Annotated in this window: 79 protein-coding genes (1 of these 79 running past the window's edge); 24 read left to right on the top strand and 55 right to left on the bottom strand. The window is 40.8% G+C overall.

Translation table 11 applies throughout. The annotated features are described in order from the left end of the window. The 5 genes from CLV99_RS13855 to CLV99_RS13875 all read right to left on the bottom strand — a co-directional run. Window positions 1-3,371 (bottom strand): DUF7507 domain-containing protein (locus tag CLV99_RS13855; RefSeq protein WP_162850111.1); only part of this gene is annotated, 3,371 nt, incomplete at its 3' end. A 732-nt stretch (window positions 3,372-4,103) separates the two neighbouring features. Further along, on the bottom strand, window positions 4,104-5,192 hold the full coding sequence (locus CLV99_RS13860) for a helix-turn-helix domain-containing protein (protein ID WP_133585120.1): 1,089 nt from the start codon (window positions 5,190-5,192) through the stop codon (window positions 4,104-4,106). Between the two features lie 2 nt (window positions 5,193-5,194). Next, entirely contained in the window at window positions 5,195-6,178 is a 984-nt protein-coding gene (locus tag CLV99_RS13865; protein WP_133585121.1) for a helix-turn-helix domain-containing protein, read from the bottom strand. Between the two features lie 353 nt (window positions 6,179-6,531). After that, window positions 6,532-8,283: a DUF4091 domain-containing protein gene (locus CLV99_RS13870; RefSeq protein WP_246032773.1), complete on the bottom strand. Its 1,752-nt coding sequence runs from the start codon at window positions 8,281-8,283 to the stop codon at window positions 6,532-6,534. Between the two features lie 19 nt (window positions 8,284-8,302). Further along, on the bottom strand, window positions 8,303-8,878 hold the full coding sequence (locus CLV99_RS13875; RefSeq protein WP_133585122.1) for a discoidin domain-containing protein: 576 nt from the start codon (window positions 8,876-8,878) through the stop codon (window positions 8,303-8,305). A gap of 168 nt (window positions 8,879-9,046) precedes the next feature. Here CLV99_RS13875 and CLV99_RS13880 point away from each other — a divergent pair, with 168 nt between their 5' ends. Then, the gene (locus CLV99_RS13880; RefSeq protein WP_133585123.1) at window positions 9,047-10,444 is read left to right on the top strand and encodes an aldehyde dehydrogenase family protein; all 1,398 of its coding nucleotides are present in this window, start codon (window positions 9,047-9,049) and stop codon (window positions 10,442-10,444) included. A 5-nt stretch (window positions 10,445-10,449) separates the two neighbouring features. On the opposite strand, the gene CLV99_RS13885 is transcribed toward CLV99_RS13880, so the two are convergent. Next, window positions 10,450-11,493 (bottom strand): acyltransferase family protein, encoded by a 1,044-nt coding sequence (locus tag CLV99_RS13885; protein ID WP_133585124.1) that lies wholly within the window; start codon window positions 11,491-11,493, stop codon window positions 10,450-10,452. Window positions 11,494-11,750: 257 nt separating this feature from the next. On the opposite strand from CLV99_RS13885, the gene CLV99_RS13890 reads away from it, so the two are divergent. From CLV99_RS13890 to CLV99_RS13900, 3 genes are all read left to right on the top strand, one after another. Beyond that, a complete protein-coding gene (locus CLV99_RS13890) occupies window positions 11,751-12,689 on the top strand; it encodes a cytochrome-c peroxidase (protein ID WP_133585125.1) in 939 nt (312 codons plus the stop codon). An 18-nt stretch (window positions 12,690-12,707) separates the two neighbouring features. Next, the gene (locus CLV99_RS13895) at window positions 12,708-13,928 is read left to right on the top strand and encodes a helix-turn-helix domain-containing protein (RefSeq protein ID WP_133585126.1); all 1,221 of its coding nucleotides are present in this window, start codon (window positions 12,708-12,710) and stop codon (window positions 13,926-13,928) included. A gap of 202 nt (window positions 13,929-14,130) precedes the next feature. Beyond that, complete coding sequence (locus CLV99_RS13900; protein WP_133585127.1) at window positions 14,131-14,970, top strand: aminotransferase class IV; 840 nt, start codon at window positions 14,131-14,133, stop codon at window positions 14,968-14,970. 64 nt (window positions 14,971-15,034) lie between these two features. On the opposite strand, the gene CLV99_RS13905 is transcribed toward CLV99_RS13900, so the two are convergent. The 4 genes from CLV99_RS13905 to CLV99_RS13920 all read right to left on the bottom strand — a co-directional run bounded on the left by CLV99_RS13905 (window position 15,035) and on the right by CLV99_RS13920 (window position 19,566). Then, window positions 15,035-15,625 carry an HmuY family protein gene (locus CLV99_RS13905; protein WP_133585128.1) on the bottom strand — a complete coding sequence of 197 codons (591 nt, stop codon included), beginning with the start codon at window positions 15,623-15,625 and terminating at the stop codon, window positions 15,035-15,037. 27 nt (window positions 15,626-15,652) lie between these two features. Continuing rightward, window positions 15,653-17,977: a TonB-dependent receptor gene (locus CLV99_RS13910; protein ID WP_133585129.1), complete on the bottom strand. Its 2,325-nt coding sequence runs from the start codon at window positions 17,975-17,977 to the stop codon at window positions 15,653-15,655. A gap of 37 nt (window positions 17,978-18,014) precedes the next feature. Further along, complete coding sequence (locus CLV99_RS13915) at window positions 18,015-19,085, bottom strand: PepSY-associated TM helix domain-containing protein (protein WP_133585130.1); 1,071 nt, start codon at window positions 19,083-19,085, stop codon at window positions 18,015-18,017. A gap of 166 nt (window positions 19,086-19,251) precedes the next feature. Further along, window positions 19,252-19,566 (bottom strand): rhodanese-like domain-containing protein, encoded by a 315-nt coding sequence (locus tag CLV99_RS13920; RefSeq protein ID WP_133585542.1) that lies wholly within the window; start codon window positions 19,564-19,566, stop codon window positions 19,252-19,254. Window positions 19,567-19,722: 156 nt separating this feature from the next. On the opposite strand from CLV99_RS13920, the gene CLV99_RS13925 reads away from it, so the two are divergent. The 3 genes from CLV99_RS13925 (at window position 19,723) to CLV99_RS13935 (ending at window position 23,263) form a co-directional block, all read left to right on the top strand. Continuing rightward, window positions 19,723-20,640, top strand: a complete 918-nt coding sequence (locus CLV99_RS13925; RefSeq protein WP_133585131.1) for a DMT family transporter — start codon at window positions 19,723-19,725, stop codon at window positions 20,638-20,640. Window positions 20,641-20,720: 80 nt separating this feature from the next. Beyond that, window positions 20,721-21,932 carry a porin gene (locus CLV99_RS13930; RefSeq protein WP_211348541.1) on the top strand — a complete coding sequence of 404 codons (1,212 nt, stop codon included), beginning with the start codon at window positions 20,721-20,723 and terminating at the stop codon, window positions 21,930-21,932. Window positions 21,933-22,000: 68 nt separating this feature from the next. Next, entirely contained in the window at window positions 22,001-23,263 is a 1,263-nt protein-coding gene (locus CLV99_RS13935) for a YaiO family outer membrane beta-barrel protein (protein ID WP_133585132.1), read from the top strand. Here the strand turns inward: CLV99_RS13935 and CLV99_RS13940 are convergent. Genes CLV99_RS13940 through CLV99_RS13955 form a run of 4 tightly spaced genes read right to left on the bottom strand, consistent with a single transcriptional unit; the run spans window position 23,260 to window position 32,038 of the window. Then, window positions 23,260-26,688 (bottom strand): sulfatase-like hydrolase/transferase, encoded by a 3,429-nt coding sequence (locus tag CLV99_RS13940; RefSeq protein WP_133585133.1) that lies wholly within the window; start codon window positions 26,686-26,688, stop codon window positions 23,260-23,262. The two genes, CLV99_RS13935 and CLV99_RS13940, sit on opposite strands and share 4 nt — an antisense overlap. Then, window positions 26,682-27,749 (bottom strand): HEAT repeat domain-containing protein, encoded by a 1,068-nt coding sequence (locus CLV99_RS13945; RefSeq protein WP_133585134.1) that lies wholly within the window; start codon window positions 27,747-27,749, stop codon window positions 26,682-26,684. The genes CLV99_RS13940 and CLV99_RS13945 overlap by 7 nt, the downstream gene beginning before the upstream one ends. 12 nt (window positions 27,750-27,761) lie before the next feature. Continuing rightward, a complete protein-coding gene (locus CLV99_RS13950) occupies window positions 27,762-28,124 on the bottom strand; it encodes a response regulator transcription factor (RefSeq protein WP_133585135.1) in 363 nt (120 codons plus the stop codon). A gap of 8 nt (window positions 28,125-28,132) precedes the next feature. Further along, entirely contained in the window at window positions 28,133-32,038 is a 3,906-nt protein-coding gene (locus tag CLV99_RS13955) for a response regulator (RefSeq protein WP_133585136.1), read from the bottom strand. Between the two features lie 256 nt (window positions 32,039-32,294). Here CLV99_RS13955 and CLV99_RS13960 point away from each other — a divergent pair, with 256 nt between their 5' ends. Continuing rightward, a complete protein-coding gene (locus tag CLV99_RS13960) occupies window positions 32,295-33,191 on the top strand; it encodes a S1 family peptidase (RefSeq protein ID WP_162850113.1) in 897 nt (298 codons plus the stop codon). 110 nt (window positions 33,192-33,301) lie between these two features. Next, window positions 33,302-35,113: an ABC transporter ATP-binding protein gene (locus CLV99_RS13965; RefSeq protein WP_211348543.1), complete on the top strand. Its 1,812-nt coding sequence runs from the start codon at window positions 33,302-33,304 to the stop codon at window positions 35,111-35,113. Between the two features lie 5 nt (window positions 35,114-35,118). Here the strand turns inward: CLV99_RS13965 and CLV99_RS13970 are convergent, their stop codons facing one another. The 20 genes from CLV99_RS13970 to CLV99_RS23240 all read right to left on the bottom strand — a co-directional run bounded on the left by CLV99_RS13970 (window position 35,119) and on the right by CLV99_RS23240 (window position 66,321). After that, entirely contained in the window at window positions 35,119-36,360 is a 1,242-nt protein-coding gene (locus tag CLV99_RS13970) for a hypothetical protein (protein ID WP_133585138.1), read from the bottom strand. Between the two features lie 69 nt (window positions 36,361-36,429). After that, entirely contained in the window at window positions 36,430-38,301 is a 1,872-nt protein-coding gene (locus CLV99_RS13975; RefSeq protein WP_133585139.1) for a sodium:solute symporter family protein, read from the bottom strand. Between the two features lie 75 nt (window positions 38,302-38,376). Continuing rightward, window positions 38,377-39,570 (bottom strand): glycoside hydrolase family 130 protein, encoded by a 1,194-nt coding sequence (locus tag CLV99_RS13980; protein ID WP_133585140.1) that lies wholly within the window; start codon window positions 39,568-39,570, stop codon window positions 38,377-38,379. 40 nt (window positions 39,571-39,610) lie between these two features. Then, window positions 39,611-41,329 carry an aryl-sulfate sulfotransferase gene (locus CLV99_RS13985; protein ID WP_246032774.1) on the bottom strand — a complete coding sequence of 573 codons (1,719 nt, stop codon included), beginning with the start codon at window positions 41,327-41,329 and terminating at the stop codon, window positions 39,611-39,613. A 189-nt stretch (window positions 41,330-41,518) separates the two neighbouring features. Continuing rightward, window positions 41,519-43,162 carry a RagB/SusD family nutrient uptake outer membrane protein gene (locus tag CLV99_RS13990; RefSeq protein ID WP_133585142.1) on the bottom strand — a complete coding sequence of 548 codons (1,644 nt, stop codon included), beginning with the start codon at window positions 43,160-43,162 and terminating at the stop codon, window positions 41,519-41,521. Window positions 43,163-43,211: 49 nt separating this feature from the next. Then, window positions 43,212-46,241 carry a SusC/RagA family TonB-linked outer membrane protein gene (locus tag CLV99_RS13995; protein WP_133585143.1) on the bottom strand — a complete coding sequence of 1,010 codons (3,030 nt, stop codon included), beginning with the start codon at window positions 46,239-46,241 and terminating at the stop codon, window positions 43,212-43,214. 364 nt (window positions 46,242-46,605) lie between these two features. Further along, entirely contained in the window at window positions 46,606-47,475 is an 870-nt protein-coding gene (locus CLV99_RS14000; protein WP_133585144.1) for an AraC family transcriptional regulator, read from the bottom strand. A 53-nt stretch (window positions 47,476-47,528) separates the two neighbouring features. Continuing rightward, a complete protein-coding gene (locus CLV99_RS14005) occupies window positions 47,529-48,653 on the bottom strand; it encodes a PepSY-associated TM helix domain-containing protein (RefSeq protein ID WP_133585145.1) in 1,125 nt (374 codons plus the stop codon). Window positions 48,654-48,658: 5 nt separating this feature from the next. Continuing rightward, a complete protein-coding gene (locus CLV99_RS14010; protein WP_133585146.1) occupies window positions 48,659-51,073 on the bottom strand; it encodes a TonB-dependent receptor in 2,415 nt (804 codons plus the stop codon). 130 nt (window positions 51,074-51,203) lie between these two features. Then, window positions 51,204-52,385 carry a DUF4374 domain-containing protein gene (locus CLV99_RS14015; RefSeq protein ID WP_133585147.1) on the bottom strand — a complete coding sequence of 394 codons (1,182 nt, stop codon included), beginning with the start codon at window positions 52,383-52,385 and terminating at the stop codon, window positions 51,204-51,206. Beyond that, window positions 52,385-53,029: a hypothetical protein gene (locus CLV99_RS14020; protein ID WP_133585148.1), complete on the bottom strand. Its 645-nt coding sequence runs from the start codon at window positions 53,027-53,029 to the stop codon at window positions 52,385-52,387. Before CLV99_RS14020 ends, CLV99_RS14015 begins: the two co-directional genes overlap by 1 nt. 79 nt (window positions 53,030-53,108) lie before the next feature. After that, window positions 53,109-53,642 (bottom strand): RNA polymerase sigma-70 factor, encoded by a 534-nt coding sequence (locus CLV99_RS14025; protein WP_133585149.1) that lies wholly within the window; start codon window positions 53,640-53,642, stop codon window positions 53,109-53,111. A gap of 74 nt (window positions 53,643-53,716) precedes the next feature. After that, a complete protein-coding gene (locus CLV99_RS14030; protein WP_133585150.1) occupies window positions 53,717-54,310 on the bottom strand; it encodes an RNA polymerase sigma factor in 594 nt (197 codons plus the stop codon). Window positions 54,311-54,532: 222 nt separating this feature from the next. Continuing rightward, window positions 54,533-55,555 (bottom strand): MBL fold metallo-hydrolase, encoded by a 1,023-nt coding sequence (locus CLV99_RS14035; RefSeq protein ID WP_133585151.1) that lies wholly within the window; start codon window positions 55,553-55,555, stop codon window positions 54,533-54,535. Window positions 55,556-55,565: 10 nt separating this feature from the next. Further along, window positions 55,566-57,182, bottom strand: a complete 1,617-nt coding sequence (locus CLV99_RS14040; RefSeq protein WP_133585152.1) for a DUF4998 domain-containing protein — start codon at window positions 57,180-57,182, stop codon at window positions 55,566-55,568. Window positions 57,183-57,210: 28 nt separating this feature from the next. Continuing rightward, window positions 57,211-58,554, bottom strand: a complete 1,344-nt coding sequence (locus CLV99_RS14045; protein ID WP_162850114.1) for a DUF5126 domain-containing protein — start codon at window positions 58,552-58,554, stop codon at window positions 57,211-57,213. A gap of 48 nt (window positions 58,555-58,602) precedes the next feature. After that, window positions 58,603-60,618: a RagB/SusD family nutrient uptake outer membrane protein gene (locus CLV99_RS14050; RefSeq protein ID WP_133585154.1), complete on the bottom strand. Its 2,016-nt coding sequence runs from the start codon at window positions 60,616-60,618 to the stop codon at window positions 58,603-58,605. A gap of 18 nt (window positions 60,619-60,636) precedes the next feature. Beyond that, complete coding sequence (locus CLV99_RS14055; protein WP_162850115.1) at window positions 60,637-64,164, bottom strand: SusC/RagA family TonB-linked outer membrane protein; 3,528 nt, start codon at window positions 64,162-64,164, stop codon at window positions 60,637-60,639. 244 nt (window positions 64,165-64,408) lie between these two features. Then, window positions 64,409-65,584, bottom strand: a complete 1,176-nt coding sequence (locus tag CLV99_RS14060) for a FecR family protein (protein ID WP_133585156.1) — start codon at window positions 65,582-65,584, stop codon at window positions 64,409-64,411. A 563-nt stretch (window positions 65,585-66,147) separates the two neighbouring features. After that, window positions 66,148-66,321: a hypothetical protein gene (locus tag CLV99_RS23240; RefSeq protein WP_211348545.1), complete on the bottom strand. Its 174-nt coding sequence runs from the start codon at window positions 66,319-66,321 to the stop codon at window positions 66,148-66,150. A gap of 194 nt (window positions 66,322-66,515) precedes the next feature. Between CLV99_RS23240 and CLV99_RS14065 the strand changes: the two genes are divergently transcribed. Both CLV99_RS14065 and CLV99_RS14070 read left to right on the top strand, forming a co-directional pair. Beyond that, window positions 66,516-67,001 carry a hypothetical protein gene (locus CLV99_RS14065; RefSeq protein ID WP_133585157.1) on the top strand — a complete coding sequence of 162 codons (486 nt, stop codon included), beginning with the start codon at window positions 66,516-66,518 and terminating at the stop codon, window positions 66,999-67,001. Window positions 67,002-67,058: 57 nt separating this feature from the next. Continuing rightward, a complete protein-coding gene (locus tag CLV99_RS14070; RefSeq protein WP_133585158.1) occupies window positions 67,059-67,541 on the top strand; it encodes a hypothetical protein in 483 nt (160 codons plus the stop codon). A gap of 243 nt (window positions 67,542-67,784) precedes the next feature. Here the strand turns inward: CLV99_RS14070 and CLV99_RS14075 are convergent, their stop codons facing one another. Next, window positions 67,785-69,044, bottom strand: coding sequence for a glycoside hydrolase family 88 protein (locus tag CLV99_RS14075; protein ID WP_211348547.1), 1,260 nt, complete (start codon window positions 69,042-69,044; stop codon window positions 67,785-67,787). A 23-nt stretch (window positions 69,045-69,067) separates the two neighbouring features. Continuing rightward, window positions 69,068-70,336, bottom strand: a complete 1,269-nt coding sequence (locus CLV99_RS14080) for a DUF2264 domain-containing protein (RefSeq protein WP_133585159.1) — start codon at window positions 70,334-70,336, stop codon at window positions 69,068-69,070. Between the two features lie 405 nt (window positions 70,337-70,741). Between CLV99_RS14080 and CLV99_RS14085 the strand changes: the two genes are divergently transcribed. Genes CLV99_RS14085 through CLV99_RS14095 form a run of 3 tightly spaced genes read left to right on the top strand, consistent with a single transcriptional unit; the run spans window position 70,742 to window position 71,993 of the window. Then, window positions 70,742-71,071, top strand: coding sequence for a DUF202 domain-containing protein (locus CLV99_RS14085; RefSeq protein ID WP_133585160.1), 330 nt, complete (start codon window positions 70,742-70,744; stop codon window positions 71,069-71,071). Beyond that, on the top strand, window positions 71,072-71,623 hold the full coding sequence (locus tag CLV99_RS14090; protein ID WP_133585161.1) for an RNA polymerase sigma factor: 552 nt from the start codon (window positions 71,072-71,074) through the stop codon (window positions 71,621-71,623). Then, a complete protein-coding gene (locus CLV99_RS14095) occupies window positions 71,604-71,993 on the top strand; it encodes a hypothetical protein (protein WP_133585162.1) in 390 nt (129 codons plus the stop codon). The genes CLV99_RS14090 and CLV99_RS14095 overlap by 20 nt, the downstream gene beginning before the upstream one ends. A 59-nt stretch (window positions 71,994-72,052) precedes the next feature. On the opposite strand, the gene CLV99_RS14100 is transcribed toward CLV99_RS14095, so the two are convergent. Then, on the bottom strand, window positions 72,053-72,763 hold the full coding sequence (locus CLV99_RS14100; protein WP_133585163.1) for a hypothetical protein: 711 nt from the start codon (window positions 72,761-72,763) through the stop codon (window positions 72,053-72,055). A gap of 359 nt (window positions 72,764-73,122) precedes the next feature. On the opposite strand from CLV99_RS14100, the gene CLV99_RS14105 reads away from it, so the two are divergent. The 8 genes from CLV99_RS14105 (at window position 73,123) to CLV99_RS14140 (ending at window position 85,235) form a co-directional block, all read left to right on the top strand. Continuing rightward, window positions 73,123-74,349, top strand: a complete 1,227-nt coding sequence (locus tag CLV99_RS14105) for a TlpA disulfide reductase family protein (RefSeq protein ID WP_133585164.1) — start codon at window positions 73,123-73,125, stop codon at window positions 74,347-74,349. A gap of 275 nt (window positions 74,350-74,624) precedes the next feature. Next, window positions 74,625-75,215, top strand: coding sequence for an RNA polymerase sigma factor (locus tag CLV99_RS14110; protein ID WP_133585165.1), 591 nt, complete (start codon window positions 74,625-74,627; stop codon window positions 75,213-75,215). Window positions 75,216-75,392: 177 nt separating this feature from the next. After that, window positions 75,393-76,499, top strand: coding sequence for a FecR family protein (locus tag CLV99_RS14115; RefSeq protein ID WP_133585166.1), 1,107 nt, complete (start codon window positions 75,393-75,395; stop codon window positions 76,497-76,499). Between the two features lie 263 nt (window positions 76,500-76,762). Then, the gene (locus CLV99_RS14120) at window positions 76,763-80,044 is read left to right on the top strand and encodes a SusC/RagA family TonB-linked outer membrane protein (RefSeq protein WP_133585167.1); all 3,282 of its coding nucleotides are present in this window, start codon (window positions 76,763-76,765) and stop codon (window positions 80,042-80,044) included. A gap of 28 nt (window positions 80,045-80,072) precedes the next feature. Further along, on the top strand, window positions 80,073-81,590 hold the full coding sequence (locus CLV99_RS14125; RefSeq protein WP_133585168.1) for a RagB/SusD family nutrient uptake outer membrane protein: 1,518 nt from the start codon (window positions 80,073-80,075) through the stop codon (window positions 81,588-81,590). A gap of 25 nt (window positions 81,591-81,615) precedes the next feature. Continuing rightward, the gene (locus tag CLV99_RS14130; RefSeq protein WP_133585169.1) at window positions 81,616-82,488 is read left to right on the top strand and encodes a PKD domain-containing protein; all 873 of its coding nucleotides are present in this window, start codon (window positions 81,616-81,618) and stop codon (window positions 82,486-82,488) included. A 46-nt stretch (window positions 82,489-82,534) separates the two neighbouring features. Next, entirely contained in the window at window positions 82,535-83,665 is a 1,131-nt protein-coding gene (locus tag CLV99_RS14135; protein WP_133585170.1) for an acyltransferase family protein, read from the top strand. 19 nt (window positions 83,666-83,684) lie between these two features. After that, on the top strand, window positions 83,685-85,235 hold the full coding sequence (locus CLV99_RS14140) for a DUF4832 domain-containing protein (RefSeq protein ID WP_133585171.1): 1,551 nt from the start codon (window positions 83,685-83,687) through the stop codon (window positions 85,233-85,235). Window positions 85,236-85,507: 272 nt separating this feature from the next. Here the strand turns inward: CLV99_RS14140 and CLV99_RS14145 are convergent, their stop codons facing one another. After that, window positions 85,508-86,590 carry a formylglycine-generating enzyme family protein gene (locus tag CLV99_RS14145; protein ID WP_133585172.1) on the bottom strand — a complete coding sequence of 361 codons (1,083 nt, stop codon included), beginning with the start codon at window positions 86,588-86,590 and terminating at the stop codon, window positions 85,508-85,510. 191 nt (window positions 86,591-86,781) lie between these two features. Here CLV99_RS14145 and CLV99_RS14150 point away from each other — a divergent pair, with 191 nt between their 5' ends. Then, window positions 86,782-88,194: an arylsulfatase gene (locus CLV99_RS14150; RefSeq protein WP_133585173.1), complete on the top strand. Its 1,413-nt coding sequence runs from the start codon at window positions 86,782-86,784 to the stop codon at window positions 88,192-88,194. Between the two features lie 85 nt (window positions 88,195-88,279). Here CLV99_RS14150 and CLV99_RS14155 read toward each other — a convergent pair whose 3' ends face one another. Continuing rightward, window positions 88,280-89,206, bottom strand: coding sequence for an EamA family transporter (locus CLV99_RS14155; protein WP_133585174.1), 927 nt, complete (start codon window positions 89,204-89,206; stop codon window positions 88,280-88,282). A gap of 150 nt (window positions 89,207-89,356) precedes the next feature. Between CLV99_RS14155 and CLV99_RS14160 the strand changes: the two genes are divergently transcribed. Next, on the top strand, window positions 89,357-89,818 hold the full coding sequence (locus CLV99_RS14160) for an Lrp/AsnC family transcriptional regulator (RefSeq protein WP_133585175.1): 462 nt from the start codon (window positions 89,357-89,359) through the stop codon (window positions 89,816-89,818). Window positions 89,819-89,906: 88 nt separating this feature from the next. Here CLV99_RS14160 and CLV99_RS14165 read toward each other — a convergent pair whose 3' ends face one another. The 16 genes from CLV99_RS14165 to CLV99_RS14240 all read right to left on the bottom strand — a co-directional run. Continuing rightward, complete coding sequence (locus tag CLV99_RS14165; RefSeq protein WP_133585176.1) at window positions 89,907-91,091, bottom strand: TlpA disulfide reductase family protein; 1,185 nt, start codon at window positions 91,089-91,091, stop codon at window positions 89,907-89,909. A 2-nt stretch (window positions 91,092-91,093) separates the two neighbouring features. Next, window positions 91,094-92,596 carry a PKD-like family lipoprotein gene (locus tag CLV99_RS14170; protein WP_133585177.1) on the bottom strand — a complete coding sequence of 501 codons (1,503 nt, stop codon included), beginning with the start codon at window positions 92,594-92,596 and terminating at the stop codon, window positions 91,094-91,096. An 8-nt stretch (window positions 92,597-92,604) separates the two neighbouring features. Continuing rightward, the gene (locus tag CLV99_RS14175; RefSeq protein WP_162850118.1) at window positions 92,605-93,408 is read right to left on the bottom strand and encodes a DUF4843 domain-containing protein; all 804 of its coding nucleotides are present in this window, start codon (window positions 93,406-93,408) and stop codon (window positions 92,605-92,607) included. A gap of 104 nt (window positions 93,409-93,512) precedes the next feature. Further along, entirely contained in the window at window positions 93,513-94,931 is a 1,419-nt protein-coding gene (locus CLV99_RS14180) for a RagB/SusD family nutrient uptake outer membrane protein (RefSeq protein WP_133585179.1), read from the bottom strand. A 15-nt stretch (window positions 94,932-94,946) separates the two neighbouring features. After that, on the bottom strand, window positions 94,947-98,339 hold the full coding sequence (locus tag CLV99_RS14185) for a SusC/RagA family TonB-linked outer membrane protein (RefSeq protein ID WP_162850120.1): 3,393 nt from the start codon (window positions 98,337-98,339) through the stop codon (window positions 94,947-94,949). A gap of 280 nt (window positions 98,340-98,619) precedes the next feature. Beyond that, window positions 98,620-99,804: a FecR family protein gene (locus tag CLV99_RS14190; protein ID WP_133585181.1), complete on the bottom strand. Its 1,185-nt coding sequence runs from the start codon at window positions 99,802-99,804 to the stop codon at window positions 98,620-98,622. A gap of 96 nt (window positions 99,805-99,900) precedes the next feature. Then, window positions 99,901-101,511, bottom strand: coding sequence for a Na+/H+ antiporter (locus CLV99_RS14195; RefSeq protein WP_133585182.1), 1,611 nt, complete (start codon window positions 101,509-101,511; stop codon window positions 99,901-99,903). 78 nt (window positions 101,512-101,589) lie between these two features. Beyond that, window positions 101,590-102,237, bottom strand: a complete 648-nt coding sequence (locus tag CLV99_RS14200; protein WP_133585183.1) for an RNA polymerase sigma factor — start codon at window positions 102,235-102,237, stop codon at window positions 101,590-101,592. Window positions 102,238-102,327: 90 nt separating this feature from the next. Next, window positions 102,328-103,473 (bottom strand): alpha-hydroxy acid oxidase, encoded by a 1,146-nt coding sequence (locus tag CLV99_RS14205; RefSeq protein WP_133585184.1) that lies wholly within the window; start codon window positions 103,471-103,473, stop codon window positions 102,328-102,330. 127 nt (window positions 103,474-103,600) lie between these two features. Beyond that, on the bottom strand, window positions 103,601-103,816 hold the full coding sequence (locus CLV99_RS14210) for a heavy-metal-associated domain-containing protein (RefSeq protein ID WP_133585185.1): 216 nt from the start codon (window positions 103,814-103,816) through the stop codon (window positions 103,601-103,603). 36 nt (window positions 103,817-103,852) lie between these two features. Beyond that, entirely contained in the window at window positions 103,853-106,072 is a 2,220-nt protein-coding gene (locus CLV99_RS14215) for a heavy metal translocating P-type ATPase (RefSeq protein ID WP_133585186.1), read from the bottom strand. Between the two features lie 82 nt (window positions 106,073-106,154). Continuing rightward, a complete protein-coding gene (locus CLV99_RS14220; protein WP_133585187.1) occupies window positions 106,155-109,502 on the bottom strand; it encodes a DEAD/DEAH box helicase in 3,348 nt (1,115 codons plus the stop codon). 133 nt (window positions 109,503-109,635) lie between these two features. Beyond that, window positions 109,636-111,726, bottom strand: a complete 2,091-nt coding sequence (locus CLV99_RS14225) for a S9 family peptidase (RefSeq protein WP_133585188.1) — start codon at window positions 111,724-111,726, stop codon at window positions 109,636-109,638. 3 nt (window positions 111,727-111,729) lie between these two features. Then, on the bottom strand, window positions 111,730-113,088 hold the full coding sequence (locus CLV99_RS14230) for a TlpA family protein disulfide reductase (protein ID WP_133585189.1): 1,359 nt from the start codon (window positions 113,086-113,088) through the stop codon (window positions 111,730-111,732). Window positions 113,089-113,120: 32 nt separating this feature from the next. Beyond that, window positions 113,121-114,764: a RagB/SusD family nutrient uptake outer membrane protein gene (locus CLV99_RS14235; RefSeq protein ID WP_162850122.1), complete on the bottom strand. Its 1,644-nt coding sequence runs from the start codon at window positions 114,762-114,764 to the stop codon at window positions 113,121-113,123. 18 nt (window positions 114,765-114,782) lie between these two features. Then, on the bottom strand, window positions 114,783-115,343 hold the 3' end of the coding sequence (locus CLV99_RS14240; protein WP_133585191.1) for a SusC/RagA family TonB-linked outer membrane protein. Its footprint extends 2,826 nt past the window's final position; 561 of the gene's 3,387 nt are visible here — the last part of the coding sequence; its start codon lies off the right edge, out of view — the gene reads right to left on this strand; it ends in the stop codon at window positions 114,783-114,785.

Here is a 115,343-nt window from a genome sequence, read left to right on the forward strand (position 1 = left end):
TCTGTCATAGGATCTGCTATCGTAACGCTGTTCAATGTCGTATTCCCTGTATTGCGTACCGTGAACGTGTACGTGATAACATCGTCCTTGTCAGCCTTGCCGTTCGTATTGTTGTCCGTAGTAATTACAGCAGTCTTAACAAACGATAAATCCGGTTGCTGATCAGCTCCGGGAACCACCGTAGGATCGCCAGGTGTCTTGCCCGGATCTGGTGTGCCTGGATTGTTCGGATCTTCAGGTGTAGATTCCACCGGAGGAACAGTTGTTGTACCGTCAGGGCCGTTACCGTTAACCGTAGCAACGTTCTCCACAGAACCGCGATCCACGTCTGTCTGAACAACCATATACGTAGCGCTGAACGTAGCCGTAGCACCGGGAGCTAAACTAGCAACAGAAGCTGGGCTAATAGTACTCAGGTTCGTAAGAGGATCGCTAACTGAAATATCTTTAAGTTCAACATTCCCTGTGTTCTTAACCGTAAAGGTGTATGTAATCACATCATTGGCATCCGCCTTACCCACTGTACCGTTGTCCGTAGTAAGCTTAGCGCCTTTAACTAAGGTGTATGATGGTACACCTAACTCTACCAATACTTCATCAGTATTATTGGTTTGATCAGGGTCATTTTCATTCGCTGCGACCGTTGCCGTATTATTATATGTACCCGCAGCGAGCACATCAGCTGTAATTGTCATTGTATACGATTCCCCGCTTGCTAACGAAGGAATTGTCCAATTAGGTGCACTCCAGCTCCCTTCACTCACCGTTACATTGGTCACAGTATACCCATTTGGCACAACATCCGTAACGGTGACGCCCGTGGCTCTGGAAGGCCCGTTATTAGTTACGGTTATCGTAAATGTAACTTCGTCTCCCACAACTGGTCGATTATTATCCACCACTTTCTCTATTGCCAGATCTGCTGCGGCGGGTGATGGTGTAACTACACCGGCTTCATCTTGATTATTATTCGTGTCATTATCGAATACATCACTTGCAATAGTCGCTACGTTTGTATAATTCCCTGATTGTTGTATTTCAGCTGCAATAGAAAGTGTTGCAGTATTGCTACCATTAGCTGACGAAAGGTTACCAATAGTCCAAATTCCAGTAGTAGAGTTATATGCCCCCGTTGACGGAGTGGCTGAAATAAACACGTATCCATTTGGTAATTGATCGGTAACCTTCACCCCTGTCGCATCTGAAGGACCATTATTTACCGCAGTGATTGTAAAAGTCACTGGAGTACCTACTTGCCATGGACCGGTTGACACTTCCTTGGTAACTGTCAAATCAGCCACTATTGAAAGCTGACCATTAAGCTTAATATTGTTAGTTTGCGTTAAATCCACTTGTGTCGGATCTCCAGCAGCGACCGTAGTATAATCCTGATTGATTCCATCTGCCTCAAAGAAAGGATCCGCAGGGGGTATATTTATATCTGGATTGGTAGCGTTGATATCTGTATAGTCATTGGGTCTAAGGATAGTAGCCCACGTATAAATCTTTCCATTATAGGTACCCAATGCGCTCACCGCCGAAGCTTTGACTGAAATCGTTGCTTGGCAACCCGAAGGCATGTCTACTATGGCTTCAAAAATTCCGTTAGCAAACGTAGGAGTCCCAACAAGCACGGCACATGCCGAGCTAAAAGCAATATCGGCCGGGTCTAGACTAATTGCTACACCCGAAGGGACATAAAAGCGAAATGTTGCCCCACGGGTAAGTGGTCCATTTAATGGATCTGTATTGGTTTTGACGGCACTTGGCCCATTATTACGGATCACACTTGTATATTGCCATTCGTCGCCTACCGAAACCGTAGTGGCAGGAAAATTATCCGCAACAATACTTTCAACTTCCAGGTCCGATTCATTTACTACAATATTCGTGTTTATGGTCTTGGCTTCTCCGCGAATAAATGTCCAAGTATCCAATGATCTATTATTACCAAAATTGCTAGAAAATTTATGACCGTTAGCACTACTTCGAATCCCTATGCTGTTCGTTGGTGAAAGATGACTATTATTCTTTGGATTAGACGCTCCGTTCGTTTCCGTAATTCCGGAGTCATCCCAATACACTGTATCAGAGACAACTAAGTTTAAATTGCTATTATTTAAACGTTCGATAATAACGCCATCCACATTATTCTCTACGTCAAAATAAGGAAAATGTACTTCCCCGCCCTGCAAACGTACGGTTATTGTTGCCGGTACATTTCCCTCAGGTAAGGCTATCCCATTTCCATCTTTACCATCCCAAAAAATCTCATTACTTCCGCTACCAGCGATTCCCCGTATTTCACGGGTCACAAAAGCTGCTGGAATGGCATCACTTTTAATATCAACAATGAATTGGCCCTGAGCGTCTGCTGTAAAACCAATATACCCCCCTTTATTACTGATTTGTCCCAGTGTACCATCCACACCTTTGATCTGCAAATCTTCCACTTCAGGGAGTATTGGTATATTTTTCAGCCAAGTGCTCCCATTTGGAACTGCTCCGGATGCTTCAGTTGGCATGTCCGAGGCAGGAGGAGCATAAAACATCTTATAAGTAATATCGGTCTCCGTATCGGCGAGATTTGGATTATGAATACTATATCCTAACACCTCAATACTGGTTGGAGTTGAAGCGTTCACACTTTTATAAATCGATTGCTTAGTATTTTTATCTGTAACCCCATTGTTATTTACAAAAAACGTATACAATTGTCCGTTCATTCCGTTCTGATCGGTTCGGTAGATATACCCATCCTTAGTCAGCACATAGACTTTGGCATAAACCCGATAACTGGTAGAGTTTGCCGTAAAATTAAAAACACTAGTCCATACTCGACCAGAGACAAATTTATCTTCGTCAGGTTTAAAAACAGACACGTCCCATGCAGACACATGTCCTGTTGAAGTCCCTGTTGTCCAATCGCCATTCGCCAATCCAGCTTGTGAACCGTCGCTATTCCCGCCACGAAAACTCACCTGATAAATTCCCGTTGTAGGAGCTGTATAATACAAGGGAACATATTGATTAGCAACAGCAGCTGTTGCTGGTTTTGCTGGCCCCGCTAATTCTGCAGCCCGGTTCGGAATGTTCCCGGCAGCACCTATAGCTGGCGTCACGTCCACTCCTGAAGGACTGTAAAGATAAATCCGTTTTGTACCGGAAGGATCTTGCGCATTGGATGCCAAAGTAATGATTTCTCCGGCTTGCACATAGACGTAATGTATCCCAAGATTTGGATACGGAAAGCTATTGCTCGGAGCAGCATTTGAGCTACTTAACATTGCTCTGTGCCCTTGAACACCATTAGGATACAGATCTTTCGACCCATCCGCAAATGCCCACGAAAAGGAAGATAAAAAAATCAAGATTAGGCAAACCATTTTTAGCCAGCCACACCTGATAAGGTTTGGTTTTTTAAATAAATCCATAACTACTATTTGGTAATATTGTATTTGATCAACAATCTGATTTGTTCCTACGGATAGCGATATTATTTTAAGAGAATAAAACACTATCCGAGGTAAAGGAAAACAAGTTTCTTAATACATCTGATATAGCCTTATCTATTATAACAAAAACTTGCTATGTGCACACCTCGTTTTACCACTTTAAAGCTAGTCTTTCATACCGCTCTTTAGTTAGGTGCTATTGACTATCCATACTTAAAACTACTCACACACATACTCCTACCCACGGGTAGTCAACTAAGGCGCAAAAGTAGACTAACTACAATATTTTTATGTCTCATTTCGAAATCTTGTTGTCCAATTAAAAAATGAGACACATTATAAATTCTGAAAATCAACAAATTACACGTTTAAGAACACAAAAAAAATGTAGACAAGAAACTACAACATAGACTCTCAATTTTTTTTGAGACACCTTAAAAAATAAGATTTTGAGTAGAAATATTGATCTCTGATACTATTGAAGATTTACTGGCTTAGGTAATGAAATTAAAACAGGAATCTAGGGAAGGTAGAGCAAAAGGAAATATTCTAGCAAATAAAACAGGTCGCACTTCCATTACTTTTAGGAAAGTTATATACCAAAGAGGGAATCATTAGGGGATGGGGATACCGTCCCAATTATTGGATTTATGACTTAACCAGATTCTGCTCCCGATAGATCATCGGAGAACATCCCTTCTCAAGGTTAAAATTGCGATAGAAGGAAGCTCGAGAATTAAATCCGCAAGCAAAGGCGAGTTCTTCCATGCTCATATCCAATTCTACGGACAGCAGCATATCACAGGCCTTCGCAATACGCCAAGCATTTATGGTCTTTACAAATCCTTCGGAATACACCTGTGTGAAATACTGGGAAATGAGACTTTTGGGAACATTCAAATCCTGCGCCATCTGCTCTAATTTAAAACTCGCATCAAAATATTTCTCCATAGCCAAATACTCTGCTATCTTACGCTGCTGCACAGCGGATATATCCGTTGACTGTCTCGATTCTACTTCCTGAGGTAATTGAGGAACGAGCTGCACCTCACCCTCCTGTTCGGATTCCCTATCTTCTTCCCATACTGGTGAAACACGGAGCCGACCAAGCATATACCAATAGATTAAAGACACGCCGGCCAACATCGCGCCAATAACGATAACACCGGTCATTAATGGCTCCTCCTTTACCCCTCCATTATAATTTTCCCACACAAAAGGCAACATAAATGAAGTTAATATCAAAAGCACAATCATCGTGTACTTAAAAACACCGAGGTTGATATTTTCAGGTCCCTTCTTAGCTGTAAATACAAATATAGGATACAATACCCAAGAGACACACATAGCACCATAAAGAACAGTGTAATAACCTATAGTGTAGGAACTTCGGAATAGCGGAGAGGATAAAAACACGACATAACCGAGGACACCTAAGAAAAAGGGCATAAAATGAAGCCATAGTTTTCCTCGTGACAGTACTTTCCCTTCTAATATTTTATAGATCCAGAATAGAAAAGGTCCAAAAGTCAATCCAAATGGTGCAGCGGTACTCACATACTCCATTCCCGGAAAAACTTCCGTAAACAAAAACATGAAGCTTACGTCAACAAGCATCTGTACCAAAAATACCGATAAAATTCGATCTATTGTGTTGCGATCCCGAATACCAAATGATAATAGAACACCTTGCAAGGCGACAACAAAAATGGTAGCATATAGAAAAACAACAAACATATCTAGATAAGTGAAGATTGTTCCCTATATGCAGAAGGCAAAACCCCTACCCGCTCCTTAAAATAGCGATTAAATGTAGTCTTAGATGAAAAACCTGATGAATGGGCAACTGCCTCAATTTTATACTCACTACCGAATTCCATTAGAATTGCTTTCGCATGGCGTATACGATAAGTAGCCAACCACTCATAATAAGTCAAATGCAGTTGATTGTTCAAATAATGAGAAATAACGCTTTTTGCGATTCCAACGTGATTGGACAATTTATCCAAGGATAATTTTGAATCTAAAAACAAACGATCCACTTCCATAGCGCGTACCAATTCGCCTCCACAATGTGCCAATATCCCTGTATCAGCAGGTAGCATAGAATCTTCTGCAACAGGTATTGTTACGTCATCTTGCTCCACAGCATGGAAGCGAGAGTACATGTAATTGACAAGCATAAATAGACTAAAGACCATCGCCACCGCTATAGCATGAATCGGATTGATTCCCATAAACACATCGACTTGTATGTAGTGTTTTAAAAACACAGACCCTACAAAGAGAAAAATCCCCATCCCCAAAGCCATCAGTTGCTTGAGCAAAACGAATCCCTCCGTTTTACTAGGAGTACCCTTCAAACGAAATAAAATCACCACAGGATAACCTATCTGCACTATAATCATAATCGGGAGGTACCATTTAAAATACGTCCAATCAAAAGTATCTCCCAATATGAAATACCAAGTCACAAAAAAAGCAAAAGGAATATTCCCCAACAGCAGATCTCGCTTTATTACCGACTCGCTCTTATTGGAAAGATACTGGTACATCGCCCAGAATAAAGGGCCATACAGCAAAGGCATTGGGAAACTATAGTTGGAAAACAGAATACAAAAATGGTATAACTGCAGTATAGTCAATACAGAAACAAGTAATTCAAAAAAAGTCAATTTCTTCAAAAAGGAAGACAATTTCATGTAGATTTTTCTCGTTAACAAAATTTAATATAGCACTCCTGCTCACACTTACCAAAAAGCATGAAATCAAAAATCAGTTTAGATTACAACTGCAATCCACACAAAAAAATGCCCAAAAATTTTCCCCAAACATCACAACCCCTGTCAGAACAGAAATACATTGATACTAGAAAAAATCTCTTAAGTTAAGTTCAAAAAATCGTCTACTTATGTAATGACGATGTACTTTAGATAATCCCCAAAGGTATTAAAGATAGATGCGTAAACATATATTGTTTAACAATACATGTTTACGCAAATATAGAACAAAAACATTTCTATAAAAAATAAATCTTTTTTACATTCAATAAGTTACAGAAATATAACACATTGGTCTAATTCAATAAACTTTTAGCATCATTCAGATCTTCGTTCCATGTAGCTGTTCGCGTGGGCTTATCCAATCTTTCAATTGCTTTATTCAGCCTGTTCATTTTTTCCTTCTCGTTGCTGCTCTCCCACTTTTTGCGCAACACCTGTACTTTTTCATAATCCTGTATCCCCTCCAACATCCGCTCAAAACGTATCGAGCTTCTATTTTGCGGATACACAATATAGGTATCCCCTGCTGGCCATGTCCGGAAACGCGAATCCTGTAATGGGGTCTCTACCCAAGAGTTATATGCCCAATGTAACACCCCATCAAAACCAGCAGCTAATGCGTACCAAGCTAGGTAAGTCGATTCTGCTGGATCAGAAAAAGTAAACTGATTCGGGAATGAATTGCCACAGTACACATAAAATGTACTATTTAATCCGCGAGCTCTTCTATTAATTAGATCCTCTTTGGAAAAAGGATGCCCTGAGGCCAGGCTAATATCTTCACTATCTGGAAACTTCTTATAGGTCTTCTGATTGTCTGCATAAGAAACTCCTAGCTCGGGCGCAATTTTCTTTACTAATGCAAAAGCAGCCTCCATCTGTGCGGGTTCGCGCTCGTCCATAGCGATATTGGTGATTTCAAGCCAACCTTTTGCTTTAAGATGAGCGACAAAACTAGTCAAAAATGGCGCCCAAATCTCCTCAAACACCGCAGTTCCCGGCTTAGCTTCTACATCAATGAATTTTCCTGAGACCTCATCCTTATAATGAATAATATTATTCCAAGGCACAATGGAGTAACAGTTAATCATTTTCTTTACACCAAGATCCATCATCAGTGTAACCCATCTATCGAATACGGTGTAGTCATATTGCCAAGAGCCGTCTTTTTTCTTTTTCCAGATAATCATATCTGCATATGGATCCAGCGTCTGAACGTTCCAAGGGTCTTTATTCAGCGTCGCCGTAATAACCTTCTGTCCAGCATCGGCCAACCGCTTCATCACCGGCTTCAACGCCGCAAAATGCGCTTCAGACCACATGGTTAATCCCTCGGTACGGGCCACAGCAGAAGGATGTTGCCATTGATCCAGATGGAATGTCCACTGACCGACTTCAGGCAACAGTTCATCAACTACTTCCAACTCCAAAACTAAATCTTCTATTTTCCGTTCACCGGATTTTACAGTCACCGCAGCTCGGTATATGCCACTTTCACTATCTCGCGGAATATCTACAGTAACCCATACAGGACGTACTTCTTTACCTCTAATATCATATGTATCTAGATCATCCAACATATCTGGGGACAAGGAAGAGGCAAAATCCTGAGGCTTACGGTAACCGCAACCGGGACCGAACTCATCCGTCATCACATAACGCACGAATCGGGCCTGAGCTGTATTAGCTTTAATCTCGGGAAGTTTTGCTGCCCGAAAGTCACCTATTTCTACAGAGACACTATTTATAGCCGAAGTCGACCATAACAACAATTGTGCGGAGACTCGCTCTCCCTTCCAACCTTTGACCAATGCTTTTTTTTGTGTAAGCACCTGAGGCGCAACAGATCGCGGGTAGCGCTTATCAATTGAGACAAATGAACTATTGAGGCCCCGTTTCACAACTGACCAATCGGACAAGGTATCTGCAGTTGGATCTGTCATCTCTATAAACGGGCGTCCTTTTGCTATTGTCTGGGCTTGTACGGCTTCACCTTGCGTCCATAGCACGAGACTTGCTATTCCAATTTTTACTAAAGTCTTCAAGATATTTATGTTTTGGTATCTAGTTATAAAAATCCAGTTCGGCTATACTTAGCGAATTGCCGCCGCCTGTAATTTCGGCTGATTCAATACGAATATAACGGGTATTCACCTTATTTTCAAATAGATGTTTTCTTTTTGAAGGATTATCGATTAGATTTCCAAATTCAAAGCTATCGATATCTCTCCAAGTACGTCCATCCGTACTTATTTTAAGCATCCCTTTGGCCATCATTCCCTCTCTATGCTTTCTCTGCGGAGTGTAGGCAAATACCGAAACGTCATAAGCTGCTCCCAAATCTATTTCGATAAATTGTACGGCACCTGTCGGCTGAGAATGCCAAAGGGAGTTTGGATTTCCATCTATAGCTTTAGCAGAAGACATTTTCTCCCGTTCACTACTACTAGCCAATATGTTCCACCCAATCTTCGGTATTGCCAGAGTCTCGTCAACAACTGCGCCTCGCTGCCCATCAGGGGCGATGGCAACAGCCTTAATAGATTTTGCACGGGGTTGAAACGCACCATTGTACACCAACGAATTCACAGTCGGCATAGCTCCATCTAGTGTATAATATATACGATACTCCGATTTCAAATTCTATAGAATATCTTCCCCAAAATTGTTTAAGCTATTGTATTTTGCTAAAATACAGCATCCCCCCCTTTCATATAGTACGCGATTTTACCTTATCATTTCATTTTATTATCATAAACTGGTAATTTACCATAAAGAAATGGTTACTTTTAAGAGAAACTACGTGATATGCAGCAACCACTAGAGACTATATTCCAAAATCAAAAAGCTAATTACAAAGCTGTGGGAGCACCATCTGCCGATATCCGTATACAGCAGTTGAAGCGACTCAAAGATTGTATTCAAAAGTATGAGCTTTTAATATTTCAGGCGTTGGCTGATGATCTTGGCAAGAGTAAATTTGAAGCTGCAGTCACAGAGGTTTATTTTATCTATTCAGAAATCGATTTCGCCATCAAGCATCTCCGACAATGGGTGCTCCCTAAGCGAGCAAAATCAACCCTTTCAAGCTTATTTGCAAAACACAGGATAACCTACCAACCTAAAGGGATCTGTCTCATTATAGCCCCTTGGAACTATCCATTTCAATTGACTATGGGGCCTTTAATATCGGCTCTATCTGCGGGTAATAGGGTGATGATCAAACCTTCTGAATACAGCATCCATACCTCCAATATTATTCTCAAGATCCTAACGACTGCATTCGATCCATCTTCAGTTTACTGTGCATTAGGAAACCAAGATATATCCACAGCCCTTCTTGAACTTCCTTTTGATCATATATTTTTTACAGGGAGTACCCAGGTAGGACAAATCGTCATGCGGGCGGCAGCAAAACATCTGAGCTCAGTCACGCTCGAACTTGGTGGCAAATCCCCCGTATTAATAGGCCAAGATACCGATTTACAAAAGGCAGCCGAAAAAATAGCATGGGGCAAGCTCCTTAATGCAGGGCAGACCTGCATTGCACCGGATTATATCTTGATCCAAAAGGATCAAGAAGCCCAATTTATCCATTATTTTCAAACTGCAGTAGCACATTTCATATACAGTCCATCTGGCGCTATGAATAGGGACAGTTATGCCAAGATCATCACTCCAAAACACCTTTCTCGCTTACATCAGCTCATAGACGATGCCTGTACACAGGGAGCACGTATCGCGTGGAAGGGGGCTGGAGATTCAGCAGACACCTTTGCCCCCACACTCCTACAAAATGTACCACCGGAAAGCCGAATCATGCAAGAGGAGATATTCGGCCCGATATTACCCATAATCACCTACGACACACTGGAAGAGGCAATAAAATTCATTCAAGATAGACCGAAACCATTGGCATTGTATCTATTTTCCAATAGTATAAAAATGACAGATCATGTCCTTAAAAACGTGAGTTCTGGAGGAGCCTGTGTCAATGATGTAATTCTCCATGTATCTAATCCACACCTCCCTTTTGGCGGAGTCAACCAAAGTGGCACAGGAAGTTCGCACGGTTATTTTGGCTTTAAAACATTCTCTCACGAGCGCGCTGTTATGTACCAATCGAATTTTGCGTTCTCCAAACTTATCTACCCTCCGTATAGTGACAAGAGTAGTTTATTAAAATGGTTAAAGCGCTTGATGTAATATCACTATTTCGGATCTTTCCGCATCCACCGAATCAACCTTGGTTCTATTTTGTAACTTATTAGATAGGCTAGTCCCACCATGCATAGCGTCACGATAGATACCAGTACATATTTATTCACATAGGGATAAAGCTTATTAAATGTAATAAATCCTATATGTTGATGCAACAGATACAATGGATAAGTCAACATTCCGAGTTTCACCCATCGCTGGCTATTGATAAAATGCATCTTTTTTAGAGCTACAAAGGTCATCAAGGCATAGAATCCAATGATTGCTCCTCCGATGACATAGGAAGAAAACTCCTCATGAAAAGTACGTTGCAGCCAGTTGATCCGGCCTATTGATGTATAGACAGATAAAAAAAGACAGTAGGCCAGTAAAATGAAGTAAGTAACTTTCGGGCCAACAGCATAAATTCGATAAAATAGTATTCCTGCAATAAAATAGGAGCTCCAATCTAAAATAAAAAAATGATGTAACGCGGTATAAATTGGTGTCCCCCCTATGATAAACCGTAAACTGGATAAGAGTAACCAAACAATGATCAAATAGTCGAGACTGATTTTTTTAATATAATTCACCATCAAAAAAATCGCGATCAAAAGGTAAAATTTCATTTCTACATACAACGACCAATAGGCACCGTCCACATGTCCCACATCGAATAATGTCTGTATCATTGTCATATTGACCAAAAATTTTTCTCCTGTAACCGAGTACCTAGGAGCTCCGAAATAATAGGTGATTACAGCCGTTGCACAGAGACACAACCAATACACCGGATAAAGACGTTCAAAACGAGATTGTAAAAACCGAGGTAAGGAAAGGTGTTTTATTGAAAAAGCAATCACAAATCCACTAATTATAAAGAACATATCTACCCCTAGGTATCCATATTTAAAATAGGAGCCGATCTCATCAAAACGCAAAAGCGACATATTGCCAGCTTTGAATCCCCGGTACAAAAAGTGATAACATAGAACTGCCATAGCGGCAATAAACCGGAAAAGATCAATCTGATAAACCCTTGTGGATGACATCATAGCGCGCAAAGGTAGTCAAACTTTGGAAACAAAATTTTATCTTAATCTGTCTCTAGAACAGATTATTGCCACAAACTCATTACAGACTATCTTTTCCTACTCTAAAATCAAACTTTGGCATGGTATTGGATTAGTACTTAGTATTCATAATTTAGGTTAATAATTGGTTAGTTAAAACGCCTGTGGCTCCCCGCCTCAGGCGTTTTTTAGTATTATTCTTTTAACTTTGCTTTTGTTAAAAAAAGCAAGGAATTTTAATGCGTAAATCAAATTCAGGCAAATTAGTTATTATCAGTGTATTCTCTGTCGCTACAGTTTTGATGGCATTCTACTATTTTTTAACAAGTAATGACTCGCAGATTAATATCCAAGCACCTGCACACTTCGGAGTTCCCGTAGACAAAGGTTCAGTTACCGTACAAGGTGCAAGCCTTGGCAGAATGCTCTTTAATGATCCTCTACTCTCAAAACACCAGAAAATATCCTGTGCTTCTTGTCATCAGCAAACTGCCTCATACGCCGATCAAGGCAAGAGGCTTAGTATTGGTGACAGAGGGCTACCTACCCATCGGAATGCTCCTGCACTAGTCAATATGATATGGAAAAACTATTTCTTTGCAGATGGACGTGCTAATCGGCTAGAAGAAACGATTCTCAATGCGATAAATGATACGTTAGAACTGAACAGTAATATAGATCTAATAGTCCAACGCGTAGCACAACATCCGATCTACAGTAAAAAAATCAAAGCGCTATTTCAGACTCAAGACATCAAAGGTGAACAGGTGATCGACGCACTAGCACAATACCTGCGCACATTAAACTCATCAGACAGCAAATATGACCGTATGCTTCTGGGCGAAGTTCTATTTACAGATATGGAAAAAAAAGGGCAGCTGATATTTGAAGGTCAGTGCGCTTCCTGCCACATCCCTCCGTTCTTTCATAGCAACGTACCAACATACGACGCACAACATAGAAAAATCCTTAGTCCGTCTTTACGTAATATTCATTATTCTGCACCTTATATGCACGATGGACGCTTTGACAATCTCGATAGCTTACTACGATATCACCCTCTTGAGTTTTCAAAAAACCCTGAGCAGAAAAATCTAAGTAAGATAGAAATAGAGTCTATCCATTCTTTCTTAAAAACACTTACGGACAAACAGTTTTTGAACCCAAACTCCTATTAGCATCAGTTTACCAACACCATGAAATTACCTTTAATAGCCATTTTATCATTTGCCCTATATGCGTGCACTTCACGACAGCCCTTAGACCCCGATCTGCTCCATCAAGAGATATCAGAGCTAAACGACAAAAACAGTTATGAAGCATCTCTAGTAAAGTTGGACAATATCATTCACGACGAAGAGTCCTCCGATTACGAAATATACAATGCGTACCTACAAAAGGCATTAACCTATAAAAGAGTATTCAATTACCCTGAAGTACTTGCCAACCTTGATCAGGCTTATCAATACGGTAAGAATACTAAACAACGTGCAGCAACAGAAATACGCGTACTCGTAGAGAAGGCACTTATTTTTTTTGATTCGCAGGACTATAACGCACTTGACACTTATCTCAACAAAATAAAAGGCAAAAACCTAGACTTATTAAACGCCGAAAGCCGTGCTTTTTATCTAAACATCCTTGCTGTATTGGAAATACGGGTCGGTAATTTTCAAGTTGCAGATTCAATCCTATCCGAAGGCATTCATATCCTAAGGAAACAGAGTCCTAAACACCTGCCACTTGTCTACTCTAAGCTAATAGGCTTAAGCGATCACCTGAAAGATAGACCAAAAGCCGAAGAAGCTTTTAAACAGGGAATGCATTATGCGGAGAAGTATAATATGAACCTCTACAAGATCAGCTTGCTCTATGCAATGAGCAACTTTTGCAGTGTCATTGAAGATTACAAAGCAGCATCTATGTATGAAAAACAGGGCATTGCCATATCCAGTCAATATAACGCGCCATTTGAAAATGGCAAATTGACTGTATTAGAAAAAGAGCTCCTTTCTACCCGAAAAAATCTCGAAATCCAGTACAATAATAAAACACGTATTATATTAATTTTACTGTCGATCATTTTTTTAGTGCTCATCGCGGTGCTATATAGACTGATCAAGGTCAGCAAACAACGGAATGTGCTGTTAGAAAATGAAAACCACATGATGCGCAAAGAGTTGGAAAAACTGACCAGTGAAACAAACGATAAAGGAGAGGCAAAACTAGAGTTGGAAAAATACAACCTGACGGTACGGCAAGAAGAAATTATAGCTTTACTAAAACAAGGAAAAACCAACAAGGAAATTGGAAATGAATTATTCATCTCTGAAAACACCGTAAAATACCATTTGAAGGCGATCTATAATATCCTCGACATCGGTAGCCGTACAGATTTACTCCATCATCAAGAATAAAACATAAAAACAAACAAGTTGATTATATTTTTTTGGCACGATATTAGTAACTACCTAAGTATTCATAATTTAGGTTAATAATTGGTTAGTTAAAAACGCCTGAAGCTCCCCGCTTCAGGCGTTTTTTTATTACCTAACTACACTATTGCTTTTCTATTCTTCATTGCCTAAGTTTGTTATAGTCCTACAAAACATAAAAGTGATGCAGATAACCTACGTAATATTAAATGGAGTACAGATTCCTGAACATGAAGCTCAATTGTCCATCAATGATCTCGCTATAGTCCGGGGTTACGGGATATTTGATTATTTCAAAACGGTCCAAGGCACGCCACTATTTTTAGAAGACAATTTAGATCGCTTTTACAACTCAGCCCGTCTCATGGACTTACCGGTTAATTATAGCCGTACTGAGATCAAAAGCATGATCGAGCAACTGATGCTAGCTAATAACATGCCCGATTCGGGCATCAAGATATTACTGACAGGAGGCTATAGCCCAGATGGATATAGTATCGCTGAGCCGAATTTGATTATTAGCCAGCATCCGATCACAAGAGATGATCTAGCCGAAAATAAGGGCATTAAATTGCTTCCTTTCGAGTATCACCGTCCTTTTAGTCAGGTCAAATCCATCGACTATGTCATGGGGATCCAAGCATTAAAAAAAGCAAAAGAGGCAGGTGCCAATGATGTCGTATACGTACAAAACGGTCTACTTTCAGAATGTCCTCGTGCCAACTTTTTCTTAGTAAGTGATGACGGTACCCTGCTCACGGCCGGAGATGACGTGTTACAAGGTATAACACGGATGAAGATTTTAGAAGTAGCGAAAGAACATTTTAAAATAGAGGTCCGCGATATCAGTCTCGAAGATCTAAAAAACGCCAGCGAAGCTTTTATCAGTTCAACCACCAAGAACATAACGCCAGTTACCGAAGTACTAGGCCATAAAGAATTTGGAGCTGGTGCCGGTACGGTAACCAAGCAGCTACAGGTTTTACTCAATCAGCTCATGTACGAGCTTGAAACCAGCGAATAAATAAAAAATCCGCAATATACCTCTCCAGAAGGAGAGGATATTACGGACAAACAAAAGAGAAATATTAGAACTTATTAGAGCCGTTGCCCTGCAACACATAATTGAATGTATAATGCTGTTTTGGCCATTTTTCACCTCGCGTGGGGATATCTGCAAAGTCAGCAATTGTCACACTAGGATTCCCTTTATAGTAACTGACCATTTCTAACTTTACATAATTTCCTTTACTTGTCCTGACCAGAATAAGCACACCAGGCTTCATCAATATGGCATGCTGAGGTGTATTATATAGCGTATTGACGTAGTAGGTATTATTGCCCGTAATCCCCGAAGTACTATACCCCTCAGTAGGTGCTGTGTGATAGGATGATAATAATCCCTCAACCAATTGACCAACGGCCCCATTGCCAAAACCTATCGTTGTACCCGTTATTTTAATATCCCAATCGGTAGCACTCTCTTCCGTTTCCTTGTTTCGCTCCAGACTGAAATACACACCACCTTTGTCCAATCCATTAAGATCCTTAACGGCAACTACTTCCTGCTTCTTTTCCTCTTCTTCAGGACCGGTATTATCCTTACTACAACTGCCAACCAGTAGCCCCAATGAAATCGCAAACAGACTGACCTGCTGCAAAAATCGATTTTTAACCATTTTTCTGTGTTTTTAAATATGAATGTATTAGTTAATTATACGATAAGATATACCTGCGAAGAGCAAGCGTCCGGGCATAGTCGCTATTCCTGTACGTTTGATATCGCTAAGATTTTCGGCCGAAAGCGTACATCTTAGAAGGTCTTTATACAGTGATTTGACAATAGAAGCATTCACTATCGAATAGCCAGACGCATATTCTTCATCTAGATTCAAGATACCATTGCCATCGATATCCCTTACACCAAAGCGGCTACGATAGGCCCATCGCAGGGTAAATACCAGCCCCGGCTTTGGGCAGCTATAAGTCAAACTCATATTGCTGCTGTACCGGGACCGGTTAAAGAGCCCACCGTATTCGTGAGGCTTGACCAATCGACTCGCCCCTGTCTCTACATCACGGGTGTAATATCCCTTTCCTGCAGCTATGGCATTCTGCACTGTGGTATTTGCCGTACGTAGATACTGTCCGCCGAGTTGGACTCGCAGGTCTCGCCATGTATAAGAGATGGTGGACTCTATGCCTTTGATAATAACATGATCCTGATTCGAATACGTATACACCGACTTACCGTTTTTTTGGGTGGCCAGAGCGAAAGTCTCGATCAGGTTGGAAACTTCATTGTAGAAAAAAGTACTTCCTATGCTCAGATTTGCTAAGGGCTTTACCTGCAAACTTCCTTGATAATTCCAGGATCGTTCTGCATCCAGCGCTTTGATATTCGACGGGTCAGACAGCACTTCGGCAATTTCACCTGCCTCTATAAGTTTACTCAACTTATAGGCTGCATCTTCCGCACCAAATACACTATACCCTTGCGTAGGGTTAGTCCAGTTGAGATACAGCTCTCTAAAATCAGGCGCCTTATACGCACTCCCTACGGAGCCGTTGATCGTCAACCATGACCACAACTTATATTTTCCGGCTACTTTGGGACTAAATTGTGAAGCGTAAACACTATGCGTATCGAAGCGCCCGCCCGCGATGACGCTAAATCGGTCAGAAAACTTAACATCCGCCTGTAGGTAAACAAATCCAGCTCTGAATTCCTTTTTATCGTCATAGCGATTTGCCTTTAGCCATTCATCCGTCCCCCCTGCTCCTCCTGTCAGATCAATCCTATCATTCACTTTAAAATCATGCTGCAGCTCTGCCCTGGAAAACTTCTGATCAAAAAAATCATGGTTATACAAACTTCCATCCTCCACGACATGAATACGGGTATCAGTTTTATAAAAAGATTGATTGCCCCTTAAAAAAGACTTATGTCGATCTGAAAAACGATATTCAACCCGAGGCGTAACAACCAAATCCCTTCTCAGAAATCTGGAAGAAACCATTTCCTGTGTTACTGCTGTATTTGTTTTATACTGATCCTCAGCGTGCTCATCATTATACTTTAGCCCGAGCTGGACATCCAGTTTAGGTGTAACCTGATGGTTCACTTTGATACTTCCCGTATAACCATAAAACGGAGCTACCGTCTTTCCCACCGCATCACCTGCATAACCATAACCACTATTACTGAATCTATTAAAAGCAGTATAGACACCGGTTTTGGGTCCAGCAACGCTACCTTCCAGACCAATATCAAGGGCATGATGTGTACCGTAACGTACCGATGCTCCCATCTGTTTGCCCAAAGACGGTTTTTTGGTTATAATATTTATAACTCCCGCCATTGCTTCAGAGCCGTACAACGAGGAGGATGGACCTTTCATGATTTCGATACGCTCTACATTGGTCATCGTGATACGCGAAAGCTCCAGTGTACCCGAGCTCCGTCCTATAACGGGTTCGCCATCGATCAATACCAACGTGTACTTGGCATCGAATCCCTGTAGTTGAACTCCCGTACCATGATTCTCAGCCAGCACCATGCCCGTCTGTTCAGCGAGAACCTCATTAAGCCGTACCATTCCCTTCTGTTTGATCTCTTCTTTACCAATCACCGTGATGGGAAGAGGAATATCTGCTATATTTTTTTCGGTACGTGTTGCCGTTACGACAACTTCATTCAGCGTTACCGCCTCACGGAATAATCTAAACACAGGACACTGCTTCTCTTCAAAGCTTGCCGAATATTGCTGCCTTACATAGCCGATCTTACTGACTTCCAGACTATGCTCTCCTGCCTCCGAATCAAAATAAAACTCGCCTTTATCATCGGTCTTTTCTGTCCGTTTCACATGAATCAAGTAAATTGTAGCACCGGATACCGGTTCCCCTCTCTCATCGATAATCTGCCCTTTCAATCTCCTGTCTAGCTGGGCGTAGCACGTTCTTCCTCCAAAAAAAAGAGCACAGTGCACCAACAAAATAGCTGCTATTTTGCAATTAATAAATTTCATCCTATATATTGTGCTTTAATTAAATACCTTGATAGTGCTATCTAAACTTACGTTGATACCAGATCAGCGCACCACTGATTACTAAAAAAACTGAAAATAAGGTAACGATGAAGGCTATAATTCGACCGAACATCCCCCAAATTTGCCCAGAATGAATATTATAGTTCATTCCTTTTATTTTGTCCCCAACGCTGCGCCGATCGGAATACACCCCTTCCAGCAATTTCCCATCGCTAGGATTAAAATAAAGAATCTCCCTACGCCCTAACTTATCTTCATATTTTGCGATAAACATGAACACCTTGCTCGACTTCCCAGGAAAGAAAATGTTGACTTCTCGGACATCCGGAAACTGTCCCATCGTATAGTGCAGTGATTTCTCGATAATCTCCTCCTCTTGTGCACTTGCAATAGCCTTTGGTAAATGACGGGTAGCCTGTTCGGATCCTGTAAGCCAGTACACCCCTTGTTCAAACCAGCTAAAAGACATCATCAGACCACTCAAGCAGATGAACAGCAGAAAAAAAGACGTATAAAAACCACCGTTCTTATGCCATTGAAAATTCAGCATTTTCCAATTCCCCCGATAGGACAGACGAAACACCCTCCGCCAAGTAGTACGGACAGAAGGCCACCATAACCAAAGTCCAGAAATAATCAAAGGAATGCAGGCCAAGGTAGCCCAACCTACAATCTGTCCACCGACCTTCCCTAGGCCCAATTGTGTATGTAGAGACCAGGCCATCAAAAAAGGATCTTTTTTTGTATCCGTCTTTCCAAGAACCTCTCCAGAGTAAGGATTAATATAAAGTAAATGCTGTCCGTACATATATACTTTGACCGAGCGATCGACTTGTTGATTGACCACAATCTCACGCACCTTAGTCTCCGAATGGTATTGTTCCGCAATCTGCGAAATACGATCTATTGACAACCTCGTAGCATAGGCAGGTACATTGACATACAATAGATCCGGGTATAAAGCAGCTCTAATCTCCCGTTGAAAAGTGTATACACAACCACTTATGGCCACAATAATGATGACAATACCGACCAATAATCCGATTATTCCGTGTATCTCCCGCCATATTTTCTTCTGTCTATTCATAATGACAGCAAAACTAATAATAATTATTAGAATAGACTAACATTAAAATAAAACAAACAAATAAAATAATTAGCCAACACTAATTATGAATCAAAAAAAAAACCGTTTGAACTATTCAAACGGCTGTATTACAGCTTTCATACTGTAATTAAATTATCTATCACTATTACTTTATTTCAGATTGGACTTTCTGCCAGGCACCTCCATTGACCACACCACTATATCCAGCTTTTTCCAATATCCCCTTAGCTTGTGCACTCCGCATTCCGCTTCGGCAGAATACTACTATTCGCTTCTTCGCATCAAACCTAGTAAGCTGATCTGTTATCAATCCCAAAGGAATATTGACCGCCCCAACTACAGTACCTGATGCAAACTCATCAGGACTACGTGCATCAACTAAAAAAACATCTCCTTTCAAAATTTCCTTTAGTGTTTCCTGTTCTCCCTTCCCTAATATCTTTTTTATAAAATCCATCATCTTTATATTACTAAAATTATATTTACTATATTCATCTGTGACACCATAAAGATATACAGTTAGCATATTGCCTCAAGTAACATTAGTTACAATTTGACGTAATGTTGCCCCTACTAACGTATATTTGCTTCAAATCTAAAACAGTCATCCATTTTTATGAAGAACACACAAAGAGCTTTTCTCCTCGGACTATTATCCGCATTATTTTTTGCCGTAACCTTCGTGGTCAATAGACTCATGTCTGTAGAAGGGGGCAGTTGGATATGGAGTGCCTCCTTACGTTTTTACTGGATGTTGCCTTTTTTTCTGATTATTGTCATACTCCGCAATAACCTAACGCCTCTCCTTAGCGCCATAAAACAGAAGCCCCTACCTTGGTTATTATGGAGTACAATTGGATTTGGGGTTTTCTATGCCCCTCTGACCTATGCCGCAGCATTCAGCCCATCCTGGCTCGTTGCCAGCACCTGGCAGATTACCATTATAGCAGGAATGATACTTGCTCCCTTTATCAACAAGAACCATCAATCTTCCAATTCAAAAAGTACCTATACTTTTTCCGCAATCATACTTCTGGGCATAGCGATCATGCAGATCCAAGCTCTCGGATCTGTAGATCTGTCCAATCTCCTATCTGGCTTTTTATGGGTACTCGTAGCCGCATTTGCGTATCCTTTGGGTAACCGAAAAATGATGCAGCTAACAGGTGGCACATTAGATGTCTATCAACGCATACTAGGCATGATCCTTTGTAGCATCCCCTTTTGGATTGGTTTAAATCTCTACAGTTACTCTTCAGGACATCCCTCACCTTCAGATAATCAACTCCTACAAACCTTAATTGTAGCCGTATTCTCGGGTGTTATTGCTACTGTTCTTTTCTTCACCGCTACCGATATGGTTCGCAAAGATGAAAAAGGATTGGCCAAAGTAGAGGCAACACAGTCGGCTGAAGTCGTATTTGCTGTAATCGGCGAAATTGTCATCTTACAAAGTCCCCTTCCTGACAGCTGTGCCCTGATAGGAATGCTACTGGTCATTATTGGTATGTCTTTACACAGTTTAAAAAAGTAAGTTTCTAAATACAATAACAATTTGGAGTTCAAACATAATCTTTCGAAATTCGTACCGGCTGGATTTACAGCCATTAAGCTATGAAAACGTATCCAACATTCCTGAAAACAGCATTTTCCAAAGCACTGATGGTTTCACTACTCTCATCGGCTACGATCTGTAGTTATGCGCAGCATGCAGCAGACTCCATCGAGATGAGAATCAGGCCCTATGCTGGACTACGAGGACATGCTGCCATATACGACGGTAAGATGGACATCCAGGAAAATGCCTCACGTATAGGCACCGAAGTAGCAATGAAAAAAGGAAAGCTTGGATTCGTCGCAGCAGCAGAACTCCAGGTCAATCTCTTACGTGGAGGATCTAGTTTTAATGCAGATGGTAGTTTATCTGGAGGTTTTCTAACCATACAGTCAGGACAGAATCAACAGGTTTTTGGCAATAGGCTCGGCTATTTAGGCGTAGAGTTTGAACGTCTTGGCCGACTTACTTTTGGTAAACAATGGAGCGTATACCGTGATGTCACAGCTTACACCGATCGTTTTAATGTTTTTGGTTCCAAAGGTTCAGCTACTTTTATAGGAGGTACAGATGGGGGATCCAATGGAACCGGCCGTGCCGATCAGTCTATTATCTATCGTAATCAGATCGGACGCTTCTATTTAGGTGGGCAGCTACAAGCCCGCGGTGCCAATAACCACCGCTTTGTTGATGGCTTTGGTGCCTCAGCTCAGATGCAGGTTATTCCAGAACTACGGATAGGAGCAGCATTCAACAAAGCTTTCCTCAGCGACAATCTAATCAATGACGGCAAAATACTAGGCCTTTCTGACCAACCTATCTATATTACTTTAGGAGCTGATTTTAAGGGCAAAAAAATAGATTTCAGTGCAGTAGCCATATTACAAAAAAATGGAGATTTCACACAAGGACGCTACACAGACCCCTTAGGACAAGATATCACTCCTACCGTAGTATTCGATGCCAAAGGCCTTGAACTATTCACTAAATACAAACTGGACAAACTATCCTTACTGGCCGGTTATAACTTATACCTCCCATCTTTTCAACCCGGAAAAAACAGCAATATTCCTACTCCTATTGATAAGAGGTTCCAAAGAAACGACCTGATCCTGGGTATATCCTATCAACCGATACGGTTTGTACAGTTCTATAGCGAACAACGAATTTCTAATGGTAGAACTGTACTTGGAGCAAAAGAAAGCACCGTCTTCACCATGGGTATGAAAATAGATTTATCGGGTAGTTTCTCGAAGATCATGGCCTTGTAAATCCCTAATTAGCTGTCTATATTTTTATTATCTTTATGTTACATTTTACAAGGAACTAACATCACCCTATGTCAACACGCTTTTCTAACCAGAAAACATGGAGCTTTTTCCTGTTTCTTCTATTCATTCTCCCTTTTAACATTCAGGGGCAGGAGCATAATCTTAGTTCAGATGAACTCTTTCTCCGCGCCCGTCATGAAGCTTTTGAACAGAAAGACTACCCTCGAGCGATCATGCTCAGCAATCAAGCTTTAGAAAAATCTCCAGGCTACACAGAAATCCATATATTCTTAGGCCGATTATATACCTGGTCGGATAAAATTGACTCTGCACGCTTAGTCTTCGAAAAGTTGGATCAAGAAAAAGTCGAAGACGAAGACTTTTTTGTTGCGTATGCCTCTCTAGAATATTGGAATGACAACTCAACAAAAGCCAATTCATTATTAGATAGAGGATTAAACTATCATCCCGAATCTGAAAATTTACTTTTATTAAAAAGTAAAGTCAACTACAGTGATAATAATTACACTCTAGCCGAGCAGACCATAAATCGATTGTTAGAGCTCAATCCCAAACACACTGAAGCCCGGGTATTGTCCAAGAATATACAGGAATACTCGGCTAAAAATGCGATCGGTTTAACATACAACTTTGCCCATTTTGACAAACAATTTGACGACAACTGGCACATTATCGGATTGAGCTACAAACGGGTAACTCCTATTGGCTCTATGATTTTCCGAACCAACTATGCCAACAAATTTGCAGACAATGGAGTACAATTTGAATTAGAAGCCTATCCAAGACTATCCAAAATGTTTTACCTCTACGTAGGAGCCGGCTATTCAGACAATGTGGGCATTTTCCCTAAATACAGGACAGGAGTATCGCTATACGCCAATCTACCACACAGTTTTGAAGGAGAAATAGGATATCGGCAACTTTATTTCAGCGACAATATATGGATGTATACCGCTTCTGTAGGTAAATATTATCAGAATTTTTGGTTCAATCTAAAAACTTATCTCACTCCCAACAACAAAAACATTTCACAGTCTTACGCTGGCACAATACGCTATTATACCAAAGGAGCTAATGATTATCTAGGTTTTATTGTGGGTACCGGTCTAAGTCCCGAAGAGAACCGTAGTAATCTCCTAGACAATAATATTTACAAATTAAAGACCTTTAAGGTGGGTGCTGAATATAACTTTTCCATCAACCGAACAAACTTATTCTCTGTATCCTCCACATATTATAACCAAGAGTTCAGAGCAAAAGAAAAAGGCAACCAATATGACTTTACAGTAGGCTATATCAAAACATTTTAATGTTTTGATATAGCCTTTTCAAAATATCCAGCGTAAACACTATCAGGAATAACTTCCTTTCGCGTATAAAAGATCCTATTAGCACGCTTGAATGCGTCGAACCGATGTGTTACCACCTCTTGTATTGCAGCATCAGACAAAGGTTCTTCTCCAAGTTTAGCATCAAGTTTATACAAATGTCCATCTGAAAGATGATAATTACCATAAACAAAATCAATCAACTGATTTTTACTCTGCATCATCGCCATCCCTACACTACGATTAGACGGCCCTTCGGATAATCCCCTTCCAATCCAGGTGACCTGCTCAGGCGTGTGCAATTGATAATTATTCCTATAGTAAGCCAACAGCGAGGGAGTCACATCAAAATGGCTCACTGTATTTTTAAATGTATGTGCAGATTTCAATAAAGGAGAATAAATCAACAACGGCACGTGATAACGATCTATTTTACTTTGTAAAGGGACTTCGGGCATAGCATGATCCCCTGTAATTAAGAATAATGTATTTTTAAAATCAGGACGCTTTTTATATGCTTCAAAAAATGCTCGAAGTGCATCATCTAAATTCAAGACCGATACTAATTGCTTCTTATTCTCCCTCGCCCATTTCTTATTATCCAAAGAAAGATCAGCTTGAACTACTCTTCGATCAAACATCAGTTCATAATGTGCTGCATTATTAATCATAAAGGGATTATGGGTAGAAAGTGTTAATAATACATTCAAATAAGGTTGAGATGTCACCTTTTGTGTCTCCAAATTCTTCGTAAATACAGCTTGATCCTCATACCCCCAACTTTCTCCTCCATTACCAGGTAGTTTTCTATATGGTGATGCAAAAGCCCATTGGTCTACCAAGGTATCCACCTGGCTATAGGCCATGAACTTTTTCATAAAATCAAAATCTGAGTTACCTCCGTAATAAAATCCTGTATGAAAGCCATTTTTCTTTAAGACATTAAACAAGTTAAAATGATTAGGTAATACCTCTTGCTCCAAGAAGCCATGGATAGCAAAAGGTAGAGACCCCATCAGACTAGGCAATACAGAAAAAGTCCTCCCCGAAGTACTTAGATTATTAGGCCAATATAAAGATTGCTGCGATAGCGAATCAATGAAAGGCGTAAAGCAACCAATGTAACCCGAGGGTGAGCTATAAGCATGCCCCAATCCCTCCACTATAATTATAACCAAGTTGGGAGCAGTGGGAGCTTGGTTAAAATAAGGACCTAATATATCCTTCGTATCCTCTCCCCTCAAAAAAGGAAGATCCCCATCCCTTCCTACTAAATCTGTAGATTCCTGCCCTAGAACAGAAGCTATTTCAGGATGCCCCTCTAGGTAATTTGACACATTTGAATACAAAAAATAACGCAACTTGCTTCTCTCCGCATTCTCAACGAATTCCTCTGAGGAAGGTGATTTCCCTAACAAAAGTTTTAAGGGCACAAAACATGTTACCACACCCAATATCAACAATATTAATCCGACATACAGGTTCTTAGTCCGCCATTTACTGGAACCCCACAATGGTATAGCGATCAACAGAATCAAGGAAATCAATAAGCCAATATTTGTCCAACTTAACATACCACTGGCATCTAAAATCTGCTTCATCTCAATTGCACTGTAATAGTACATGTCGGCCCCCAATAAATTACGAGATTCTGAAAAGTACAGAAACAGCACAAATTGCATTAATACAATAAAAGAGAAGTATACTATCGCAAAACCTCGGGCAAAAGAACGACTGAGAAAACTCAAAAGCAGATAAATCAGCCCCCCTCCTGCTACAAATTGAAATCCCAAATACAAATTGTCTATAAAAAGATTCCATCCAATTGGAAAACTAGCCAATTGCACAAAATTGTAACCGTACCACCAGCGTTCTACACCAACAGCTAACACATAAAAAAGCAGGAAAACCATTGCCATAGGCACATAATTCCTTAATGCATCGTGTAATTGAAGTCGGACCTGTTGCCCCCAAGATTTCCCTTCCATTCCTTGTTGAAACCCCTGACGGGTCATCTCCCCCCAACCATGTTTATTCCGGAAATAATCCACAGCACCTCGAACACCTGCCTTAACAACAATCGGATGAAAATAGAAAGGCTCCAGTATAGCAGTAGCGATAAGTTTAGACAAGTCCTTACTTTTAGTATAAACCTGATGTCCGACTAAATCAATCAGCACGGCATAGATAGAGTACAAAATCCCGGAAGACACAACCAAAGCAAACAGCGCAAAGAAAAATGGCCAGTTAACAATACCCAGTATCAAAAAAACCAAAAAGATAAAATAACCTGTAAATTCTACTAAAGGGCCCAGAAACTCAAAGAGAAACCAATAGGGCATACTCACCATCCCCAAACGTCCATATCGTGGATTGAATAGTAACTTGCGATGCTTCCACAGTGTCTCCATTGTGCCGCGCATCCAGCGGTTACGTTGTTTTCTCAAAACTTCTTTGGTCTCTGGCACCTCTGTCCAACATAATGGGTCAGGAATATTCACAACCTCATAAAGCAACCTATGCTCCTCCATATAGCGACGCATACGAACGACCAATTCCATATCTTCACCAACAGTCTTGCTATCATAGCCACCACAGGCCAACACAATCTCTTTGTCAAAAGCACCAAATGCTCCCGAAATCAAGATTAATCCTGAGGCTCTTGACCAAGCCATCCGCCCCAAAACGAAGGCCCGAATATACTCTAATGCCTGCGTACGTCCCAACCAAGACTTGGGCAGATTAACCTGAACTACTTTCCCATTTTCAATCTGACAATTGTTTGCTAGCCGGATCACGCCACCACATGCTATTACACGCTTGTTGGTTTGCTCCAAAAATGGCTTAGCTAGTTTTAAAACAGCATCTTGTTCCAAAACACAGTCTACATCAATGCAAACAATATACTCTCCAGAAGAAATATTAACACCAACATTTAATGCATCTGCCTTTCCTCCATTCACCTTATCTACCACGAGCAATTTTTTAAATGCTGGATTTTTACTTCTGTAGATTCCGCGCACTTCTTTCGTAGGTATCATCCCTTGAATAAAAAATGACACCCGCTCTAAATCATAAGCTACAATCAGTTGATCGATCGAGTCATCCCGACTTCCATCGTTAACGATGATTATTTCTAGATTGTGATAGTAAATAGACAAGAGGGAACGTACATTCTCTACAATCGTTTTTCCCTCATTAAATGCAGGCGCAATTATACTAAAACGTGGCGCATTCGGGTTCGTTGCGATTAGGTTATAATCTGTAAATGTATTTTCGTGCTTATATCTTAAAACAGCTCCATAGGCATACAATCCTATCCAACCATATATCAAAAAAACAGCTATAGAATATAAAATGAATAACCATATTATAATCTGATAAAGGATATGTGCAAATTCTAACATTTCTTTTCTTGAAGAGCGTGGTTAACAATTTGTGTAAGCTGAGAAGAAGTCTCCGGGGAGGATACAATCCCTTGCAAGTAGGATTGCCCTCCTAGGGCCATGAGCACTTCAGCTGCACTGATTTTGATTCCAATATCCGGATGCCTCCATAATTGTTCTTGAAGAAACAATTCTGTCTGTTTGCTCTTTGAAGCCTTTAATGCCTTCAATATTTCCAACTGCACCTGATTACATTGATTAGCAAAACCTGCAAGCAACTGATTGATGGTATCTTTATTTTCGAGATTTTGAAGGGTGCGGACAGCATGCTTGCGCACCATAACCACATCATGATCCAATAGTGTTAACACCTCTGGATAATAACTTAATAGTTGGAATTGCCCAATGAGTCGCAACGTAAATACCACAACAGATTCATTATCGCTACCTAACCATACATTAATACGCTCAAAATGCGTATCAGGCACTTCTTCAATAGACCTCAACAAACGCAACTGTTGCCAATCCGATAGCGGATGCTGCAATTCATCTAAGAAAAAAAGGCCTTCAAATCCCTTAAATCTTACAATAGCATACTGTGCCTCTTGATAGACTTGCCTCTGAGGATGTTTCAAAAAATCAGATATCTGCGGCAATGCCCGCTCGACTCTCATTGCCGTCAATTCTTGAATTCCTCCAGCAATTAGATAATCACGCTTAGAACGCATCTTTTCCCATGCCTCTTCTTCCAGATTAAAAACTTTAAAAAGTCGTCCCACCTCTTCTCGGGCCTTCCCAGTAAACTTGCGCTCTGCAGACACCAACGTAGACAAGAAATACCTTCGAAACGAGGGTATTTTAAGATAAAGAGAAAAAGAAGTATCCTGTGGTAGCGGCTCAGTTCCCTCTACAATCGCATCTGTTATAATTTGTCGAATTATCGTTGCCCAAGACTGTCTATGTTGAAGAGATCTGTATCTAAAGAAACTAAAAATCAACACAGAAATAATCAATATCAATACAAAAATCAACACAACTATAATTCCCAAGACCAGTTCATGAAGAGTAACTAAATTCAACATAACTTTTGTTTTTTAAGATAACGAATTTGTCAACCGTTTAATCCTCAACATCAATTCATTTGGACTAAATGGCTTCACCATAAAGTCCGCAGCTCCTAGATCGAAAGCATCTACAACCACTTCCTCTTGTCCCATACTAGATAGCACAATAACAGGCACTTTTTTTCCAAATGCGCGCATCGCCGACAAAATTTCGATTCCCGATGCAAATGGCATCATTATATCTGTTATTACTAAGTCAACATTTTTTTCCTTTATAGTATCAATCGCTTCTTTACCATTACGTGTCAACAAAACTTCATGCCCTTCTTTAAGTAACTTATGTTCGACAGTACGTAATATCAACTCATCATCTTCTGCTATTAAAATCAACATATTATCTTTTATTTAAGCGTGTTTATCAGATATATTCCTACTTCAATTTCCTTTTTGATTTCTGCTATAACCGGACTCCAGTCTATCGTGGCAGATAGATTCCTTTCTGCCGTTGACGCAATCGTATCTAGCTTGAATAATCCGGCAGTAGCGGCTGTCCCCCTAAGCTTATGTAACAGCCCACCTATAACTTGTACGTCACCTTCACGACACGCATCTTCTAAATTTATTCTAGCTTGTCCTATTTCTTTGACAACTAAATCCAGAAAAAAGTTCATGAATTCTTCATCCTCACCAACTTGTTCTCTCAGTACGCGTACATCCAGGTGTTCTATCAAAACGACTGGATCCTCAACGTTTTCTTTCTCCACTTTTATCACTCTATTCAAGGCCAACAGGAGATCCTTTTGTCGTATCGGTTTAGCCACAAAATCTGTCATTCCCGCTTCTAAACACTTTTCTTTTTCCCCCATTACACTCCCAGCGGTCACACCAATAATAGGCACATCAGCATATCCCGGCAATTGTCGAATCTGCTTAGTAGCCTCTATGCCATCCACTTCAGGCATCTGTACATCCATCAATATCAAGTCAAACTGTTGTGTCAACGATGCAGACACGGCCTCTTTACCATTAGCCACTTCTACTAAAGAGGCATTAGGCATCAAAGAAGCCATTATCCTTAAATTCAACGCCATATTTACAGGGTTATCATCCGCCAACAACACATGCACCGATTCCTCATAAGTAGCTCCGGAGGTATTAGATGTCGCCCTCAAAGTCTGTACACTATCCACTTTATTCTGTCGCATAGCACGTCGCAACATATCATAAAGCTCATTGGATTTGATTGGTTTCAATAGACAAAATGAACGGTCTTCCTGTCGGAAAGAAGAGATTACCTCATGCTCTTCCGACGATGTATGTAAAACTACTAACGGCACTGTCTCTCCTCGCTTAAGAAACAATTCCTTGATCTTATCGATGGTTTCTACCCCGGATAGAATAGGCATATGATAATCCATGAGAATAATATCAAAACGTTCGCCTCGCATTAGCAACTGTAACGCTTCCATTCCATTTTCGGCTGTCTCTGAGTCGATTTTTTTATACGCGAGCATATGTTGCAGGATATTTCGATTGTTCGCATTATCATCTACGATAAGTATCCGATCAATGGGCAGGTTTTCCTCTTCATCATCACCTGCATATTCATAACGGACGTCGATATCAAAATAGAAAATAGACCCTTTACCGAGCTCACTATCTAGACAGAGCTTACTGCCCATATACTTTAACAAATTGTTTGAAATCGTAAGACCAAGTCCTGTACCTCCATATCTTTTGCTCACAGAGCTATCTTCCTGTGTAAAAGCGTCAAAAATTCGTTGTTGCTTTTCTATAGGAATTCCGATTCCTGTATCACGGACAGAAAACCGCAATGTGAGATTACATTCATCAAGTGCTAATTTTTCAATTTTAAGTTCGATTTCTCCATGGTCAGTAAATTTAACCGCATTTCCCAATAAATTAATCATCACCTGTTTAATACGCGCTTCATCCACCCAAATATAATCTGGTAATCCTTGCTCAATATTTAAGAGCAGCTCTATATCTTTACGTTGGGCTTGATAAAGCACTACGTTGATCACCTGACTTGTGAGTTCGTAAACATTGAATCGGTCAATAAAAAGTTCTAACTTACCAGACTCAATTTTAGAAAAATCGAGAATATCATTTATAATATTTAACAAGCTATTTCCTGATTCATTAATATAGTTGAGGTATTGTTGCTGAATCTCATTTAATGGGGTCTTTAGTAAAAGATCTGAAAACCCAATTACTCCATTCAGTGGTGTTCGTATTTCATGGCTCATATTCGCTAAAAATTCGGACTTGGCCTTACTGGCTAAATCAGCCAATTCTTTTGCTTTTACCAACTCTTCATTCACTTTGACAGATTCACTTATATTTTGAATGAAAACAGTAATGCCTCCAATGGTGCCGTCCGCCAGATACCAGGGGCGGACCTCCCAGTTATAATGCAGCGGTTCAGCTATACCTATAGCTTCAATTATTTCATTCGCATTCTTATAAGCTTTTCCCTGTAAAGCATCCTCGTAAATTCTTCGTCGCTTTTCGGGGATATCGGAGAATAAATCAAATAAATTCTCTTGCAGAGGATTATTACTTCTACGATGAAAATCTTCTAACCAACGGTTACTCACAGAGACATAGTTAAGGTCCCGATCAAACATCGCAACAGAGGCAGGAACATAATTTACAAAAGTCTGTAACATTGCCTCTTTTCTTTCCAGCTCCAAATAAAGGGTCTTACTATGGTCGATATCCTGAATTATACCAAATATCCGTTTACAGATATTATCTTCATATTCAGGTATACCTTTGACCCTTACCCAGATCAACTCCCCATTATTCTTCCGCAACCTGAGTTCCATATCATAAGGCTTACCTTCACCTGTTGCGTCCTCAAAGGCCCTCTTCAACAAATCACGGCTCTCCTCTTCATAAAAATCAAGAGTACTATTGAGATCTGGCACAAAGCTCTTTTCCACCCCATGTATCAACTTGGTAGAATCTGACCAGTAGACTTTCTTTTCTTCAAAGTCCACTTCCCACCCCCCCACCTGCGCTACCATATTCGTTTGTTCCAAGATTTGCTTTGTACGCAGTAGGTCCCGTTCGAGCTGTATACGTTCGTTCATATTCAACGCCGTACTCATGACATAATGTTGCCCCTCACTATCTATCTCCACGACATTATGATACAACCAATAAATCTTCTCACCAAGCTTGGTTTCCAGCACCATCATCCCCGAATCTTCCTTATTCGCATTGATGCGCGACAAATACTCTTCTAATCGGCCTACTAAATTCACAGGCACCAACTGTCTAAGATTCAGTCCTCGCACCTCATCCTCTTTATACTTCAACACAGCCCGTCCCTTCTCATTCACAGCGAGGATATTCCCTTGCATATCGTGCATACTCACCAATCCGATAGCATTTTCGAAGAAATTACGAAAACGACGCTCTGAACTTTCCAGTTTAACCTTTTCCTCAATCTCTCTAGTTACATTTCGGCCGAATGCCAAGACCCCTCCATTGACATCATCAGATTTAAAATACCATTCTATGACAATCTCGCTGTCACCCGCTATTCGCGTCTTTGTCGTTAACCGTTGTCCGTCTTCAGCCTCCATCGTGCGCATCACTTCGGAATAAAGCAACTCTTTGTCGTTACGCAACACCTTATAGAAAGGTTGCCCTATACACTCATCGATAGAAACCTCCAAGGCCTGCATAAATGTCGGGTTGACCTCTTTGATACGATAATCATCATCCAGCACACATATTATATTATTGGTCACCTGAAATATTTCTTCAAAATAACCAGCCTGTACTTTTCGCTTTTTACTTAAAAGAATCTTGGATACCGCTTGCCCCAATTGCTCTAAAGACGATATTTGCTTTTCAGACAGTGTTTTTGGAATGAAATCTATCACACATATTGTCCCTAGTGCATAGCCTTCATCGTCCAATAAAGGTACTCCGGCATAAAAGCGTATATTTCCCTCCTTGATCAAGGGCTTATGAGAAGTTCGTGGATCTTCAAAAGTATCTTCTATAACTAATGGTTCCCGACTCATAATCGTATATTGGCAGACTGTATTACGACGTTCTACAGTGTCAAGTTCCAAACCTACACAACTTTGAATAAGCTGGGTATCTTCTTCCATCATAGCAATAAGGGCAGAAGGACAATCTGAAATATGACATGCTGCCTGTGCAAACACATCAAGTTCAGGTTCCTTACCGAGTCCTAAAAGCCCATACGACTGTAATCGATGGATACGTTCCAATTCTTCCAGAGGAACGGGGTTGTTTTTCATACAAAAAATAATTAGTGTAGATGTAGTTTATTTACACAGTGAAGTTAATAAAAACAATCAAAAATAACTTTACAGATTTTCAAAAATCGGTTGATATTTATCTACACATTTCTGCCACATCTAAGTTTTTTCAGAACATTTAGCTCCTCCTTTCTAAAATTGTTGTTACGCGATACGCTGATAATTCCAAAGCACTAACTTTGTCCATGTGATATAACCAAAATGTAAATCACACGAATTATTTTAAATGAGTATCATGAAAAAAACAAAGTTAGCATTAAGCCTTCTTGCAGTAGGGTTGTTATTGGGCACGGTAGAAGTCAATGCGCAGACGTCCAAGAAATGGGAAGGTTTCAGTGACCAACAAGAAATCACGAACAATTTTGAGTTAAAAACAGAAGAATTACTCAAAAGCAGTAAATATATCACCACCGAACAAGCGGCAAAAGAGCTATTAGCAGTAGAAGGCAAAAAAGTTAAAATGCCATTGGTTCAGCCACGTAAAAAAGTATTAGATGCGGCAGAAATCGCAGCTTTAATCCAACCTTCTTTCGTTTCTTTCGCTAGTGCGTACGATTGTGGTAATTGCCATCGTACGCACCTCAATACCGCATCAGGGTATATCATCAGCGAAGACGGACTGATTGCGACCAACCATCACGTCATCGAAGGATATATTGACAGCAAAAACGGAAAAAACCTAGCTATGTCCATACAAACCAGCAATGGTGATGTCTATCTAGTTGAAGAGATCGTTTCCTGTTTTAAAGATGCAGATTTAGCAATCGTTCGCGTAGATACAAAAGGTAAAAAATTAACACCTCTGCCGTTGGGGAATACAGCAAAAGTAGGAGAAAATGTATTTGTAATGAGTAACCCTGCACCGATGATCAATTACTTCAGCACAGGCAAAGTAGCGCGCAATTACATCGAGTCGGCTTCAAAATCTGAAAGACTTCCACAAACTGATATTACAGCCGATTATGCAGCGGGATCCAGCGGTGCACCAATCGTGGACCAATACGGCAACTTAATCAGCACCGTATCTTCTACGCGTTCGATCTATTATGACATGAGAGAACAAAAGAATCTACAGATGGTCGTTAAAAACACTAAACCGGTAGTATTGCTTAAAGAACTTATCCTAAACTAGTATTTCTACACGGGTTTAAGATCAATGATGATAAGGGCTACCCATATGGTGGCCCTTATTGTTATTCAAAAAACAATACCGTAAGCCGGTTGTTTAAGAGTATATAAACAATGAAGAATCCTTTCAATAGAACCCTTAGCTTACTGGGCATATTTCGACAATTAAAACCCTTTGTCCGTCCCAATCGTCGCATGATTGTATGGACACTACTCTTGACCTTGGTAGGAGCCCTGATGGCACAGGTCAACCCCATCGTCTTAAAATACACCGTAGACGAAGTCTCCGCACTGATACAACTTCCAAACCCAATGGAAACCGGTATCCACGTCTTAGCTCTAATATCGGTCGTTCTTCTCGCCAAAGAGATTATCAATATATTCATTAATTTCGGTCAGAAATATTATGGCGAAAAAATACGTATCAACGTAAGTTCGGAATTAGCACAGACCGTAATCGATAAAATATTAACCTATCGGGTAGCCTTTTACACCGATAGCAACCATGAATCCGGCAAACTACAGACTCGTATCGATCGCGGCATAGAGAGCCTTACACGATTAGTCCAAAATTTCTTTATTGATATATTACCTCTTTTTTCCAGTGCTATTCTAGCCTTGGTCGTAATGTACATCCAAAACGTCTACGTAGGTCTGGTATCAACAATCGTCGTTCCCATTTATTTTTATGTCAGCTCACTACAGGCAAAAAAGCTCAGTGGCGTGCGTCGTACACTCCGCAATCAGCGCGAACAGAAAACCTCAGGTCTCCTCAACCTGGTCAACTCCATCCTCGTCATCAAAAGTTTTGTACGTGAAAAATTTGAAGGTAAAAAACAATACGACCTACAGATGAAACTTATGGAAAGCCAATTGCACACCCGAAAAGTCAACTTCCTCTATGATGGACTCAAGACCTTTATCGAGCAATTTGGCGTAGTTGCCATAATTCTACTAACGGTCTTCCTCGTATTGGATCAGCAGATGACCATTGGGGCCATCATGCTACACATTATGCTATTTAACAATGTATCTGCCCCTATCCGACAGTTACATCGTATCTACGACGACATGAACGATGCCATGATCTATGCCGAAGGGTATTTTGACATCCTAGATGCCGATTCAGAGATTGAGCCTAATGGTAGTAGTGCTCCGTCCACTACAGACGGTACCTTTGAACTTCAAAATGTAGATTTTAGCTACCCCAATAGCGTACAGACATTACAACAGATCAATATGCGCATTGAGAGCGGCAAAACCACAGCACTCGTCGGTCTGAGTGGAGCAGGCAAGTCCACCATTATCAACCTACTCTGTAAGTTTTATCTTCCCCAAGGAGGCAATATCCTTCTGGATGGCATTGACATCAACGATTATGATAATAGCGCTTTACGAGAAAAAATAGGAATAGTATTGCAACGGAACCATATCTTCAAGGGGAGTATCGAAGACAACATCCGTTATGGAAAAATAGAAGCCAGTTTCGAAGAGGTCCAGGAAGCTGCCCGCAAAGCATATCTACATGACCAGATTATGGAACTAGCCGAGGGCTATTCTCATGACGCGACCTTGCTATCAGGAGGGCAACAACAGCGGATAGCCATAGCTCGCTTATTCCTAAAAAATCCACCCATCATCTTCTTAGACGAGCCGACCGCCAGTCTCGATGCCATCGCTACCGAACAGATCAAAAACTCGCTAGATGCTATCCAGAAAGACCGGACAGTTGTTATTATATCCCATTCCTTATCCCAGATATTGGATGCAGATTACATTTACGTACTGAAAAAAGGAAAAGTTGTCGAATCGGGCACACACGATTCCTTAATGGAAATCAAAGGCACCTATCGCGAAATATTTGACGCCTCCGCCCGTAGCCTCAATCTTGACAAACTGGTACAGACCTATAAGGATGATAAGTAGAAAGGCTATTCTTTTCGCAGGCTCCAAACTGTCGAAATCCAAAGTAGAACAAGCGAAATAAACATTATCAGTGCAGCCAGCATCAGCCCCATCGGAAGGTGGGGTATATAGATGCCCTGCATACCACTCAATCCCTGCACCAGCAACACTAATTCATTACCTATAATCCCACATATAAAAACCAGCATTGCCCATTTTGTCCATTGCGTTGCACAGACAATTTTGTTCAAAAACAAAACCACCAAGATAAACAACGTAATTATCCCCAATAGAACCAGATGTAAATACCCCACCACAATAGGTCGAAAGCTATAGGTCAGTTCATGAAATGCAGGTATCAGGGCAATCCCCTGCAGTAACACTTTCAGACTAACTGCCGACAATATACACAAGAGAACTCCTCCCAGCCATGAGGGAGCTTTATCTTCCCCCCATTTTATCTGTCCTAATAAACCCTTCAACCAGTAAAACCAACTGAAGTTCTGCGCCAATACCGCTAGTACCAAAACAACATACAGTTCCACGGGCAGATCCAACCAAAGAAGCGATAGCAAATAAGCCGGAGCACAAGTCCAAGCAAACAAGCGATACAATACGCTTCCTCCTGCCACCTCTATCTGACGAGATGCAAGCCAATGCTGCCACAGTCCCATGCAACTGAAAAAAAACCAACCATTGTACTGAAAATGCAGAAAAAAGTAGATTGCGGACAATTGTTTATTCCCATCCACATTATGCGTTGCCTGTAGATAGGCCAGGTAAAAAGTACCCAATGAAGATACCAGCAAAAACAGCAACGCAGCCCTAAACCACTTACGTACCAAGAGAGACAGCGTCGAGCGGGCTATCGCATGCAACAGTATGCCCACAAATCCGTAAGACAGCAAAATAGTTAAAGTCGAAAAAATAATGGAATAGCGCCCATAGCCCTGCCATGAGAAGCAGAAAAGCATACCATAAGAAGCTAACATATTTGCTCCAATAAGCAATTGGTATTTCTTGGGTAAACAATCAGCAGCCTTCTTATTCAATACCAACATCGCCATCAGTACCATCAACATATGGGATATCCAGCCTGAGAATGCAAAATGTGAATGTGCATGTAGGATATACTTTTGGTTGAACCAAGTCTGCGGAAAGATAACAGCACTGCGCATCAACAATCCAAATGCCGCTACCAGCACCAGGTTGAATATACCTAAGAGGCACCATTGCCTGATTGTTACCGATGATAATAACGTCCTCATACTGATACAAATCTAAGCACTTAGACTCTAAGACAACATGTCACATATTAAGATTAAAAGTGATATAGATTACAAATTATACTTTTTCATAAAAGCATCATATTCTTTCTCTTCGCGGCACATCTTATCGTACCAATTTTTTTTCAGTACTAGCGTTGTTATTGCTAATACCATAATGCTTGTCACTAGTGGGAATCCCTCTTTAACCACGATATACATTGGAATTAGGGTCAGTGCACATTGCCAAATAATACCTATTCCAACATTAAACATATCCCGTTTAAAATGTCCATTTTTTTTCAGGTCAGGATATTTCAGCATTGCTTTTTCGGCTATAGGTCCCCAATAGCCCCAAGGTCTGATCCGGACATAAAAATTGACTAACACTTCTTCGTCCGTCATTGGCGCAAGATAAGTACCTATAATGCACCCGACAAGTGATATAGCCAATAAAACAGGGAAGTAATACAATGGCAATGTATCCGGAAAAATAAACGGGAGTACAATTGCTCCAAATATCCCCGCCAACATTCCCCAGAAAAACCCAGCACCGTTAAATCTCCACCAATGCCACTTCAACACATTCGCCGCTATATATCCACCGTATAGCGCCGAAACAATCCATTGTAACACAGAATTAATATTTTGCACATACATTCCTATTATTGTACTGATCCCGACAATTGTCACAGACACGATATAGCTAAGTTTTATCTGTTTTCGGGGATTAGCAGTAGGATATACATACTTAAGGAATACATCATTCACTAGATAAGCTTGCGCAGCATTTACGGTGGAGGCAAATGTCGACATGAATGCTGAAAGAAGCCCCGCTAGCAATAGCCCCGTTAAGCCCACCTGTGCAAACTGATTAATTGCTTTCGGTAATATAGTCTCAAAATCTATATCCGCCCCCATCGCCTTAAAGTCATCATTAAAAAACACCAAAGCCAAAACCGTAAAACCCATAATCATCAAATATCTCGGGATCAACAAAATAACCGAAACCGATCCACTCATCATAGCAGCCTCTTTGGGACTTCGACAAGCCAATATTTTCTGCATATCGTAATTTGCTGCCGGCCCTGCCATACTCATGAATAGACCTTTAAAAAGCATCATCATAACAAATATTCCAAAAAGTCCATACTGGTCTGCCTCTATCCTATCCATTATTGAGGGTAATATATTGCTCCAATCCAAATCCAATGTTGATCCAAAAAAAGGAGATAACCAGCCCTCGGGCGTATGTGCCGCCAACATTTCGGGAGACACACGGTACATCGCTATCGCTGCTATTGCAATCCCAGATATAGTCATAATGGCAAACTGTACTACATCTGCCCATACGATACTATGCATGCCTCCCAGCATAACATAGAATGTCGCTATGCCCGTAAAGAAAATTCCATAGACCTGAGCTACATGATCCGGTGCTACTTCAAATGGAATATAAGCCGATACAGTTTCCCAAGGAAAGAATACCTCCATAAATTTACCTATCCCTATAAATCCATAGCAAAGAAACCCCAACACAGCTATCACGGCATACAGTATCACTATCGTATAGGAAGAATCAGCCCCTTTACCATAACCAAATCGAGTACGTATCCACTCGGCCCCTGTCAACACATTCGAACGCCTCAACCAAATAGAGAGGTATATCATCAAAAAAATCTGGTTAAATACCGGCCAAAGCCATGGAATCCATAAACTCTTAAAACCATATACAAAAGCTAGATATACCATCCACATAGTCCCCGAAATATCAAACATACCAGAGGCATCAGAAATACCCAGCATATAAAAAGGAAGCGATTTGCCCCCGAGGTAATACGAATCTAGATTTTGAGAAGCTTTCTTTTTCAGAATCAAGCCAATGGCAATCATACTTATCAGATAAAATCCGATAATTAACATATCGACAACAGATAGTTGCATATCTTTGGTTTATTATTTGGTTAATGTAAGTTACAAAATAATCGCTATTACCCTATGGTACATGCAATTTGTTTTCTAATCGGTCTCGCTGTTCGTTGCTTCTATATAATGCTTATTTTTTTCGATCAGCGCATTTATCTTTTTGACAGATGCTGCCGAACGTAAGCCATCTACTGCTGTTTCAAAACAATAATCCAATAATTGCTCTACCGTACTGGATGCGACATGCACCCTTGTATCGCTCGACGCGTAGTAGATGTACACTACATCATCTTTAACTATCCATCCATTCGAAAACAACACATTGGATACATCTCCCACTCTTTCTTTCCCTTCTGGTGCCATAAAATAACCCGCAGGTTCGGCGATCATTACATTAGGTTGGTCTAGGCTGGTTACATAAAGATAAAGCACATAGCGCAATCCAGCTGCTGTACCGCGGACGCCATGAGCAAGATGTAACCAGCCTTTCTCTGTTTTTATAGGTGCTGGCCCCTCTCCATTCTTGACTTCCTTAATGGTGTGATAACGCCTCGGATTTACTATTTCTTCCGCTACAACGACGGGATTACAGATATCGTCTAACAGTGTCCATCCGATTCCTCCTCCTTTGTTTGCAAAAATGAAATCATCTTGTGGCCTTGTATATAGGGCATACTTTCCGTTCACAAATTCCGGATGCAACACCACATTCCGCTGTTGGCTGGTCGATTTTATATCCGGTAATCTCTCCCATTTTAATAGATCCTTAGATCGTATAATACCCGAAGACGCTATAGCCGTGGATAAATCACCTGCCAGTGCATCTGGTGCCAATCGTTCGCTACAGAATATTCCGTAGACCCAACCATCCTCGTGTGCTGTAATACGCATATCATAGGTATTGGTTTCGTTAGGATCGATATCAGGAAATGACAACGGCCTTTCCCAAAAATTAAAGCTATCTATACCGTTAGGGCTTTCCGCCACTGCAAAAAAAGACTTCCTATCAACTCCTTCAACACGTACGAAAAGTAAAAATTTACCTTGCCAATAAAGAGCACCAGCATTCATCGTTGAATTAAACGAAATACGCTCCATGAAGAATGGATTATCAGACGGATTGAAATCAAAACGCCAATCTAATGGTATATGATCTTTTGTGACCACCGGATTACGATAACGTTGTACAATACCATTTGACGATGGTATAGCGGTATTAATCTGCTTTAGCAGCACTTGTTGTTGTTCGAAAATAGACTTCTTATTACGTTCAAATTGTATAGACATAGGCTTTCAAAATTGTTTTAAATAAAAATCATCAATTCATTTACAGATACTCAGGGTATAACGATATACGTGTAGCACGATGAAATGCAAACCCACTACCGACGACGATTTCAAGTTCGTACACGACCTCCTTGGTTTTAGGGTTTATCTCCACTACACGTCCCCCCGATCCGATAGATGTAGACACGCCCATCCCAGGGCAGAACAACACATTCCCAGTTTTGTCCAGATACTGAACTCCCGACACAGCTTGAGAAAACCCTTGCGTCCCCCATTCTTCACCATAGGACCATATCTGTTGCACAGTTTTTTTTGTTAGATCAATTTTATATTCAACTACACGACTATAACTCATCACTCCAGGGGCAAAATTGGATATCCAATTACGATTATACCCATTATCAAATACGAGAATACGGTCTTCTGCCAGTGCCACTGGCGAATGTGGTCCCCACGACCAATCGAAGCCCGAGGTCCGCGCCTCCCCGTTAATAACCGCAGGATCATTGATCATATTACCACTTTCATCGATAGGCTTCAAAAGATAAGACTGATATGCCAGTCCCCAATATTTATGGGGAGATATAATCCAACGCAAATTTCCAGAACGATCAAAACTACTAATCCCCTGATAGCGCAACGTAGTCAATAAATTATTACCAATTTCGCCAATAGCGTTATTATGTGCCCAATTACTTGCCGAAGGGCCAAATTCTGCTGGTGTATTTGCATCGGGTTTGAGATACCGCGTTGTATCCAACTGATCGGCCAGATCCCATTCTCGAACCAGCCCGCCTGTTAAAGGATCCAGCTCAATGATATAGTCATTAATACGTGGCTGACCATTATTCAGTTTAGCACTAGACTTGCTCACGTTGACCAAAAAGTTACCATTAGCCGCTTCTGTAATCTCATGATGAAAGGTATATCCCAGTTTTTTCAGATCCCATTGCTGCAGGAGATTACCAAAAACATCCACCTCTATTATCCGTGGTTGCGATTGGTCCCCTGCTATAAAAGTTCCCTTTTTTGTACGTTTTAGGCCAATAGAAAAAGAAAGTTTTTGTAATTGTGAGGAAGCCTTAAAAAGCAGTAGCCAACGGATTTCTCCTTCATTGTCGATCATATAGGGTATAGATACATCTGCCTCGCTCTGACCAGGATAATTGACCAGTGTGACACCAGGCTCCATCTTTTGAGGTTGCGCTTTGATTTGCTTCCACTTCGGAAAATCCTGTATTCTTAAGGCATCAGTCCGTATACGTATAATGGTACTACCTCGTTCTTTTCCATCCATACTCGTAAAGGTCAGCTTTACCACATTCTCATAATCAGCATACAATCCCAAAACTGGTACCGCTTGCCTCGGTTTGCCATCTTGGCACCAATGGGTGATGGTCCCATTTTCACCGTGCCTGCCCTGCACTGTTATCTTCACCCGACCATATGTTGGCAGCCATACATTAACCAAAGCAGCCAAGGGATTCAAACCAGAAGGGTTGAGCTTTATCCCTTCTACTATAAAGTCAAGATTCGTACCCTTGGTCGGTACAGTCAACTCCGCCCCATCGCTGAAAATAACTTTCGTCTGCCAACGTTCCAGCTGTGGTTCTACTTTTGCAATCTCCAGTAAAGGGACAGACATAGCTCCACCTTCAAAGTTGAAAACGTAGTTTTCTTTACCCTTCGTCATATCAAGCAGCAGTTCTCCCTTATCAACCCATTCTTCCAACGCCTGTTTTGAAGAATTCTCTATCATAACATTGCTATTCTTAGCGCACGAATAAAATAGGACAACCATTATACCTAACCATAGATGAGATATAATATTCTTTCTTCTAAAAAAACAAAAAACACAAGTAACTGACATAGTATATTTGCTAATAGGTCTAGAGCATAGCGTTCATTTTTTCGGAAGAGCCAAAAAGCCCTTCCGAAAAAATAATAATTACCGCCACAACGGATGTTGCTGCATTTTGGTGTTCGTATTCAATTCATCTTGTGGTATAGGGAGATAGTAATGCTTAGCTTGAAAATTATTGACGCCTTGCTTTTTATTGTCTACAAAAATTTGCTTCATCTGTGCGTAGTCATACCAACGCTTTAGGTCAAAGAAACGGTGTCCCTCAAAGAAAAACTCCAATTCATTTTGTCTCATGATTTCCTTCATCAAATCATCTTTACCACTCCAGGTCTTATTGGCCAGTCCTGCACGATCGCGGATACGCTTCAAGCTAGATGCAGCATCTGCTGTATTTCCGTTCTGCGCACAGGCCTCCGCGTGCAATAGCAACACTTCTGAAAAGCGAAATACACGGAGGTTATTGTTATTGTTCTTAGCGGGGTCATAGTGCGAATTCGATCCTGCAGCATTCATATAAGCGTTGGTATACTTATTCATTAAGAAACGCCCCTGTTTTCCATCGATTTTCGGAAAGCCAAATTCAAGCTCTTCTGCTGGATGACGTTTAATTTTTTCCTGACAAGCTGCCCAAATATCATCAAAGGTCTGGTTGCCATACCATTTACCATCAGTCGCGCCAGTCTGGTAGTCTGAATACTTCCATAAAAAACTGGCATTCATACGTTTGTCAAAGCGAGTATCAGAGCCTACAGGTCTTTCCTCTGCGATAAAGTCGCGGATAATAGTTGGCGAAGGCATAATCTTGAACCATGCTCCTGTACCATCCGGCCCTATAAAATTAGGCAGTACCATTCCCAAATGCGAATTTGCTTGATCATCGCCCCATACCCCACCACTACTCAATGTACCATCGTAAGCCAACTCCCACACCGATTCCTTATTAAATTTGGTGGTATGTTTAAAATTATCCTGATAATCAGCCACTAAATCATAATTATACGGAGACGAAAGTAGTCCTTTCAACTCTGTTTCGGCATCACCGTATTGCTTGGTATACACTAAGGCTTTACCCAAGTATGCAATGGCAGCCCCTTTAGTTACCCGTCCCGATTCGGACGCAGGTCTATCTACCGGCAGCTTTTCTTTAGCGACTTTGAAGTCAGCGATAACCTGCTTCCAGATTTCAGCTTCTGGTGCCGATGCAGCTTCTCCAGGTTCCGCATCATCGGTAGCTACCGTCAAGCGCAAAGGCACATCTCCATAGTTGGCCGCCAATAAAAAGTAATACATCCCCCTCAGGAAACTCACCTCACCGATCAGTTGCTGTTTCTTGGCTTCGTCCATAGGCACCTTCTCTATATTTTTAAAGAACACATTCGCCCGGTTAATACCCCTATACAACCTTCCAAAATCACTCTCTGCGGTGGACGCACTATTACGAAAATTGACATAATCCCAGGTAAAAGCTTCTTCACCGATCAGAAAAAAAGTATCATCCGCCCGGTTCATGGTCTGATACCCCGTATAGGCTGCATAATAACCGTACATTTGGCTTCTAATAGGAGAATAGACCGTAGCTACAGCAGATACCGCATCGTTTTCATTGATCCAAAAACCTCCTTCTACGGGCTTATTGGGATTTATTCGCTCCAAAAAATCTTTGGAACAGCTCGTTAGCGACAGCCCAAGCACTGCCACCATCGTATATTTATTTATTGAAAATTTCATATGTGTATTTTAAAATTCCAAAATTCATGATTAAACATTACGCTGTCTTTTAAAAACTGGCTTGCAAACCAAACATAATAGTACGCGCCAATGGAAAGCGACCATAGTCTGTCCCTGCCGTCATTATGCTAGAACCGCCACCATTGTCGTCTGAGTTCACCCCCAGATCCGGTGTATACCCTTTGTACTTCGTTGCAGTAAAAAGGTTGTCAGCAGCAAAGAAAATACGGGTATTTTTCAACGACGCTTTACTTAATAGCTGCGTAGGCAGGGTATAACCTATCTCCAAAGTTTTCAAGCGGAAGAAAGCCCCGCTCTCTAACCAACGGTCAGACGCACGACGTTTATTGTCATTCGGGTCATCACGGGTGTAGCGCGGAATATCTGTATTGGTATTAGATGCTGTCCAGGAGTTTAACAAGCTTGTCGAATGGTTGTTCACCTCATTGGATGATTCAATACGTGCCCGCGTATAGTTGTATATTTTATTACCCGACACCCCATCAAAAAAGAAGCCCAAATCAACACCTTTATACTCTACATTACCCCGGATACCGTAAGCCAACTTAGGAAAAGGACTACCTAAATACTGTGCATCCTCATAATCGGTTATTTTTCCATCGTCATTAAAATCCACAAATCGGATATCGCCTGCTTTCGCATTTGGTTGTATAACTGTGCCATTTGAGCTTTTGTAGGCCTGTACTTCTGCATCAGACTGGAATAGACCATCGGTTTTAATTAACCAAAAACCACCTATAGGATACCCTACTCTCGCCCAGGTAACATTTCCTTCACTATGTGGGTTGAAACCGGAGAACTCTTGTACAGACCCCACAGTGACGGCTTTCATATTGTTCTTAACGGCAGAGGCATTCACGGCAATACTATAATTTACCGTACCTACTGCATCACGATAGCTGGTCAAAAATTCAAATCCCTTATTACTGATTATCCCTGCATTCATTGTTGGCGTACCGCCCAAACCCGACGATGGTGCCCGGTTGATACCTAGAAGGATATTCTTGGTCTCACGTACATAATAGTCCGCACTGACAGTCAATCGATTTTTCAAAAAAGCCAGATCTAAACCGATATTACTTGTTTCTGTTTCCTCCCATGTCAAGTTATTTGGAGAGGCCCAGTTGTACCCAGGAATAGCACCCAACCATAATTTGCCCCCCTGAATATAGTTGATACCGTATTCGGTGGTGAACTGTGTGGTATAGTTACCAATATTTTGGTTCCCTAGGCGACCATAACTGGCACGGATTTTAAACTCATTGACTGTATTTTTAGCCGATTCAAAGAAACGCTCGTTCATCACATTCCACCCCAGAGCAATGGAAGGAAAAACACCATAACGCTGTCCGTCAGCAAATTTAGACGATCCATCACGTCGAATCGTGGCCGTCAACAGATAACGACTGTCATAACTATACATCAAACGGCCGAACTGCGAAATCAACGCTTCTTCCTGAAGGCTGCCATTGGTAGACTGCTGATCCATTGCCCCAGCATCAATAGCATCTGTACCTAACGGTATATCCATACGACCAACACCAAAACCACGGTTATTATTCTCCTGTGCAGAATATCCTGCCAGAACAGATAACGTATGTTTGTCAAATGTACGGTCATAGTGCAATGTATTTTCAATCAGCCATTGATTGTTGAAAAACGCATTTTCTCGCAGATAAGACTTTAGGAATTGATCACCATACATATGTGGTTCTGCCTTCTTACTATAATTACGCCCCGTAGTACGATTTGCCCCCACATTCAGCCTATACTTCAACCCCTCCACAAAAAGATCAACCTCTGCATAGCCACTAAGCATGATATCCGTTTGATGCCGTTGATTATCGTACAAATTAAGAACACCAACAGGGTTTTCAATATTCTTCATCCACGTAGAATAAGCCCCATAACCACCCAATATCTCCGGATCATATACAGGTACTAATGGGTTCTGTCGCAAAATATCGGTAATCACCAATTCTGAGCCACGCTGTTGGTTTCCATTCTTAACCAAGAACGTATTTCCCAACCGCAAATGGTTATTGAACAGACTAAAAGTATTTTTAGTACGAAGATTAAAGGCGTCGTAATCTGTATTCAACAATACCCCATTCTGTTTCATATAGCCTGCGGATACGCTATAGGTCGAGCGTTCGCCACCACCAGCAATATCCACATTAACTTTATGCATAGGTGCAGTGCGGAATACTTCATCCTGCCAATCTGTATTAGTTGTCATCGCTTCGGCAGCTGGAGGTAATGTTCCATTTGCCTTTTGGAAATTTTTCCATTGTGTCGCATCCATTAGGTCCAACATTTTAGGTACTTTCTGTATACCTGTAAACGCATTGACACTTAGTGTAGCAGCGGTATTCTGCCTACCGCTTTTAGTCGTCACGATAACCACCCCATTCGCCGCACGTGACCCATAAATAGCGGCTGCTGAAGCATCTTTCAAGACCTCTAAAGAAGCAATATCGTTTGGATCTACGAGATTGATATCACTAAATACCCCATCCACCACATACAATGGGGTATTACTACCAAATGAACTAAGTCCACGTATTGTCACATTTAATCCGGCCCCTGGTGCGCCTCCCGAATTCGTAACAGAAACCCCTGCCACTCGTCCTTGCAAAGCACCTGCGGTATTTTTGGCAAGATTGGATTGCAGATCCTTTCCTGTTACCGATGCCACAGCTCCTGTCAAATCCTTTTTCCGGACAGTGCCATATCCGATTACAATCACCTCTTCCAATGCACTACTCTCTCCCCCCTGTAACTGAACCTGTATCGGTAGCTCATCACGCACCTGAATCGCTTGGGTCGCCATTCCTAAGTACGTAACTTCTAGGGTTTGTCCTTTTTCCAGCTGAATACTAAAATTGCCAAATTGATCCGTTTTGGTCACCCTGGTAGTGCCCTTAACTGTTACGGTAGCCCCAATTAATGGCTGATCCGCCCAGTCTCTAACGGTTCCCTTTACCTGCAGCAACTGTTGCGCCCATGCAAATACACCGTAAAGGGAGAAAAGTACAAGCAAAATGAATTTTCTCATAATTTAAATTATTTATTTGTTTTATGGTTTACTTCTAGAGCAGCAAATCCATCCTACAGATAGCTGCTAGTTATTTAATGGTTAATAGGGAATGCTCCGTATTAATAACGAAATTAGGGAAGCTATATCTAATGATATAGTACAATGGATTCAATAATATTGAACTTTTAAGGCTAAAAAAGCTATAACTCTAATCTTTAAAACAAGCTAAAGCATATCAATTGGCTGTTTCATCCCCTTATTGGATTGAGAAAGGAAAACTTTGGACAAAACAATAAATAACTAACAAACAACATGTTAGCAAACAAAAACTAAAAAACCATGAACTTTGGATTCAAAAAATATGACACCATTGTTCAAAACTTTACACAATGATCTGTTGCTTCTTGTATAATCGTTTGTATTCTAGCGGAGTTATACCTTTTGCCCGTTTAAATACCCGGTAAAAATAAGACAAACTGTTAAATCCGCACTGTTCTACCAGATCAGAAATTGGGACTTCCTGTCGTAGTAAGCGAACTGCCATATTAATTCTATAATCCAGCAAATAATCTGTAAAACTCATTGTAGTCGTCGCTTTCAGAAAACGAGAAAATGTAGACTTACTCATCGCAAACTCAGTCGCGACCTGAGGAAGACTAAGCTCGCTTCCAATATTACGCGAAATATAATCCTGCAAACGACTCATTAACAAATCGTTGCTACTCAACATAGATACATTTGTTTTTGACAATTCTCTCAAGTCATTCCCCTTAGACAACTCATAGAGAATAATGAAGAGTTTCATAACGGAATAAAAACCGTCTCTCTCCAAAGTAATAATCCGTAACAATGGCAGAACTCTTTCGATAGTTTCATGTCCAAAAACCACTCCCCTTGACGCTCTTGATATCAACTTCTGTACACTTTGAAATTGTCTTTTATCAAGACATTGTTCTATAAGAGACGGATGAAACTGGACCGTGATTTCATGTATATCTACGCTCTGACAATCTCCATCTATCCAAGCATGCTTTAGCTCTGGATTCGCTATAAGTACGAGATCTTTTTCACCAATTGTCTCTATCGAATCGCCAATAATACGCTTTGCTCCAGATGCCCCTTCCACATAGTTCAACTCAAACTCAGGATGTATATGTACAGGAAATGTAAATGAGCTTTTTCGTCTATCGAATACCACAAAACAATCTTCATTAGATAGCGGAGACTTTTCTCTGAATATATCTGAACGCATAATCTTGTTTAAATTTGGTTATTCTAAAGGTAGGAAATTAAACCAAAACAATCCTACTTTTTCCTTCCCCACCAAATCATAAAACCTGTAATAGGCAACATAATACAGATCAAGCTAACCAAAAAATAAAGATATCGACCGGCTATACCCAGTATCGATCCGGTATGTAGATCATAATTCATAGCCCGGAGGCGAGTTCCCCATCCCTGCTCATCCTCATAACGGATGATATCCACAGCCTTGCCCGAATATTGGTCAAAATTATACTTATCACTCTGGTACAATTTTTCTGCTCGGACCACCTCCGCATTAAAAAATCCTTTTTCAGATCTTGGAAAACTGAAATAGACCTTATTTTCCTTGCTCAGTGTTCTGTCCAGTCTGCTCCATATCTGGTCGGTCACCTCTTCTATCGGGAGTATCCCGGAAGGGCTCAGTACCTCCGTTTTCTTCTGCTCCAATCCACCATTCAACAATTGTTGCACATTCGTATCAAAGCCTTTAAATCCCCATATGATAGCCGAATAACTGATAAGCAGCAAAGGGATAGTCGAGTAGAAGCCTGCCACCTTATGGAAGTCAAAATTCAACCGTTTCATATTACGGGTTCTTTTGATCAAAAACATCCATTTGGCCGACTTTTTAGTGAGCTTACGAGGTATCCATATAACCAAACCGGACAATAGTACCACCAATAATACTACCGTAGCATAACCTGTTATAGGTTTCCCTATTTTCTCTCCCAGCCACAACCTTCTATGCAGATTGAGCACGAGTTCGAAGAAATCCTTTTTCGCATCCTCCACATAGACTACATCTCCCGAATAGGGATCTACATATACACGTACATAGTATTCATAATACCCCCAGTAGGTCCACGCTTCCGCATTTATCTTCATTGATCGAAAGACATAAGTACGCTTTGGATCTCCTGACACCTCTACTCTTCTAGATTTCGTTTCCCAAGGAAAGGCACTTTCAGCAATTGCTTTAAGCTCCGACATGGGCCGTTTCTGATCCTTGACCTCTGCGACATAATATCGATCAGAATGGAGATAATTCTTGATTTCCTGCTCAAAAGCAAGAATACAGCCCGTGATAGCCAAAATGACAACTATGGCCCCGGACAACAGTCCGAGCCATAGATGTATTTGATGTATTATCGTTCTAAGCTTCACGTTTTCTAAAAACGAAGACCCAGTTGTAACGCAAAATTGCGAGGCATCTGCGCCACGACTACCCCCTGTCCAGCAAAATATTCTGTATTTGTCAAGTTGTTCATGCGTAGCCCTATCCTATATTTCTCCCGTTCAAACGAAACCGAAGCATTCACCAAAGTATAAGCCGGGAAAATGAACTGCCCAGTAGCAGCATGATCCACCGTGATCTGCTCGCCGACTCTATTCACGCCAAGACCTAAGCCTATCCCGTGCAACGCCTTGCTCTGGAATACATAGCTCGTCCAAGAATTGAATACATGCGCTGGACCTGCTGACGCTGGTCTACGACCATTCACTTTATCATCTGCTTTCTGGAATTTGCTGTCATTATACGTATATCCCGTTATAATATTCAAGCCACGCACCGGATTCGTTATCAACTCAAACTCCAGTCCCTTGCTACGTTGCTCCCCATCCTGAATCGTTATATTATAATCCTTACCACCTTGCGTCACCGAAATATCCCGAGTCATATTATTGACCGTGATATCATAATATGATGCCGTAAAGTTGAAGCGATTGTTCCAAAAATTGGTTTTCACCCCAGCTTCCCATTGATTAGCCGACTGCGGTTTCATGATATCCGTATACCCCTCCAACCCCTTATTATCAACAGGAGCTACGTTACTAAATCCATTCATATAGTTGGCATACGCAGAGAGACGGTCCTTCAGCACCTGATAGACCATACCAAACTTTGGCGATACAGCAGTCTGCTCATAATCTCCACTCCGCACATTGGTATTTAGATTGAGCTGTCCTCGGGAGTTAAAATGATCTACACGCAGACTGAGCAATGTCGTCCAGCGATCTGTCAGATACAACACATCCGACACATAGGCTCCATACACATTACTAGACGAATAGGTACGCACCATATTTGCTTTTGATTGCTGTATACGTGCTGTCGCCAATTCCCGGGATATAAATCCATAATCACTCGCCAGATTCTGTCCATTTATCGTATCAAATTTGACGATCGGCGAATGGTTATTACGCAGCGATTGATTGAAATAATCAAGACCAATCAATAATTTGTTCTTGACACGTCCGATCTGGAAAGTACCATTAAAGTTCTGCTGAATACTCGTTGAGCTCGCCTCTGAATTATTAAACTGTACATTACGCTCCAACTGAGCATCACTGTCATTTCCACGAATAAACTGATACTGATACAATCCCTCCGTCTTACGGAAGTTTCTCGATATAATAGTCTGCGAGGTCCAATTGTCCGAGATGCGATAGCTCGCCTCACCTTTTACATTCGTGGCCGGAGCCTTCAAGGTCATATCATTATTTGAATAAGACCTACTCCAGTCAAATCCAAGTTCTTTTGGAGTCCGTGCAAAAAATGGACGCGTCCTACTCAGGAAAATAATAGGTGTATTCGTACCCTCATAGTTATAGATCTGCGCTCCCAGGTTGAATCGCAAGCGGTCATTCACCTGATAACTAAAACTAGGTGCTGCAAAGAATGATTTTCTAAACTCAGCATCCCTAAATCCGTTCTGATATTGATATGCAGCATTCATTCTAAAAAGCGTCTTTCTATCCGAAGTTACCGGACCATGTATATCCGCGGTCAATCTATTCAGGTTAAAGCTTCCCATAGTATACGAGACCTCACCACCAAAATAATCCTGAGGCTTCTTAGATACAATATTGATCAATCCACCAAAAGAAGTTACCGTACCTCCATACAATGTACCTGACGGCCCCTTGATCACCTCGATACGTTCCACGTCCGCAGGGTCGATTTCCCCATTGGTCGTAGCCGGTACCCCATCCACCATCGATACCTTAGTCGGGAATCCGCGCAGGTTGTAATAAAAACTACCATCTCCACTTCCTCTGCCTGGGCTGCCCTGCATCTTGATCATCCCCGGCACATTGCGTATTACTTCCGAAAGATCCGTCGTCACCTGCTCTTTCATCAGCGACTGGTTGATACTGGTATACGCCTGCGGATTCTCCATATAGGATAGCGGCATCTTGGCCACCGTCGTACTATCACGCTCCAGGAACTTATTACGGCGATAACCATATACAGTCACCCCGTCCAGATTATTCATTTTCTTGATGACATAAATTGCCGGTAGTATTGTCTCAGACGACTTGATCTCTATATGCTCACGGATGATCTCCACATCATTGATCGTAGCCTGCAGCACATAATGCCCCGCAGCTAATCCATCCAGGTAAAACTCTCCTGCGGCATTCGTTCTAGCCTGATGAGCCGTATTCAACACCCGCAAGAGAGCATCTTTGACAGGCATCCCTTCCGACATCAAGATCGTCCCTTTGATCCGTTCCTGTTTCTGTGCCGATACTGTTAGGGATAGTAAGCAGCATAAAAAAACTGATAAAACTAGTTTCATTTTAATATAAACTGAAGTTAATAATGATATATAAAAGATAATTATTTACACTTTACGAAATCCTAAATCCATAGCAATCCCCTGCCGCTCAATAGCAGCACCATTCCTTAAGGACGGTATTTAGCACCTCCTACTTAAGACGTGCGATATAGATCCCGCTTCCTCCTATTGCTTCGATTTTTGTATTTAAAATAGTTGTATTGTCCTGTACTAAAAAATGATACTTACCATCCTCCGTTCCAAAATTGGCATAGTAAGGCCTTCCATCCACTTCGCCCACAGGATAGATTGTACCATAACGGTCTAACGAAGAGACCAGCTTAAAAGTCAATGCCTCGACATCTACCATAGCCAATCTTGTCGAACAGCTGAACCATTGGCCCGGATTTTCTGGCATCTTCCAATCCTTATCGATATACTGTACGAGGACATCTTTACCCTGTATCGCGATAACCGATATAATACGACGTGCATTTAGAACCTTTTGCAGGTCCACAAAAAAATCAGGATCAAAAGTACCATCCTTACGTACCCGTAATAGACCTCCACTCACTGCATCCTTCTGTTCTGGTCTATAGTCCTGTATACGGGCGACATACTTTGATGGTCTATAATACAGGTCCCCATTCGCAAAATCTTTGGCAAGATTATTATAACCTATAGTCATACGTGAATCATTGGAATACCCCACTTTTTTCGTTTTGGTATTGAATACGGCAACCTGTGCCTGATCCACAAACTTTCCTATAGCACCCGGATTAGCCCCTATAGGTAACAAAATGCGCCCATCACTCCCCAGAAAAGCGTAATATGTATTTGTACTGACCTCTATATCCTCTCCTAGCGGCAGTCTTTCCACCTCAATCTCTTCCCCAATCTCCATTGTCGAAGGATTGAATGCGACCACCTTTCCATCAGCCAAAAAGAATACATAAGCCTCCTCATCCGAGACAAAAGCTACCGCACCAAAAGAAGCACTGCTTGCTATCCCAGCAAAAGCTATTGAGTCCGTGGCCTGGATCTTATAACGAACATCCACCTCGTATTTGGTCAGCTGCCCCCGAGCCCCATCCCAGACATAAGGAGATCGTCCATAAGAATACATAGCGACGTTATTCCCTAACAGATACATATCTTTAGGGTCTGCCTGTATAGGCACACCTGCATAGGCTCCCATATAGTACATCCTTCCCTTAGGCGTATTTACCCGAGTTCCGATCAGTATTGCCTCGACATCAGACTGTTTATCCCCTGAAAATGGATTACACGCCTGTAGGCAAAGCAAAGAAAATAACAGTAATCTATACATCATTATATCGTTTGGGCCAATACTTCTACATCCCCACTTACAAAACGGAGATAATTATCCTCTGGCGAAAGGTGTCGCTCCGCAATCAGATAATGCCTCCCTGCAATCGTTTCCAGATAATAGGTTTCCCCAGGTTCTAGCGTATATAGCTCACCATTCGTACATTCGATAGATTTTTGCTGTTTCGAGCTGTTTACAACCTGTAGATATCCTGAAAACTGAACTTTAACATTATCACCCTGCACCTCAATAGGTCCCCGAGCCGATGTAATGATCAATCCATCCTGAGCAGGAGTACTAAAGCCCGTATACCCCAGCTTGTGGAAAACCACTCCCCCAACCAACAGCAATAACATCGCTGCTACCAAAGGCCTGTAAAGAAGATTCTTCCTGCGTGTCACAATTCGCTTGAGATCTTTCCGCTCATCTATAGCCTGCTCCAATAGATTGTCCCATACTGCAGTCCTCATCGCTACAAGGTCAACAGGATCTAAGACATAGGTATCTACATCCGTACTGGTCAACCAATTCTCTACAGCTAGGGTCTCGGCCTCCGTGGCCGTCCCTTCATTATATCGTTGTAAAATATCTGGAGTGATTTCCAAAACAATTAAATTATCTATACCAGGCACCATCTTGAGCCCCACTTGCCAGAGCTTTTAGAAGGTACTATATAAAGAGAGTTGTACAACTCCTTATTTACCCTTAGTCTAAATAAAATATTTTTTATACTTTTTCATCGAGACCGCCTTTTATCGTTTTCAAGGCTTTGGTAAGATGGGCTTCCACCGTTTTTTCCGCTATAGCGAGCTCTTCGGAAATTTCACGGATATTCAAGCCCTGCTCCCGGCTCATCATAAAAACAGCTTTACATTTTGGGGGCAGCTGATCCGCTATGGCGCTGATTCTATTTTTTAATTCCTGAAAAAACACCGTTCGCTCCGTATCGTTATTAGCTTGATTCTGCTCCTGTGATATTTCATCCAGATGCTGTTGACGTCGTTGCGCTGTTTTGAGATAATCTAGCGCCGCCAGTTTGGCCGCCCGATTTAGGTAATGCTGGATTGGGATTTCCAGTTCAATATCAAATCTTCGTTCCCATAGTTTGAGATAGATATTCTGCACCAGTTCCTGCGTTGTCGATTTATCCCCGACCTGCCTAAAGATAATAGTAAACAGCTGATCCGACGTACAGTTATACAGCTCTTCAAAGCCCTTCGCCGTCCGAAAATCAACCATAATATTATTTCTCTCGCACATCTTTTTATTTAGAACAAATCTAATTTAGTGCAAGTATAGAAAAAGTCTGTGAGGTAATCCTAATTTATTTTGAATTAAAAACTCTGCCCAAAACAAGTTACTAAGAGAAAGGTCATATACAAATTGATATCTTTTTCTTTAAATATCATACGGAGCGTAGATACCGCTTTTGACTTTGCAAAATAAACAGTGCTTGTTGTCGTTCCGAGTAAATCGCAGATCTCCTTTGTTTCCATCCCTTCCAGATAGGCCATACGGAATACCTCTGCCTGTTGTTTGGGTAGCTTTTCCAGCTCTTGAACAATCTGCTTTATCAATTCGATATAGATGATCTGTCCCAACATATCCCCTTCGTTTCCTTCGATGCCAGTCCAGTCATTATGCGATAGGGAGATTTTTTTTTGATATGCTGACCCCATATGATCATAACAGGCATTTCTAGTCACCGAAAACAGAAAAGATCGTATCATTTCATAGGTTTCCATTTTTTCTTTTCGCTGCCAGAGTTTACAAAACGATTCAGAGACTATCTCTTCTGAGACCTCCCTATTCTTCGTTATTTTGTACGCAAAAAAATGTAGGGGTTCACCAAACTGAGCGATAAAATACTGCAAACCTGCTTCATGTCCAAGACATAAAATTTCTACATATTTCAGGTCATCTCTCACGCTCTAGAGGTTTAAATAATTTGATAGCATAACTAAGTTAAGCAATATAAATCAAACGCCACAGCAGGTAAACTAAAAAAATGCACCTACATACAGCTAATAAATAGTTTAGTGCTAAATTAAATAAAACCAGTTAGAAAAGACACCGCCCAACGATTACATAATCATTATATAACATACTCCTAACACAAGGAGTATGTTATATCTACAGTGTTAAAAATATTACTTCAAAACACCGCCTTTCCAAACTAGCTTTTCCCCCCAAAAAGGTAAAAGGGTATTTTTACAGTCCACACCAGGAAGATGTTTCAGTGTCTGTGTAATAGAAGCCTGTCCTTTCGGGTAAGGCTTATGCCTCATTTCAATCAGATGCGATAATAGCGCATAGTTGGTTTTTACCTGCCCCTCGCCAGTTCCCAAAATATCATTCTCTCTTGGCGCCCCCCATCGTAATACAACTACATCGACAGGTCCTTCAACGTTTTTAAATCGTCGAGGATCAAATCCAGAATCGCCACAGTGTAGCAGAGAAAAATTACCGGCATCTTCTCCACAATCAATACGAACTACAGCTACAAAGTTTGGCAGATCTGGACTCCGCAGATGATCCGATATATCAGTTTTTAATGTAAAATTACCGATCTTATAACTTGTCGCGGTAGTCGAAAAATATGGAGCATTGTCGGCATCAAAGTTGGTTATTACCGGTTTTCCCAACTGCTTCATAGCAGCCATCAATTTCACATTAGCATGATCGCCATGGTTATGCGTGATATATAAAAAATCTAGATATGGAGCCAATTGTTCTGCCAATCGATGATCGACATCTATTCCAAAACAACCTGAAGGTGTCTTTACCACAAACCCCATATTATACAGCATCCAGACGGATGCCGTACCTTTTTTGACCTTTGTATGTTTTACCTCACGCAACACTTTTTCAAAAGCTAATCGATAAGCATAGAGGATAGGTTCTTTATGCTCCAATTCTTCCGCTTCTTCCTCAGATTTCTTCAGGTACTCTTTAAATGGAATATCCGAATATGGATCCGAGTACGTTTCGATTGTTTTTAGCAAAGACAATCGCTCTTCGTTCAATACCAAAGGGCTGGTTTTGTTCAACTTTTTAATAGTCTCTACTCCTACATTTACGTAGCTTTTCTGGTCTTTTTCAAAAGATCTCTTCTGTGCACTAGAAAATTGGCAAAAAGCGAGCAGTAAAATTGATAACGCGTACTTAAACATATTAGAAGAGTTATAGCATCTGTCCATTTTTCCAAATCATTTTCTCTCCCCAAAACGGAATAATCGTATTATCACACTTAACTCCAGGAAGATGTTTCAATGTTTGCGAGATTGAAGCCTGTCCATTTGGATACGGATCATGTCTCAGTTCAATCAAATGAGACAATATAGCATACTTAGGTTCCACTTGACCACTTCCCGTCCCTAAAATATCATTTTCTCGTGGCGCCCCCCACCTTAGAACAGCCAAATCTAAAGGTCCTTCTACCTTTGTAAACTCATTAGGTCTGAATCCCGAATCACCACAATGTAACATGGAGAAGTTGCCCGCATCTGGACCACATTCGACACGGAAAACCGTCACAAACTTCGGCAATGCCGGATCCCTCAAATGGTCTGTAATATCCGTACGTATTTTTATATTTCCAATGGTAAAGCTCTTTGCATCTTTGGCATAGTACTTCTTGTCCTTATCATAAAAATTAGACAATACAGGCTTACCTTTTTTATTCATCGCATCCATCAGTTTTGTATGTGCATGGTCTACATGATTATGTGTCACACAAAGGAAATCGAGATACGGCTCTAGCTTTTCTGCCCAACGATGGTCTACATCGATTCCAAAAGTTGCAGAAGGCGTTTTGACAACATAACCCATATTATACAAAAGCCATACTGCGACCGAGCCATAGGCCACTTGAGTCTCCTTCACCTCGTCCATAACTTTATCAAATGCTCTACCGTATGCATACAGAATAGGAGTCGTGTATTCCATATCCATCGATGCCTCATCCGTTACTTTAAGATATTGTCCAAACGAAGCTTTCGGAAAACTATCCGAAAACACTTCAATCTGTCTCAATAGCGTCAACCTTTCATTGTCTAATGAAAAAGGAGACGTTTTCAGTAATGCCTCATAAACGGCTATGCCATCATTCGTGGGTATATTTGTCTCCAGAAAAGTCGTAACATCCAATGTATCGATATCCGTCTCATTAATCAAGAATCTCGTTTTTGTACGAACGACACCTCCTCTTTTGGCATCTACCAATGAATAGTTTTTATCTTTCACAAAAACTTCTGGTGTAAAACTACCATCCATTTTTTCATAACTGATAATATTACCAACTGCACCGACTCTATCCTCAAAGGTCACCTTATCCACCTTAGAGGACACCTTCACTGGAGAGTTCACCAATGCCGAGACATAATCAGTACCGTAAATATTGGCACTGATAGATTCTACCAATGATTTATTACCAAATAAATCAACATTCTGTGCCTTAATTTCTAATGGTCCTTGGAGATCAACAAATTCGACAACTTTGAAATATCCTCCCATCTTTACATCAAAGTTCGCCTCATTATAATCTACTCGCATCGAATCTTTTGTGTCTCCCTGCGTATTCCAGGTCAGTACACAATGCGACCTATTGGCATCAGTCGTTGGAAAGAGATTGACACGGATTCTGTAATACCCAGACTGTGCTCCCATTTCTTTAATCTTACCGGCATAGACCAAAGGCCCATCTTTGATATGTTGGTTCAGCAGATCATCTGCATTATCGCAGCCTATCAGAAAAAGCTGAAAAAATACTAAAAAAAGTATATAGTTAATTTTGCTCATAGCTTCTGTTGTTAATTAAAGGCAATGGTTAATAGCGTTTCAATATTTCACCAAACATCTGGAACTCATTGATTGTATAAAATGCTTCATTGGCATTATACGATTCCATGAGCTGTAACCTCATATAGCGGAACGGCTCAGTAGGTTTTGCATCAGGGTTCACATTATCCTCATTAATCAAATATTCTTGATTGATATTGAACCAATCTTTTTCCTCATCTGTCAGACTCGCTAGGTTAACTGGAGTCTTACCCACATATTCGCCTATCAGTGTCCAACCTTCTGGAAATTTGGCCCACCGTGCGCTATTCGCATCATTAGTACCCCATATCCTAAAACGCTTTGGACTCGATCTCGCATATGTATAAGAAATATGAACTCGTGGCCATATTTTCACCCTATTCAATCGAGCTTCCATATTCAGATCGAAAGTCGCATATACATCGTGTACAATCTCACGCTTTGAAGGATCTGTATTTGACAGGTTCTTCACAAACTTGTAGCCATAGTAAAGGTTGCCCGAGGTCACACCATTAAACATTGTCTGTGGAGCATTGCCCGCAGCATGAGCATTACCATCATTCTGTAAGCCAGTAGCCGGATTTACTCCGTATATACCATAGTCGCGGCTTCCGTTAAATAATGTAGGGTTGAAAAAAGAAACCGCTTTGACGTACTTAAATTCTATTTCCTCTTCTTTATACGGTATCAGCGAATTAATCAAAGTATCCGACCTGTTGCCCCACTTATCAGATACTGTAAAGCCAAACTTCTGCTCGCTAGACGGATATTGTCTAACAAAAGCAAACGTATTTACCGAGTCTCTATTATAGATAGTCTTGGTAGGATCTTCAACCAGAGAGATCACCCCCACCTGTAGGATATCTTCCGTCAGCACATGAATTGCCAAAGGATTAGCATTGTTATTTTCCCATTTCAAACGTACACCACCAAATGCAGGCTCCACAAATAGAGATTCGAAAGCAATCTCAAGCGGAGATAAAAGTGGTGCAGCGTTCACTGTAGTGATATCTGATTTATTACCACTTATATCTATACAGGCCAATTCTACCGACTTTACATCTGTTCCTGTAAAACCTTCCACCAAAATCACTGAACTATAACGCGACACCTTGAACTCGACATTTTCTCCCCGTTTATTCTTGTAGGTCGCTACCACCTGGTCAATATTTGGGTTACCAGCCGGTATGCTAAAATGGATCTCCAATGCACCAGATTGAGCGACAACCTTATTCACAGTCAGTTTATCGGGTCTATTATTGTCTATTACCACCTGCTCTACCCCCAGATAGCTGTCGCCACACCCCATTAATAGCGACAGACAAGCGACCATAGCTATTATAAATCTCATTATATATTTCATCTTTTCCATTTCTATGAATTAAAATCAGTTATACGCTTACCATCCCGGATTCTGCACGAGCGTCTTGCTTTGTAACAGGGTATTGGTACGGATTGGCATCAGGTAATCTTTCATGGAGAACCGAGGTTGTGCCAGTACTCTGACATTGTAAAAATCAGCTTTATTCTCTCCATCCTTATTCCATCCTAAAATCGGACGATTAAACATCTCTTCCGCCATCAACCATCTTCTGACATCGTAATAAAAATGTCCTTCAAAAGCCAACTCGTTCATTCGCTCCCGACGTATAATCTGCCGAAGTCCCCCTTCAGTACTAGGCTTTGATTTGAACCGTGCTGACGCATATTTGTTCCAACTATCTACGACTCCCTCCATTCCCACACGGGCTCTAATTACATCCAAATAATAAAATGCATTATGTCCATGGGAGTCCATTTGTGTAGGACCGCCCACTTCATTCAGGCTTTCTGCCAGCAGAAGGTACATATCTGCCAATCGAATAACTGGAAATGAATAATCCTCTCGCATCAACGTAATACGAGTTTCTGTATAGGTTGTCTTTAAATGACTTAGCTTTTTTGCAAGGTATCCTGAGAATGGATAACCGCCATAGGCTTCCGAATGCTTGAATCCACTACCAAAATGGCGCATCATATTCGGGAACGAAGCTTCGCTCAAAGGCTTCTCCCGTCCTTCCCATATCCCACCATCAAAACCGACTGATGCATAAAAGCGCAAACAACGATTGAAATGAAGTACAGCCGTCTCTTGCCCTTCTTTTATGAAATATTTGCTATGTTCAGCGTCAGGGAGTTGTGTATTATAGCGATTTTGATACCACCCTTTAGTTTCCCAATCTGAATCTTCTTCAATGGGCACCCCTTTGGACGAGTAGAACATCTCGACCACATTCAAAGTCGGGCTTTGGCGCTGCCCAATATCTGAACCCGCTGATCCCGCTAAATTAAAATACTCATCATTACTCAACATTGTTGCCCAGCGCTGTAATACTGTTGTACTCTCATTTACTGCCCATATCACCTCTGGATTCCAAGAAGCTGTGACTGCTTGCCTCAGGCTGACCATTGCCTTGGTCGTATCATTAATATTTGTACTATTGATACCACGAATAGCGTTATTCCCTCCATCTGTGGTCACCATAATTACTGCTCCATCCTCTTCTGCAGCACGTACTGCTGCATCACAAGCCGCCAATGCCCGCTCCCATCTTGCTTTTGAATCCCCTACAGGGAAAAGCTCGATACCCCTCTTATCTTTAAATCCATTGTAATTATTATTGTTATTGAATAAGGGGCTTGCAGCCAACACAAGTGTTTTAGCCTTAACACTTAATGCAATAGTTTTCGTAAAACGACCGTATTCACTCACGATATCCAGTTCACCTATAGTAGGCAGGTTTTCAATTGCTTCATCTAATGTCTGTACAATATAATCTACCACCTTATCCACGGGCTCGCGATATATCTCTAACTCTTCCCCCTTTGCTGAAATCGGAATCACTTCATCCATAATAGGAATAGGTCCATACAATTGGAAAAGGTACAAATGTAGATAAGCTTTTATAGCTTTCACTTCCGCTATCCATTTGTCCCGGGTCGACTCGTCCAGATCACGCGGTCCTCCATCTTCGACACGGATATGATTCAGGAACACGTTACAGTGGCGGATCCCCTGCCAGATATTTCTACTAGCACCATTGGCGCCATCCCAAAAATTAACATAAGGATTGGCCACGTTATTTCCTTTCAAAAAGGCCATCTGTGTAGCAGGAGGCCCTGCGGAAAAACCTCCACCTGTATTTTTTTCGGAATAGATAATATCTCCTCCCCCTGAAATACCCAATGTATTGGTCGGGTTTACCACATTTGGCAAGCTATTATAACAAGTAAATAGATACTTCTCCGCGTTGTACTTATCCTTAAAGGCATCTTCCAATACAGGCTTGTCGTCTGGTAAAATATCCAGATACTTATTACAGCTGCTGACAGCAGACAATAAGATAAAAGTGAATAAATAATATATACGTTTCATGTAGTATGTCTTTGTAGTTTAAAAATTGATCTGAACCCCTAGATTAAATACGCGCTGTAAAGGATAGGCAAGACCATTACCACGCATCTCTGGATCCCATAATTTAAAATCAGACAGCGTAAGGAGGTTCGTTCCGCTCGCATACACCCGTGTTGAGACACCTCGTATGTCTGGAATCTTATATCCCATCTCTACCGATTTCAGTCTGATATAACTTGCGGTACGCATCCAATAGTTGCTTTTTACGAAATTATTATTGTTACCTGCTGCAATACCACTACCATCTGGAGACAGACGCGGCCATTTAGCATACAGGTCGCGGTTGGTCTCAGTCCATAGGCTTTCTGGAATAAAACTTAGCATTGCTCTATTTCCTTTTAACCCTGTTTTCGAACCATCCTCCGTCCATTGTCCATTTTTCAACTCACCAGAAAACACCTCTACAAACGGTGCCATAGCCCTTGCATCGAGAAAGAAAGAATAGCGTGCTTCTCCCTGAACAAATGCCGATATATCGAAATTTTTATAACCAAAAGAGGCTCCCAATCCATATTGGATTTCGGGATTGACGGGATAGCCCATAGGGACGATATCAAAGGAATTGATGACCCCATCCCCATTGATGTCACGGTATTTGATATCACCTGCCTGATAGTCCCCTCCCGAACTATGGACCTGTTGTATCGGAGAATTGGCCACTTCATCATCATCGATAAATAAGCGTTCGGCGACATATCCTCTTGACTGGCCGACCTTCTGCCCGATCACCGAGCGCCAAGGTGCCACTTCCGAATAATCCAATTCATCGTATACTGTAATTTTAGATGATCCATAAGTAAAATTACCCCGCAATATATACCACATACCATTATAGAACGACTTATTGTAATTCAGTGTAAGATCGAAGCCCTTCCCAACAGCTTCACCATAATTAGTACGGATAGTGCCCGCTACGCCCATTACCGATGGTATATCACTTCTTTCCTGTACAATATTGGTACGGTTCTCACGATAGACTTCAGCAATCAAAGAAAGATCATTATTCAAGAGGCCTAGTTCTACTGCTAGATTTGTTTTATACGACACCTCCCATGTGATATAAGGGTTGGCATGGCGCAGGGTTTGGATCGTAGGTCGTGTAAAAGTCTCGTATGGGTTATTCCCAAAACGCCCCGCTGCAGGGCCATTCAGATTGATATTAGACGTAAAGAAAAAACGATCGTAATCTTTTACGATAACGTCATTCCCCACCAGACCATACGTACCTCTTATCTTGAACTTAGGAATGACATTTTGTAGCCCTTCCCAGAACTTCTCGTCCGATACCTGCCACCCTAGCCCGAAAGAAGGAAAGAATCCCCATCTGTAACGAGGATCGAAACGCTCTGACCCATTTATCCCGAAATTGAATTCGGCAAAATACTTCTGTGATAACCCATAAGTAAAGCGCCCCGCAAGAGCCACATTTCGAGACGGAAGTGAGCTATCCAAATTGACAGGACTTCCATCCATACTCTCTTTTACAGATCCCACTAATAGTCCGCCTACATCGTGCTTACCATCAAATTTTCGATTATAAAGCATCGCTCCTTCAGCATAATAACGGGCCTGTACCGTCTTTCCTCCGGCAGTATAATCTATATGATCTGAACCTCCCTCTGGATTTAAAGAAGCTAAATCGTAGGGAAATTCTGGATTATTCGGGTTATAAGTTCCTTTAATATACTGATAGTAAAAAGGATCATAGCTCCGAGCTATGTTAAACCCCGAATATCGAGTAAAGCTACCGATAAAGCGTGCTTTTAGTCCCTCGGTCACCGACCTCAGATCTTGATGCAGTTCCAATTGTGTCAATAAAGTACTGTTTCTCACATCCTCATACCCTCTCATCACATCGGCATAGGGGTTCATATATTTAGGTGCTCCATCGCCATACTCACTATCTGAATAGTTTCCGAACAGAATGCGATCCACATATTGTGTAGCCCTGTCCGGTGCATAGTACGCCGGAAACAATACTGGATTGGCCAGTAAACTGCGGCCATAGGTATTCGCTCCTCCACTTCCCGACTCACCTATAGGTCCGTTATAATCGTCAAAGTTGGCATTTAACCTTACTTTGGCTTCTAATGTTTTCGTTAAGTTTAGATTCACATTCGAACGAACCGTATATTTTTTGAGATCAATATTCGTATTGAATGGATTGACATTGTCCACTTTCAATATCCCTCTGTCCTGCGAAAACGATCCTGCCAAATAATAAGTCGCTGCATTACCACCCCCAGTCAGGTTGATATTGGCCCGTTGATTAATGGAATGATTTTTCGTCATCAAATCCTTCCAATTGACCGCTGGATAGACATACGGATTACGGTTTGGATCCCTTGTCATATCAATTTTCCCTTGTGGATATGTCAATATATCATGTCGGGTTAAACTAGCTATATTCGAATATTCCATAAAAGTAACTGGATCCACCACATCGACCTTAGTCGTCGGAGTTGAAGCTGACGTCTCGTATCGAAATGAGGTCTTTACTTTTCCCTTTTCACCTTCCTTTGTTGTCACCAAGACCACCCCGTTCGCTCCACGCGCACCGTACAATGCTGTAGCTGAAGCATCCTTCAAGATAGAAAAACTGGAAATATCATCGGGGTTCAAGCGCGACAAATCCCTTGATGTCATCTCGATGTTATCGATCAGAATCAAAGGCGATGCCAGTCCACTCCCGAACGAAGTGACACTACGCACAAAAAACTGTGCATCCTCTTCCCCTGGAGCACCAGTAGATTGATATGCTACAAGCCCTGCCATACGCCCAGCCAGTGCAGTAGTCAGATTGCTGGAAGGAGTTCGCAAATCCCTAACATTGACTGTAGTAATAGAAGACACCACACTCTCTTTTGCCTGCCGCCCAAATGCTACGACAACCGTCTCTTCCAATTCTTTATTGTCCTTAGCTAGCCTGATATTGATCAGCTTGGAAGCCCCCACTTTTACCCGTTGTTGGATGTAGCCTACCATCGAAAAAATCAGAGAATCTCCTTCGTTGACTGCCAATTCATAAACACCATCAGCAGCCGTATTCGTACCGTTCGTGGTTCCTTTTACTAGGACACTCACCCCCGATATCGGTGAATCATCAATCGCCTCAGTCACTTTTCCTGTTATCCGATGCTGTTGAACAAGGGGTAACTCTCTGACCATATCTTTCGTCAGATTAACGACAGATTTTCCTGTCGCTGCCGTAGCGGTTGCAGCTGGTTTTATTACGATTGTATTACCTTCCAACAACCAGATTACAGGCTGCCCCTGCAACAGCTTCTCCATCGCCCTTTCGACTTTCAACTTTTGGATATCCGGACTGACTTTAATATGCGCTAGCGCTTTACTTTTTATAAAAAACTCATATCCGGTCTGTTGTTGAATGCTTTTCATAGCTTGCACCAGAGACATCCCATTTGCTTTAAGGGTAATATTCTGAGCGAATCCATTGGCCCATAGTGCTGTAATATTTAGCAAAATAAGTACAACTATTAATTTCATAATTAAGAGCACACGGTTAACAGAAGGCCTATACAGTCCTTCAGGTTTTGTTTTAAAAATCATACATTTGTACTGTTTAGATCATATTATAATTTGTTAAAATGAAAATTCCTCTCTTCGCTTAGAGATAATAATTGCGACAGATAGATCAAACATTTGCGGGCAGTGTTCGCGCACTGTCCGCTGTTTTTTCCATCTCCCTTTTTCTGTCCGTTTTTAATCCATAATAGTTTTTTGTTGGTTTTTAGTTGAAAATTAATAATTTGTTCCTTTCTCCTATGCGTTCTAGTTTGAATCGAATGCCACTGCTCTCCAGTATTTTCAATACCTCTTTAAAACTTTTCCCTCTATTGATACTAGCATATAGATGTATAGGTTTTATAGCATTATCTATACTGAAATCAAAATCGTACCAGCGACTCAATATCTTTAGCGCCTCTCGCAACTCTACCTCTTCGAAGACAAACCGATTATCTTTCCAAGCGATATAAGGCTCGACATCAACTTTTCTTTTGCGCAATCCTTGCTCACTACTGACTCCTTGTTCTCCTGGTTTCAACGGAAGGATATTACCTGCGACGTGCAGTGAAACAGCTCCTTCTATCAGCGTAGTCAGGATGTCCCCTTGATCGTCTGCATACGCCTTAAGGTTAAATTCAGTACCATGTACCACTACTTGCTGTTGAGCTGCTTTGACCGTAAATGGGGTTTTCTTTCCGTTTTTGGTAAGGGTAGAAACATCAAAATAAGCTTCCCCCTGAAGCTCCACCATTCTATCCTCTCCTGTAAATTTAGAAGGGTATGTCAATTTTGAATCAGCATTCAACCAAACCTTTGTACCGTCGGATAATGTTATCTGATATTGTCCTCCTTTTGGTGTAGCTATGGTTGCAGAGACGACCTCATCATTATCTAGATTATGGATCAGTGTGCCGTCTTCATACTGCATTTGATTGCCCAATACCACACCATGTTGGTCTTCACTCAGCTCGATTATACGACCATCTGAGAGTGTAATAGAAGCTCTATTAGTACCAGGATCAAGATCTTCGAGTACCGATGTGTCCGAGCCAATTACTCCCAATCGGTAATACAGGAGAACTCCCAATAAAAACACGCAGAAGATGGCAGCATAAGGCAGTAATCTACGAAACATGTTTACCTTGGGCCGTTGATGAATCTTGGATAATGTATTTTCTAGTATCCTCTTCTGTCTATCGTTCTTTTCTTCTTCTATCGACAGACTCAGATACATAGCTGTATCTTCCAGTAAAGTACGGTCATCCTCCACCATCAGCAGCAACCTATCTATAGAAGGGGTTTTCCTAGCCAATTCGTTGAGCTTGATCAATTCATTAGTCGTAATCGTCCCTTCTATTTTCCTCTTGATTAACCTAGCTATTTCTGAAGTATCATACATATTACTTTCACCTTAATAACAGCAATACGAATCAAAAAGAAGAATCTTAGTAAAAAAGTGAAATAAAAAGATTGTCCAGCGTGATCGAAGTCCACATAATCCGAACAACCTTGTACAAAAGTTTGAGAACCCTGTACAAAACTTTCACATTCCTGTACACAAGTTTGAGAAACCCGTACACAACTTTGAGGCTCCTGTACAGAAGTGCGAGATAGTTGTACAAAACTTCGCTAATCTTACACAAAAGTTTAAAAGTCCCGTACACAACTCTGAAAAAACCGTGCAAAACTTTAAGAGTTCTGTACAAAAGTGAAAGAAACCTGTACAGAACTACAATAGTTTTGTACAAAAGTTTGAAAGTCTTGTACAAAAGTTTAAATGTTTTGCACAAGACTTTCGCAACTCTGTACAAAATAATGGCACACCTGTACAAAGAAACCATAGTTTTATACAGGTATGCCCCAGCACATCACAAAACACCGCTGTCACTACTTCCTACTCACGACTTCTTTTTATACTTGGTTGCCAAGAGATCCTTGGCCAGGTCGCGGACAAAGTAGTAATCAATTTCCCCCAACTGCATTGGGTTCAGTTTCCCCTCCTTTACATAAGATCGGTAGGTAGAATCCACAACCTTTAGCTTCTGCAAAACTAATCTCCATTAATTCAAAATGACGCAGTTCATCAGCTTTCAAACGGTTCGAATACGCAAACAAATCTTCCATTTTTGACTTCATTTATCCAAATATAGTTGAATTTGCACTCTCATAGTGCAAAACCAAGAACACATCACAGCATCCCAAAAGAATTCGTGACAGCTACCCAAGCTCAACATCTCCGACTGGAATTTTTCCCAGAGAAAAAAGTTACCCCCTTGTTAACATCCGTTTAAAGATCAATACCTATTTTCCGAAAATTCTAATTCGTCTATATGTCAACATCCAATAAAAGCCCCTTAAAAAAAGCTTTCTTAAAGGGTTTTGGTCTTATTTTGTTTTTAATTATCGCTTTCTTCTGTTTTGAATTTTTCAGAAGACAAATAGGAGGCTTTGCAGGTTCTTATCCTTTTGCTGAAGTGTGGCAAATTGCTGGATCTATAGAAGATACTGAACGTAAACTTATAAAACTTCATGAAATAGAACCTGATTTATTTTTTGAGAACGATAGTTTATCGTTTAAGAACGACCCTACAAAATATTGGAAAAAAGTAGATTTTTACTATAAAGACAGGCAGGAAATTGTTCATGCTCTAATCAGAGATGATGGTAATAATACGGACATCTATCTAGTCAGTTTCGTTGATACTGTAACTGGTGACCTCCGCTTGATGAATAAAGATTTTGGATTTTTCGCCAATCTCAGAGAAATGAAAGATTTTGAGAATAAAGTCCTTGACAAAATAAACGCTATTAAATAAGACCTTTCTGGCTTTTTCTGGATTATCCACATCATGGGATACTAATCGCATATCTGTATGAAAGCTTACTTAATTGCATTCTCCTTACTATCGTGTTTCTGTCTTGCATGTACACCAAAAAAATATGAAAGCAATTCGTCGAATATTGTTAACCAAATCTATAAGTATATTAACACTATTGCGGAGGGGGATACACTGGATTTAAATCATCGTGATTTGTCATTTGACAAAATCATCATTCTAAGTCATGAAAATAACACATCCCAATTGAAAAGGGAAATATCGATACTGGATGGTGCAAAACAGCAACCATTTGATTTAAATCATGGCAATTGGGCTATTACCTGGATAAAAGATTCTTCAATTATAGATAAAATAGAATTTTCTTCAGAGAAGTTAATGTTTAATAACCTTGTCAACGGTGATGGTTTTAAAATCATCGAGCGGAAAGACTTGAAGAAAATGCTAATTATTAACAGTCCTAATGATAAATTTCTGAACTCAGATAAAAAAGTTTTGGATATTAAACTCTTAAACTGAAGATATCTTATTACCTCTCTGGCCTCATAATATTTGTGGTGCCCACTAGCAATTCTTCTAGCCACCTTTCCTGCCACCACTAGAATTATGGTGGCAGGAAACGCAAGGACTAATAATGATACAAAACAAACCGTCTTTGATGCAATACAGATACAGAACCTAAAACAGGCAACAGACTCGCTAATAACCTGATCAAAAACAATATAGCAAGGCTACTCTTTTCATGCAACTTGAAAGCTGATTTTACTGTTTGATGACGTCTTCTCCATCGAGCATACGCATATAACGAATCAAGGCCTCTACATAGTAGTAATCTGCATAAGTAAGCGGGACATCCACTTCGGTCTTATGCGGAATGGAGCCCACACTGTGTTTCAAAATATAACCTCCGGCTTCTTTATAATCAGCTTTGTAAGGCTTCGAAGCGAGACTATGCAACATTTTTTCCGCTTTAGCGATGTAAAACTGACTCTCTTTTTTGTCTACATATAATGACAACTCCAGGAATGCAGATGCCATTATGGAAGCCGTAGATACATCTCTCAAATCTCTCTGCTTATAATATTTATTATCTTGTGTCAGTTTATCTTGATCCATATCCCAATATGGTATCAAATCGGCAGGAAGATTAGGATGATTAATATAAAACTGGGCTATATTACGCGCCAACTCTAAATATTTTTTATCATTCGTATCACGATACATTGTCAAGTATCCATACAAAGCCCAAGATTGTCCTCTTGACCAAGCTGATTCATCAAAAGCTCCCTGCGCAGTCTTTTTCCCAACGATACTTCCCGTCTTGTCGTTATAATCAACTACGTGATAAGAGCTATAATCTTTTCTAAAATGATTTTTTATCGTTGTATTAGCGTGAGTCACCGCTATGTCGTAGAATTTTTTATTTCCGCTTATTTTCGACGCTTGCGTCAAAAACTCGAGATTCATCATATTATCTATAATAACAGGGTATGTCCACGGTTGACCACCCCAGTTCTTTCCTCCATCCCACGAACGGATCGTCTTAGTCACATCTTTGTAACGGGTAGACAATGATTCAGCCCCTTTGATCAAGATATTTTTGTACGCTGCTGAATCTCCCGTAATACGAAGCGCATTTCCGAAACTACAGTACAACATAAAGCCTAGATCGTGTGTCGTTGTATTGTCTTTTTCCTTTTCCAAATATTTCAGCTTTCGCTTGGCTTCACTCAACAACTCTGGGTCTTTGGTATATTCATACAAATAAAGGACAGTACCCGGATAAAAACCAGAACACCACCAACTTGTACCCCAGTTTACATATTTACCATTAGAAAATGTGGTAGGGATATCTGATTCTTCAATAGAAGCTGCGAGGTATTTTATTTGTTTTGAAGCATCTTTAAGTTCGGTTTCAACGAAGTTCCTATTTAACGATAGCATCTTTTGTGGTGTCTTCTGGGTAGAACAAGCAGAAAATCCTGAGATAAGCATTGTTGCAAGAAAAAGTCTAAGCATCATATTTTTATGAGTAATCTATATAATTAGTAATTCACGTAGTAATCTTTTGGAAAGGGCTCTCCTTTCCATATCTTTTGTGTAGTCCAGCTTTCGGCCTTCACCGTCCAAAACTCATCGTCGGCTGGCAGTCCTAGAGGCAAAAACGATAATGAGGCCACATACATTGATCCGGCGTTAGTATAATAATCAGCGAGGTTAGTCTGTTGATCTCCGACCACACCCATGGTCAACCACCCTGATTTTCCAATGGTCTTGTCGGTATAGATATGCTTCAAAACGGCTGTCAACGCAGCTCTTGATTGCCCTTTGCTGATATCTTCGGGTAGTTTATTATCTAAAATAACTGCTGCCAAAGGTTGGAATGCGGCATTTCTATAGGTCGAAGAACGGCCAACAACAAGCGGATAACCTTCAGGAGAAATCATCCTTTCTAAATGGTGAGCATAACGCTGCATCCTTTTATAGGCACGGTCATACATTTCTTTATATTTCCCACCTGCCGACATATTGTGCTGCAAGGATTCGACCTGCATACAATGGATTACATAACCGTTGTAGTGATCAAAGCTAAACCGTGCTCCGTCACTGTACCAACCATCGCCCACATACCACTCTTGGTCAAATTTATTGACCGCATAATCGATCTTCTCACGTGCACATTCTTCACCTACACTATAAAGAAATGTTTCTGTCATCGCGGCAAACAACAGCCAGTTGCTTTCATTTGGTTTGATCTTTCTTAACAATTTAAATTCCTCGGTCACTCGTTTCTTGGTAACATCAGAAAGAGGTTTCCACAACGCATCTGGTGCCCTTAAAAACGCCAGAGCAAGATGGGCTGCATCCACAAGAGTTTGTGAAGAAGGTCCCCTCCAAGTGAAATAGTCTGCTGAATTGGGATCGACACCATACTGTATGCCCAAGAGCGCCTGCTCACGAAACGTTTTACGTATAGCGCCTTCTTTGGAGTTATCGTCCGGCAATGCGAGCCAAGGAGCCATTCCTGCCAATAATCGGCCAAATGCCTCCAAATAACCTACACCCGAATCTCTTTTATCAAAAGTAGGGCTCACCTCCATCGGCATATTCTTGCGAAATTCCTGCTTACTTATATTTCCCAAAATAGGGCTTGCCATTTTACTAAGTAAAGAAACCCAGTACGCACGGTCATTCCCACTGTGATTTATCCTTGCGGTAGGCACACTAACGGCAACCACTTCAGCAGACGCAGAAGTTACCAAGGCTCCCATGCCGGCACTGCCCAATAGTTTTAATAAGAGTCTTCTTTTCATTAGCAAAGGTTTATAGGCGATATTAAGCAACTGTTAAACAGAATATTAAAAATATTTTTTTTAAGCTAAAAAAACAAACGAAGAAGAATCAATCGCTCTAGCAAACGGTTGCGCGATAGATTGATAACATCTTTTTTACAAAAAAAGAGTCTTGTAAGACTTATTTTTAATCCCCCAGGGAGTTGGTTTCAAATTTCTATTCAACTCTGTCTCAGATTTAGGAATAGGCAATGAGCAGCTCTTCGCCTAAGTTCAATATAATACTTCACATCTTAGAGTAGCTATGAATTATCTGTGGTGAGTTCACAATGCTATATTGTTTATATTGCAGGAAAATCATGGATTGCCAAAAATACTGTAACCTTTTTCTTATATCATTACACTAATCTATAAAACCATAAAACTATGACTAAATTAATTGGTGTATTTATTCCTATCGCGTTTTTTATCTGCGCAACGCTTTCTATTTACTTTGTGTGTCGTTTCAAATATGATGCAATAACAAAGCTAGGAGGCCCAATCCCTAAAGCCCCGAGGACAAAGCAGTCCTGGACAAAAACCGGCATAGTGGTCATCGGCTTTTCCGTGGCACTGCTTATGGTATGGGGGGCTTACATCTATGGACTGCTTGAACACAAAGACACAGACAGCTTTTTTATTATTGGATTAATCTCGCTAGTGGTCGGAATAGCTATAATAATAGCTCAAATGGTGGAGGATAAAGCCAAACAGTAGATGGATGGTGTATATATACAGAAAATATTAGCTGGCGATAGCAACTCCTTTGCCTATCTCGTAAAGACCTACCAGGATATGGCATACTCTATTGCGCTATCTCTGGCAAAAGATGAGTTTCTTGCGGAAGAAATAGCTCATGAGTCTTTTATAGAGTGCTACAATTCGCTACATAGTTTTCAAGGAAAATCAAAATTCAGCACCTGGTTCTATAGGATCATTGTGAATACGGCCTATAGAACCCTGAATAAGAAATCTGTAGAGTTTATCGATCTAGATCTGCCAATACATGATGTACAGGACAAGGATATTCCTATTGATAAGCTGATGGCTGAAGAGCGAAAACAATTGATCAATCTCGCTCTGATGGAAATCCCTAGGAATGAGAGCCTGGCTCTAAGGCTATTTTATCTTGAGGAGTTATCCCTAGAAGAACTATGTGAGATTACTTCCTGGACAACCTCGAATGCTAAGGTAATTTTGCACCGTGCACGCAAAAGAATATCTATAGTACTCAATAAAATTTTAAAAGATGAATACAATGAAGCATAATGATGATCTATTAAAAGAACTGATGCCCCTATCTAAAGTCAAGATACCTTTGGACAATTTTGAAGATAGGGTGATGGGGCATATAAAAATGATCGAAGCCAAGAAAGTAGACATCCATAAAAAGAAACTGTATTCTATCATTTTTTTCTTAGGTTGTCTGGTATTTGGGTTTATACTTATCCAATGGTTTACCAATATTATAATAGCATCTAGCATCGATAATGGCTTCAAACAACAGATACGATTATCTTCACAAATTATCTACGTTGCTTTAATTGTCCTATTCAGCAACAGGATATTTGCATTGATAAAAGCCAAACGCTTTCTGGCAGGAACCCACAAAATATCTCAAGCGCAAACATCCCTCTAGAACGGTGTGACATAATACTACAATAAACAGCCAATCATCTAAACAGTAAACATAGTATGCTAAAAAGGCATTGTTACAACCCGGGATTTATAGACTCCTTTTTCAATCTTGAACAATACGGCATACCCTCCTGCACCATCTCCATTAACAGAAGTGATGTATAAAATATCGTTTAGATTGTCATAGTAACATGATGCAAACTCACTGTTTACATTAAACAAATTCTCAATCTCCTTTTCGGGGATCTGGATACTTTTACCTTTTATCGTGGCTTTGATGGCGATATAATGGCTGTTAGGAATCGTACCATCTGTCCCCCACACTTGCTGCCCTTTAAATTTATCTTCAATGGTATAATCCCCATATTTCGTCGATGAAAAGTATCTTTTATTTTTTTGATAATCGAATTTTTCGGATATAATTTCTACAGTCACATCTTTCGACACAAACTTTGCCACACTACCATTAAAGGATATATTTGGAATCTGTGGATAAGATTCTATTAGCTTGATTCTCGAATGATGTACATGTCCATAAATACTCTCATTATGACGATTGATATAATCAACACTAACCCAATTTGGAAACTCTTCATCGGGGAATGCATAGACAATCTCCTCGGCATTGATTTTTGATACAACCTCACTCTTAATGGAGGCTTCCTTCCTAACATTTACGTAACCGTCTTTATCGATAATTTTTGCAAACTGTGCATAAGTAAAATCGCTTACGGTAAGGAGAAGTAATAAGAGCAGATATTTTTGATTCATTTAAAACGAAGTTATAATATATAAACTGACCAAGCTTCAAGATAAATATATTCCGCCTGGATTCTGAAACTCATTTTTTTGAGACATGATTACTTTGCATTTATGCCCTACGCTAAGTTAAAAATTATATTAAAGAAAATAGCTCTGCTCGAAGAGATGTACTATTAGGTATCCTACATAGAATAATAAAGACACACCGCAGATAATTCATCATTTCTAAATAATTTAAATAAGACCATCAACAACATTCAAAGGTTAAATTGTATTGAGGCAGTTTCCCCTCAATTAGCTTGAATAGTTAGCTTGATTACTTCTAAACATTTTGTATATTTAAGACAATTATAAACAGACATTACCCTATGCAAAAGCAGGCAGAAACAAGCAACTCTCTTTTATGCTTATTATCCAATATACAGAATAAACTTCATTGGTTTTTCAACAATCTAATAGACCATAGCTTAGAAAAGTATACCTTTCTTTTCATACTCTTGTCTATTTCTCCCTTATTTTCTTCTGCACAGATCCAATACCTAATTGAAGGCGAGATAAAAGAGCTTAAAGAAAATGATAAAGTCTACCTAATCGTTGATCATGTCGATACAGATTCATCTGTGGTCACAAAGGGCAAATTCAAATTTACGGGAACAGCCAACCACACTAAAATAGCTACACTCGGGATATATGAAAAGAATGTACCAACAGAAGGAATGTCTCGCTTTCCTGTAAAATTCAGAGAGTTTTACCTATCCTCCGCACCGATCCTGGTAAAAGGTAATGAGTTGAGCTCGGCCAACATAAAAGGCGACGAACTAAACGTAATCTATTCTAAATATTGGTTTGAAAACGACAGCCTAAGGAATGAGGCTATGGCAATATCCTCAGCATTTACTGACAACGTTAAAAATGGGACGCTAACAAATGGGGAGGCAATTAAACACCAAGAAAACTTGCAGGAATTTATGAAAAGTATGCTAATTTTTGATATGTCCTTTCTAGCAAATAACACACCCTCTATATTCTCAGCCGATCTTATCGAGCGACATCTCAACCAAGAGAATGTCTTGCAATTGGAGGATATTTTTAATAAGATACCTTTTACCCCAATGGATTCGTCGAAAAAGGACAAAATAGCGATTGCTATCAACAGGTATAAAAAGCTAGCTGTAGGATCGAAGGCACCAGCATTCACGCTCCGGGATATCCATGATAAAGAGGTATCGCTCGAGTCATTTAAAGGAAAGATTGTCTTGTTAGATTTCTGGGCTTCGTGGTGTATTCCTTGCAGGAAAGAAAACCCGAGATATTTGGCTATTTGCGAAAAATTTAAAAACAAGAATTTTGAGATAGTCGCAGTCTCTTTGAATAAAGAAAAGGAAAAAGAATTGTGGCTTAAGGCGATACATGAAGATAAAATAACGGGGTGGACACATCTTTCTGATCTGAAAGGGCACCAATCGCCAATATATGAGCTGTATGAAGTGAAAGGGTTACCTCACAGCTACCTATTGGATGAAAACGGTATAATAATAGGCCATAATCTAAAGGGAGATGAACTGGAGACTAAGCTAGACCAAATATTAAAGTAGAATTCTAACCTGGCTTTACAAGGTCAAAAAAAATATGTTATCGTAAAAGCATTGACCTGAAGAATAATGGATCTGGATCAATCAGACCATAGCTTACAAATGCCGTGTATTATTTATGGCTCTTTAGAATAAAAGGGATACTTTTCCAAAAACAAGTGGAAGATTTGACATTATTTCTTGCATATTTCATTTTTTATACACACTTTGCTCACATTGACCGATTATAAAGTGTCCGATATTACCGAGATAACTGTAACCATTATAAGAGGAAAAGTATGGACCAATTCTATCCAGATATGCAGTCAGCTGATGATGAAGCGCTCGTTTTGCGGATACAGCAAGGCGATAATGATGCATTTACCTTATTTTATGAGCGACATCGCACATCTATGTACCTATCAGCCTATCACCTACTGAAAGATGAAGACAATGCTAATGATGCTGTACAGGAACTATTTATGAAAGTATGGCAGAGCTCAGAACAAATAAATCCTACATCCAACATTAAGGGATATCTCTATACTGTCCTCCGCAACAGGATCCTCTCTAACATGAACCGAAGTAAATACTTTGACGAGTATGTCAATTCGTACCTCGCTTTCGAACAGCATCATCCATGTAGCACCGAAGAAACAGTACTTGTCCGTGAGTTACAGCATATACTTGAAGAAAAAATTGAAAAGCTCCCTCCAAAAATGCGTGAAGTATACGAACTCTCCTGGAACAACCAACTCTCCAATAAGGAAATCGCCGAAAGACTCAATATCTCTGAAGGCACCGTTAAACAGCATAAGCATCAGGCGATGCGCATTCTTCGAAGCAAATTCCCGAGACTAGTTATCTTCGCAATGTTATTTTGTAACTAGAATAATATTCCTTTCAGGTTCAAAAAAACATTGTCTTTCTGCAAGCTTTGTTATTCATTCTTTAGATACACCTCTCCTATTTCACATTTTCCTATTTCCGACTATAACTATTGTTACTCCCATTGGTATACAAATTATAGAGAGACAAAAAACTATTGTCGAACGTGCTAAAACTATATGGAACAAAGAGAAAAAATAAGAAATTTATTTGACCGGTACAGTAAAGGACAATGTACACCGGAAGAACAGGCTCATCTCCATAAATGGTTCAATCATTATACGCAAAACGAAGCCCATGGCTTGGATAATCTTTCTTCTAGCTTTCAGACAGATCAGCGGATCCTATCTAACGATCAAAAACGAACTAGTCAGATAAAGCCCAAAATACGACATTACGCTGCTGCGGTATTGATCCTGACATTGGCGACCTTATTTTTTTTCCAACATAAACAAGAGAGCAACGACAAGAATCAACATGCAATCGTCAGCCATAAAAGCAATGATGTGCTACCGGGCGGAAATAGGGCTAAATTGACTTTGGCCGACGGAACAGTCATTGATCTCAGTACAGAAGAAAATGGAATAGTTGTCGGCGCAGACGAAATAGCCTATAATGGTGGATCTGAAACAATTGTCAACCTGGATGGGAACACCACCAACCAACTGGTATTGTCAACACCGGTTGGTGGCACTTATCAATTGACACTTTCTGATGGAACGCAGGTATGGTTAAATGCAGGGTCGACATTAAGATACCCTTCCCACTTTGCCAAAAACGAGCGTTTGGTGGAAATAGAAGGAGAAGCCTATTTTTCTGTTTCGAAAGATAAGCATAGACCTTTTAGAGTATTAAGTCGTGGACAGAAAGTAGAAGTTCTCGGCACAGAATTTAATGTGTCGGCTTATGATAATGACAACAGTGTAATGACGACTTTAGTATCCGGAGCCATCCGTTTGGATGCAAATGGGAAAGAGCTAACATTGGTACCTGGAGACCAGTCTGAGTTCTGGGGAACTGACAATTTAAAAAAACAGAAAGTAGACATACAACCGTTTATCGCATGGAAAAAGGGAGAATTCTATTTCGAAAATACGCCTCTTACAGATATGCTCAAACAACTGTCCAGATGGTATGATGTAGAAGTTGTTTATGAAAGAAAAGTTCCTAATGAACGTTTCAGCGGAGCGATGTCGCGCAATGTTACCTTACAGACAGTACTTAGATTACTTAAAATATCGGAAATCAACTATCGGCTAGAGAAGAACAAATTGATAATCGAATAACCAATAAAAAGCTATATTTTATGAAAACAAACGATACTACTTAAGTTATAATACCGTACATAAGTACAGGGAGAACGTCTGACCATACTCCCTGCTATGTCGGATAACATAATCTTACCAATTAGAGAATCAGTTCACATTATCCAATCACTGCAAACTTAAGAAAAAAAGCTTTGCGGTGGCAACTATAGGCCATGAATATGAAAATTCGTTTCACCCGCCGTTTATGGGCGGGACAAACCGGAAGACAAATCCTTCGAATTATGAAATTGACAACACTATTGGTGTTGATTGGGTGTCTCCACATTAGCGCAAAATCCCACTCACAGACCGTTACATTGGAAGCTAAGGGGTATTCGCTGAAAGAGGTGTTCAAAGCTATCCAGCGCCAGACCAATTATAAGGTGGTCTACAATGTCCGTTTTTTGAACGGCTCTCAACCAGTCTTTGTTTCAGCACAACAGATGCCTTTGCGGCAATTTTTGTCAGAGGTGCTCGAAGACCAAGCATTAACTTACAGTATTGAGGAAAAAACTATACTGATTGGCCGTAAATCGAAACCGACAGAAAAACCAGAAAACCTTGAAATAGACAAAAGCAAGGTGCAACAAGCCCTATCGGGCAAGGTCTCTGATGAAGCAAGTCGACCTCTAGCGGGTGTAACTATCAAGGTGAAAGGACTCCAAAATAATGTTATGACCGGAGCAGATGGTAGTTTCAAATTAGAAGCACCTATTGAACGTCCGATTCTGGTCGTAAGCTATGTAGGCTATGTTACCAAAGAGGTAGCAGTTGCGCCATCGGATAGGAATATACAGATTACGCTGAATCCAGATCTGCAGCAGATGAATGAGGTCGTCGTAGTTGGCTACACCTCCAAGAGCAAAGAAGAGCTGACCAGCGCAGTAAGCGTAGTGTCCGGGACCAAGCTAAAAGATGTTACGGCCAATGATGTAGGTACTATGCTTCAAGGTAAAGTCGCAGGTCTACAGGTTGTGAACAGCTCCGGAGCCCCCGGTAGCGCTGCAGAAATCAGACTACGTGGAGTATCTTCAGTAAATGCTAATCAAAGTCCACTTTTTGTCGTCGACGGTATTATCGGGGGGAACTATGATCCCAATGATGTGGAAAATGTAACTGTATTAAAAGACGCTGGTGCGACTGCATTATACGGTTCTCAAGCGAATGCAGGGGTTATTATAATCACAACCAAAAATGCTAAGCAAGAAGGTGTGAGCTTTGAGGCTAAGATCGCAACGGGGTTTCGTACGGCAGATTTTGGAAAGCTCAAGCTCATGAATAGCAGTGAACTGTATGACTACCAAAAGGAGTTTTATCGCGATTACATCCTAGGAACAACGGACAACTCATATAAAATCGATCTTGTAAAGTTTTATGCCGAACGTCCCCTGAGCCTGCGTGATCAAGACTACGACTGGGCAAAGGAATCTTTTAAAAAAGCTCCGATATCCAATTTCTACCTATCCGCCAAAGGGAAAACACAGAAAAATGATTATTATGTCGGCGCATCTTACTACAAGGAAAAAGGGACATTTATCAAAACAAATTTTGAAAGACTCAACTTAAGAGGTAATTCTACTTATCATATTTCTGACAAACTTGACTTGATCAATAATATCAACGTAAGTGCAAGCCAGGGGAGAAACAATGACTATATGGATATGTATTATGCCTTCCTTAACTTACCTTGGGACAATCCCTATGACACGAATGCACAACCTATTTACGTAGATGGAAGCTCCCCCTTCAAATGGTGGTCTCGGGATAAAATCAACCCCATCCATACCGTAGCCAACTCCGATCATACCTTCAAAGGATTTGACATCAACTATGATCTTGGAGCCCACCTCCATATCACGGACTGGTTGACATTCAGCAGTACAAATCGGATATCTGCCTCATTTAGCAAAGGGGTTAATTATGTATCGCCTTTGGCAGCAGGAACATACCATGGTGATGGCTATCTCGACGAATCGAATACGCTTAATTATGGTATCATCAGTAATCAGTTGTTGAAATTCAAGTTTACTATGGATGACCACAACATCAGCGGCTTTGTGGGAGGGGCATTCGAAAGTGGCCGCACAGAGCTTTCCGGTGGTTCTGGAAAAGGACTACCCGAAGGACTTAAGGTTCTGAATGTCGTATCCAGCAATCAAAAGGTAAACGGTTATAACATCGGTACAACATTACAATCTTTATTATCCCAGGTAAATTATAACTATAGAAGTAAATATTTTCTTTCGGGATCTTATCGATATGATGGTTCATCGAATTTTGTCCCTAACAAACGATATGGAGGTTTCCCTTCTATATCCGCAGCCTGGGCTGCGAGCAACGAAGAGTTTTTATCGGGAAATGCGATAATCGACAACTTGAAACTTAGAGGCAGCTACGGTTTTACAGGAACACAAGATATTGGAGCTTCTCGATACCTGGGTCTATTTTCCCTAACTGCTCAATATAACAGTGTGGTCGGAGCAATTCCCTATCAATTAGCTAGTCCCAATCTGACTTGGGAGAGTAAACGTCAGATAAATGCAGGAATCGACATTGGATTATTCAAACGGGTCAACCTAACAATCGATGCCTACCGCAACGATACAAAAGATCTCCTGTTACAGGTCTCGCAGCCACTCTCTGTAGGTTTTGAAACAAAATGGGAGAATGCAGGGACGGTGATCAACAAAGGAATCGAAATAGGTATAAGTTCAACGAATATCCGGACAGATAATTTTCAATGGACCACCGATTTTACAATCAACTTTAACAATAACAAATTATCAGGATTTCCATCTGATATCATCAAAACGAGCTCAACAGGGGTAACACAGATTTATCGTAACGGTGGCAATCTTTTTGAATTTTATATGCCCAAATGGCTAGGCGTCGATATAGATACCGGTGCTCCAATCTGGGAAAAAATAGTGTACAACACCGAGGGAGAAGCTGTCGCCCGCGAAAAAACTTTCGATTACGCACAAGCTACAAGCCAGGAAGTTGGATCGGCATTACCCAAATATCAAGGAGGTTTCAATAACACTTTGAGTTATAAAGATTTCAGTCTAAGTATAAGTACATATTTCAATCAGGGCAACAAGGTATTCAGTAACAACTTGAGATATATGATGAATGATGGACACGAACCATATTACAATCAGATAAAACTGCCAGACGGAGCTAAGATATGGAGTGGCCCAGGTGATACAGAAGCAACAGAACCGAGTCCGCAGAATTCGGCAAATTCCACAGAAACATCCAGCCGCTATCTGAAAAATGGGAGTTACTTCACCATCCGTAATATTTCTTTTAGCTACGCCTTACCGAAAGCATGGGCTAGTAGACTTGCAATGCAAGCCATAAATATCGGTGTGACAGCTGACAATGTGATCACTTTTTCCAATTTCTTAGGCCAGGATCCGCAGACTACGATTACCCCTGGAGCTTATGTGATGCCTGGTGTTTCGAACTTTAAGTATCCGAATAACAGACAATATCTGTTGAACCTAAACTTTAATTTTTAGACCGGCTTGAGCCTTAAAAATAAAATTTATGAAAAAGAACCTTTTATCCCTCACTGTTCTGGCCCTACTATCTCTAGGCGGTTGCAAGGATCTCAATATCTCACCAAGTGATGCAATCAGTACCAATACACTGATAACGACAACAGACGGCTTGACCAATGCCCTAAATGGAGCTTATGCGCTGTTTAAGGATCATATAGAGTTCAATGGTACAATAGATCAGAACAACATGTATCTGCGTCAATTCTATCATCTATCGGATTTTGCCAGTGATGACATAGTCTGTGCACAGGTAACCACAGACCCGTTATATTACAGTTTTACCTTGGGGCATTCGCCGGCGCAATCCAATACGCGTTATTTCTGGTATATATCTTATAAGATTATAACCGGGGTGAATACAGTAATCGATGCTGTTGAACAATCTGGCAAGTCCGACAGTGAGACTAACCAACTTTTGGGTGAATGTTATTTTTTACGCGCTTTTTGTCACTTCAATTTAGTGAGACTATTTGGAAAACCATACAGTGTCGACCCCGAGTCTCAGGGCATCATATTGCGTACAAATCTCACTGATCCAGCGCAAAAAAAGAGATCTTCTGTAAAAGAAGTATATGAATCTGTATTAGCTGACGCTGAAAAAGCAGCATCTTTAATGACAAAATCAAGAGGAGTACAATATGCTTCCCAAGAAGCAGCATGGTCGTTGCTGGCACGTGTCAACCTCTATAAGGAAGACAATATAAAGGCAATAGAATATGCAGACAAGGTCATTGGTTCGGGCAAGTACACCTTAAGTACAAAAACCACCTACCCCAATCTGTTTGCCAACGCAAGTTCCAATCCAGAGACCATTTTTTGTATAGCATTTACACAGGTAGACGATTATGGTAAATTTGGATCCATTGCGTCCATGATCTATTCAGATGGTAACTCGGGCTGGGGGGAGGAATATGCTTCCTCATCCTTGCGTGATGCCATGGCTCAGCACCCAGAAGACGTACGCTGGTCATATATCGTCCCCTTAAAAGATGGAAACGGGGCAATACAAAAGAAAAACGGAATTGAAATTTATTATATCAGCAAGTTCTCTTTTCAAGATGGCTTACCGAACCTGAGTTCGCCGATCATGTTCAGACTTGCAGAGCTATACCTGATACGGGCGGAGGCAAAAGCAAAGACCAATGCTGTAACTGATGCACTGGATGATGTAGATATGATCCGTAAAAACCGTGGATTGGAAAACTCTTTATACAATAAAGTGTTGCCTGCCGGTCAAACAGCATTGGATGTCGTACTGGGAGAAAAACGGATAGAGATGGCGTTTGAGGGACATCGCTCCTACGATATATACCGCAACAAAAGAACGATGGACAAGAACTATTGGGGATATCACCTGCTAAGCCTTAAAGAAACAGATATAGATTTATCTAAAAAACCTTCAGGTTTCGCCAATCTCACTGTGCCCTATACCAATCCACGTACCATATACTTCATACCGATCGATGAGACACTGAGCAATCCACTAGCTCTACAAAACCCATGATCTATTTACTCTAATATTGACTGCTATGCAAAACGCTATAAAAAACAAGAAATTTAACTTACTACTCTTTCTTTTGGTCAGTGTAGTATTTCATGCCTGCAAAGAGGATAATTATATTCCACAGACAGACCTGCTGTATGACGTGACGGTCGATGGGGCAACAGCAACTTTTACCATTAAGACTGAGGGAGTTTCTAATTACGAGTGGGATTTTGGCGATGGTCAAAAGTCTACTGACGCCAATCCGGTACACACCTATCCGGGAAAAGGAAAGTATGTACCTACATTAAGAGCTTTAGTAAGTGGTAAAACCACGGAAGCTTCGACGGTATTGCGAATAGCAAAAACTTCGCCTATAAAAATTGATGACAGTACATTAGATGATTGGGATAACGTCACGAAAGATATAATTCCTTTGGGGACAGATAAAGGAGTACTCAATATGGTAAAGATGGATTATGATGGTAATTATATTTACTTGTATGTAGAAATGGTAGGTAAAAAGTCTGATGCCGCTATTTTCGATATTTATATGGATTCGGATAATAATCCGGGTACAGGTTTATTAACTGGAACTTTTACTGCAGGTGGATATGACATCTTACTGGAAGGCCAATTATTGACTACAGGAGTCGATATCTTTTACCATAACAGCAATGATCAAAATGCTTTTTCATTTGCTCAACAATCTATCGCTGATGCATATAAGGTAGGCACGGTAAAAGAAGCAAGTGGCGTAATAAAATTCGAGATGCGCATCGCACGTGGTAAGCTTAAAGGCTTGACAGGACAAGGCATGAGAATAGGCCTGCAGGCGATAAAAAATGATTGGTCGGAAACACTTGGAAGTGCTCCAAACGTAGGTTCTTCAAGCTACTTGCTGGATATGTCCGAATAGTTCAAACTTCTATAAGTGGATTTTAAATATTTTGAAATAACTATTTATGACTAAAAACTCAAGTGTAATTTTGGATCAAAAAGCAAACAACCGTTTAATATCATTAGATATTATGAGGGGGTTGATTATGATCCTGCTATGCGGAGAGAGTTGTCTCCTTTATCAAAGAATTAAGGATCTCGGTCCAGATTCAGGAATTAGCGGATTTATTGATCAGTTTTTTCATCACCCATGGCACGGGCTCCATTTCTGGGATTTGGTTCAACCAGCATTTATGTTCATTGCAGGCGTAGCGATGTATATTTCATATCACAGTAAAAAGTCAAAAGGCAGTACCTGGAAGGCTAATCTAGGTCATATCTTGTTTCGCTGCCTAAAGCTTCTTTTATGCGGCCTGGCTCTACATTGCATTTATAACGGCAAGGTTGTCTTTGAACTATGGAATGTACTAAGCCAGTTGGCATTTACAACGTTTGTTGCTTATCTGATTATCGAAAGATCTAGTGTATGGCAGTTTATATTTTCCATAGGGCTTCTTCTACTTACCGAAGGGCTTTACCGCATGGTGTTACAACCAGGATTTGAACAGCCTTTTGAGTCTGGCAAAAACTTTGGGGCTTATATGGACACCCTATTGATGGGGAAGATAAATAGTGACGGTTGGGTGGCTATTAATTGCATTCCGACTGCTGCGCATACCATCTGGGGAGTTCTTATTGGAAAATTGTTAGTTTCCAAACGAAGTAAATACCGGAAGTTAGCCATAATGTGTTTAGCTGGAGTAGCAGCATTAATTGTAGGCTTCGGCTTAGATTCTTCCGGCCTAACACCTATTATCAAACGTATCAGTACAAGCTCTTTTGTTTTCGCTTCGATAGGGTGGGTACTATTGATCACGGCAGCTGTTTACTGGCTGGCCGATATCAAAAGCTACAATCGATATGCCTGGATCTGTACCGTTGTAGGTATGAACTCTATATTTATATACCTCTTTTTCGAAACGGTAGGATTACAATGGCTTAATAAAACGGTGGCCATCTTCACCGGCGATATGCTCCATCGGCTATTTAGCACGCCTTGGGACGCTGCGGCCATAATATCTTCTGTCTCGGCATTGTTCCTTCAATGGGCACTCTGTTATTGGCTGTTTAAGCGTAAAATATTTTTCAAACTGTAACTGTTATAAACATCGTACAATGAAGATAAAAATAATTATCGGCTGTCTATTGGGTTGTTTCCTAATCGTATTCCTACTGACATATTCTTGCCAGACAAAAGATCTTGACCTGGTAAAAATTGAAAAGATCAACATTGCTTACATAGAGAGCAATGAAGATTTCGCAAATCCGGAACGAGGATTCTACCGCTACTCAGAGACTAGCTCGAGCAACTATACGGTATTGACCCCAGACGAACTAACGGGCTATCGATCGCCACAATCTATATCTGGCGCTAACTATCAAGTGTTAAGCACACTTGTATTTAGATATTATGTATTGGATGACGTAATTAATACTGCGATCTCCACAGCGTTTCTAACGAACATGAGATCAGATTTTGAAGCCGCCCGCAAGGCTGGTGTCAAATTGATACCACGTTTTGTCTATACCACAACGGCTAATCCAGGTAATTGCCCTGAAGGCTTTATCTGTCCTCCATATGGTGATGCTCCTAAAGCGATCGTCCTACAACATATCAATCAGCTAAAACCGATACTACATGATAATGCTGATGTCATAGCTTGTGTACAATTAGGATTTATTGGGGTATGGGGCGAACAATACTACAGCGATTTCTTTGGAGATGCTTCTCAAAATGCGGATCAGGGAAAACTGCTTGATCAGAACTGGAATGACCGGATAGAAATCATTAAAGCATTGCTTCAGGCTGTACCCCATGACAGGATGGTACAACTGCGTTATCCTCAGCTCAAACAGCGCTATATCTATGGTGTAGACGCTCCTGTAACCGCTGCGGCGCTCAGTGAAAGCAATGCGTTTAATGAAACAGATATCGCAAGATTAGGTTTTCACAACGATTGTTTTATGGCAAACGTTAATGATCTGGGGACCTATGAAGATTATGGTAACAGTTCTACAGACAGATCGTCAACAGCTTCTGTACAGAATATCCTTAAAAAGTATGCTGAAGGAGATGGCAAATTTGTTGTGGTAGGTGGTGAGACATGTATGGACGGCTATAATCCTGATAACAACTGCGAACCCGCAGGTCGGATACAAGCCGAATTCGCAGCTAAACATTACAGTTTTATCAATGCACATTACAACAATGACGTTAACAACGATTGGCAGGAAGGTGGATGCATGGACAATATCAAACGTAATTTGGGCTACCGTTTTGTTCTCCAAAATGCTACTCTTCCTGACAACACAGTTCTAGGAACAGCCATGAATATCACCCTCAACGTTAAAAATGTAGGTTATGCCTCTCCTTATAATAAACGTCCACTGAAACTGATTTTACGCAACATCCAGACTGGGGCTATCGAATCGTTAGTAATGTCTACAGATGTCAGGAAATGGTATAGTGGTGAGGTCAAAGTAGAAGAAAGCATACTAATACCAAAAAACTTATCTAAAGGTGACTATGAGATGTTGCTCCACCTTCCTGATGCCTATGCTAGTATATCATCTCGGCCTGAATATGCGATACGTTTTGCAAACACAGATATGTGGGAAGCAAACACTGGTTACAACAAACTAAACCATATTGTAAAAGTTAATTAAAATATAGGCTCATTAGAGTTAATAATCTTTGGAATAAAAATCTAAAATAACAACAAAAGCTAGGCGACGAATAAAAAAAGTCTCCTAGCTTTTTTCTATTCTTTAGTTTTATCGTATCAAATCAAGAAAAAGATAAACAAATTAAAACTAACAAGGTAACCGTCATTTTAAAAAACATTAGCACTATAAAGTCGAATGAAATCAGATCATCATTTTTCACAAAAAACGCTAGAAGCAGAAAGTCCGATTCGGCTGTAAATCCCCAGCCCCTCTTAATCAGCGATATCTTTTACACACCGAAACCCGACATTATTCGTAGGGCTATTGACTTCCCCTTTACCACGAGCTCCAGCCTTGTACCTTTCACAATATTGATCATTACACAGGAATGATCCTCCACGCTGCACACGCTTCACTAAGCCAGGCTCCTGCGGATCATAAGAGTCTTTAGGCCCTTTAGGGTTTATACCATCATGTGCTGCATAATAATCTGTACGGTAAAAATCAGCGCACCACTCCCATACGTTTCCTTCCATATCATACAGTCCATAGGCATTCGGTGGATAAGATTTTACTTTTGCAGTATTTTCAAAACCATCTTCTTTTGTATTATGGCCCGGAAAACTGCCCTGGTAGATATTTGTCAACCATTTACCATTTTGTTTTAAATCATCTCCCCAATAGTAAATTTCGTCGGTGTGTATACCTGCTTTTGCTGCATACTCCCATTCCGCTTCGGTAGGCAGTCTTTTGCCTGCCCATTTTGCATAAGCTTCTGCATCCTGAAAAGCCAATTGTGTGACGGGATACCTATCTCTATCCACAATAGAGCTCTCCGGGCCTTCGGGATGTCGCCAATTCGCTCCTACAACGTATTTCCACCACTGTAACGCATCTCCGAGATCCTTGACATCGCTACTGCCAACAAAAACTGCTGAGCCAGGCAGTAACATAGCTGGCTCGGCGCCCGGGAAATCTTTCGGATCCAAAGGGCGCTCTGCGACGGTGACATATCCTGTAGCTTTGACAAAGGTTGCAAACTGAGCATTGGTCACCTCGTGTTCGTCCATATAAAAGGAGCTAACGGTTACATCATGAATGGGCATCGCATCGGCGAAGTTTTTAGATCCCATTTTAAAACTTCCTCCCTTTATAAGAACCATCTTGGCCTCATCTTTTCCGATTTTATACTCAATTGTATCGGCGCCTGTATTTACATATCTATTCGGTATCCCCTGCATGGCGCAGGTCATTCCGCCCGCTGTCGATACCGTTTGACTTCCGTTATTATTTTGATCGGAGCCACAGGAGATTATACATATGATAGTAAAGACACACAGCAGATAATTCATCATTTCTAAATTGCTTTTTTGTTTAGGTCAAATAAAAGTATATAATTTAAATAAGACCAACAACAGCACTCAGCGATTAAAGCATACTATCAAGCCGCTTATTTTAGTATATTTACTTCAATCTAAGAAAAGAATATTTTGATCTCTTGTATCAATATTCTGAGTACACTAAACCTTAACTACGCAAAACTACTATGATAACAAAGTGGCTATTACTTATTGCTGTATTATTTACACCTTTTGCATACGCACAACAAAAACAACCAAACATCGTCCTGATTATGGCTGATGATCTAGGGATAGGTGATTTAGGTTCTTATGGACAGACTAAAATAAAAACACCCCGGATCGATGAACTAGCAAAAAAAGGTGCTAAATTCACTAACTTCTATTCTGGGACCTCAGTGTGTGCTCCATCCAGATCAGCCCTCATGACCGGTCAGCACACCGGACATACCTTCATCAGAGGAAATAAGGAACTGGAACCAGAGGGGCAACAACCACTTGCCGATTCTGTAAATACCATGGCTATGGCGCTCCAGAAAGCTGGATACACAACGGGAGCTTTTGGAAAATGGGGACTCGGAATGGTAGGAACCAGTGGTGATCCGAATAGAAAAGGATTTGACGAATTCTACGGCTACAACTGTCAGCGGCAATCACATCGTTACTATCCTACCCACCTATGGCACAATAATCTCCGCATCGAATTAAAAGGTAATAATCTGGTTGAAAAAGTACATTATGCCCCAGAGCTAATACAGACTGAAACACTGGTTTTTATCGAACACAACAAAGACAAACCTTTCTTCTTATTCGTACCGACTGTGCTTCCCCATGCAGAATTAGCAGGACCAGAGGATTTATTTTTTAACAACTATAAAGATGTCTTTTCTGAAACCCTTCATAAAGGAAATGATTATGGCCCAAAAGCGACCATAGCTGGCTATGCATCTGTGGAGAAGCCCCGTGCGACATATGCTGCTATGGTAAGTAGAATGGATCACTATGTCGGTCAAATCATTGATAAATTGAAAGACTTGGGATTATTAGAAAATACGATAATAATGTTTACCAGCGATAATGGTGCCCATCGTGAAGGTGGAGCCGATCCTGATTTTTTCAACAGTACAGCAGGATTGCGCGGTTATAAAAGAGATCTATACGAAGGCGGAATACGCACTCCGTTTATCGTGTCTTGGCCTACTGTGGTAAAGTCCAACACTACTGTAGATCATAAGGCTGCATTTTGGGATATTATGCCGACACTGGTTGAAATAAGCGGACAGCAAATGGAGTCGTATACGGATGGGATATCATTTTTACCAAGCCTAAAAGGAAGTGGAAAACAAAAGAAGCACGAATACCTATATTGGGAGTTTCACGAAGATGGCGGAAGACAGGCAATCTTGGTCGACAATTGGAAACTGATTAAGTTAAAAGTAAAAAGCGCCCAGCCTATATTTGAATTATATGATATACATAAGGATCCTCAAGAACAACGGAACCTAATCGTCCAGTATCCTAAAGTAGCAACAAAACTGACGAAAAAGCTGGAATCGGTTAGAACAGAAAACCCTGTTTTCCCATTGTATCCAGAGAAGTAAATTGACCTATTAGCTGACCTAGATGGGTTACGAGACTTTCTAGGTCAGCTATTCTGAACAATAGACATCTTATCCAGCTGAAACGCTATTTCTGAACTTTAGAATATTGCAGATCAAGTTTCTCACCTTTGGCGCCCTTCAAAGATAAATTGATATATAGAAGCGCCAAAAACAATAAGACAATACCCAACAATTGTATCATCGTAATCTGTTCGTTCAAAACAAGAAAAGCGCACAACACGGCGGCAGGAAGTTCGAGCGTCAACAGTATAGCACTGAGTCCGGGGCCCAACTTGGGCATACCGACACTAAAACATATAGGAGGAATAACGGTACCGAATATCGCTAAAAAAAGCCCCCACTGTAACAGACCACTGTCAATATGAACACTGTGGTACAAAGAATTGCAATTGATGAGAAATATAATAACAGTGGAGCCTGTGGTCATCAAGGCACTTTTCTCAAAGACATGTATATCTTTGCCCAACTCGCTGGTAAAAAGAATATAAAAGCTATACAAAACGGCAGAAGACAAGGCCAAAGCAATACCCAACAGGGAGAAGTCTCTGGCCGTAACTCCAGTAAATCCTCCAGCTAGAAATGTTGAAAACAAGATAAAAGCTGCGGCCCCCAACTGCTTGAGATGAGGCCGCCTCCGCAGTACAATCCATTCGGCAAAAATACTCATCCAAGCCATCTGCATAAGTAATACAATAGCAAGGGATGCCGTAATGTACTGTACAGAAAGATAATACAGATAGGTCGCCACTCCCATACATGCTCCTGCCAACAATAACTTCCATCTTCCTACGGCTGGCATATCGCTCTTTTTTTTCCGATCTCTTGCCTTGCGAACGAAAGAAGCAGACCATAGGATTAAAGCCCCTATAAAACCCTGTATAAACGTAACCTCAGCTGCACTATAACCCTGTCCATATGCAATCTTGGCGAAAGAGGATAGCATCCCATAACTAAGCGCACCAAGAGCAACAATCAACACATATTTATTCATTATTATACTTTGTACAGGTAAATCTACTGAATGAAGTTTTCTATTCGATAAACAAGTTTTATAAATGTATAAAACACGAAAAATGTATGTATTTTTAGTTTTTGGAACACAACAGACACATTAAAGAGACCCATAATCGGAAAAAATACAATGGAAAAAATAAGCCCACAGGATCAGATGCTATTACGGGAACTCCAGAAGAACGCGAAGTATGATATCAATGAATTGACAAATACGCTGAATATGTCTCGCACATCGGTATACGACCGGATCAAAAGGTTGGAGTCTGAAGGGTATATCAAAGACTATGTCGCAATCCTAGATCAGGAAAAAGTAGGTTTAAATTTCACAGTGATTGTGAATGTCTCTCTGATCAGTCAGCAAAAAGTACATGTAGACCGCTTCTTAGAACAGATTACTGCCCTTGATGAGGTAATGGATGCCTATGTAACGGGGGGAATATTTGATATTGTCCTCAAGGTAGTGGTCAGCAGCCCGGAAGCCTATAATGCTTTTGCCTCGGGCAAACTATCAGCAATCCCTGAGGTCAGCAAGATACAGAGCTCTTTTGTGATGCGCTATATCAAACAGACTACGGCATTGCCTTTTTAAATAAGCGATAATTTACTATTCAACAGCAGAAATAAGCAGTGTTACACTGCTTATTTCTACTGCTAATTCTTTCCGTTATGGAGTGTTATTATAAAAGTTCGGCTAATAACTTATCCAATTCATCAGCTGCCTCTTTACCACTACCAACGAAACGTCTGATGATATTTCCATCCCTACCAATCAAAACCTTAGTAGGATATGCGCTGACACTATAAATAGATGGCACATCTGGGCCTATACTCCCCTTTGCGGTTCCCAGCAAATTGACCCAAGTCATCTGATCTTCGTCCAAAGCCTGCGTCCACTTTTTATAATTCTGACTTTCGTCACCTCTTTCATTTGCTACACCTAGAATTTCAAATCCCTTGTCTCTATACATCACGTACAGCTCACGTAAATGTGGATGGGTCTGCCGACAGGGGAAACACCAACTACCCCAAAAATCTAAGAGAATAACTTTTCCTTTTAAAGAAGATAGTGACACCTCTCTACCCTCTCTATCTTTCAGTGTGAAATCAGGAGCAACAGTTCCTTTTGCTGTTTTTTCCGCCTGTTGTAACCGCTCTGCATATTTCTGTCCCTCTACTGAGTTTCTTAAATCCGGTTGCAATTGAGCAAAAAAAGACGCTATTTCCGAAAATTCAAGCATGCTCCGCGTATAATCCTGTAACAGATCAAGCGCGATGCCTGATTGCGGATGACTAAACAAGAAGTCCTTTTCGATGGAATCGATTTTTCCCGTCGTCGCATAACTTTGCTTTAAATAGGCCGCTATAGCGACACTATCCTTTTCTCGGTAAGCACGATCGCCATATTCTCTGTAAAGCTTATCATTACTGGTATAAAGCGGTTTCAACAACGCATCAAGCCTTTGTCTATCGCTATCTGCAGCAGACCCTTCAACAATTGTGCTGTTCATTTTTTTAGGGGCACTGGCCACCAGATGCCCCCCATCAATATAAAACTCGTGCGTATAGTCACGCAGAAAACGAGTCTGCATATGGTACCTTTCAACACTATCCGCGACTTTGAGCTGAATAGTGGCTTTTGTAGGATACATAATCTCCCCTGAGAACGAATATTCTCCATTGCTTAACTTGGCACTATCGATAAGAGACACCCCATTCTGCGCAAACTTAAGATAAATCATATTATCCAAAATCCCCTCTACATCTACAACTTTACCTTTTAATGTAAATACTCTTGCACTTTGCCCTACTACAAATAAGGGCGCACATAGTATCATTAGCAATACAAAACGTATATTTTTCATCTTTACATTTTTTCTTTATAGAACATACTCTTGATTTTACCAAATCCTTCATAGGCTTTTACTGGTTGATCCAGTCCCCCTGTTCCTGCGATATCAAACTCTAACACTCTACCTTTATTATTGCCATAAGTAGCAAGATATAATTTTCCTGTAGTTCGTATCGCTCTATACCCGGTCTGATACTGAGGAACTCTTGATACAGAAAGTTTTAAATCTGTAATTTCTTCTCCACTAACAGCCTGATAAACCACACGGGGGGTATTAGAAATATAATCATACAACATAACCTTATTATCAACTACATAATAGATGTGAGGCAGACTAGTGGAGCTGGCAAAATAACGAGCATCACTCATATTCGCAGAAGCAGGTATCTCAGCATAAGCTTTGGCTGCATTTTGTGTAGATACCGGATACAATTGGTAAAAATACATTTTATTATCCGGCCCTTTCATAATCCAATTATACAGCGTAGCATCATTTGAATAACCCGCATATACGCATTTCTTATGGATATTGTTAGGATCAAAAGCCCCAGGTGTACTGGTATCTGTCCCATAAGTTTTTAGATGACCAGAGTAGAAACCTGAATACCATACAAAACGTCCATTTTTTTCATCATAACCTATAAAGTTAGTCTTTCCAGCTATATAATTTCCTCCTGCTGTTGTCGTAATGACAAAAGGAGCTAATCTATAGTCACCCTGCAACTCGGCCTCTAAGAAAGGACTATCACCGGCACTGGACCCCATAATAACGACACCATTGACTATACTATAAACAGCATTCGAACTAGGCTGTCCTAAAATATCATCAAGCTCGGTAATTTTGCTTAATGGAGTAGCAAGCATACTCGAAAAATCCTCTAACTTTTCATATGTTTCAGGATCTAATTCAACCGTATTTTCTCCTTTAGAGGTAAGAAAAAGGTAAATAGGCTTTTGAAACTGTTCTCCTACAGAATAATAAAAGCCCTTTAAATCCGACTGCAAGACCGAAATGTATTCTCCATTATTTGCTCCGGAGAATAAGTTATTATAGATACTGCCATCAAAACCGATATGACTGATATCCCCTCCCTTTACAGTCTCTTCTAAAACGACAATACCACTTCCGTACTTAGACACCAATGTAATATATTGCTCTCGTGTAGCGGTGATACCTGTTCTCTTATCCTCGACGACATACATTAAAGTATAGCCACCTATGGGCGCATCAAGTGGTACATCCAAGTCTTTTTTATCAGAAAGCTCGATAAGAGGCCCATAAGCATCACTAAACATATACCACCGATAACCATATTGGGAGGGATCCCCATCTTTTTGAGATATTGTAGTCTTTATCAATAACTTTTCTCCCAGTAAAACATCTATATTTTCGTCTTCACTCAGCTCTTGTACTTCTATTTCATTAATTGCAGTAAGATCGTAATTACCTTTATCCTTAGCACAGGAATTCAACAGAACAAAAGTCAATATATATACTATTATATTAGATTTCATCATCTTTAAATTTATATTATCGGAAGGACTACTGGATTTCCTAACTCATCGAGCATAGGTGTTCCGTTCTCTTTTTCATACTCGTATAGGGCTTTCAACAATTTAGCATAATAGGTATACATTTCTACACCAGTAGGTGCATCTGCACCATCTCGAGCACGTGGTCCCCATACCGTTCTTCCGGTCACATCGAGAATAAATTTCCATTTCACATCACTATAATTTCCAAAAAAATACTTAAACCAACTTCCACTCGCATCCCAAGTATCCGGCTTCAAAAGCTGATCATTTAGTTTGATGAGATAATCAGGTAAAAAAACGACAGAGGGTTCACCGTTGTACGTATTATTCGTTTTTGTCTTATCAATTAAATAGGGAAAGTCTTCTGATTGTCTAATCTCTAAATAAATATTAACCTGTGTATTTTTTAGATCAGGAGCTCTCTTCACTATAAGCGGGACTGTAGAAGCTATACTATCGGCATCGATCCAAGTTTCTATAAGCTGATAATGTACACCGGCTTTGGCGGTAGTACGCGAATCATCGATCACTAAAGGAACTTTTCTTTTTACGGACTTGGGAAAACCCGAAATCTTTACAGGTATATAGATGGTATCTAAGTCCAGGTCGTCTGCTTTTTCAGCAAAGGAATAAGACATACTATCTCGTCGTCCAGAGAAAGTCTCTTTATTGATATATATTCCTGGCTCATCATTGTACATTAATTCCTTATTGGAACAAGAAGCAGCTATAGCCAAAAGTACAATAGAAGTAATTATCCAAAATATCCTACTCTTATATGTTATCTTATTCATATATGTATATTTTTTAAAACTGTCATATGGAATATCCAAAGCTGTTTCACAGGTGCCTGTGCAATCTGTCTTAGATTGATATTGCATATCTATTAATAACTAGATTAACGATTCCCAAATTCGATTTCACTATCTGGAAGAGGAAAAATAAAACTGGATTCTTTGAGTGCAACGGTAGCACGTGGAATGGTCAAGATGCCTAATCTTTTATAGTAAAAGAAAGTCTGTCCTTCCGCGTAGAACTCCTTATTATATTCTTTAGCCAATTCCTGCATCTTAATAGTTTCGTTGAAATTAGAAGTTAACTCAAGAAGACCGCGATGTGAGCGCACTTCATTTAACCAATCTCTGGACTTTTCAAGATCCGGAGTCGCTTCTGCCGCGATATAATACATCTCCGAAATTCGAATCATAGGCATCTGATTCGCCAATTCTAACTTGGTAATACCATCTTGCCAAAACTTGGTGCTATAGGAGTAGCCGTTTGCTGGTCGGACATGATATAGATACCGGTAATCAGTAGAACCTCCATTAGCTATCTCGTACAGATTATTCATATTAGTAGTAGACAGAAAAAAGGTAGTAGTCTGAAAGCTAGTATTCCCTTCAAGACGAAACCTTTTATCAACCAGCGTTTTCATTAAAGGTTGATTCAGCGCAAAGATATGCTCGGTAGAAAAGGTACGATCCTGATTAGAAGTTTGATTGAACGTAGTACGATTAACAAAAGGGAACTTACCAGATGCAATAACTTCTTGAGCATATTTTAACGCTTTTTCTTTGTTACCAGCATAGAGATATATTCTAGCCTTTAGAGCTTTTACAGCCCAGTAATTAAAGTGATTGCGTGTATAGAGATTAAATTCATCTTGGTTTTCGCCATTGTTATATGCTACATCCTGATCTACAGACAGAAGCGTTTCGGCCTCATCGAGATCTTCAATACACTTTTCTATAACCTCAGAAAAGCTACTCATATCCGTCACTTTATTATCAAAGGCCGTGACATAAGGAATAGCTATTTTTGCCTCATTATTAAGTGGTAGAGGACCAAACATACGCAACAAATCGAAATGCATATAGGCCCTTAACCCCAACGCCTGTCCTTTCACAAGGTTATAATGGTTTTTTCTAAAGATAGATTTAGCATCGTCTACATGTTCCAGTAAATTATTAACGCCACCGATAGCAGTATACATATTGCTCCAGATAGTCGCAACGGTATTCTTGACATCCGGGTGAACATAATTGTAAAGGGCATGTTCGCGAAGCGGGTGGCCAGTAGCCGTAGTTTGATAATTCTGTCCCATAGCACTTATGGTCGTCATTGTCAAATTATCAGCATATACCCCTGCTCCCATTTGGAGATAAGACCCCAATATGGCTTCATTAAACCCCTCTTCAGTATCGAACAGTTCATCTTGAAGAACCTCCGTACCTGGGCGTACATCCAGCCAGTCTTTACAGGATGTGAAAGAAAACCCAGTCAATAATGCGATTAATATATAAATAGGCTTTTTCATAAAGCTGTTGTTTTATTAAAATATACTAGTAGATATGTTAAAAGTAAAACTCCTTGCAAATGGATAATCAAGTCCACGCTCCCTTTTTATTGTAGAGATATAAAAAGGATCTGCCATGTATAACTCTAATCTGGTGTTAGAAAGACGAGCCCTTTTCATCCATTCGGTATGTTGTGGAAATTGATAAGAAAATGACACACGTGACGCCTCAATCATAAATTCTTTTTGGACAAAACGTGATGTTGCTAATGTGGTTTCAACAACCGGTCTGCCATCTGCACTACCTATGATACCTTTAAAAAAAGTATGATCTCCGGGAGCCTTCCATCGATCATTGGCTACTCTACGATCCACATTATAGGTAATATCTGCATTTTCTACACGATCCACTAAAGTCTGGTTATAAAGACTGGCCCCTAATCTATAAGAGAAATAAATATTAAAACCAAAGCCTTTGTAATCTATGCCTGTATTGATTGTACCGGACACCTTAGGTCGTGTGTCACCTATTGACACTTTATCATCTGCATTCCAGACGTAGGTTCTGTTTCCATTTCTATCCAAATAGATCTCCTGCCCATTGGCTGGATCAATCCCTAGACTGCGTACTGCATAAATAGCGGTTAATGATTGTCCCTCCTGATAATAATTCTTAGGCTTGTTACGATCAGGATCTTCTACATCTTTATCTTTGGCATCTGCAGCTTCATTCAACTTACGTAAGGAATTGGATATCTTAGTGATCGTATTGGTATTGGCATAAGCAGAAACACCAACCCGCCAGAAAAGCTCCTTCTGTGCATCTTGTATAAGATTGACATTTACATTTCCTTGCCAACCTAGATTCTTTAAAGCTCCGGCATTTTCCTTATAGGAACTAAAGCCCATAGAAGGTGGCGTGTTAATATCCAGAATCAAATCATTGGTTGTATTGTGATAAAAATCTGCTGATAGGCTAATTCTATTATTCCACAAAATAGCATCCGTACCTATGCTTCTTTTAATACTCTTTTGCCAACCTAACGCAGAATTACCATACCCTGTCATGTGCGCGCTAAGCTGATTGATATAAAACTGATCCGAATAATAATTATAGGTACTTAATGCCATATAGGGTGGAAAATTCTGGTCCCCTGTGGTACCCACAGAGCTTCGGATTTTTAGAAAATTGATAAAAGACACCTCTTTCAAAAAGGACTCCCGATGTAAATTCCATCCCAAACCAAAAGACCAGAAAGGAGCTAGTTGTCGATCCTTACCGAATTGTGATGAAGCATCCATACTTAACGAAGCATCCAAAAGATACTTATTATCATACGAGTAGTTAGCATTCATTCTACTGCTGACCAATCGGCTAATTCCTTGCGATCCCGAAGGCTTTAAAGTAGCAGGATCGTATTTACTGGCAAAAATAAGCTCCGCTACCTTTTCGTTCGGAAAACCTATAGCGGATGTGGTATACGTTTGTTCCTTTCCTTCATTGATATTTAAATTTCCAGTAAAGAACAATAGATTTTTAGCCCAAGTCTTACGGATATCAAATCCGATATTGGCATCGATCAAATCACTCGTCCCAGACGATTTGGTATAACGGCCACGTTCCGTAAGAGGTAAGGATTCGAAACTGGTATGACTAGAAGACAGATAAAGATCTGAAGTGTTATTATTATGAGTAATACCTAAACCTCCAACCAATTTTAGCCATTCTAAAACAGACCACTCAAACCGGAAATTATTGGTAAAGCCCAATTGCTCACTAAAATCCTTATGGGGTAAAACGGCATTATATAGGGGGGTGTCATAATTTGAATAGAAAGCTCCACTACTGTTCCTCCTCGGTTGCCCCAGAAACCGAACGAAGTCTCCATTTTCATCATAAGGGGACCAATATTGGTTGAGCTTGGTGTAATCGGAGAATGTACCATAAGGACTATTTTTGGATTTAACCCGATTTATACTCAAGTCATTACTAAAAAGTAAGTTCTTATTTCTATATGTTAACGCCACACCACCAGAAAGCTTGTTACGTCCCGACCCTTTCATGACACCAACATCATTATTGGTATTTAAATTTATACCATATCTTACCACTTGATCTCCTCCTTCTAAGAAGAAGGATTGCGAACTGCCAAATGCATTCTGCAAGGGCTGGGATAACCAATAGGTATCAACACCACTCACTACAGATTTTAATCGCTCATTATACTCTGCATCGCGAACGGTTTGCAAATAAGGCCAGTCGCCATTGTCTTTGTAATAGCCTATCTCTTTTTCAAAAGCTAATTTTTCTTTTGCATTCAAAAGATGGTAACTGCCCAAATCCGCCAATGTAGCTGTCACTCCACCTCTATAAGACACCCTGACCGTTCCTTCCTTCGGTTGTCGGGTATCGATGACAATAACACCATTGCTAGCCCGAGAGCCATATATAGAAGTGGCTGCAGCATCTTTTAGCACGGTAATACGCTCCACCCTATTCATATCCAAATCATAGATCCGCTGTAAAGTGACCTGAAAACCGTCTAACACAAACAGAGGTGCATTCGGCTTGTCGCCGTATACATTGCGAAGGCTCGCACTACTGTTGGATATCGCTGATTGATCTGGAAAGTTATTCTGGCCTCGTAGCTCGATATCTGGTAGCCGATTAGGATCAGACCCTAAATTGATATCTTCAGGCATACGGAAAGAGGGATCTAAAACACTGATAGCTCCTAATATATTGGAAGATGCCACGCGTTTCAACTCTTCTGCTGTAATGGTTCTAGCGGATCCTGTATAATTTTCCACAGGACGCTTATACAATCCCGTACGCACGACGACTTCGTTCAGATCGTTATTTTTTGTATAAAGCCTAACTTTGATTTCTTTGATTTTGCTATCGATTTTTATTTCCTTTGTTTCATAACCTACATAATTGATACGTATAAGCTTGGTATTCTCTGGTACTTTTAATTGAAAATATCCTTTATTATCCGTTAGACATTTATTATTATGTCCCACAACAGTAATAGTCGCACCGACAAGTGGAATCTCGCCATCGTCAGAAACGACTGAACCTTTTATAATAACACCATCTTGAGCCTCCATACTATTCACGATAGAAGCATTCTTTACGTTAGGCAACAACACGATTGTATTTTCCTCAATCTTGTAGGTTAGCCCCTTTGATGCTAGAATTTCGTCCATAGCTTTAGACAATGGTGCATTGTCCAAATCGACAGAGATACTGCTCTCTACATTCAACATATTGGTATTGTATAGAAAACCATATCCTGTTTGCTTGGTGACAGTACGTAGGGCATCCTTAATTTTTACACGCTGTCCCTTCAATGTGACTTGCTGCGAATAGACTGATGCACTGAGATGTAACAGCGGAACAAGTGTTAAAACTCCAGTTAATTTCATAATTCTCCAGATTTTTTGTGTCCTCGATTGATGGGTATCCGATGATTCAATCGGAGAGGACAAATTAATACGGCATAGCCACCTTGCAAAAGGTGCTTTTTTATCCGAGTAGATTTGCATACTTTTGGTTAAGAGTTAGTTAATAAACAGTGTAAAATGGGTAGAGACTAGCTCTAATATCAGTCCCGATGGCCGTCGGGACTTTTTATTTTTAATCGTCGTGTCAATTGTTATATCACATAGGCATGTTCTTCATTTTTTAGGTTATCATTATAAATTGTTAGTTTTTATCTTTTTTTAAACGAGACACAAGCACTCTCCTTTCTTTAATATCAAAAGTCAACTGTTGTGAAGCGCTAAGTATACGCAGCACCTGATCGATATTTTCTTTCTTAGGTACCATCCCACCAAATACACAATCGCTATAATCCCCCTTTTCGAAAGCGACCTCTACATCATACCACCGCGAAAGCGTCTGCATAATCTCCCTAATATTGCTATTATCAAAACTAAACATCCCTTCTTTCCAAGCCAATAGACTTCCCAGATCTGGAATATTATCAATCCCCAACCCTCCATGTTTCTCATTCCATAGACACATCTGCCCTGGACGTAACTCAACTTCTTGCCCACCTGCAGAAACTGCCACACGCCCTTCTAGAAGACTCGTTTTTACAATATTCTGATCAGAATAGGCATTTACATTAAAATGGGTACCTAATACTCTGATAGTCTGCTGTCTTGTCCGAACAATAAAAGGCTGCCCCTGCTTTTTAGCAACTTCAAAATAAGCTTCGCCAGTGATCTCGACACTACGGGTACTTTGATCGAATTGGGTCGGGAAGGTAATGGATGACTCTGCATTAAGCCATACTTTGGTCCCATCTGCCAATACTACGGCAAACTGACCACCTCGAGGTGTACTCAGTATACGTTGACCTGTTTCCTTTTGTGAAGCTGGTAGATCGTCTGTTTTGAAAGTCATCATACCTGCACTGTCTTTAGACAGATAACGGTCTTTAACACTGTCCCCTACTAAACTGTCTAAATCTATAACACGACCATCTTCGAGATGAAGAATAGCCCGATCGTCTCCTGGTAATATGGCAGCGTACATGGAATCGGTCGACGTAGTGTCTGACTCCGTGTCACCTAAAACTAGCCATCCGCCTACGCATAATAACACCGCTGCGGCAGCCCCGATACTCCAATAAAGACGTTTGACCTTTCGCTTGGCAGTGTGAATACGATCATGCAATGCTACAGAAACACGAGATAGAATAACCTGTTCGCTAGCAATAGGAGCATCTTCTTCCCTCTCGAGTTCGGCTAAGAGCAAGTCACGTAAATACGTGGAGTCATTTTCTTCCTGAAAATGATCCAACAGCTGCAGAAGCTCGCTAGACGATGCCTGTCCCGCAAGATATTTGGAAAATAATTCTTTTAGATTCGTTTCTAGTTTCAAACTGATTAGGTCCTTTTATAAGCTAATACGGGGTTGTATTAAAAAGTACCTACTCTAAATTTACTTTTTTTAAAAAAAATATTAGCGGTATACATATCATCCTGTAACGCTCGACCTAGCCCGTTCCATTTCCTGCAGAATAGTTGCTGTCCAAAAATCCAACTCTAACTCTTTCTTCCGGATCATTTCCAATGAAAAGCGTCCTTTTTGATAACTGTCAGCTAATTCTTGCCGCTGATAATCGACCAGGTTTAATTCAAGTTGCAAATACGCTCCTTTTTCGGCAGTTTGCTTGGTTAACAATATGTGCTCCGCACTGCCATCAATCAGCTCTGACTCTTCGGCCTCCAGCTTAGCAACCATATTCTTGATCACGCTTTCCGTAAGATGTCCCCGTATTGGAATATTCGTCAGATAAGAAATCGATCGGTCTAATAACAATAGATTCAAAATATTGTCATCCTCTATTTTTCTGTCGACAGGTTTAAGTAAACTAATCATTCGGGGAAGCGTGAGTCCCTGTATAAATAATGTAAAAATAATAACAATAAAAGAAACAAAGAGTATGGTACTCCGCTCCTCGATCAACACTCCCTGCCCGTCGGTAAATGGCAATGCTAAAGCTGCCGCCAACGAAACAACCCCACGCATACCTGACCAAGATAGAATAAGATATTCTTTGCCCGATTCTGCATATATTTTTCTACTATCGCTAGATTTTCTAAATGAAAAGATAGGAAGAGCAAAAAGTACAAGCAGTCGGACCACAACAAGGATCAGAAAAATAAGAAAGCCATAGAATACCAGAGGAACAACTTCAGGTGAAGGAATATCAGCCAGTATACCTGGCAATTGCATCCCCAGAATCAGGAAAATCAGGCCGTTCAAAATAAATATGATAACATCCCAGATATGCCCCATCTGGATTCGGCTGGCAGCCGTAAAGATGGAAAAAGAATGCCAGGAAAGGTACATCCCCAGGATAACGACCGCCAACACACCAGAAAAACCAAGATGCTCTGCAAGACTATAGGTCGCAAAAGGCAATAAGATAACGGCAAAGGTTTCAACATTGCTATCATGGCGGAAGAAACCGTATATTTTGAGGAATAGGAATCCAATAGCTATCCCGACAAAAACTCCTCCGACACTGATATATAGAAACTGCCATCCAGCGTCCCATAAGGAAAAAGCACCGGTCATAACCGCTACAACAGCACATTTGTAAGCAATCAATGCGGAGGCATCATTCAATAAGCTTTCACCCTCCAAAAGAATGATCAATCTCTTGGGCAAGGGAATGCTTTTAGTAATACTGCTAGCTGCAACCGCATCGGGAGGGGATACAATTGCCCCTAGCACAAAGGCTAAGCCCCAGCCAAATCCAGGGAGTACATGATGTACAAAAACAGCAACAATGGTTGTCGTAAGAAACACAAGCAAAAAAGCGAGGACAGAAATTTTGGGAAACTCTTTTTTAAAATCGGGAATAGAGGTATTCCAAGCCGCATCAAATAGGACGGGCGGTAGCACAACGTAAAAAATCAGCTCCGGACTGATATCTATGGTAGGTAATAATCCTGTTAGGCTCAACAGCAGACCTACTAGTACCAATAAGATAGGAAGCGCTAATTTTATGCGTTCCTTGACAGAAATAATGACGATTAAAATAATGGATACCCAGATAATTTTCTCTAACTCTTGCATAGTCTCCTATTTTAGACCGCAAAAGTAACTAGTCAAAACTCCCTAGATGTTGACTTAAGTCAAAAATGAAAAAATGCGTTATTTTAAGAGATCGAATAGCGCAAACGCGATCAAAAAAAACAGAAAAGGGAACTCTTTCTTCAAAATGCTATTCGCTTTGGTAAGGTGGTTATTAATAGTAGACTTACTGATGCCGAGCAGCTCACTGATCTCCATATAGCTTTTACCTTCTAATTTGAAGAGGATGTATACCTGTCTGCATTGGGGAGGTAGCTTATCGATAGCATCCATCAAGCGTTCCTCTGTCTGCTTGAAAATGATATCTTCTTCGATATGCCCATACAACTCTGAATAATTACGCACAAACTCAGCACGATACCGCTCATCAATACTTTGCTTCCTAAAATAATCGTATACTAAGTTTTGGGCTATTTTGAATAGATAGCCTTTAAAAGACTGATCGACATTGATCTGTTCCCTTTTCTCCCAGACCCGAAAAAACAAATCCTGTAAGAGCTCCTCTGCAGTATCTGTCTGTCCGAGCAGACGGATCAGCCGTCCTAATATCCGAGGACTGTATTCGGTATAGAGCGCATCAAATGCAGCGTAATCTCCCCTCTTCAAAAGCAATAATTGCTCTCGCTCCTCCATATCGCTACTAAAACTATTCCTCCTGAACATGTGACCTCCACTATTTTTCTCGCCTCGTATTGTCTCTACCGACACAACCGATTGGGGGTCAAATATAAATCATATTCAAAAACAATACAAGTCAATTATCGCCTAGGTTAAATCGTCTCTTATTTAGCTACTGCTTCATTGTAGCCGATCCGGAAACTGATCTACTTTTTCGATACTCAACTGTTGCATCAGTTGATAAAGTTGAGCTTTGAACAAGTTAATCGTATGGCTACCTCCTAATTCTCCTAATGCCCCTACACCGTACATAAACGGTCTTCCCATGAAATTGAATGCAGAACCTACAGCATGAGCTCTCCCTAAATCTACTCCCGAGCGGATACCACCATCCAACATAATCGTCATCTGCTGTTTGTACCGTTCTTTGGCCGTCAGGCGCATCAATGAATAGATGGAAGATTCTGCTGCATCTAATTGTCTCCCTCCATGATTGGATACAATAACTCCGTCGACGCCAATATGCAATGCGTCTTCCATATCTTCTTCCGTAGCAATACCTTTCAATACGAGTGGTCCTTTCCAGATATCGCGGATTGCCTTGATTTTATCAACGGTAACTTTCCCTGTAAACGTGCGGTTCATAAACTGACCAAGCTGTGCGAGATCGAGTCCCTTTTCCATATAAGGCTTTAGGGTAGCAAATGAAGGAATACCATACTGCAAAGTTTTTATCCCCCAAGTCGGACAACGCATCGCCTGTAATATCGTAGAAGGTGTTAGCTTTGGAGGCATAGATAGCCCACTTTTTATCTCTCGGTAACGGAGTCCAAATGAAGGAACATCGACCAATACAACCAGTACTGGACATTCGACATCTTTTAACCGCTGTAAAATATCATCACGCAAACGGTTTTCTGTAGGATGATATAATTGAAACCAGGCTTTACCCTCCGAAACTTTCGCTATCCTTTCAATACTCGCTGTAGACACCGTACTGAGAATATAAGGGACATCCTGCGCTGCGGCAGAGCGCGCAAGTATCTCCGGAGCATTGGGCCACATAAGCCCCTGTAAACCGATAGGTGATATTCCGAAAGGAGCACTATACTTCTTTCCGAAAAGCTCTACAGACATATCTATCGCACCTACTTCCTGTAGATACCGGGGCTTTAGAAAAATAGAGTCAAAATCATTCTCGTTACGAAGCAGGTTCAATTCTTCGTTACAGCCCCCCTCCAGATAGTCAAACGCAAATTTAGGTATACGGGATTTAGCTTTTTTCTTCAGGTCTGTAATGGAAGGATATTTTGGATTGTATAACATATTGGTCTAATAACAAATTGAAAAATAAAACTACTCTGTTTTTCGATTTGCCTATAACAGAATATTACCCAATCGATACACTTTATTAACACACAAGGAGCTTCTCAGCCCCTCGTGTATTTTATTATTAAATCTGCTCGATGTTGAACCCAGCTTGTTTGACAAGCTCGGCCACTTTCTCGGCACTGAGACTGTCTGTACTTACTGTAAGTACCTTATCCTTGTTGGCGGTATCCACCTCCCAAGATGTGATGCCTTCTACATTATCGAGATGTGGTGTCACCTTTGTAACACAGCCGCCACAGTTGATATTGGTTTTAAATTGAAATTTTTGAGTTTCCATTGTATTATTGATTTATGAGTATTTAAATAATTATGTTTATTTTTTGAGTTTAAGTCTTAAACTATTACTGACTACACTGACACTACTCAGTGCCATTGCTGCTCCTGCAATCATTGGATTCAACAGAAACCCATTGACTGGATAGAGTAACCCTGCTGCCAAAGGAATACCGATCAGGTTGTAGATAAAGGCCCAGAACAAATTCTGCTTGATTGTTGCCACAGTCTGTTTGGATATTTTTATTGCCTGAGGAATTTTCAGTAAATCGGATGAAATAATAGTCATCTTAGCTACGTCCATAGCAATATCCGATCCTTTGCCCATTGCAATACTGACGTCTGCCGTAGCAAGCGCACTACTGTCATTGATACCATCGCCTACCATCGCTACAACATGCCCCTGAGCCTGCAACTCTTTGACAAAATCGGCTTTCTGATGTGGCAGCACCTCTGCCCGGTAATCCGTAATCCCGGTTTGTGCTGCAATCGCAGATGCTGTAGAATGATTATCTCCGGTCAACATATAGACAGAAATACCTTTCTGCTGGAGTTCTTTTATCGCTTTTCTCGAAGTGTCTTTGACCTTGTCCGCAATAGCCATGATTCCTAAAACGGCCTGATCGCTGGCAAACCAGATTACGGTCTGTGCTTGAGCAGCCCAAGTATTGGCCAATGCGGATACTTCCTTAGGAATAGCTATAGCATAAGTAGCCAACAAAGCTGAATTGCCCACGAGATACTTCTGCCCATCCAGAACCGCTTCTACACCTTTGCCCGTAATACTCTCAAAACTAGCTAGAGGTATAGACGTATAACCTTCCAAATGATTCACTACGGCATCGGCCAATGGATGTTCGGATTTCCGCTCGATAGAAAAAAGAACTTGCTTGACCGCTGCACTTCCTTCTTTCCAATATTCTGAAACGACCTTAGGTTTTCCCTCGGTAATAGTACCTGTTTTATCTAGAACTACCGCAGTAATATTTTTGGACAATTGTAGGCTTTCGGCATCCTTAATCAATATACCACTTTCAGCAGCTTTTCCCACACCGACCATAATAGCCGTTGGTGTAGCTAGTCCAAGCGCGCACGGACAGGCAATAACCAGTACAGTGACTGCGGAGATAAGCCCCATTACCCAGGCATTGTCGCCTCCCAATAGTCCCCAGAGTATAGCCGTAATGACTGCAATTCCAATTACGACAGGTACAAATACTGCAGCAATCTTATCCACGAGCTTCTGAACCGGGGCTTTAGACCCCTGTGCATCCTGTACCATACGGATAATCTGTGCCAACATGGTGTCCTTTCCAACTTTATCCGCTTTAAACTGAAAACTCCCCTTCTGATTGATTGTCCCTGCATACACCCGGTCACCTTGTTTCTTTTCCACTGGTATAGGCTCTCCGCTGAGCATACTCTCGTCGACATAGGAGCCTCCCCCATCGACACGCCCGTCGACAGCGATCTTTTCACCGGGCTTTACCAATACGGTATCACCTACCGCCAACTGTTCAATAGGAATAAGCTGTTCCTCGCCATTAGGTAGAATGACCAATACCGTTTTGGGCTGTAGCCCCATAAGCTTTTTAATAGCGGAAGAGGTATTGCCTTTTGCCTTTTCCTCCAATAACCTCCCTAACAGGATAAACGCAATAATAACGGCTGCTGCTTCGAAGTATACGTGTGCCTCAACACCTCTTCTGGTCAAGAAGTCCATCGCGACCATATTGAAAAGACTAAACACATAAGCGATACCTGTGCTCAGCGCAACTAAAGTGTCCATATTAGCTTTTTTGTGCTGCAGCTGTTTCCAGGCATTGACAAAGAAATCTTTGCCAAACCACAATACCACTGGCGTGGAAAACACCAACATAATCTCATTGGCGTATGGCATATGCATAAAGAACATCCCGATAATGACTACAGGCAGAGAGAGTACGATAGCGCCTATTGTCTTACGTTTGAGCTCGGCATATTTCTTCTCATGGATTTCCTCCAGAACCTCCTGCTGTTTTTCTTCCTCTGCGATCAGTATATCAAATCCGATCTCCTGAAGAGCTTGCTGCAATCTTGTTGGATCGTCTTGCCCTTCCGCAAAATTGACCGTAACAGTGGCTGTAGCAAAATTGACGGAGGCATCTATGATTCCATCCACTGTCTGCGCCATGCTCTCTACGCTCGAGGCACAGCTCGCGCAGCTCATGTTCAGTACCGGGAAGGATTTCTTTATTTGTTTTGATTCTATTACTTCCATAATCTTCTAAGTGAATTAATAATACAAAAGTGGACAATCGCTGCCCCATTATATTATAGTATTTGGGAAATGTGTTATAGAATTACGAAGAAGCCAGGGCTAACAGGTCTTCTTTGGAAAGACTATTGAACCAGTTTGCATCTGTACCGACAAGATCGCTGGCCAGCTTCTGTTTCCGCTGTTTGAGGTCTATGATCTTTTCTTCAATGGTATTGGTACAGATTAAACGTACAGCGGTCACTTTTTTGTCCTGCCCAATACGATAGCTCCTATCTATGGCTTGATTTTCTACTGCTGGATTCCACCAGGGATCGACCAGATATACATAATCAGCTTCAGTGAGATTCAACCCTAATCCTCCGGCTTTTAAACTGATCAGGAACACACGGACGGATTCATTTTCCTGAAAATCTGCAACGATAGACTTGCGGTTTTTCGATTGTCCTGTTAGGTAGGAATAAGCTATCTGCTGGCGATCTAACCGTTCTTTAATCAGATCTAACATCCCTACAAACTGGGAGAACACCAAAATCTTGTGGCCCTTCATTTTATCCATTATCTGCTCTAAGAGCACATCTATTTTGACACTATTCGCAGCAGAATATCCATTCTGTAATAGTGCTGGAGAATTGCACACCTGCCGAAGCCGGGTTAGCGATGCCAAAACATGCAGACGGTCTTGGTCCAACAGCTCAGCGTCGGTACCGTTGATATAGTTTCGAACTTCCTCTTCGTAAGCAGCGTATATAGTGCGTTGCTCTTCGTTCATATCACAATAAATGACCGATTCGGTTTTCTCTGGTAGCTCGTGCACGACCTGTCGTTTAGTACGTCGTAATATAAAAGGAGCGATTTTTTCTTCAAGTTCTAGCGCACGCTGCTTAAACTCAAACTGATCAATGGGAATAGCATAGGTATCTTTAAAAAACTGTTTATTGCCCAATAATCCGGGGCAGGCAAAGGAGAATAGTCCGTAAATATCAAAGGTGCTATTCTCGACAGGTGTGCCGGTCATCACTATCCTATTCGTTGACTTTAAAACACAGACAGTCTTATAGCGCTCCGAATTTGGATTTTTTATTAATTGCGCCTCGTCGAGAAAGACATAACTAAAAGATTGATCTCTGAAAAAACCAATATCTGAAGATAAAACGCCATAACTGACTAGAATAACATCGTAGTTGGTAAGCTGTTCTACCTTTTTCGAGCGGGGCATCCCGTTATAATTAAGGACACGCAGGTCTGGAGCAAAACGTGTAAGCTCGTCTTCCCAATTGAACAGCAAAGAGGTCGGGAGAACGATAAGGTGAGGATGCTCACCTGCCTTTTCCTTAAGATACAGTAAAAATGCGATTACTTGAACAGTCTTGCCCAGCCCCATATCGTCTGCCAGACAACCTCCAAACTTAAACCTGTCCAAGAAACATAACCAGCTAAAGCCTTCTTGCTGATAATCTCTCAAAACAGTCTGCAATCCTCTAGGGGATTCTACTTTTGGGACCGCGGCTGCTTCTAGAAAATCTTGCCGGAGAATAGTCAGTTCCTCCCGTACTTCGGTGGACAACACATCGCTTTCAAAATGCGATTCGACTTCTGAAAAGCGAATTTTGGGTATATGCAACAGTTCTTTCTCGAGCTGAGCCATACTAAAATATTTGCTTATTTTGTTCATCCACTCATCGGGCAATACCCCTAAGGTGCCATCGTCTAATGTAACGAATCTACTTTTATTGCGAAAAGCCCGTTGGATCTGTCGCATCCGGGCTACCTGCCCTCCAAAATTGACTTTGACATGCACATTGAACCAATCCTTTCCACTGTTTATTTTGATATCGACTTTGGCTGTGTAAGGATTAATTCCTGTTCCACCTAGTTCCTGAAAGCCAAGTATAGTGATTCCTGCCTGACGCCAGGCCTCAAACGCGGAGAGAAACCACGAATCATCAAAAAACTTATCCTTGTGTAGATAAAAATACTGGGCATAGTGCAGTTGCTCTTCAAAATCGGGATGTTGGCTCAATATAGCTGCCGTAAAACGGTCTTCATATACAGTATCTCTATTTCCCTTGAACCTATTGCCTGCAGCATCTACGATGTACAATTGCTTGCGCGAATAGACAGGCAGTTCGGAATCGCCATAACGAACGACAGGGGTAAGCGAGATAAATGTCCCTTCTTTCTGTAAATAGAGTAGACACTCCCGCTCCGAGTTAGTCCCTGCAATCTGGGCTGGACTGGCTTTATGGATATACGCGTATTCGACATCTACATAGCCCTCTATAGGAGTTAAAAACTGTGCATCAAAAGCATCGTACTTTGAACTATGTACAAGCAAGGTCTCATTATTACTTTTTAGAAACTGTATGACCCGCAAAAGATCCGGGTCCGGTACATAGATATATTGCTGCTTGAAAAAGATGAAATAATCGTTCTTTAGTACCAGCTCGGAAATAGGCACTAGCGTATCTAAAATAGATAGAGCGCTATTTATCTCATAAAAAGGTTCTTTTTTAAAGACTTTTAATTTTAATTCAGGCTTGACAATTGCTAGTTTCACAGGAAACAGACTTTTTGCGACAATACTCTCCGATCTTGATCGGTCGTGATAATAAACATCCAATTTCATAGGATTGGATGCAATAATCTTCAGTGCCAATATTTCGGTATCATTAGCTTCGCTCTCAAATCTGTTTTGATAACTAAGCAGCGCTGTCAAAAAACGCACCGTATCGGCAGTATTCTCCTGCAATAACTGTCGCGCAAGGTCAACGGGAGTTAATGGGTTTTTCAGTTTTCCCTGTTGGGTAAGTTCCACCTCAAATAGTAAAAAATTGGTCTGCTCGTAAAACCGATGCTTGCTCAACACGAGTATCCATTTCTTGATATCACTTAGTTCTGCCAGTTCAGGCAATGTAGACTTACTTCGTTCAAAAGAAGATTGTTTTAGAAAAGCCTGATCGACGCGAAACAGTTCTCTTTGCTTGCTAAAGATAACGGCCTTACCCTCTTCAAACTGCAGCTGGAAATAAACATCCATATCTTCCTCTCTGTCCAATCCATACCCTTTGGCCAGACTACGTAATCGCGTATCCCGCATACGGCCATCGAAAAAGATACGATAATCGTCTCGTTTTAGAATAGCATCCAGTACCTCCATCTGATGGATACATACCTTATCAAGCGGACTAGCACAGGTACAGGTCAGCGCGAGCGTAGTATCCTCCTGTCGTACCCCGACCTGAGGAAAAACCACCTCACCGGTATCTTTACTGAATAAGCCTTCGTTCAATGCCAGATGGATCGGATATACCAATACACTCTCGCCCGAGTCGGCATAACTACTGCCCGGAGCAAGGTGCCGCATCAGGTCGTAAATAGAACACGCCCCTAATAAGGTATCTCGCAGAATGATGACATGAGATTGCTCCATGCAGCCTAGAATAGTTTTTTGTACAGGTGCAATATCCTACTATTTATGCACAATGCGTCTATTTTTTTAACAGAAAAAAGGAGGTAATTCGAATCGAACACCCCCTTATTAAAAAACAAACCAGATTTAGACTTTATGGTTTCATATATTTTTCCGTAAACTCTGCTTCCATTTCTCTAAAATGTGCTGCCTTATTGTGCAAATAGAACCAACCATGTGCCGCACCTGGATATAACATCAATTCAAACTGCTTACGTGCTTCTTGTAGGGCGTCAACCAAACGGATAGTGTTGCGCATATGTACATTATCATCCATGGTACCTTGATTAAGCAGCAGCTTGCCTTGAAGATTGCTAGCATAGTTCAGCGTACTTGAGGTAAAATACCCTTCCGGATTTTCTCTTGGCGTATCCATAAAACGCTCTGTGTAAGCCGAGTCATAAAATCTCCAATCGGTGACCGATCCTCCCGCTACTCCCGATTTGAATGTCTCAGGAGCTTTGAGCATGGCCATAATCGTGATGTAACCTCCATAACTGAAACCACGTATCCCAACGTATTGGGGATCAATGAATGGATATTTCTTCTTGATTTCTTCGACCACAAAAGCATAGTCCTTGACTTCCCAATCTCCCAAATTTCGATGCATATAGTTCTGTCCCACTTTTCCAAAATGCCCAGATCCCCTATGGTCGATCTGTACACGGATCATATTTACAGTATCGGCCATTGGATCGCCAAAGCCACCTTGGAAACCGTCCCTCACCGTTCCAGCATTGGGTCCTCCATAAATCAACACCATCAAACCGTGCTTACGGTTCTTATCCAAGTTGGCAGGAAAAGAAATACGCGCAGGCAAATCAAAGCCATCTGACGTACGGAAACGTTGAACTTCGCTATACGAAGCCTTACCTACCAATCGATCATAATCCTTGCCTTTACTATCTGCTAGTTCTCGAATTATCTTTCCTTTATTATCAAGCACTGCCGCACGTTCCGGTGTATTGTAGTTACTGTAATTCGTAATAAAATACTTCCCATCGGGAGACAGATTTGTTTTATGGGTATAGTCTCCAAATGTTAACCGTTGGATATTACCATTTTTAAGTTCGACTTTATACAAATCGTCACGTGTAGAGTTTTCGCGATTTCCAGTGATATACATGAGCCCATCTTTCTCCTGGATCATATCAATACTCTTTACGTTCCAGTCTCCCTGTGTCAATGGGCGAATTAAATTTCCATCTCTATCGTACAAATAAACATGCATATAACCTGTCCTGTCCGACAATAACAAAAACTGTTTACGTTGTGATAAAAACTGAATCTTATCTTCTTGATCTAGAGCAATCCAAGTCTTTTGTGTCTCTGTATAAATAGAACGCTTATCACCTGTTAAAGGATCTATCGCAGAGATAATGAGTGAATCTTGGCCTCTATTCAACCATTGAACATACAGCTCGTCAGACTCTGGTGTCCAGATCGGTTGACCAAAATATTGATCCTCTTTCGAGTTATAGTCAGCCCACTTGATTTTATCCGCTTCTAAACTATAAATACCGACCTTGACCTCGGGATTCTTATCACCAGGTAATGGGTAGCGTATTGCAATCTGATTGACATGCTGCCCCGTATCCTGCGCCATGTAATGGATAGGAACTTCAGTATCATCAAAATGCATAAAAGCTATTTTTCTACTATCGGGACTCCACCAAAAAGCACGATAGTTCATCCCTCTACCCAGGATCTCTTCGTTATAGATCCAGGAAGACCAACCATTGTAAATAGATGACGCGCCATCGCTTGTCAATTGCTTATTCTCGCGACGTTCAATATTATACAAAAACAAATTTCCATCTTTGGTATAGGCCAGATGTGTCGAATCAGGAGAAAGTGTAGTATTCTGCATCCCCCTTAAAACGATTTCCTGTTTCCCATCTCTTGCATTGATGTGTACATCTCCATTTTTAGAAATAGAGATAGCCTTTGCTAATGGAACACCTACCTGCTTGATATACGCTCGTCCCGTTTTTACATTTGTCAAGACACTTTCAGAATTATTGGAAGTAGTAGATCGACGAAAGAAACCATAGTGACTACTATCTTCCCAACGGAACGGTGTAAGCCGGTTGACATAGTCATAAGGTGAGTTGTTCGGGATCTGAGCTAATGCTCCGCCTGCCCACAGCGAGCAGACAAGGGTAACTGATTTTATCCAATTCATTGCTTATTTTTTTAACTCAGTTTCTAGCATTTTCTTAAGAGAAGGATCACTAGGACGAGGAGCATCATCAGTCACTACTTTTCCCTGCTTATTGAACACCATAAAACGCGGAATCCCCTTAATCTTGTAGTCTTTACTTATTTTTGTATCCCACGATCCAGCAAATAACTGGATACCACCAAGTTTTTCGTCTGCGATCATCTGCAACCATTTGTCTCTGTTTTTAGCTTCATCTACCGATACAGAGATAATGACGACATCTGTTCCATGCATCTCTTCATGCAGCTTCCGCAAAGCAGGAAACTCAGCTTTACAAGGACCACACCAAGTAGCCCAAACGTCAACTAAAACAACTTTACCTTTAAAATCGCTCAAGGATACCTGTTTACCATTTACATCAGGATAGGTAAAATCGGATGCCTCACCACCTTCTTTACTTTTATACAGCTTCGCTCCTAAATCTTCCAAAAGCACTCTTTGCGTCGGTAACTCGAAATACTGGGCATATTTTGTGGAAAATTCCACAAATTGATCATAAGACTTAATCATTGGAAGACGCGACTTTATCAAATAAGCAGCCTTCTGCTCGTTGGTACTGAAATAAGTTAACAACTGTACGTCATCTTTTATGTCAAGCTGTCTAGCGATATAACCAGCATACATACCTACGAGACGGTCTCCGTACAGATACTTCATGATATTATTACTCACAAACTTATCTTTTGCTACTATAGTAGAATAGATGGCTGGTCGCTGTACCGAAGCATCCGGATGAGCGGTACGAGGTGTACTCAAAAAATTAAGCGCATAGAGGTCCATACTGATACGCGCGTAGTCTTTCATCAAGCTATTGAATGCTGGATTTTTTGTATCTACTTGCTTTTGAAAATCAAGAACAATTTTGTCCGCAGTCTCTAGGGCAGGAAAAAAATCGACATAAGTACTTCTTGTTTTATTAAAATAAATAGACTTCGCTTTAATGTCTTTGGTCAATGCATGCCATTGTTGCAACTGCCTGTTCTCTTCCGATAATTGTCCGGTTAATTGACTTTCTACACCATTGATATTTAACCCGACCTGTTCTCCTTTTTTTATATAGAAATCGAACTGTCCATCCATTAATGACGGAGCCCCAACGGCGTAAAACCCTTCATATGTTGGAGTAAATAAAAACCCATAAGAGCCATCGGGCGCTACTTCGGTTTTAGCGATAGACACGGGCGCGCCATGCTCAATCCGCATTAACTCAATAGTATTATAACGTACAGATCCTGGTTCGACCACCCCTTGAACGCTGCTCATCTGTGCCATTAAACAGCTCCCTGTAATGACACTGAGAAACGTCAATATTACTTTCTTCATAGTTGTTATTAATTATTTGATTCTTATTAAAGTTATTCCCACCCTGGATTTTGTATCAGTTTATTTCCAGGCTTATTCATTTCACTCAAGGGGATAGGAAACAGATAGTGCTTCTCCACAAAAATCCGCTGCTTGGTAAGCGGCTTTATACTGTATGTCTTTGTCCCTGTCTGTGCGTCTCGCACAATTTCCATTTTTTTGATAGGATTTGTTGCCGTACTAAACAATTGTGGCGCTAATTTCCAACGTTTGACATCCCAATAACGAAAATCCTCAAAGGCAAGCTCTACCCTTCTTTCATGACGGATGGCTTCTCGCATCTCTACCTGCGAAAGTCCGGCTTTTAATACAGGCATTTTTGCACGAGTCCGCACCTTGTTCACCGCTTCATACACTGTTGCATCGGGTCCGACCGCCTCATTCTGTGCTTCGGCATAATTTAACAACACCTCAGCATAACGGGCTAAAATCCAATTCTGTGAAGAACGAACATTGGCATCTGCAAAAACAACGTTTTCATCTGCAAATTTTCGTAGATAGTACCCTGTATTAGTCACCCAAGCGGACACCTGCCCTCCAGAGACCACCATATCTACCCCTCCATTATGCATCTGCATGGGTCTACCTCTGAAAATCGCCCCATCGTACAATACCGTGGCCGCAAACCGAGGATCTCTACCTTGATAAGGATTGTTGGCATCGTATCCCGACTGTGCGTCGCTAATAGGAAGACCTGTAGACTGCATTTCGTAAGCATCTACCAGATTCTGCGTGGGCAATGTGCCAGCACGACCTCCAAATGCAGGAGGCTGTGTATACGAATCATGGTAGTGTCCCCGTTCATCTTTATTATTATTGTGCTGCACAGATAAAATCACTTCTGTATTCATCTTATTGGTCACGGAAAAAACAGAAGCATAATTAGCAGGCAAACCGTAAGAACCTAGATCCATAATCGCTTTGGAAGTTTGTGCAGCTTCTGTCCAACGCTCTCCCAACATTTCTACCCTTGATTTATAGACCAATGCAGCCCCCTTAGTAATACGCCCCCAATCGGAAGCGGCGTAGCTTTTTGGCAACACATCTGCTACTTCTTGAAATTCGTTGATCAGAAAATCCTGAAAATCCTGTGCCGATGCTCGAACGACAAAAGCCTCATCGCCCAACATATCTTGAGCTGTAGTAATAATAGGCATCGGGCCAAACCATTGCATCAGATCGTAATAATAGTAAGCTCTTAAGAACCTAACCTCTGCCTTCATACGGCGATTCAACTCCTGATTGCCAGGCACCTGGTCTACTTTTTGGATAAACTCATTGGCCCTACGGATATAGGTCCACCGATCGGATGTCCACATCGCATTCAATGGTGAATTGCTTGCGTCAAAAGCTCCGTTCCAATAGGGATTGAACATAGTTCCATTTACCTCTCCATCATCTGTAATATTAGACAATAGATTTTGTGTGTATATACCCGCGCTATAATGTGGTCTTTCAAAGCCAGAATTCAACTTGGAATAGAAATTGGCCGTATAGACCAACACCATATCCTGGTTCTGCCACATTACGATATCATTGACCTGATCTGGGGGCGTAATATCGAGAATACTACTACAACTGCTCATCCCCAACCATAGGGATATTACTCCGATATATTTTATTTTATGTAGTTTCATTGTTATCATCAATTAGATTTAAAAAGAAAGACTTGCACCGAACCCAAATTGCTTCTGTGTCGGATAAAAACCAGGACTTACCCCTCCAGTTCCTATTCTCGGTGTTTCGGGATCTATTCCCCCCTCTACCGTAGTCCATGTCCAGAGATTAGAAGCCTGAACGTAAACGCGCATCGTTCTTAACTTTACGGTCTTCAACCATTCTGCAGGTATCTGATAGCTCAATCGTAGATCGCGAAGGCGTATAAAATCGTCCTTCTCAAAATTATTATCATTACGACGACTGTTGTTGGTTGAGGCTGCATTCCGCGGATACCGAGCCCCTTCATTGCCCACACGCCAAGTGTTATTATAAAGATAATCCCAGGTCGTACTATTGCCGTACTGAATAACACCACCAAACCCGGCATTGAAAAAGGCAGTCAACATAAAGTTCTTGTAATGAGCATCGAAACCTAATCCAAAATTGAGCGGAGGATAACCGTAGTTTTCTTTCCAATATTGATCCTGCGGAGTAAGCTTACCATCGCCATTTAAATCATTAAATTTTAGATCTCCTGGTTTAAGCGTCTTATTTTT

The organism is Sphingobacterium yanglingense, from assembly GCF_004363245.1.
GTDB classification, from domain to species: Bacteria; Bacteroidota; Bacteroidia; order Sphingobacteriales; family Sphingobacteriaceae; genus Sphingobacterium; species Sphingobacterium yanglingense.

Coding starts and splice junctions, on each gene's coding strand:
- CLV99_RS14050 (WP_133585154.1), bottom strand. CDS start 60,618: ATGAAACGTATATATTATTTATTCACTTTTATCTTATTGTCTGCTGTC.
- CLV99_RS14185 (WP_162850120.1), bottom strand. CDS start 98,339: ATGAAATTAACTGGAGTTTTAACACTTGTTCCGCTGTTACATCTCAGT.
- CLV99_RS13945 (WP_133585134.1), bottom strand. CDS start 27,749: ATGTTGAATTTAGTTACTCTTCATGAACTGGTCTTGGGAATTATAGTT.
- CLV99_RS14070 (WP_133585158.1), top strand. CDS start 67,059: ATGAAAGCTTACTTAATTGCATTCTCCTTACTATCGTGTTTCTGTCTT.
- CLV99_RS13880 (WP_133585123.1), top strand. CDS start 9,047: ATGCAGCAACCACTAGAGACTATATTCCAAAATCAAAAAGCTAATTAC.
- CLV99_RS14110 (WP_133585165.1), top strand. CDS start 74,625: ATGGACCAATTCTATCCAGATATGCAGTCAGCTGATGATGAAGCGCTC.
- CLV99_RS13925 (WP_133585131.1), top strand. CDS start 19,723: ATGAAGAACACACAAAGAGCTTTTCTCCTCGGACTATTATCCGCATTA.
- CLV99_RS14220 (WP_133585187.1), bottom strand. CDS start 109,502: ATGGAGCAATCTCATGTCATCATTCTGCGAGATACCTTATTAGGGGCG.
- CLV99_RS13985 (WP_246032774.1), bottom strand. CDS start 41,329: ATGATAGAGAATTCTTCAAAACAGGCGTTGGAAGAATGGGTTGATAAG.
- CLV99_RS13995 (WP_133585143.1), bottom strand. CDS start 46,241: ATGAGAAAATTCATTTTGCTTGTACTTTTCTCCCTTTACGGTGTATTT.
- CLV99_RS14065 (WP_133585157.1), top strand. CDS start 66,516: ATGTCAACATCCAATAAAAGCCCCTTAAAAAAAGCTTTCTTAAAGGGT.
- CLV99_RS13885 (WP_133585124.1), bottom strand. CDS start 11,493: ATGATGTCATCCACAAGGGTTTATCAGATTGATCTTTTCCGGTTTATT.
- CLV99_RS14225 (WP_133585188.1), bottom strand. CDS start 111,726: ATGAATTGGATAAAATCAGTTACCCTTGTCTGCTCGCTGTGGGCAGGC.
- CLV99_RS14040 (WP_133585152.1), bottom strand. CDS start 57,182: ATGAGCAAAATTAACTATATACTTTTTTTAGTATTTTTTCAGCTTTTT.
- CLV99_RS13915 (WP_133585130.1), bottom strand. CDS start 19,085: ATGAATAGACAGAAGAAAATATGGCGGGAGATACACGGAATAATCGGA.
- CLV99_RS14080 (WP_133585159.1), bottom strand. CDS start 70,336: ATGAAAAGAAGACTCTTATTAAAACTATTGGGCAGTGCCGGCATGGGA.
- CLV99_RS14060 (WP_133585156.1), bottom strand. CDS start 65,584: ATGTATGATACTTCAGAAATAGCTAGGTTAATCAAGAGGAAAATAGAA.
- CLV99_RS14210 (WP_133585185.1), bottom strand. CDS start 103,816: ATGGAAACTCAAAAATTTCAATTTAAAACCAATATCAACTGTGGCGGC.
- CLV99_RS14015 (WP_133585147.1), bottom strand. CDS start 52,385: ATGATGTATAGATTACTGTTATTTTCTTTGCTTTGCCTACAGGCGTGT.
- CLV99_RS13920 (WP_133585542.1), bottom strand. CDS start 19,566: ATGATGGATTTTATAAAAAAGATATTAGGGAAGGGAGAACAGGAAACA.
- CLV99_RS14135 (WP_133585170.1), top strand. CDS start 82,535: ATGACTAAAAACTCAAGTGTAATTTTGGATCAAAAAGCAAACAACCGT.
- CLV99_RS14175 (WP_162850118.1), bottom strand. CDS start 93,408: ATGAATAAGATAACATATAAGAGTAGGATATTTTGGATAATTACTTCT.
- CLV99_RS14215 (WP_133585186.1), bottom strand. CDS start 106,072: ATGGAAGTAATAGAATCAAAACAAATAAAGAAATCCTTCCCGGTACTG.
- CLV99_RS13970 (WP_133585138.1), bottom strand. CDS start 36,360: ATGAGGACGTTATTATCATCGGTAACAATCAGGCAATGGTGCCTCTTA.
- CLV99_RS14155 (WP_133585174.1), bottom strand. CDS start 89,206: ATGAATAAATATGTGTTGATTGTTGCTCTTGGTGCGCTTAGTTATGGG.
- CLV99_RS13955 (WP_133585136.1), bottom strand. CDS start 32,038: ATGAAAAACAACCCCGTTCCTCTGGAAGAATTGGAACGTATCCATCGA.
- CLV99_RS14075 (WP_211348547.1), bottom strand. CDS start 69,044: ATGATGCTTAGACTTTTTCTTGCAACAATGCTTATCTCAGGATTTTCT.
- CLV99_RS14045 (WP_162850114.1), bottom strand. CDS start 58,554: ATGAGATTTATAATAGCTATGGTCGCTTGTCTGTCGCTATTAATGGGG.
- CLV99_RS14180 (WP_133585179.1), bottom strand. CDS start 94,931: ATGAAAAAGCCTATTTATATATTAATCGCATTATTGACTGGGTTTTCT.
- CLV99_RS14085 (WP_133585160.1), top strand. CDS start 70,742: ATGACTAAATTAATTGGTGTATTTATTCCTATCGCGTTTTTTATCTGC.
- CLV99_RS14105 (WP_133585164.1), top strand. CDS start 73,123: ATGCAAAAGCAGGCAGAAACAAGCAACTCTCTTTTATGCTTATTATCC.
- CLV99_RS13990 (WP_133585142.1), bottom strand. CDS start 43,162: ATGAAATTTTCAATAAATAAATATACGATGGTGGCAGTGCTTGGGCTG.
- CLV99_RS14195 (WP_133585182.1), bottom strand. CDS start 101,511: ATGCAAGAGTTAGAGAAAATTATCTGGGTATCCATTATTTTAATCGTC.
- CLV99_RS14140 (WP_133585171.1), top strand. CDS start 83,685: ATGAAGATAAAAATAATTATCGGCTGTCTATTGGGTTGTTTCCTAATC.
- CLV99_RS14100 (WP_133585163.1), bottom strand. CDS start 72,763: ATGAATCAAAAATATCTGCTCTTATTACTTCTCCTTACCGTAAGCGAT.
- CLV99_RS13960 (WP_162850113.1), top strand. CDS start 32,295: ATGAAAAAAACAAAGTTAGCATTAAGCCTTCTTGCAGTAGGGTTGTTA.
- CLV99_RS14145 (WP_133585172.1), bottom strand. CDS start 86,590: ATGATGAATTATCTGCTGTGTGTCTTTACTATCATATGTATAATCTCC.
- CLV99_RS14150 (WP_133585173.1), top strand. CDS start 86,782: ATGATAACAAAGTGGCTATTACTTATTGCTGTATTATTTACACCTTTT.
- CLV99_RS14025 (WP_133585149.1), bottom strand. CDS start 53,642: ATGTGCGAGAGAAATAATATTATGGTTGATTTTCGGACGGCGAAGGGC.
- CLV99_RS13980 (WP_133585140.1), bottom strand. CDS start 39,570: ATGTCTATACAATTTGAACGTAATAAGAAGTCTATTTTCGAACAACAA.
- CLV99_RS13975 (WP_133585139.1), bottom strand. CDS start 38,301: ATGCAACTATCTGTTGTCGATATGTTAATTATCGGATTTTATCTGATA.
- CLV99_RS14010 (WP_133585146.1), bottom strand. CDS start 51,073: ATGAAACTAGTTTTATCAGTTTTTTTATGCTGCTTACTATCCCTAACA.
- CLV99_RS14165 (WP_133585176.1), bottom strand. CDS start 91,091: ATGAAAAATATACGTTTTGTATTGCTAATGATACTATGTGCGCCCTTA.
- CLV99_RS13965 (WP_211348543.1), top strand. CDS start 33,302: ATGAAGAATCCTTTCAATAGAACCCTTAGCTTACTGGGCATATTTCGA.
- CLV99_RS13860 (WP_133585120.1), bottom strand. CDS start 5,192: ATGTTTGTTGTTTTTCTATATGCTACCATTTTTGTTGTCGCCTTGCAA.
- CLV99_RS14120 (WP_133585167.1), top strand. CDS start 76,763: ATGAAATTGACAACACTATTGGTGTTGATTGGGTGTCTCCACATTAGC.
- CLV99_RS14160 (WP_133585175.1), top strand. CDS start 89,357: ATGGAAAAAATAAGCCCACAGGATCAGATGCTATTACGGGAACTCCAG.
- CLV99_RS14090 (WP_133585161.1), top strand. CDS start 71,072: ATGGATGGTGTATATATACAGAAAATATTAGCTGGCGATAGCAACTCC.
- CLV99_RS13950 (WP_133585135.1), bottom strand. CDS start 28,124: ATGTTGATTTTAATAGCAGAAGATGATGAGTTGATATTACGTACTGTC.
- CLV99_RS14230 (WP_133585189.1), bottom strand. CDS start 113,088: ATGAAGAAAGTAATATTGACGTTTCTCAGTGTCATTACAGGGAGCTGT.
- CLV99_RS23240 (WP_211348545.1), bottom strand. CDS start 66,321: ATGAAGTCAAAAATGGAAGATTTGTTTGCGTATTCGAACCGTTTGAAA.
- CLV99_RS14205 (WP_133585184.1), bottom strand. CDS start 103,473: ATGTTATACAATCCAAAATATCCTTCCATTACAGACCTGAAGAAAAAA.
- CLV99_RS13910 (WP_133585129.1), bottom strand. CDS start 17,977: ATGAAATTTATTAATTGCAAAATAGCAGCTATTTTGTTGGTGCACTGT.
- CLV99_RS13905 (WP_133585128.1), bottom strand. CDS start 15,625: ATGGTTAAAAATCGATTTTTGCAGCAGGTCAGTCTGTTTGCGATTTCA.
- CLV99_RS14095 (WP_133585162.1), top strand. CDS start 71,604: ATGAATACAATGAAGCATAATGATGATCTATTAAAAGAACTGATGCCC.
- CLV99_RS13940 (WP_133585133.1), bottom strand. CDS start 26,688: ATGTTAGAATTTGCACATATCCTTTATCAGATTATAATATGGTTATTC.
- CLV99_RS13900 (WP_133585127.1), top strand. CDS start 14,131: ATGCAGATAACCTACGTAATATTAAATGGAGTACAGATTCCTGAACAT.
- CLV99_RS14170 (WP_133585177.1), bottom strand. CDS start 92,596: ATGATGAAATCTAATATAATAGTATATATATTGACTTTTGTTCTGTTG.
- CLV99_RS13895 (WP_133585126.1), top strand. CDS start 12,708: ATGAAATTACCTTTAATAGCCATTTTATCATTTGCCCTATATGCGTGC.
- CLV99_RS14115 (WP_133585166.1), top strand. CDS start 75,393: ATGGAACAAAGAGAAAAAATAAGAAATTTATTTGACCGGTACAGTAAA.
- CLV99_RS14000 (WP_133585144.1), bottom strand. CDS start 47,475: ATGCGTTCAGATATATTCAGAGAAAAGTCTCCGCTATCTAATGAAGAT.
- CLV99_RS14235 (WP_162850122.1), bottom strand. CDS start 114,764: ATGAAACTACATAAAATAAAATATATCGGAGTAATATCCCTATGGTTG.
- CLV99_RS14055 (WP_162850115.1), bottom strand. CDS start 64,164: ATGAAATTAATAGTTGTACTTATTTTGCTAAATATTACAGCACTATGG.
- CLV99_RS14035 (WP_133585151.1), bottom strand. CDS start 55,555: ATGTTTAAGTACGCGTTATCAATTTTACTGCTCGCTTTTTGCCAATTT.
- CLV99_RS14125 (WP_133585168.1), top strand. CDS start 80,073: ATGAAAAAGAACCTTTTATCCCTCACTGTTCTGGCCCTACTATCTCTA.
- CLV99_RS13890 (WP_133585125.1), top strand. CDS start 11,751: ATGCGTAAATCAAATTCAGGCAAATTAGTTATTATCAGTGTATTCTCT.
- CLV99_RS13935 (WP_133585132.1), top strand. CDS start 22,001: ATGTCAACACGCTTTTCTAACCAGAAAACATGGAGCTTTTTCCTGTTT.
- CLV99_RS14130 (WP_133585169.1), top strand. CDS start 81,616: ATGCAAAACGCTATAAAAAACAAGAAATTTAACTTACTACTCTTTCTT.
- CLV99_RS13930 (WP_211348541.1), top strand. CDS start 20,721: ATGAAAACGTATCCAACATTCCTGAAAACAGCATTTTCCAAAGCACTG.